This is a genomic window from Pseudomonas sp. WS 5410, from assembly GCF_012985645.1.
Taxonomy (GTDB): domain Bacteria; phylum Pseudomonadota; class Gammaproteobacteria; order Pseudomonadales; family Pseudomonadaceae; genus Aquipseudomonas; species Aquipseudomonas shahriarae.
This window is the reverse complement of sequence record NZ_JAAQWS010000015.1, coordinates 56,385-166,975: the sequence shown is the minus strand read 5'-3', so window position 1 is coordinate 166,975 and position 110,591 is coordinate 56,385. Positions and strand designations below refer to the sequence as shown.

112 protein-coding genes and 2 tRNA genes (1 of these 114 only partly in view) are annotated in these 110,591 nt (G+C 60.6%); 51 read left to right on the top strand and 63 right to left on the bottom strand.

What is annotated here, in order from left to right:
- Together HBO24_RS21245 and HBO24_RS21240 are read left to right on the top strand one after the other, a co-directional pair.
- Positions 1–1,258 carry the 3' portion of an MFS transporter gene (locus HBO24_RS21245; RefSeq protein WP_057958262.1) on the top strand. 26 nt of this gene lie to the left of the window's left edge, so 1,258 of the gene's 1,284 nt are visible here — the last part of the coding sequence; the start codon falls outside the window, past its left edge; the stop codon is at positions 1,256–1,258.
- 389 nt (positions 1,259–1,647) lie between these two features.
- Positions 1,648–2,544: a cation diffusion facilitator family transporter gene (locus HBO24_RS21240; RefSeq protein WP_057958263.1), complete on the top strand. Its 897-nt coding sequence runs from the start codon at positions 1,648–1,650 to the stop codon at positions 2,542–2,544.
- Between the two features lie 3 nt (positions 2,545–2,547).
- On the opposite strand, the gene HBO24_RS21235 is transcribed toward HBO24_RS21240, so the two are convergent.
- Positions 2,548–3,222, bottom strand: a complete 675-nt coding sequence (locus HBO24_RS21235; protein ID WP_120731594.1) for a heavy metal response regulator transcription factor — start codon at positions 3,220–3,222, stop codon at positions 2,548–2,550.
- 183 nt (positions 3,223–3,405) lie between these two features.
- Here HBO24_RS21235 and HBO24_RS21230 point away from each other — a divergent pair, with 183 nt between their 5' ends.
- The 3 genes from HBO24_RS21230 to HBO24_RS21220 are packed head-to-tail and all read left to right on the top strand — an operon-like array spanning position 3,406 to position 8,978.
- Positions 3,406–4,629 carry a TolC family protein gene (locus tag HBO24_RS21230; protein ID WP_057442054.1) on the top strand — a complete coding sequence of 408 codons (1,224 nt, stop codon included), beginning with the start codon at positions 3,406–3,408 and terminating at the stop codon, positions 4,627–4,629.
- A gap of 17 nt (positions 4,630–4,646) precedes the next feature.
- On the top strand, positions 4,647–5,810 hold the full coding sequence (locus HBO24_RS21225; RefSeq protein ID WP_170060241.1) for an efflux RND transporter periplasmic adaptor subunit: 1,164 nt from the start codon (positions 4,647–4,649) through the stop codon (positions 5,808–5,810).
- An 18-nt stretch (positions 5,811–5,828) separates the two neighbouring features.
- Complete coding sequence (locus tag HBO24_RS21220; protein WP_170060240.1) at positions 5,829–8,978, top strand: CusA/CzcA family heavy metal efflux RND transporter; 3,150 nt, start codon at positions 5,829–5,831, stop codon at positions 8,976–8,978.
- A gap of 95 nt (positions 8,979–9,073) precedes the next feature.
- Here HBO24_RS21220 and HBO24_RS21215 read toward each other — a convergent pair whose 3' ends face one another.
- From HBO24_RS21215 to HBO24_RS21200, 4 genes are all read right to left on the bottom strand, one after another.
- Positions 9,074–10,480 (bottom strand): heavy metal sensor histidine kinase, encoded by a 1,407-nt coding sequence (locus HBO24_RS21215; protein WP_170060239.1) that lies wholly within the window; start codon positions 10,478–10,480, stop codon positions 9,074–9,076.
- The gene (locus HBO24_RS21210; protein WP_057442047.1) at positions 10,477–11,151 is read right to left on the bottom strand and encodes a heavy metal response regulator transcription factor; all 675 of its coding nucleotides are present in this window, start codon (positions 11,149–11,151) and stop codon (positions 10,477–10,479) included. The genes HBO24_RS21215 and HBO24_RS21210 overlap by 4 nt, the downstream gene beginning before the upstream one ends.
- 291 nt (positions 11,152–11,442) lie before the next feature.
- Entirely contained in the window at positions 11,443–11,616 is a 174-nt protein-coding gene (locus tag HBO24_RS21205; RefSeq protein WP_162947689.1) for a hypothetical protein, read from the bottom strand.
- A 185-nt stretch (positions 11,617–11,801) separates the two neighbouring features.
- Complete coding sequence (locus HBO24_RS21200; protein WP_115127407.1) at positions 11,802–13,130, bottom strand: OprD family porin; 1,329 nt, start codon at positions 13,128–13,130, stop codon at positions 11,802–11,804.
- Positions 13,131–13,489: 359 nt separating this feature from the next.
- Between HBO24_RS21200 and HBO24_RS21195 the strand changes: the two genes are divergently transcribed.
- On the top strand, positions 13,490–14,806 hold the full coding sequence (locus HBO24_RS21195; protein WP_170060238.1) for a PAS domain-containing methyl-accepting chemotaxis protein: 1,317 nt from the start codon (positions 13,490–13,492) through the stop codon (positions 14,804–14,806).
- Positions 14,807–14,841: 35 nt separating this feature from the next.
- Here the strand turns inward: HBO24_RS21195 and HBO24_RS21190 are convergent, their stop codons facing one another.
- Together HBO24_RS21190 and HBO24_RS21185 are read right to left on the bottom strand one after the other, a co-directional pair.
- The gene (locus HBO24_RS21190) at positions 14,842–15,357 is read right to left on the bottom strand and encodes a GNAT family N-acetyltransferase (protein ID WP_057442037.1); all 516 of its coding nucleotides are present in this window, start codon (positions 15,355–15,357) and stop codon (positions 14,842–14,844) included.
- A gap of 72 nt (positions 15,358–15,429) precedes the next feature.
- Positions 15,430–16,314 (bottom strand): LysR family transcriptional regulator, encoded by an 885-nt coding sequence (locus tag HBO24_RS21185; protein ID WP_057442035.1) that lies wholly within the window; start codon positions 16,312–16,314, stop codon positions 15,430–15,432.
- 94 nt (positions 16,315–16,408) lie between these two features.
- On the opposite strand from HBO24_RS21185, the gene HBO24_RS21180 reads away from it, so the two are divergent.
- Positions 16,409–17,809 (top strand): MFS transporter, encoded by a 1,401-nt coding sequence (locus tag HBO24_RS21180; protein WP_170060237.1) that lies wholly within the window; start codon positions 16,409–16,411, stop codon positions 17,807–17,809.
- 22 nt (positions 17,810–17,831) lie between these two features.
- Here the strand turns inward: HBO24_RS21180 and HBO24_RS21175 are convergent, their stop codons facing one another.
- Positions 17,832–18,641: an AraC family transcriptional regulator gene (locus tag HBO24_RS21175; RefSeq protein WP_057442033.1), complete on the bottom strand. Its 810-nt coding sequence runs from the start codon at positions 18,639–18,641 to the stop codon at positions 17,832–17,834.
- Positions 18,642–18,794: 153 nt separating this feature from the next.
- Here HBO24_RS21175 and ddlA point away from each other — a divergent pair, with 153 nt between their 5' ends.
- Positions 18,795–19,889 (top strand): D-alanine--D-alanine ligase, encoded by a 1,095-nt coding sequence (gene ddlA, locus HBO24_RS21170; RefSeq protein WP_170060236.1) that lies wholly within the window; start codon positions 18,795–18,797, stop codon positions 19,887–19,889.
- A 116-nt stretch (positions 19,890–20,005) separates the two neighbouring features.
- Here ddlA and ggt read toward each other — a convergent pair whose 3' ends face one another.
- On the bottom strand, positions 20,006–21,850 hold the full coding sequence (gene ggt, locus HBO24_RS21165) for a gamma-glutamyltransferase (RefSeq protein WP_170060235.1): 1,845 nt from the start codon (positions 21,848–21,850) through the stop codon (positions 20,006–20,008).
- A gap of 309 nt (positions 21,851–22,159) precedes the next feature.
- Between ggt and HBO24_RS21160 the strand changes: the two genes are divergently transcribed.
- Positions 22,160–24,214 carry a TonB-dependent receptor gene (locus HBO24_RS21160; RefSeq protein WP_057442027.1) on the top strand — a complete coding sequence of 685 codons (2,055 nt, stop codon included), beginning with the start codon at positions 22,160–22,162 and terminating at the stop codon, positions 24,212–24,214.
- Positions 24,215–24,408: 194 nt separating this feature from the next.
- On the opposite strand, the gene HBO24_RS21155 is transcribed toward HBO24_RS21160, so the two are convergent.
- On the bottom strand, positions 24,409–24,675 hold the full coding sequence (locus HBO24_RS21155; protein WP_232545805.1) for a hypothetical protein: 267 nt from the start codon (positions 24,673–24,675) through the stop codon (positions 24,409–24,411).
- A 283-nt stretch (positions 24,676–24,958) separates the two neighbouring features.
- The gene (locus HBO24_RS21150) at positions 24,959–25,960 is read right to left on the bottom strand and encodes an SLAC1 anion channel family protein (protein WP_170060234.1); all 1,002 of its coding nucleotides are present in this window, start codon (positions 25,958–25,960) and stop codon (positions 24,959–24,961) included.
- Between the two features lie 115 nt (positions 25,961–26,075).
- Between HBO24_RS21150 and HBO24_RS21145 the strand changes: the two genes are divergently transcribed.
- From HBO24_RS21145 to HBO24_RS21120, 6 genes are all read left to right on the top strand, one after another.
- Entirely contained in the window at positions 26,076–27,032 is a 957-nt protein-coding gene (locus tag HBO24_RS21145; protein ID WP_057958274.1) for a DJ-1/PfpI family protein, read from the top strand.
- A 61-nt stretch (positions 27,033–27,093) separates the two neighbouring features.
- Positions 27,094–27,702, top strand: a complete 609-nt coding sequence (locus HBO24_RS21140) for an amino acid transporter (protein WP_170060233.1) — start codon at positions 27,094–27,096, stop codon at positions 27,700–27,702.
- 269 nt (positions 27,703–27,971) lie between these two features.
- A complete protein-coding gene (locus tag HBO24_RS21135; RefSeq protein ID WP_120731610.1) occupies positions 27,972–29,270 on the top strand; it encodes an MFS transporter in 1,299 nt (432 codons plus the stop codon).
- Positions 29,271–29,286: 16 nt separating this feature from the next.
- Positions 29,287–30,333, top strand: a complete 1,047-nt coding sequence (locus tag HBO24_RS21130) for an NAD(P)-dependent alcohol dehydrogenase (protein ID WP_170060232.1) — start codon at positions 29,287–29,289, stop codon at positions 30,331–30,333.
- Positions 30,334–30,358: 25 nt separating this feature from the next.
- Positions 30,359–31,243, top strand: a complete 885-nt coding sequence (locus HBO24_RS21125) for an AraC family transcriptional regulator (RefSeq protein WP_170060231.1) — start codon at positions 30,359–30,361, stop codon at positions 31,241–31,243.
- 323 nt (positions 31,244–31,566) lie between these two features.
- Positions 31,567–31,836: a hypothetical protein gene (locus HBO24_RS21120; protein ID WP_233092122.1), complete on the top strand. Its 270-nt coding sequence runs from the start codon at positions 31,567–31,569 to the stop codon at positions 31,834–31,836.
- Here the strand turns inward: HBO24_RS21120 and HBO24_RS21115 are convergent.
- On the bottom strand, positions 31,818–32,441 hold the full coding sequence (locus HBO24_RS21115; protein WP_170060230.1) for a hypothetical protein: 624 nt from the start codon (positions 32,439–32,441) through the stop codon (positions 31,818–31,820). The genes HBO24_RS21120 and HBO24_RS21115 overlap by 19 nt on opposite strands.
- Positions 32,442–32,581: 140 nt before the next feature.
- A tRNA-Met gene (locus HBO24_RS21110) sits at positions 32,582–32,658 on the bottom strand.
- Between the two features lie 387 nt (positions 32,659–33,045).
- On the opposite strand from HBO24_RS21110, the gene HBO24_RS21105 reads away from it, so the two are divergent.
- A complete protein-coding gene (locus tag HBO24_RS21105) occupies positions 33,046–34,263 on the top strand; it encodes an MFS transporter (RefSeq protein WP_057958276.1) in 1,218 nt (405 codons plus the stop codon).
- Positions 34,264–34,301: 38 nt separating this feature from the next.
- On the opposite strand, the gene HBO24_RS21100 is transcribed toward HBO24_RS21105, so the two are convergent.
- A complete protein-coding gene (locus HBO24_RS21100; protein ID WP_057437724.1) occupies positions 34,302–34,853 on the bottom strand; it encodes an RNA polymerase sigma factor in 552 nt (183 codons plus the stop codon).
- A gap of 262 nt (positions 34,854–35,115) precedes the next feature.
- Here HBO24_RS21100 and sctW point away from each other — a divergent pair, with 262 nt between their 5' ends.
- Genes sctW through sctU form a run of 11 tightly spaced genes read left to right on the top strand, consistent with a single transcriptional unit; the run spans position 35,116 to position 45,318 of the window.
- Positions 35,116–36,207 carry a type III secretion system gatekeeper subunit SctW gene (sctW, locus tag HBO24_RS21095; protein ID WP_170044874.1) on the top strand — a complete coding sequence of 364 codons (1,092 nt, stop codon included), beginning with the start codon at positions 35,116–35,118 and terminating at the stop codon, positions 36,205–36,207.
- On the top strand, positions 36,204–38,300 hold the full coding sequence (sctV, locus tag HBO24_RS21090) for a type III secretion system export apparatus subunit SctV (protein WP_170060229.1): 2,097 nt from the start codon (positions 36,204–36,206) through the stop codon (positions 38,298–38,300). Before sctW ends, sctV begins: the two co-directional genes overlap by 4 nt.
- A gap of 57 nt (positions 38,301–38,357) precedes the next feature.
- The gene (locus HBO24_RS21085) at positions 38,358–39,263 is read left to right on the top strand and encodes an FHA domain-containing protein (protein ID WP_164844827.1); all 906 of its coding nucleotides are present in this window, start codon (positions 38,358–38,360) and stop codon (positions 39,261–39,263) included.
- Positions 39,260–40,618: a FliI/YscN family ATPase gene (locus HBO24_RS21080; RefSeq protein ID WP_057958280.1), complete on the top strand. Its 1,359-nt coding sequence runs from the start codon at positions 39,260–39,262 to the stop codon at positions 40,616–40,618. Before HBO24_RS21085 ends, HBO24_RS21080 begins: the two co-directional genes overlap by 4 nt.
- Complete coding sequence (locus tag HBO24_RS21075) at positions 40,605–41,030, top strand: YscO family type III secretion system apparatus protein (RefSeq protein ID WP_057958281.1); 426 nt, start codon at positions 40,605–40,607, stop codon at positions 41,028–41,030. The genes HBO24_RS21080 and HBO24_RS21075 overlap by 14 nt, the downstream gene beginning before the upstream one ends.
- Positions 41,027–41,485 (top strand): type III secretion system HrpP C-terminal domain-containing protein, encoded by a 459-nt coding sequence (locus HBO24_RS21070; RefSeq protein WP_057958282.1) that lies wholly within the window; start codon positions 41,027–41,029, stop codon positions 41,483–41,485. The genes HBO24_RS21075 and HBO24_RS21070 overlap by 4 nt, the downstream gene beginning before the upstream one ends.
- Positions 41,482–42,504 carry a FliM/FliN family flagellar motor switch protein gene (locus HBO24_RS21065; RefSeq protein WP_115127422.1) on the top strand — a complete coding sequence of 341 codons (1,023 nt, stop codon included), beginning with the start codon at positions 41,482–41,484 and terminating at the stop codon, positions 42,502–42,504. The genes HBO24_RS21070 and HBO24_RS21065 overlap by 4 nt, the downstream gene beginning before the upstream one ends.
- The gene (gene sctR / locus HBO24_RS21060; RefSeq protein ID WP_057958284.1) at positions 42,501–43,154 is read left to right on the top strand and encodes a type III secretion system export apparatus subunit SctR; all 654 of its coding nucleotides are present in this window, start codon (positions 42,501–42,503) and stop codon (positions 43,152–43,154) included. Before HBO24_RS21065 ends, sctR begins: the two co-directional genes overlap by 4 nt.
- A gap of 7 nt (positions 43,155–43,161) precedes the next feature.
- Complete coding sequence (gene sctS / locus HBO24_RS21055; protein ID WP_057958285.1) at positions 43,162–43,425, top strand: type III secretion system export apparatus subunit SctS; 264 nt, start codon at positions 43,162–43,164, stop codon at positions 43,423–43,425.
- Between the two features lie 10 nt (positions 43,426–43,435).
- Positions 43,436–44,224, top strand: coding sequence for a type III secretion system export apparatus subunit SctT (sctT, locus tag HBO24_RS21050; protein WP_170044867.1), 789 nt, complete (start codon positions 43,436–43,438; stop codon positions 44,222–44,224).
- Positions 44,221–45,318 (top strand): type III secretion system export apparatus subunit SctU, encoded by a 1,098-nt coding sequence (gene sctU, locus HBO24_RS21045; RefSeq protein WP_170060228.1) that lies wholly within the window; start codon positions 44,221–44,223, stop codon positions 45,316–45,318. The genes sctT and sctU overlap by 4 nt, the downstream gene beginning before the upstream one ends.
- On the opposite strand, the gene HBO24_RS21040 is transcribed toward sctU, so the two are convergent.
- From HBO24_RS21040 to HBO24_RS20950, 19 genes are all read right to left on the bottom strand, one after another.
- Entirely contained in the window at positions 45,315–45,686 is a 372-nt protein-coding gene (locus HBO24_RS21040; RefSeq protein ID WP_057958288.1) for a hypothetical protein, read from the bottom strand. The two genes, sctU and HBO24_RS21040, sit on opposite strands and share 4 nt — an antisense overlap.
- Positions 45,683–45,886 carry an HrpT family type III secretion system protein gene (hrpT, locus tag HBO24_RS21035; RefSeq protein ID WP_170060227.1) on the bottom strand — a complete coding sequence of 68 codons (204 nt, stop codon included), beginning with the start codon at positions 45,884–45,886 and terminating at the stop codon, positions 45,683–45,685. The genes HBO24_RS21040 and hrpT overlap by 4 nt, the downstream gene beginning before the upstream one ends.
- The gene (sctC, locus tag HBO24_RS21030; protein WP_170060226.1) at positions 45,883–48,024 is read right to left on the bottom strand and encodes a type III secretion system outer membrane ring subunit SctC; all 2,142 of its coding nucleotides are present in this window, start codon (positions 48,022–48,024) and stop codon (positions 45,883–45,885) included. Before sctC ends, hrpT begins: the two co-directional genes overlap by 4 nt.
- 15 nt (positions 48,025–48,039) lie before the next feature.
- A complete protein-coding gene (locus tag HBO24_RS21025; protein WP_115127427.1) occupies positions 48,040–48,432 on the bottom strand; it encodes a type III secretion protein in 393 nt (130 codons plus the stop codon).
- A 1-nt stretch (position 48,433) separates the two neighbouring features.
- Positions 48,434–48,652, bottom strand: coding sequence for a hypothetical protein (locus HBO24_RS21020; protein WP_057958291.1), 219 nt, complete (start codon positions 48,650–48,652; stop codon positions 48,434–48,436).
- A 105-nt stretch (positions 48,653–48,757) separates the two neighbouring features.
- On the bottom strand, positions 48,758–49,348 hold the full coding sequence (sctL, locus tag HBO24_RS21015) for a type III secretion system stator protein SctL (protein WP_170060225.1): 591 nt from the start codon (positions 49,346–49,348) through the stop codon (positions 48,758–48,760).
- A complete protein-coding gene (locus HBO24_RS21010) occupies positions 49,332–49,913 on the bottom strand; it encodes a type III secretion protein (RefSeq protein ID WP_170060224.1) in 582 nt (193 codons plus the stop codon). The genes sctL and HBO24_RS21010 overlap by 17 nt, the downstream gene beginning before the upstream one ends.
- Positions 49,906–50,694, bottom strand: coding sequence for a type III secretion inner membrane ring lipoprotein SctJ (gene sctJ / locus HBO24_RS21005; protein ID WP_170060223.1), 789 nt, complete (start codon positions 50,692–50,694; stop codon positions 49,906–49,908). Before sctJ ends, HBO24_RS21010 begins: the two co-directional genes overlap by 8 nt.
- Before the next feature lie 6 nt (positions 50,695–50,700).
- Positions 50,701–51,075 carry a hypothetical protein gene (locus HBO24_RS21000; protein WP_057958294.1) on the bottom strand — a complete coding sequence of 125 codons (375 nt, stop codon included), beginning with the start codon at positions 51,073–51,075 and terminating at the stop codon, positions 50,701–50,703.
- A gap of 63 nt (positions 51,076–51,138) precedes the next feature.
- A complete protein-coding gene (locus tag HBO24_RS20995) occupies positions 51,139–51,318 on the bottom strand; it encodes a hypothetical protein (protein WP_057437734.1) in 180 nt (59 codons plus the stop codon).
- A gap of 177 nt (positions 51,319–51,495) precedes the next feature.
- Positions 51,496–52,419 carry a sigma 54-interacting transcriptional regulator gene (locus tag HBO24_RS20990; RefSeq protein WP_170044863.1) on the bottom strand — a complete coding sequence of 308 codons (924 nt, stop codon included), beginning with the start codon at positions 52,417–52,419 and terminating at the stop codon, positions 51,496–51,498.
- Between the two features lie 396 nt (positions 52,420–52,815).
- The gene (gene ychF, locus HBO24_RS20985; RefSeq protein WP_057437736.1) at positions 52,816–53,916 is read right to left on the bottom strand and encodes a redox-regulated ATPase YchF; all 1,101 of its coding nucleotides are present in this window, start codon (positions 53,914–53,916) and stop codon (positions 52,816–52,818) included.
- A 22-nt stretch (positions 53,917–53,938) separates the two neighbouring features.
- Positions 53,939–54,523: an aminoacyl-tRNA hydrolase gene (gene pth / locus HBO24_RS20980; protein WP_170060222.1), complete on the bottom strand. Its 585-nt coding sequence runs from the start codon at positions 54,521–54,523 to the stop codon at positions 53,939–53,941.
- A 168-nt stretch (positions 54,524–54,691) separates the two neighbouring features.
- Positions 54,692–55,291: a 50S ribosomal protein L25/general stress protein Ctc gene (locus HBO24_RS20975; protein WP_115127431.1), complete on the bottom strand. Its 600-nt coding sequence runs from the start codon at positions 55,289–55,291 to the stop codon at positions 54,692–54,694.
- A 138-nt stretch (positions 55,292–55,429) separates the two neighbouring features.
- Entirely contained in the window at positions 55,430–56,371 is a 942-nt protein-coding gene (locus HBO24_RS20970; protein ID WP_003171603.1) for a ribose-phosphate pyrophosphokinase, read from the bottom strand.
- Positions 56,372–56,416: 45 nt separating this feature from the next.
- A tRNA-Gln gene (locus HBO24_RS20965) sits at positions 56,417–56,491 on the bottom strand.
- A 36-nt stretch (positions 56,492–56,527) separates the two neighbouring features.
- The gene (gene ispE, locus HBO24_RS20960; RefSeq protein ID WP_115127432.1) at positions 56,528–57,376 is read right to left on the bottom strand and encodes a 4-(cytidine 5'-diphospho)-2-C-methyl-D-erythritol kinase; all 849 of its coding nucleotides are present in this window, start codon (positions 57,374–57,376) and stop codon (positions 56,528–56,530) included.
- A gap of 1 nt (position 57,377) precedes the next feature.
- On the bottom strand, positions 57,378–57,995 hold the full coding sequence (gene lolB / locus HBO24_RS20955) for a lipoprotein insertase outer membrane protein LolB (protein WP_057437742.1): 618 nt from the start codon (positions 57,993–57,995) through the stop codon (positions 57,378–57,380).
- 4 nt (positions 57,996–57,999) lie between these two features.
- Positions 58,000–59,724 carry a tetratricopeptide repeat protein gene (locus tag HBO24_RS20950; RefSeq protein WP_170060221.1) on the bottom strand — a complete coding sequence of 575 codons (1,725 nt, stop codon included), beginning with the start codon at positions 59,722–59,724 and terminating at the stop codon, positions 58,000–58,002.
- A 182-nt stretch (positions 59,725–59,906) separates the two neighbouring features.
- Between HBO24_RS20950 and hemA the strand changes: the two genes are divergently transcribed.
- From hemA to HBO24_RS20920, 6 genes are all read left to right on the top strand, one after another.
- Positions 59,907–61,196 (top strand): glutamyl-tRNA reductase, encoded by a 1,290-nt coding sequence (hemA, locus tag HBO24_RS20945; protein WP_170060220.1) that lies wholly within the window; start codon positions 59,907–59,909, stop codon positions 61,194–61,196.
- Positions 61,193–62,275 carry a peptide chain release factor 1 gene (gene prfA, locus HBO24_RS20940; RefSeq protein WP_057437746.1) on the top strand — a complete coding sequence of 361 codons (1,083 nt, stop codon included), beginning with the start codon at positions 61,193–61,195 and terminating at the stop codon, positions 62,273–62,275. Before hemA ends, prfA begins: the two co-directional genes overlap by 4 nt.
- Positions 62,276–63,106, top strand: a complete 831-nt coding sequence (gene prmC, locus HBO24_RS20935) for a peptide chain release factor N(5)-glutamine methyltransferase (RefSeq protein WP_115127434.1) — start codon at positions 62,276–62,278, stop codon at positions 63,104–63,106. It begins immediately after the preceding gene.
- Positions 63,100–63,855 (top strand): molybdopterin-synthase adenylyltransferase MoeB, encoded by a 756-nt coding sequence (locus HBO24_RS20930; RefSeq protein WP_120731660.1) that lies wholly within the window; start codon positions 63,100–63,102, stop codon positions 63,853–63,855. Before prmC ends, HBO24_RS20930 begins: the two co-directional genes overlap by 7 nt.
- Positions 63,848–64,642: a glutamate racemase gene (murI, locus tag HBO24_RS20925; RefSeq protein ID WP_170060219.1), complete on the top strand. Its 795-nt coding sequence runs from the start codon at positions 63,848–63,850 to the stop codon at positions 64,640–64,642. Before HBO24_RS20930 ends, murI begins: the two co-directional genes overlap by 8 nt.
- A 113-nt stretch (positions 64,643–64,755) precedes the next feature.
- Positions 64,756–65,274: an acyloxyacyl hydrolase gene (locus HBO24_RS20920; RefSeq protein WP_170060218.1), complete on the top strand. Its 519-nt coding sequence runs from the start codon at positions 64,756–64,758 to the stop codon at positions 65,272–65,274.
- A gap of 168 nt (positions 65,275–65,442) precedes the next feature.
- On the opposite strand, the gene HBO24_RS20915 is transcribed toward HBO24_RS20920, so the two are convergent.
- The 12 genes from HBO24_RS20915 to HBO24_RS20860 form a co-directional block, all read right to left on the bottom strand.
- Positions 65,443–65,748 (bottom strand): YkgJ family cysteine cluster protein, encoded by a 306-nt coding sequence (locus HBO24_RS20915; RefSeq protein WP_170060217.1) that lies wholly within the window; start codon positions 65,746–65,748, stop codon positions 65,443–65,445.
- A gap of 54 nt (positions 65,749–65,802) precedes the next feature.
- Entirely contained in the window at positions 65,803–66,282 is a 480-nt protein-coding gene (locus HBO24_RS20910; protein ID WP_057958305.1) for a DUF2878 domain-containing protein, read from the bottom strand.
- On the bottom strand, positions 66,275–67,546 hold the full coding sequence (locus HBO24_RS20905; protein ID WP_057437758.1) for a cyclopropane-fatty-acyl-phospholipid synthase family protein: 1,272 nt from the start codon (positions 67,544–67,546) through the stop codon (positions 66,275–66,277). The genes HBO24_RS20910 and HBO24_RS20905 overlap by 8 nt, the downstream gene beginning before the upstream one ends.
- Positions 67,533–68,336: a DUF1365 domain-containing protein gene (locus HBO24_RS20900; RefSeq protein ID WP_170060216.1), complete on the bottom strand. Its 804-nt coding sequence runs from the start codon at positions 68,334–68,336 to the stop codon at positions 67,533–67,535. The genes HBO24_RS20905 and HBO24_RS20900 overlap by 14 nt, the downstream gene beginning before the upstream one ends.
- Positions 68,333–69,580 (bottom strand): FAD-dependent oxidoreductase, encoded by a 1,248-nt coding sequence (locus HBO24_RS20895; protein ID WP_170060215.1) that lies wholly within the window; start codon positions 69,578–69,580, stop codon positions 68,333–68,335. The genes HBO24_RS20900 and HBO24_RS20895 overlap by 4 nt, the downstream gene beginning before the upstream one ends.
- Entirely contained in the window at positions 69,577–70,359 is a 783-nt protein-coding gene (locus HBO24_RS20890; RefSeq protein WP_170044858.1) for an SDR family NAD(P)-dependent oxidoreductase, read from the bottom strand. The genes HBO24_RS20895 and HBO24_RS20890 overlap by 4 nt, the downstream gene beginning before the upstream one ends.
- Positions 70,356–70,778 (bottom strand): nuclear transport factor 2 family protein, encoded by a 423-nt coding sequence (locus HBO24_RS20885; protein WP_057437765.1) that lies wholly within the window; start codon positions 70,776–70,778, stop codon positions 70,356–70,358. Before HBO24_RS20885 ends, HBO24_RS20890 begins: the two co-directional genes overlap by 4 nt.
- Positions 70,771–72,216 carry a deoxyribodipyrimidine photo-lyase gene (gene phrB / locus HBO24_RS20880; RefSeq protein ID WP_057958309.1) on the bottom strand — a complete coding sequence of 482 codons (1,446 nt, stop codon included), beginning with the start codon at positions 72,214–72,216 and terminating at the stop codon, positions 70,771–70,773. The genes HBO24_RS20885 and phrB overlap by 8 nt, the downstream gene beginning before the upstream one ends.
- On the bottom strand, positions 72,216–73,151 hold the full coding sequence (locus tag HBO24_RS20875) for a MerR family transcriptional regulator (RefSeq protein ID WP_057437769.1): 936 nt from the start codon (positions 73,149–73,151) through the stop codon (positions 72,216–72,218). Before HBO24_RS20875 ends, phrB begins: the two co-directional genes overlap by 1 nt.
- Before the next feature lie 3 nt (positions 73,152–73,154).
- Positions 73,155–74,114, bottom strand: coding sequence for a DUF523 and DUF1722 domain-containing protein (locus HBO24_RS20870; protein WP_057958357.1), 960 nt, complete (start codon positions 74,112–74,114; stop codon positions 73,155–73,157).
- Between the two features lie 122 nt (positions 74,115–74,236).
- Positions 74,237–74,452, bottom strand: coding sequence for a TIGR02450 family Trp-rich protein (locus tag HBO24_RS20865; RefSeq protein ID WP_057437771.1), 216 nt, complete (start codon positions 74,450–74,452; stop codon positions 74,237–74,239).
- Entirely contained in the window at positions 74,449–75,435 is a 987-nt protein-coding gene (locus HBO24_RS20860) for an NAD(P)/FAD-dependent oxidoreductase (protein WP_057437773.1), read from the bottom strand. Before HBO24_RS20860 ends, HBO24_RS20865 begins: the two co-directional genes overlap by 4 nt.
- Before the next feature lie 197 nt (positions 75,436–75,632).
- On the opposite strand from HBO24_RS20860, the gene HBO24_RS20855 reads away from it, so the two are divergent.
- Both HBO24_RS20855 and hemH read left to right on the top strand, forming a co-directional pair.
- Positions 75,633–76,532, top strand: a complete 900-nt coding sequence (locus HBO24_RS20855; RefSeq protein WP_057437775.1) for a TIGR01777 family oxidoreductase — start codon at positions 75,633–75,635, stop codon at positions 76,530–76,532.
- 14 nt (positions 76,533–76,546) lie between these two features.
- Entirely contained in the window at positions 76,547–77,569 is a 1,023-nt protein-coding gene (hemH, locus tag HBO24_RS20850; RefSeq protein WP_057958311.1) for a ferrochelatase, read from the top strand.
- A gap of 63 nt (positions 77,570–77,632) precedes the next feature.
- Here hemH and HBO24_RS20845 read toward each other — a convergent pair whose 3' ends face one another.
- From HBO24_RS20845 to algW, 3 genes are all read right to left on the bottom strand, one after another.
- The gene (locus HBO24_RS20845) at positions 77,633–78,352 is read right to left on the bottom strand and encodes a DUF4198 domain-containing protein (RefSeq protein ID WP_115127437.1); all 720 of its coding nucleotides are present in this window, start codon (positions 78,350–78,352) and stop codon (positions 77,633–77,635) included.
- Between the two features lie 12 nt (positions 78,353–78,364).
- Positions 78,365–80,473 (bottom strand): TonB-dependent siderophore receptor, encoded by a 2,109-nt coding sequence (locus HBO24_RS20840; protein ID WP_170060214.1) that lies wholly within the window; start codon positions 80,471–80,473, stop codon positions 78,365–78,367.
- Positions 80,474–80,548: 75 nt separating this feature from the next.
- On the bottom strand, positions 80,549–81,703 hold the full coding sequence (gene algW, locus HBO24_RS20835) for a Do family serine endopeptidase AlgW (RefSeq protein WP_057437778.1): 1,155 nt from the start codon (positions 81,701–81,703) through the stop codon (positions 80,549–80,551).
- Positions 81,704–81,805: 102 nt separating this feature from the next.
- Between algW and HBO24_RS20830 the strand changes: the two genes are divergently transcribed.
- From HBO24_RS20830 to cysN, 3 genes are all read left to right on the top strand, one after another.
- Positions 81,806–82,564, top strand: coding sequence for a Nif3-like dinuclear metal center hexameric protein (locus tag HBO24_RS20830; RefSeq protein WP_057958314.1), 759 nt, complete (start codon positions 81,806–81,808; stop codon positions 82,562–82,564).
- 159 nt (positions 82,565–82,723) lie between these two features.
- The gene (cysD, locus tag HBO24_RS20825; RefSeq protein WP_057437780.1) at positions 82,724–83,641 is read left to right on the top strand and encodes a sulfate adenylyltransferase subunit CysD; all 918 of its coding nucleotides are present in this window, start codon (positions 82,724–82,726) and stop codon (positions 83,639–83,641) included.
- A 9-nt stretch (positions 83,642–83,650) separates the two neighbouring features.
- A complete protein-coding gene (gene cysN / locus HBO24_RS20820; RefSeq protein ID WP_057958315.1) occupies positions 83,651–85,549 on the top strand; it encodes a sulfate adenylyltransferase subunit CysN in 1,899 nt (632 codons plus the stop codon).
- Positions 85,550–85,718: 169 nt separating this feature from the next.
- On the opposite strand, the gene HBO24_RS20815 is transcribed toward cysN, so the two are convergent.
- From HBO24_RS20815 to HBO24_RS20805, 3 genes are read right to left on the bottom strand one after another with little or no spacing between them, the layout of a single operon-like run.
- Entirely contained in the window at positions 85,719–86,618 is a 900-nt protein-coding gene (locus tag HBO24_RS20815) for an acyltransferase (protein ID WP_120731668.1), read from the bottom strand.
- Positions 86,619–88,718, bottom strand: coding sequence for a phosphate acetyltransferase (gene pta, locus HBO24_RS20810; protein ID WP_057958317.1), 2,100 nt, complete (start codon positions 88,716–88,718; stop codon positions 86,619–86,621).
- Positions 88,719–88,778: 60 nt separating this feature from the next.
- The gene (locus HBO24_RS20805) at positions 88,779–89,117 is read right to left on the bottom strand and encodes a DUF3565 domain-containing protein (RefSeq protein WP_081044174.1); all 339 of its coding nucleotides are present in this window, start codon (positions 89,115–89,117) and stop codon (positions 88,779–88,781) included.
- Here HBO24_RS20805 and HBO24_RS20800 point away from each other — a divergent pair.
- The 3 genes from HBO24_RS20800 (at position 89,086) to HBO24_RS20790 (ending at position 91,449) form a co-directional block, all read left to right on the top strand.
- Positions 89,086–89,571, top strand: a complete 486-nt coding sequence (locus HBO24_RS20800; protein ID WP_017476012.1) for a peptidylprolyl isomerase — start codon at positions 89,086–89,088, stop codon at positions 89,569–89,571. The genes HBO24_RS20805 and HBO24_RS20800 overlap by 32 nt on opposite strands.
- 136 nt (positions 89,572–89,707) lie before the next feature.
- Entirely contained in the window at positions 89,708–90,190 is a 483-nt protein-coding gene (locus HBO24_RS20795) for a glutathione peroxidase (RefSeq protein ID WP_057958318.1), read from the top strand.
- A gap of 155 nt (positions 90,191–90,345) precedes the next feature.
- The gene (locus HBO24_RS20790) at positions 90,346–91,449 is read left to right on the top strand and encodes an NADH:flavin oxidoreductase (RefSeq protein WP_057437784.1); all 1,104 of its coding nucleotides are present in this window, start codon (positions 90,346–90,348) and stop codon (positions 91,447–91,449) included.
- A gap of 62 nt (positions 91,450–91,511) precedes the next feature.
- On the opposite strand, the gene HBO24_RS20785 is transcribed toward HBO24_RS20790, so the two are convergent.
- From HBO24_RS20785 to cysZ, 4 genes are all read right to left on the bottom strand, one after another.
- Positions 91,512–91,928: a hypothetical protein gene (locus tag HBO24_RS20785; protein WP_170060213.1), complete on the bottom strand. Its 417-nt coding sequence runs from the start codon at positions 91,926–91,928 to the stop codon at positions 91,512–91,514.
- Positions 91,929–92,044: 116 nt separating this feature from the next.
- The gene (locus HBO24_RS20780; RefSeq protein ID WP_170060212.1) at positions 92,045–93,223 is read right to left on the bottom strand and encodes a glycosyltransferase family 1 protein; all 1,179 of its coding nucleotides are present in this window, start codon (positions 93,221–93,223) and stop codon (positions 92,045–92,047) included.
- Between the two features lie 78 nt (positions 93,224–93,301).
- Positions 93,302–94,294, bottom strand: coding sequence for a cytochrome-c peroxidase (locus HBO24_RS20775; RefSeq protein ID WP_152987915.1), 993 nt, complete (start codon positions 94,292–94,294; stop codon positions 93,302–93,304).
- Between the two features lie 83 nt (positions 94,295–94,377).
- Entirely contained in the window at positions 94,378–95,133 is a 756-nt protein-coding gene (cysZ, locus tag HBO24_RS20770; protein ID WP_029295586.1) for a sulfate transporter CysZ, read from the bottom strand.
- Between the two features lie 294 nt (positions 95,134–95,427).
- Here cysZ and trxB point away from each other — a divergent pair, with 294 nt between their 5' ends.
- On the top strand, positions 95,428–96,390 hold the full coding sequence (gene trxB, locus HBO24_RS20765) for a thioredoxin-disulfide reductase (protein ID WP_057958322.1): 963 nt from the start codon (positions 95,428–95,430) through the stop codon (positions 96,388–96,390).
- 87 nt (positions 96,391–96,477) lie between these two features.
- Here trxB and HBO24_RS20760 read toward each other — a convergent pair whose 3' ends face one another.
- The 5 genes from HBO24_RS20760 to HBO24_RS20740 all read right to left on the bottom strand — a co-directional run bounded on the left by HBO24_RS20760 (position 96,478) and on the right by HBO24_RS20740 (position 98,885).
- Positions 96,478–96,816: a HopJ type III effector protein gene (locus tag HBO24_RS20760; RefSeq protein ID WP_120731674.1), complete on the bottom strand. Its 339-nt coding sequence runs from the start codon at positions 96,814–96,816 to the stop codon at positions 96,478–96,480.
- On the bottom strand, positions 96,809–97,105 hold the full coding sequence (locus tag HBO24_RS20755) for a DUF1244 domain-containing protein (RefSeq protein ID WP_057437796.1): 297 nt from the start codon (positions 97,103–97,105) through the stop codon (positions 96,809–96,811). The genes HBO24_RS20760 and HBO24_RS20755 overlap by 8 nt, the downstream gene beginning before the upstream one ends.
- A 23-nt stretch (positions 97,106–97,128) precedes the next feature.
- The gene (gene folX, locus HBO24_RS20750) at positions 97,129–97,500 is read right to left on the bottom strand and encodes a dihydroneopterin triphosphate 2'-epimerase (protein ID WP_057437798.1); all 372 of its coding nucleotides are present in this window, start codon (positions 97,498–97,500) and stop codon (positions 97,129–97,131) included.
- Positions 97,501–97,555: 55 nt separating this feature from the next.
- Entirely contained in the window at positions 97,556–98,263 is a 708-nt protein-coding gene (gene folM, locus HBO24_RS20745; RefSeq protein ID WP_057437799.1) for a dihydromonapterin reductase, read from the bottom strand.
- 61 nt (positions 98,264–98,324) lie between these two features.
- The gene (locus tag HBO24_RS20740; RefSeq protein WP_169960573.1) at positions 98,325–98,885 is read right to left on the bottom strand and encodes an antibiotic biosynthesis monooxygenase; all 561 of its coding nucleotides are present in this window, start codon (positions 98,883–98,885) and stop codon (positions 98,325–98,327) included.
- A 213-nt stretch (positions 98,886–99,098) separates the two neighbouring features.
- Between HBO24_RS20740 and HBO24_RS20735 the strand changes: the two genes are divergently transcribed.
- Positions 99,099–100,058, top strand: a complete 960-nt coding sequence (locus HBO24_RS20735) for a MerR family transcriptional regulator (RefSeq protein ID WP_057437810.1) — start codon at positions 99,099–99,101, stop codon at positions 100,056–100,058.
- A 2-nt stretch (positions 100,059–100,060) separates the two neighbouring features.
- Here HBO24_RS20735 and HBO24_RS20730 read toward each other — a convergent pair whose 3' ends face one another.
- Positions 100,061–100,666, bottom strand: coding sequence for a hypothetical protein (locus HBO24_RS20730; protein WP_057437811.1), 606 nt, complete (start codon positions 100,664–100,666; stop codon positions 100,061–100,063).
- 58 nt (positions 100,667–100,724) lie between these two features.
- Positions 100,725–101,192 carry a PAS domain-containing protein gene (locus HBO24_RS20725; RefSeq protein ID WP_057437813.1) on the bottom strand — a complete coding sequence of 156 codons (468 nt, stop codon included), beginning with the start codon at positions 101,190–101,192 and terminating at the stop codon, positions 100,725–100,727.
- Positions 101,193–101,295: 103 nt separating this feature from the next.
- On the opposite strand from HBO24_RS20725, the gene HBO24_RS20720 reads away from it, so the two are divergent.
- Positions 101,296–101,751, top strand: coding sequence for a flavodoxin (locus tag HBO24_RS20720; RefSeq protein ID WP_057444540.1), 456 nt, complete (start codon positions 101,296–101,298; stop codon positions 101,749–101,751).
- Here the strand turns inward: HBO24_RS20720 and HBO24_RS20715 are convergent.
- Positions 101,732–102,628 carry a LysR family transcriptional regulator gene (locus tag HBO24_RS20715; protein ID WP_057437816.1) on the bottom strand — a complete coding sequence of 299 codons (897 nt, stop codon included), beginning with the start codon at positions 102,626–102,628 and terminating at the stop codon, positions 101,732–101,734. The two genes, HBO24_RS20720 and HBO24_RS20715, sit on opposite strands and share 20 nt — an antisense overlap.
- Before the next feature lie 92 nt (positions 102,629–102,720).
- On the opposite strand from HBO24_RS20715, the gene HBO24_RS20710 reads away from it, so the two are divergent.
- The 7 genes from HBO24_RS20710 to HBO24_RS20680 all read left to right on the top strand — a co-directional run bounded on the left by HBO24_RS20710 (position 102,721) and on the right by HBO24_RS20680 (position 110,451).
- A complete protein-coding gene (locus HBO24_RS20710) occupies positions 102,721–103,113 on the top strand; it encodes a CidA/LrgA family protein (RefSeq protein WP_120731676.1) in 393 nt (130 codons plus the stop codon).
- A complete protein-coding gene (locus HBO24_RS20705) occupies positions 103,103–103,789 on the top strand; it encodes an LrgB family protein (protein WP_057958328.1) in 687 nt (228 codons plus the stop codon). The genes HBO24_RS20710 and HBO24_RS20705 overlap by 11 nt, the downstream gene beginning before the upstream one ends.
- Positions 103,790–103,942: 153 nt before the next feature.
- Positions 103,943–104,725 carry a class II aldolase/adducin family protein gene (locus HBO24_RS20700; RefSeq protein WP_057958329.1) on the top strand — a complete coding sequence of 261 codons (783 nt, stop codon included), beginning with the start codon at positions 103,943–103,945 and terminating at the stop codon, positions 104,723–104,725.
- The gene (locus HBO24_RS20695) at positions 104,725–105,669 is read left to right on the top strand and encodes an alpha/beta hydrolase (protein WP_120731678.1); all 945 of its coding nucleotides are present in this window, start codon (positions 104,725–104,727) and stop codon (positions 105,667–105,669) included. The genes HBO24_RS20700 and HBO24_RS20695 overlap by 1 nt, the downstream gene beginning before the upstream one ends.
- Positions 105,670–105,867: 198 nt before the next feature.
- On the top strand, positions 105,868–106,779 hold the full coding sequence (locus HBO24_RS20690; protein WP_120731680.1) for an SDR family oxidoreductase: 912 nt from the start codon (positions 105,868–105,870) through the stop codon (positions 106,777–106,779).
- A gap of 483 nt (positions 106,780–107,262) precedes the next feature.
- On the top strand, positions 107,263–109,053 hold the full coding sequence (locus HBO24_RS20685) for a DUF1302 domain-containing protein (protein WP_170060211.1): 1,791 nt from the start codon (positions 107,263–107,265) through the stop codon (positions 109,051–109,053).
- Positions 109,054–109,083: 30 nt separating this feature from the next.
- The gene (locus HBO24_RS20680) at positions 109,084–110,451 is read left to right on the top strand and encodes a DUF1329 domain-containing protein (protein ID WP_115127445.1); all 1,368 of its coding nucleotides are present in this window, start codon (positions 109,084–109,086) and stop codon (positions 110,449–110,451) included.
- Positions 110,452–110,591: the final 140 nt, after the last annotated feature.

Below are 110,591 nucleotides of genomic sequence, written 5' to 3'. Positions count from 1 at the left end.
GCAGCGTTTTTCCCGCTCCGACTACAAAACCCTGGGGCTGGCTGCCCTGGGCGGTGCCCTGGAAATCTACGACTTCATCATTTTCGTATTTTTCGCCCTGACCCTGAGCCAACTGTTCTTCCCCCCGGAAATGCCCGAATGGCTGCGCCTGCTGCAGAGCTTCGGGATTTTTGTCACCGGCTATCTGGCGCGGCCACTGGGCGGGATCCTGATGGCGCACTTTGCCGATCACCTGGGGCGCAAGCGCGTGTTCAGCCTGAGTATCCTGATGATGGCCTTGCCGTGCCTGCTGATCGGGATCATGCCGACCTACGCGCAAATCGGCTATTTCGCCCCCCTGATTTTGCTGGCGCTGCGCGTCCTGCAGGGCGCGGCAGTGGGCGGTGAAGTGCCCAGCGCCTGGGTGTTTGTCGCCGAGCACGCGCCCGCCGGCCATCGCGGTTATGCCTTGGGGTTCCTGCAGGCCGGGCTGACCTTCGGTTACCTGCTGGGGGCCTTGACCGCGACATTGCTGGCGCAGATGTTCACCCCTGAACAGATCCTCGATTACGCCTGGCGCTTTCCGTTCCTGCTGGGCGGTGTGTTTGGCGTGATCGGCGTGTGGCTGCGGCGTTGGCTGAGTGAAACCCCGGTGTTCCTGGCCATGCAGGCACGCCGCCAGGCCGACGCCGAACTGCCGCTGCGCACGGTGTTGCGTGACCACCGCCAGGCATTGCTGCCGGCCATGTTGCTGACCTGTGTGCTCACCTCCGCGGTGGTGGTGCTGGTGGTGATCACGCCGACCATGATGCAGAAAACCTTCGGCATGAGCCCCAGCCACACCTTCGCCCTGAGTGCATTGGGCATCGTTTTCCTGAACATCGGTTGTGTGCTGGCCGGCCTGTTGGTGGACCGCATCGGCGCCTGGCGCGCGGTGCTGGTCTATAGCCTGCTGTTGCCGGTGGGCATTGCCGTGCTCTATGCCAGCCTGATTGCCGGCGGCGTGTGGCTGGGCGCGGCCTATGCCATCGCGGGGTTGAGTTGCGGGGTGGTGGGCGCGGTGCCCTCGGTGATGGTCAGCCTGTTTCCGGCACCGGTGCGCGTGTCGGGGATTTCCTTTACCTACAACATTGCCTACGCGCTGTGGGCGAGTACCACGCCGTTGATGCTGATCGCCTTGATGCCCACCAGCCCGTGGATCTGCGTTTTCTACTGTGTGGTGATGGGCGCGGTGGGCGTGGCCAGCGCATTGCGGTTTAGCCGGCGCCCGGTTTTTTAAAGCCGCCGCATTGCCCCTGTGGGAACGGGCTTGCCCGAATGCCGATCAGTTAAGCGAACGCAATGCTCAAGGCAGTGAAGATCAAATGTGGGAGCGGGCTTGTCGGATCGCCGCATCGCCGCGAAGGCGTCGGCCCAGCCAACATTGATGTTGACTGACCCACTGCTTTCGCGAGCAAGCCCGCTCCCACAGGGGATCTGCGCTTAACTGACTGGCATTAGGGCTTGCCCGCGATGGCGGTGGGTCAGGGTGTACTGCTATCGCAGGCAAGCCAGATCCCCCATGTGGTTAACACCCCGCTGGCAGCGTTATGACAATTGTGAAATCCATACCAAAGGTTTCCATTTATCGCTCTATGATCAGCGCACATCCCCCCACGAGGACATGCCATGAGTGCAGGACACAGCCACGCCACCGTACGCGCCGGTCATGAACGCAAGTTATGGATGGCCCTGGGCCTGACCGGCAGTTTTATGATTGCCGAAGTGATCGGCGCCTTTGTCACCGGCAGCCTGGCGCTGTTGTCCGACGCCGCCCATATGATGACCGACGCCCTGGCCCTGGCCATTTCCCTGGTGGCCATCCAGGTGGCCAAGCGCGCTGCGGACCGCAAGCGCACCTTTGGCTATGCGCGCTTCGAAATCCTCGCCGCCGCGTTCAACGCGTTGCTGCTGTTCGGGGTGGCGTTCTACATCCTCTATGAGGCTTACCTGCGCCTGCAGGCACCGGCCGAAATCCAGTCCACCGGCATGCTGGTGATTGCCGTGCTGGGCCTGATCGTCAACCTGATTTCCATGCGCCTGCTCAGCGCGGCCAGTGGCGAGAGCCTGAACGTCAAGGGCGCCTACCTGGAGGTCTGGAGCGATATGCTCGGTTCTATCGGGGTGATCATTGCCGCCGTGCTGATCATGCTCACTGGTTGGGGCTGGGTCGACTCGGTGGTGGCCGCCGCGATTGGTTTTTGGGTGGTGCCGCGAACCTGGACACTGCTCAAGGCCAGCATGAACGTGCTGCTGCAAGGTGTGCCGGACGGCATTGATATCGACGCGGTAGAGCAGGCCATTCACGCGGTGCCAGGGGTCAGGGAGGTGCATGACTTGCACATCTGGGCCCTGACCAGCGGCAAGAACGTGCTGAGCACCCATCTGGTGGTGGACCCGGCGCAGGGCAGCGAGCAACAGGTCCTCGCCCAGGTGACGGAATTGCTGCATGAGCAATTCGATATTTCCCACGTCACCATTCAGATCGAAGGCGCGGGCTTTCATCAGGAACCCCTCACGCACTGACCGCTATTCGCGGTCTTCCAGCACGTAGCCCACCCCGCGCAAGGTATGGATCAACTTGCGCTCGAACGGGTCGTCGATCTTTGCGCGCAGGCGGCGGATCGAGACCTCGACCACATTGGTGTCGCAATCGAAGTTCATGTCCCACACAAACGAGATGATTTGCGTGCGTGACAGCACCACGCCGCTCTGGCGCATCAGCAGGTGCAGCAAGGCAAACTCTTTGGTGGTCAGGTCGATCCGCTGGCTGCCGCGAAAGGCCCGGTGGCGACCCTGGTCCAATTCCAGGTCGGCCACCCGCAGCACGTCTGGCACTGCGCTCTCGATGCTGCGGCGCATCAGGCTGCGGACCCGGGCCAGCAGTTCGGGAAACTCGAAAGGCTTGACCAGATAGTCGTCGGCGCCCAGTTCCAGGCCTTTGATTTTGTCGGCCAGGCGCCCTTGGGCGGTGAGCATCATGATGCGTGTGTTGCTGCTCTGGCGGATGCGTTGCAACACCTCCCAGCCGTCCATCAGCGGTAGGTTCACATCCAGGATCACCAGGTCATAGGCGTATTGCCGCGCCAGGTGCACACCGTCGGCGCCGCTGGCCGCGCAGTCGACCACATAGCCACTTTCGCTCAGTCCCTGAAGCAAGTACTCCGCCGTTTTCAGTTCATCTTCGATAACCAGGATTCGCATGTAGAGCGTGCCTCGGGGCAGGAGAAAGGATCTGCATAGTTGCGCGCAGATTAAAGCAAAAGCCCGGAACAGAGCCTTTGCTAACGGATTTGTAATGTTCCGGCCACCCCTCTGATAAGGAGCGAAAGCTACATTGCCCCTGCTTGGATTTGTCCGCCAACTCATGGGTGTGGAACGCTTGTTATGCCAACGTTTTTAAGAACAATTGTGTGCTCTGTAGTGGGGGTCTTGGCGCTGTCCCAAGTGGCAAGCGCCCAGACCCTGACCCTTGAATCGGCCCTGCAAAGTGCGTTTGCCGGCAACCCGGACCTGGCCGCAGCCCAGTGGGAAATCGAGATTGCCCAGGGTGGGCGGCAACAGGCCGGGCTGATCCCCAACCCGGTGGCCTCCTGGGACGCCGAAGACACCCGCCGCAGCACGCGCACCACCACCGTCAAGCTGAGCCAGACCCTGGAGTTGGGTGGCAAGCGCGGGGCACGCATCGACGTGGCCTCGCGGGCACAAGATGCGGCCGCCCAGGAACTGGAACAGCGGCGTAACCTGCTGCGGGCCGAGGTCATCGAGGGCTTTTATGGCGCGCTGCGGGCCCAGGAACGCCTGGAGCTGGCCCAACGCTCGATGGCGCTGGCCGAGCGCGGCCTGGTGATTGCCAATGGCCGGGTCACGGCGGGCAAGGCGTCGCCGGTCGAAGCCACCCGCGCCCAGGTACAGCTCTCGGAAATCCGCCTGGAGCGCAGCCGCGCCGAGATTGGTGTGAGTGATGCCTATCGCCGCCTGGCCGCCATCACTGGCAGCGCCAACATCGGCTTTGAGCGTGTCGAGTCAGGGGCCCTGAACACCCCGGCGTTGCCTTCGGCCACCCAACTGCTGGCGCGCCTGGAGAGCACCGCCGAGCTGCGCCTGGCGGAGCTGCAAATCCAGCAACGGGAAGCCGGCCTGGGCCTGGAAAAGGCCCAGCGGATTCCCGACCTCGACGTGTCCATCGGCAGCCAGTACGACGCCAGCGTCCGTGAGCGGGTGAACCTGGTGGGCGTATCGATGCCGATCCCGCTGTTCAATCGCAACCAGGGCAATGTACTGGCCGCCAGCCGCCGTGCCGACCAGGCCCGGGATTTGCGCAACGCCACCGAGCTGCGCCTGCGCACCGAAACCCGCCAGGCCCTGGACCTGTGGGCGACGGCCAACAGTGAAGTGCGCGCGTTCAACCAAGTGATCCTGCCCGCCGCCCAAAGCGCGGTGGACAGCGCCACCCGTGGTTTTGAGATGGGCAAGTTCAACTTCCTCGAGGTACTCGACGCCCAGCGCACCTTGATCGCCGCCCGCACCCAGTACCTCGCCGCACTCGCCCAGGCCACCGATGCCTGGGTGCGCATCGAACGGATTTACGGCGACCTCGCCCGCATTTGATCTTTCAGGAGTTCCCCATGAACAAACTACAAGGCCTGGCTTTGGCCGTTGCAGTGGCCGTCGCCCTCGGGGCGATAGTGTTTTGGCCGGCCACCAGCGTGGCGCCTCAGGCACCGGTAGCGCACGTCGAAGCACCGGAGGAAGAAGAGGAAGAGGGTGTGCTGGTGCTCAATGAGCAGCAGATCCAGGCCGCCGGCATTCAACTGGCCAAGGCCCAACCCCGGCAAATCAGCAGCGTGCTGTCGTTGCCGGGCGAGGTGCGATTCGATGAAGACCGCACCTCGCATATCGTGCCCCGTGCAGCGGGTGTGGTGGAGTCGGTCAGGGTCAACCTTGGTCAGAAGGTCAAGCAGGGCGAGCTATTGGCGGTGATCGCCAGCCAGCAGATTTCCGATCAGCGCAGTGAGTTGGCCGCCAGCGAACGCCGGGTCGAGCTGGCCCGCACCACCTTCCAGCGCGAGCGCCAGTTATGGCAGGACAAAATCTCTGCCGAACAGGATTACCTGCTGGCCCGCCAGACCCTGCAAGAGGCCGAGATCGCCCTGAACAATGCGCGGCAAAAGATGAATGCCTTGAGCGGCAGCGCGGTTCTGGTCGGCGGCAATCGCTATGAGTTGCGTGCGCCGTTTGCCGGGGTGGTGGTGGAAAAACACCTGGGTGTCGGCGAAGTGGTGAGTGAGACCAGCGCTGCCTTCACCCTGTCGGACCTGTCCCAGGTGTGGGTCACGTTTGGGGTGTTTCCCAAGGACTTGAACAAGGTCCAGGTGGGCCGGCCGGTGAAGGTCAGTTCCACGGAAATGGGCACCGATGTGATGGGCACCGTGGCCTATGTCGGCAACCTGCTGGGCGAGCAGACCCGCACCGCAATGGTCCGGGTCAACGTACCCAACCCCGACGACTCGTGGCGCCCCGGGTTGTTCGTGGCGGTGCAGGTGGCCACGGATACCTACTCGGCGGCGGTCACCGTGCCGGTGGAGGCGATCCAGACCGTGGAAGACAAACCGTCGCTGTTTGTGCGCACCGCCGAAGGCTTCGCCACCCGCCACGTCGAGCTGGGGGTCAGTGAAAACGGCTTCGTCGAAGTGCGCCAGGGCCTGGAGGCCGGCGCCCAGGTGGCGGCCGTTGGCAGCTTCGTCCTCAAGTCCGAGCTGGGCAAGGCTTCGGCCGAGCACGCCCATTGATCCTGCGAGTGATTGCCCATGTTTGAACGTCTGATTCAATTTGCCATCGAGCAGCGCATCATCGTGCTGCTGGCCGTGTTGCTGATGGCCGGTGTCGGCATCGCCAGTTACCAGAAACTGCCGATCGACGCGGTGCCGGACATCACCAACGTCCAGGTGCAGATCAACTCGGCGGCGGCCGGTTTTTCGCCGCTGGAAACCGAGCAGCGCATCACCTTTCCCATCGAAACCGCCATGGCCGGCCTGCCGGGCTTGCAGCAGACCCGGTCACTGTCGCGCTCGGGGCTGTCCCAGGTCACGGTGATCTTCAAGGACGGCACTGATCTGTTCTTCGCCCGGCAACTGGTGAATGAGCGGCTGCAAGTGGCCCGCGAGCAATTGCCGGACGGCATTGAAACGGCGATGGGGCCGATTTCCACGGGGCTCGGGGAAATTTTCCTGTGGACCGTGGAGGCTGAAGACGGTGCGCGCAAGGAAGACGGCTCGGCCTACACCCCGACGGACCTGCGGGTGATCCAGGACTGGATCATCAAGCCACAGTTGCGCAACGTGCCCGGCGTGGCCGAGATCAATACCATCGGCGGCTTTGCCAAGGAATACCAGATCGCCCCGGACCCCAAGCGTCTGGCGGCCTACAACCTGACCTTGAGTGATCTGGTCACGGCGCTGGAGCGCAACAACGCCAACGTTGGCGCCGGGTATATCGAGCGCAGCGGCGAGCAGTTGCTGATTCGCGCGCCGGGGCAGGTGGCGTCCATCGACGACATCGCCAATATCGTGATCAATACCGTGGACGGCACGCCGATCCGCGTGCGCAATGTGGCCCAGGTCGATATCGGCCGTGAGCTGCGTACCGGTGCGGCCACCGAAAATGGTCGTGAAGTGGTGCTCGGCACGGTCTTTATGTTGATCGGCGAAAATAGCCGCACAGTGTCCCAGGCCGTGGCGAAAAAGCTCGAAGAGATCAACCGTTCACTGCCCGAAGGCGTGGTCGCGGTCACGGTTTACGACCGCACCAACCTGGTGGAAAAAGCCATCGCCACCGTGAAGAAAAACCTCTTCGAAGGTGCGCTGCTGGTGATCGTGGTTCTGTTCTTGTTCCTCGGCAATATCCGCGCGGCGTTGATCACCGCGATGGTGATTCCGCTGGCCATGCTGTTCACGTTTACCGGGATGTTCACCAACAAGGTCAGCGCCAACCTGATGAGCCTGGGCGCGCTGGACTTCGGGATTATCGTCGATGGTGCGGTGGTGATCGTCGAGAATGCGATCCGCCGCCTGGCCCATGCGCAGCAACGCCACGGCCGCCTGCTGACCCGCAGCGAACGCCTGCACGAAGTGTTCGCCGCCGCCAAGGAAGCGCGCCGTGCGCTGATCTTTGGGCAACTGATCATCATGGTGGTGTACCTGCCGATCTTCGCCTTGACGGGCGTGGCCGGGAAAATGTTCCACCCCATGGCGTTCACCGTGGTCATGGCCTTGCTGGGCGCGATGATTCTGTCGGTGACGTTTGTCCCCGCGGCGATTGCGCTGTTTGTCACCGGCAAGGTCAAGGAAGACGAAAACTGGGTGATGCGCAACGCACGCCGGGGTTATGCGCCGGTGCTGGATTGGGTGATGGCGCACCGTACCTGGGCGTTTGGCCTGGCACTGTTGACCATCGTGCTCTCCGGCGCCGTGGCCAGCCGCATGGGCAGCGAGTTTATCCCCAGCCTCAGCGAAGGTGACTTCGCCCAGCAAGCCTTGCGCGTGCCGGGCACCAGCCTCACGCAGTCGGTGCAGATGCAGCAGCAACTGGAAAAAACCTTGATGGAACAGGTGCCGGAAATCCAGCGGGTATTTGCCCGTACCGGCACCGCAGAAATTGCCTCCGACCCGATGCCGCCGAATATTTCCGACGCCTATCTGATGCTCAAACCCAAGGACCAGTGGCCGGATCCGAACAAATCCCGCGAAGCCCTGATCGCCGATATCCAGCGCGCCAGTGCGATTGTGCCGGGCAGCCAGTACGAGTTGTCGCAACCGATCCAGCTGCGGTTCAACGAGTTGATTTCCGGGGTGCGCAGCGATGTGGCGGTGAAGGTGTTTGGCGATGATATGGCGGTGCTGAACAAGACTGCCGGGGAGATTGCCGAAACCTTGCAGAAGCTCGATGGTGCCTCGGAAGTGAAAGTGGAACAGACCTCCGGCCTGCCGGTGCTGACCATCAACATCGACCGCGACAAGGCCGCGCGCTTTGGCCTGAATGTGGGCGATGTGCAAGACACCATCGCGGTGGCCGTGGGTGGGCGCCAGGCCGGCACGATGTACGAAGGCGACCGACGCTTTGACATGGTGGTGCGCTTGTCGGAAACCCTGCGTACCGATATCGAGGGCTTGTCGCGGCTGTTGATCCCGATCCCGGCGCTGGCCGGCAATACCACGGGGCAATTGGGCTTTATCGCCTTGTCGCAAGTGGCCAGCCTGGACCTGGTGCTGGGCCCGAACCAGATCAGCCGCGAAAACGGCAAGCGCCTGGTGATCGTCAGCGCCAACGTGCGGGGGCGGGATATCGGCTCCTTTGTTGCCGAGGCGGAAAACGCGTTGGCGACACAGGTGAAAATCCCCGCCGGCTACTGGACCACCTGGGGCGGCCAGTTCGAGCAACTCAAGGAAGCGTCAGAGCGCCTGCAGGTGGTGGTGCCGGTGGCATTACTGCTGGTGTTCGGCTTGTTGTTCATGATGTTCAACAACCTCAAGGATGGGTTGCTGGTGTTCACCGGGATTCCCTTCGCCCTGACCGGTGGGATCATGGCGCTGTGGTTGCGCGATATTCCGTTGTCGATTTCCGCCGGGGTGGGGTTTATCGCGCTGTCGGGGGTGGCAGTGCTCAATGGCCTGGTGATGATCGCGTTTATCCGCAACCTGCGCGAGGAAGGGCGTTCGCTGACGGTGGCGATCAACGAGGGGGCACTGACCCGTTTGCGCCCGGTGTTGATGACCGCGCTGGTCGCGTCCCTCGGGTTTATCCCCATGGCCCTGGCCACCGGCACCGGCGCCGAAGTGCAACGGCCACTGGCGACGGTGGTGATTGGCGGGATTATTTCTTCGACGCTGCTGACGTTGCTGGTACTGCCTGCGCTCTACCACTGGGCCCATCGTCGCGATGAGGAGCAGGAGTCCCAGTGACCTTGGGGGAGTGGGGCAAGCTCCCTCACCACAACAAACCCCCAGCTGGCCATGGCAAGCATGTTCAGCAGGGGGCCGGACCACTAAGAGGGTTGCTACGGGGCTTTTGGGGCGGCAGACAGGGCGGGGAATATCAGTCGGAACGAGGTCACGCCACCCAGCACGCTGGTGGCCTCGGCCTGGCCCTGGTGCAGGCTGATGATCGAACGCACAATCGCCAGGCCCAGCCCGGTGCCGCCCTCGCTGCGGGCGCGGCTGTTGTCGGCGCGGTAGAAACGTTCGAACAGGTGGGGCAGGTGTTGCGCTTCAATGCCTGCGCCAGGGTTGCTCACGGTGAGTGAAACGCGCTGGTCGTGGCTGTCGATCTGCAATGCAATGCCTGAGTCGTGCGGGCTGTGGCGGATCGCATTGGACAGCAGGTTGGAAATGGCCCGCTGGATCATCAGCCGATCCCCCAGGACCCAGGCGTCGCCGGCCAGGTTCAGGCGCAACCCTTTGTCTTCGGCGCTCAAGGCAAACAGGTCCATGACCCGCAGCGCTTCATCCCGCAGGTTCACCGTGGTAAACGACACCCGCGCCGCCGGATGGCTGACCTGGGCGAGAAACAGCATGTCGGCGACGATCCGCGCCAAGCGGTCCAGCTCTTCGGTGCTGGACTCCAGCGCCGATTTGTACTCGTCGGGCGCCCGGACGCGGGACAGTGTCACCTGGGCCTTGCCCATCAGGTTGGTCAGGGGCGCACGCAGTTCGTGGGCCAGGTCGTCGGAGAATTGCGACAACTGCTGCACACCGGCATCCAGCCGGTCGAGCATTACATTGATGCCCCGCGCCAGTTCGCTGAGTTCCCGGGGCAGATTCTCGACGGCCAGGCGATGGCTCAGGTCCTGGGTGGTGACTTTGCCGGCGACGCGGCTGAATTGCTGCAACGGTGCCAGCCCGCGCTGTACCAGCCACCAGGCGCCCATGCCGATCAGGATCAGCAACAGCGGCAGGGCGATAACCGTGGATTGCAGATAGGCACTGAGCAGCGCCTGGTCGTCGGAGCGGTCCAGGGACAGCAGCACCCGCACCTTCTCCCCGGTGTGCAGGGGCATCAGGCTCGACGCGCTGAGGATCTGGTTGCCGCGCCCATCGGTCCAGTTGAAAAAGCCCAGGGTCGGCCTGGCGGCAAAGTCGAGCAGCAAGGGTTCCTGGGGTTTGGCGCCGACGCTCAGCAGCACCGTACTGGCGGGCGACGGGCCGATGATGGTCAGGTAGAAATTGTCGTGGCCCATCACCAGGTCCAGCAGCGAATGGGGCCGGGCGCTGATGTCGCGGGTGTTGAGATCCTGCAGCAGGCTGTGCTGGATCTGCTCCATCTTGCTTTCCAGGCCCTTGCGCGCGAGGTTTTCCAGCTCGTGGGTGAGGGCCAGGTACGCCAGGGTCGCCAGCAACAGCACCAGGCCGGCGCCCATCAGGCTGACGGTGAGCCCCAGGCGCATGGATAAACTGCCAGGTCTCATTGGCGTGCTTCCAACACATAGCCCACGCCACGAATGGTATGGATCAACTTGACCTCGCTCTGGTCGTCGATCTTGGCCCGTAGCCGGCTGATCGACACCTCCACCACGTTGGTGTCGCAGTCGAAGTTCATGTCCCAGACCAGGGAAATGATCTGCGTGCGCGTCAGGACTTCGCCGCTCTGGCGCATCAAAACCTGCAACAGCGTGAACTCCTTGGTGGTCAGGTCGATGCGCCGCGTGCCCCGGTACGCTCGGTGACGACGTGGATCCAGCTCCAGGTCCAAGACGCGGAATACTTCCGGCAGCGCAATCGGCTCGCTGCGTCGCAGCAATGAACGCACCCTGGCCAGCAATTCGGGAAACTCGAAGGGTTTGACCAGGTAATCATCGGCGCCCATGTCCAGGCCCTTGATCTTGTCGGCCAGCCGGCCACGGGCGGTGAGCATCATCACCCGCAAGGTGTTGTTGCGGCGCAGTTGTTCCAGCACCTGCCAGCCGTCCTTGCCGGGCAGGTTGACGTCAAGGATCACCAGTTCGTAGCGGTGTTGCTCGGCCAGGTGCAGGCCGTCGATGCCGCTGGCGGCACAATCGACGACATAACCACTTTCACTCAAGCCTTGATGCAAGTAGTCGGCAGTTTTTGGCTCGTCCTCAACCACAAGGATACGCATGCAGATTGACCTCATACTGGTAAGCGGAAAGGCGACGGGAGCTACGCGAGATAAGGGCTGTAGTCCCAAAAGTAGGAAAATTCTGAGCCTTGAAGCTACTTCAGGGTCAAGGCGCATCCCGCGCAATCCTGCTGTTTGGGCACAGGTGCGACGATTGGTCGCTGTGGGCGGGGCTTTGACTCCACTGGGCAGGCAAAAAAAAGCGCCCGTGAGGGCGCTAAAAATTCATCTCCTTCCAAAGGAGCTCCACAAAAAAAGCTTCAAGAGATGAATGTGCTCGGAGTGCGCCGCTCAGGTCGAGGGCGCGGGTGTTTGCTGGGTTAGCACTTGGGTGCCATGGATCTGTTGCTGTTGCTGGCGAAATTCAGCCAGCAACTGACGGGAGCGCTCGCCGCCATCGTCGGCCAGCGCTGCGGTGGAGGCCGCAATGAGCAAACCGGTGAATAAACTATGCAGTACCTTCATCAACCTTCTCCGCAAAAGACCCGTGCCGTTAGTTGCCCAAAGCTACTCGGCCGGTCGATGCGGGCAGTATATGAAGTGCAACTTAACGAGAACGTGAGGCGCATATTACAGTTCTGACAGACTGCCAATTGTGAAGAAGTGCTAGTCAACGGCAAGTGAATGTAAGCACTTGCCGTTGGGGCCTATCAGAGGATGGCCAGCGGGTACTCCATGATCAGCCGGAACTCTTCCAGGTCTGATTCAAAGGCACTGGAGCGCACCGTGGCCTGGCGAATGCGCAGGGACAGGTCTTTCAAACTGCCGCCCTGAAATACATATTTTGCCTCGATGTCGCGCTCCCAGCGGCGCTGGTCAGTCAGCGGGTCGCCCGCGGCATCACGGCGCATATATACCGCGTTGGCGTTGCTGTAATCGGCGCCGGTGCCTTTGCCATAACGGGTCATGAACGACAGGCCGGGAATGCCGAAGGGCTGCATATCCAGGTCATAGCGCAGCGCCCACGAGCGCTCTTTTGGCGAGTTGAAATCGCTGTACTGGATCGAGTTGTCGAGGAAGATCGAGTCCGATTGGCGCAGGTAGTCGAAGTCATTGTTGCCGTTGTTGCGCTGGTGCGAGAGGGCCAGGCGATGGGCGCCGACCTTGACCCCGAGCTTGGCACTCCAGATGTTGTTGTTGAGTTCGCCCAGCAGTTTTTTACCCTCGTCCTGGGTGTTGTAGTAGTTGAAACCGCCAAACAGCGAGACTTCTTCCGTCAGCGGATAGCTGGCGGCGGTGCCGAAGTAGTACTGGTCCCAGGCGTCTTTCAAGCGGCTGCTGTAGAGGCTGAGGCTCAGGTGCGGGTTCAACTGATAGTCGCCACCGAAGTAACCGACCCAGGGCGAGTTGAGGTTGCCGGCATAAAACGTCGCGAAGCCGTCACGCATACTGCTGCTGTTCGGCTGGCTCATGGCGTGCAAGCGTCCGCCCTGCAGGGTCAAGCCTTCCAGGCTGGTGTTTTCCAGGGTCACGCCGCGAAAGCTTTCCGGCAGCAGGCGTGAGTCGCCGTAATGCACCACCGGGGTTTGCGGAAAGACATCGCCGACTTTGACCACCGTATCCAACAGGCGCATTTTTACGGCACCGCCGAGTTTGCTGTAGTCGTCTTCAGGGCGATTGTCGCTGTCCACCGGCAACATGTCGAAGGAACCCCGGCCGCCGCTGCGCCCGGTGCCGGAGTCGAGCTTCAAGCCATACATCGCAAAGGCATCCAGGCCAAACCCTACAGTGCCTTGGGTGAACCCGGACTCGAACTTGCCGATCAGGCCCTGGGCCCACGCCTCTGAGTAGCCGTTGCCGGTCGGGCTGGACTGGCCTTTGCGGTCATCGCGGTTGAAGTAAAAGTTGCGTGCCAGCACGTTCAACGTACTGCCTTCGATAAAACCCTCGGGTTTATCTTCTGCGGCCATGCCCGCCAGCGGTGCAGCGCTGGCCAGTGCCGCAATGATGGAAAGGGAAAGTGTGCGGTTAGTACGCATGTATCGCTCCTCGGTGTTGGCAGCTATGAGCTTTTTTGGTCGCCTGGGGCGTTCTTATTGGAGAGCTGTCCCTGATACGGGGAGCCCGGCTCATAGTTGCAAACAGCGGATAACGCCGAGGTGGCATGCGCATTACAATTTTGCCAGCTCCACACGGGATGACGGATTTGCAATCCGCACGCGAGCCTCCTGAAACGCGGCGTTGGTTTCCTTGGAGTCCCAGGTCCTTAGGCGGCCCCGTCACAACGGCCGTTGAGGGACTTAAAAAATAGTTGAGTCGAACACTCAAGCCCTCTTCAGAAAACGCCAGAAGCGCCGATGGTTAGATAATCCACTCATCTCTGCCCTCTGGTGTTCCTATGTTCAATACCCGCTTGAAGCAGGAGCTGTCCGCTCTTCGCGAAGAACTGTCCAGCCTGCAGCAGGTCCAGGAAAGCCTGGAGAGCGAGATGCTGGCACTGAGCCTGGACCCCGAGGGCCGGATCGAGTCGGTCAACCAGAACTTCCTCGACGAAATGCTCTACAAATCCAGCGACCTGCTGGGCCATTCCATTCACGGGTTTGTGCCCGAGCATGTGAAACGCGATGAATTCCAGCAGCGCTTCAACAACGCCCTGAGCCGTGGCGAACACTATGCCGGCACCGTGCGCCTGTTGCGCGGCAACGGCAAGGAGGCGTGGTTGCGTTCCATCGTGCAGCCGGTGCGGAGCTCGGATGGGCGCATCAAGCGGTTTTCGGTGTACTCCAGCGACCTGACCCGCACCATCGAAGCCTCCCGCGAGCACGAAAACCTGATCACCGCCCTGGTGCGCTCCACGGCGGTGATCGAGTTTGACCTCAATGGCAACGTGCTGGCTGCCAACGAGCGTTTCCTGCAGGGCATGGGTTACAGCCTGGCGCAGGTCCTGGGCAAGCCGCACCGTATGTTCTGTGAACCGCAGGATTACAACAGCGCCGAGTACCAGGCGTTCTGGAAGCGTTTGAACAGCGGTGAGTTTGTGGCCGGGCGCTTCAAGCGTGTCGACGCCCATGGTCGCGAGGTCTGGCTGGAAGCGTCCTATAACCCGGTACTGGATGCCAACAACCAGCTGTACAAAGTGGTCAAGTTCGCCACGCTGATCACCGACCAGATCAATCAGGAACGCGCGGTGGCCGAGGCCGCCAACATTGCCTACAGCACCTCGCTGCAAACCGACAGCAGCGCCCAGCGCGGTACCGCCGTGGTCACCCAGGCGGTGGAGGTGATGCGCGACCTGGCCAAACACATGGAACAGGCGGGTGAGGGGATCGAGGCCCTGAATGCTCAGTCCCAGGTGATTGGCAGTATCGTCAAGACCATCAGCGGTATTGCCGAGCAAACCAACCTGCTGGCGCTCAACGCCGCCATCGAAGCGGCCCGTGCCGGCGAGCAGGGGCGCGGGTTTGCGGTGGTGGCCGATGAAGTGCGGCAGTTGGCCTCGCGTACCAGCAAAGCCACTGAAGAAATCGTCGGCGTGGTGCGCCAGAACCAGGACATGGCCCGCGATGCCGTGGCGCTGATGACCGATGGCCGGCTGCAGGCCGAGCAGGGGCTGTCCCTGGCGGCCGAGGCCGGTACGGTGATCGTCGAGATCCAGGACGGCGCGCAGAAAGTAGTGAGTGCGGTTGGCCAGTTTGCCAATCAGTTATCCAGCTAGGCCGCAGGCCGGCTCAAAGGCAGGAGCTGTGTTTGTCAGGGGGCATGGACCTCGAACAGCAATAGGTCGAACCACTGCCCATCGAGCAGGAACGCCTTGCGTGAATGCCCATACTGGGTAAAACCGCTGCGCTGCAACACCCGCAACGAGCCCGGGTTCTCCGGGCGCACAGTGGCCTCGATGCGCTTGAGGGCGTGCTCGCCAAAGGCTTTTTGCAGGCCCAGTGCCACAGCTTGCCGGGCCAGGCCGCGCCCCGTGAACTCGGCCCCCATGCGATAGCCCAGGGACGCTGAGTGATAGTAGCGGCGGCGCACCTGGGTAAAGTTGATCCGCCCCACCAGCACGCCGTTTTCGCGGATCAGGTACTGATAGGCGCGGTCTTCACTGGCCTCCAGCAGCGCACTCTCGATGGCGCGTTGTACCCCTTCCACGTTGTAGTAAGCCTCGGGCCGGGCATTGATCCAACTTTCGAAAAAGGCCCGATTGGCCAGCTCGAACGCCAGCAGCTCGTTCACGTCATCCCACTGGGGGGGCGTCAATGTCAGGTTCATCCGTGGAAAACCTCGCGGTGGTGGTAGCGCATCCTTTCTTCTCACACTCGGGGCGCCGGGTTCAAGCTCTGCTTACCATTGCGCCTGTGCCAAGGCATCGGCAAAGGCGATCAGCTTCGGCGAATACTGGCGTGACGGTGGATACACCAGGGAAATTGCGCGGCTGCGCCCCGCGAAGTCCTGCAGCAATGGCACCAGGCGCCCGGCGGCGAGGTCGTCGCGCACGGCAAAATCCATTACCTGAGCAATCCCGAAGCCGCCCACCGCGCCGTCCACCAGGGCATCGCCAAGATCGAAAATCAACCGCCCCTCGACATTTACATCGCGCACCTTGCCGTCGAGCATAAACTGCCAGTCCACCATCCGCCCGCTGCGCAGGTTGCGCACCGTGAGGCAGTTGTGGTCGCGCAGTTCTTCGACGGTTTGCGGCGTGCCAAAGCGGGCCAGGTAGTTGGGGGAGGCGACGGTTACCCAGCGCAAGGGCGTCAAGGCCCGGGCAATCAGGCGCTGGTCCTGGATCTCGCCGGTGCGCAGCAACGCATCGAAACCCTCGTCGACAATATCCACCAGGCGGTCGGTCATCACTGCTTCGATGCGCAAATCGGGGTAGCGCAAGGTCAGCTCACCAATCACGGGCATCACCACCTTGCGCCCGAACAACGACGGGGTGCTGATTTTCAGCAAACCGGAAGGTGTGCCGCGGCGATCGAGCATGAGCTTTTCGGCTTCGGCCAGCTCGGCCAGCAACGGTGCGCTGCGTTCATACAGCATTTGGCCATCCGGGGTCAGGCTGACGCTGCGGGTGTTGCGTTGCAGCAGGCGTACTCCCAGCTCGGCTTCCAGGCGCGAGATAGCGCGGGACAAGCCAGATTGCGTGAGCCCCAGGTCAGCAGCAGCGCGGGTGAAACTGCGGGTTTCGGCGACGCGTACCAGCAGGCGAAGGGCGTTCAAGTCCATGATTAAAGTCATAACTGAAAGAGTAGTAGGGCTATTTATCATCTGTTGAGCATGAAAGACACTGGCCGCACTCTTTTTTGCACAGGATGTTGTGATGCCCGCCACTCCCTCAAGTCGCCCCTCGGGCTGGATGCTGATGTTGCTGGCTACTGCGCAACTGATCATCGCCCTGGACGCGACTATTGTGTTTGTTGCCTTGCCGCAGATCGGCAGCCACCTGGGCTTTTCTGCCCAACAATTGCAGTGGGTGGTCAGTGCCTACACCGTGGCCTTTGGCGGTTTTCTATTACTCGGTGGCCGGGCCACGGACTTGCTGGGCAAGCGCCGTTTGTACCGGGTGGGCCAGTCGTTGTATGCACTGTCGTCGTTGGCGGCAGTACTGGGCGGTAGCGCGTTGCTGCTGGTGCTGGCGCGTGCGGTGCAGGGGGTGGGCGGCGCGCTGTTGTTTCCGGCGACCCTGGCCTTGATCAACACCCACTACGCCGAAGGGCCGCAGCGCAACCGGGCATTTGCGGTTTGGAGCGCGGCATCCGCTGCCGGGCTGGCGTTGGGGGCGTTGCTGGGCGGCGTGCTGACTCAGTGGTGGGGCTGGGAGGCGGTGTTTCTGGTCAACGTGCCGTTGGCAGGTGGTTGTGCCCTGGCGGCGCGCTACTGGATCCCCGCCGACGGTGAGCGCAGCCGTGGTCGCAGTTTTGATCTGGGCGGTGCGTTGACCGTCACGGTCGGCGCTACGCTGCTAGTGTTCGCCCTGGTGCAGGGGCCGGAGTGGGGCTGGACGGCGCCCGCGACCCTGGGCTGCATGCTGCTGGCGCTGGTCTTGCTTGGGCTGTTCGCCTGGATTGAACACCGTGGCCGCGACCCATTGATGCCGCTGCGCCTGTTGGGCTACCGCGAGTTGCGCATGGCCATGGTGCTGACAGCGGTGTTTATGAGCAGCTTTGGCGTGCAGTACTACTTTCTCGCGCTGTACTACCAGCAGATCTACCGCTACAGCGTGTTGCAGGCCGGGCTGGCGTTCTTGCCGGCGACGCTGGTGTGTACTTTGGGGATCTGGCTGGCGGAGCGCGCGCTGGTAAAAATCGGCTTGCGCAACACCCTGGTCAGCGGCCAGTTGGCGGGGGCGCTGGGGATTGCCCTGGTGTGCCTGGCGCTACCCACCGGCGCGGGATTCTGGTGGTTGTTGCCTGGGATCTTTATCCTGAGCCTTGGTCAGGGCATGACCTGGACCGCGATGTGGGTGGCCGCAGGCCTGGGTGTCAAGCCGGGGGAACAGGGTGTGGCGGCGGGCATGGCCTCGACCACGCAACAGATCGGCGGAGCGCTGGGGTTGGCGGTGCTGGTGTCGCTGGCCAATGCCAGCGGGGCGACGGGGGCGGGTCAAGCCCAGGGCATCGAGTTGGCATTGTGGTGGAGCGCGGGGATTGCGCTGGCCGGGGCGGGGGTGGCGATGCGGCTGCGAGCTCCACGGCAGGATGCGATAGCCGAAGCCACATAGGCCGCCCACAGTTGATCGCTTTTTAGCGGCCGAGCATCTTCACCCACCGCGAAGGCGGTATGCCAAAGGTACTGCGAAACTGCCGGGTCATGTGGCTCTGGTCGGTGAACCCGGCGATCAGCGCCGCATCCACCAGTGACTGGCCCTGGCCCAGCAGGTTGCGCACCAGATCCAGGCGGCGCATGGTCAGGTAACGATAGGGGCTGGTGCCGAACAACAGGCGAAAGTCCCGCGACAAGGCCCAACGATCCCGCCCGCAGTGCGCGGCCATTTCATCCAGGGTGATGCTACGCCCCAGGGCGCTGTGGATAAATTCCCGGGCCCGCTCGGCGGCCTGGTAATCAAACGTCTTGCGGCTGACGCTGATGCCCGACGCGTTGTTCAGGGCATGGGCCAGGTCGAACAACGCGTCCTGCTCCTGCAGCGGGTCCAGCGGGCAGTCGAGCTGCTGCACAAAGGCCTGGCAGGCCCGGTGCAGCCATGGGTCGTTGGACAGCCCGTTGTGGATAAACGGCAACGGCTTGCCGCCGAGAACCTGCTGGATCTGCGCCGGCTCCACATAAATCATCCGGTACTTGAAGCCCTCGTCGCTGCCGGCCCAGCCATCGTGGACTTCGTCGGGGTGGATCACCATGGTCGTGCCCGGCAGGCTGTGGGTCTGGCCGCCGCGATAATGAAAGCTCTGCACACCGAACAGGGTATGGCCGATGGCGTAGGTATCGTGGCGATGAGGGTCGAAGCCGAACCCGGAGAAATATGCCTCGATCCGCTCCAGGCCGCTGGCATGAGGCGCCCGGTGCAGCCAGTCGATATTTGCAGTGGGTTTGCCCATGGGATGTTTTCGAAATATGTCGGATGGAGTTACGTTAACTGAGTCTGGGGCGGCTGTCTGCCAGGGTCTTGAACGATTGTGCGCGGCTTCAACGGTGGCAGGCTGCTGACCGCTCGTGGTAATAAACCCTACATTTCAAATGTGAGGCAGGTTATGAGCAAGTTGCGGGTAGGTATTATTTTTGGTGGGCGTTCGGCCGAGCATGAAGTGTCCTTGCAGTCGGCACGCAACATCGTCGACGCCCTCGACCGCACGCGCTTCGAGCCGGTACTGATCGGCATCGACAAGGCCGGCCACTGGCACCTCAACGACACCTCGAACTTCCTGCTCAACCAGGAAAACCCGGCGCTGATCGCCCTCAACCAGTCCAACCGCGAACTGGCGGTGGTGCCGGGCAAGGCCAGCCAGCAACTGGTGGAAACCTCGGGCCAGGGCTTGCTGGAACATGTCGATGTGATCTTCCCCATCGTCCACGGCACCCTCGGCGAAGACGGTTGCCTGCAAGGCTTGCTGCGCATGGCGGACCTGCCGTTTGTGGGTTCCGACGTGCTGGGGTCGGCGGTGTGCATGGACAAGGACATCAGCAAGCGCCTGTTGCGTGATGCTGGTATCGCCGTGGCGCCCTTTATCACCCTTAACCGTGGCAACGCGGCACGCACAACCTTCGATCAGGCTCGGCAAAAGCTGGGGTTGCCCCTGTTCGTCAAACCGGCCAACCAAGGCTCCTCGGTGGGCGTGAGCAAGGTGGCTGACGAAGCCGAGTACCTGGCGGCGATTGAACTGGCCCTGGGTTTCGATGAAAAAGTGTTGGTGGAGTCTGCCGTCAAAGGCCGCGAAATCGAATGCGCGGTGCTGGGCAACGAGCGTCCCATCGCCAGCGGTTGTGGTGAGATCGTGGTGCGTGACGGCTTCTATTCCTACGACAGCAAGTACATCGACGACCAGGCCGACCAAGTGCTGGTGCCGGCGGACATCAGCGTCGAAGCCAGCGAACGCATTCGTGCCCTGGCCGTCGAGGCCTTTGAAGTGCTGGGCTGCGCCGGGCTGGCGCGGGTCGATGTGTTTCTTTGCGAGGACGGTGAAGTACTGATCAATGAGGTCAACTCACTGCCAGGGTTCACGCGCATCAGCATGTATCCCAAGCTGTGGCAGGCGGCGGGGATGAGCTACAGCGAACTGGTCAGCCGCCTGATCGAACTGGCGCTGGAGCGGCATGGGATGCGCAAGGGGCTGAAGATCAGTCGCTAAGCGTCAACCGCCATCGCCGGCAAGCCGGCTTCTACAGGGTATGGCGTATTCTGCCGTTAACTTTGTAGGAGCCGGCTTGCTGGCGATGAGGCCCGTAAAGGCGATACAACCCTGGGTCAATCCCCCGACGCTTCCCCTTCACGACGCGGATCCGCGCCCCCACTCCAGGTCGCCTTACCCTGGGCATCGCGTACTCGCACGATGGCCTGGGTGCCGCTGGTCATCTCGATCTCGCTCAAGGTATGCCCTCGTTCCTTGAGCGCCGCCTTCAACGGCTCGCTGAACAGCCCTTGTTCCAGCTCGGTCGCGCCGTTGCGGCTGCCGAAGTTGGGCAGGCCGATGGCGGCTTGCGGGTCGAGGTTCCAGTCGAGCATGCCCACCAGGGATTTACTCACATATTCGATGATCTGCGATCCGCCGGGGGAGCCGACCGTGGCCAGCAGCTCGCCACTTTGGCGGTCGAAGACCAGGGTCGGCGCCATGGACGAACGGGGGCGTTTGCCCGGCTCGATGCGGTTGGCCACCGGCTGGCCGTTTTCCTCGGGGATAAAGGAAAAGTCAGTCATCTGATTGTTCAGCAGGAAGCCCTGGACCATGACGTGGGAACCGAACGCGGCTTCGATGGTGGTGGTCATCGACACTGCGCCACCCAGGTCATCCACGGCCACCACTTGCGAGGTGGAAATGCGCAGCGGCGAGCGATCCGGCGCGTAGGCCACTTGAACGCCCATCGGTTGGCCGGGCTTGGCCACGCCCATGCTGCGTTCGCCGATCAATCCTGCGCGGCTGGCCAGGTAGCCGGGGGCGACCAGGCCCGCGACCGGCACCGGCACGAAGTCCGTATCGGCGACGTATTGCCCACGGTCGGCGTAAGCCAGGCGATCAGCTTCGGCAATCAGATGCACTGCTTCGGGCACCGGTTCCAGGCCGGCGGCTGTCGCGCTCTTTACCGGCTTGAGCGGCGCCAGGGCCCAGCGTGGGTCGCGGGCTTCGAGGGCCTGCAAGGTGCCGAGGATCTGCGCAATGGCCACCCCGCCTGAAGAGGGCGGTGGCATGCCGCACACTTGCCAGCGCTTGTAGTCGGTACACAGCGGCGCGCGCTCCTTGGCGCGGTAGCCCTTGAGATCGTTCAGTGCAAGGCGCCCCGTGTTCTGATGACCCTGGACCTTGCGTGCAATCTCCTCGGCGATCGGGCCGTGGTACAGCGCGTCGGGTCCTTCCTTGGCGATGCGCTTGAACACATTGGCCAGCGCCGGGTTTTTCAACAGGGTACCGGTGGCTTTCGGGCTGCCGTCGGCGTTGAGGAAGTACGCCGCCATGTCCGGTGACTGGCTGATGTAGCGGTCGGCGGCGATCAGGCTGTGCAGGCGCGGGGAAATCGCAAAGCCTTGCTCGGACAGCTGGATCGCCGGCACAAACAACTGCGCCCAGGGCAGACGGCCGCTGTGTTCGTGGGCCATCTTCAGCGCGCGCAGCACACCGGGGGTGGCGACCGAACGACCACCGATCTGCGCCTGGGCAAACGCCATCGGTGTGCCGTCGGCCTTCAACAACATATCGGCCGTGGCGCCGGCCGGGGCCGTTTCACGGCCGTCATAGGCCCGTACCTGCTTGCCATCCCACAGCATGATAAAGGCGCCACCACCGATCCCCGAGGACTGCGGCTCCACCAGTGTCAGCACCGCTTGCATGGCGATGGCCGCGTCAATCGCCGAGCCACCCTGGCGCAGGATCTTGCGCCCGGCTTCGGCCGCCAGCGGGTTGGCCGCCGCCGCCATATGGCGTTCGGCGTGGCGTACCGTCATGTCCGTGCGATAACCCGAACCCAGCTCCGGGGCGGGCGGCAGGTCGGGGGTGCTGGTGCTGTTGCAGGCACCGAGGCTGAGGGCGGCGATGATCACCGAGAGGCTGGTAAGGCGCTGCAAGCGTAGGTTGAAAAGCACGCGCTGAACTCCGTTCATTTTGAGAATGATCTGTTGTCCCTGGGGTGATGCTTGGCGGGTAAATCGCACCTGGCAGATATCTGCGGGGAGGAGGGCGGACACTAACAGCGGGAGACAGGAGCGTCAAAATCCCCCCTCCGGCTTCGGCGTTCTCGGCCATCTTGGCCTATGACCAGGCGTGGCGCAGACAACAAATTTGTTTCAACCGCATGGTGTTGTTGCGAGATTTTTCAAAAACGTCTTTCTAAATGATAAGGATTTGCATTACGATTCTTGGCCTTTAATGCTCCACCATGGTGCATATTGGCCCAACAAGGACTGTTTGCAATGAAAACCCCTCCCTGCCTTTTCAGCTCTCTTTTCCTCACCGCCGGCGTGCTGATCGCCGCCCCCGTGTTGCAGGCAGAAGAGATTGGCGAGGTCGATAAACACGCCGTCACCGAACTCGATACCTCATTCGTCACCGCCACCGGCGGCGCCACGGACCTGCGCGACGCACCGGCCAGCGTCAGCGTGATTACCCGCGAAGAAATCGAGCGCCAGCCGGTGTACGACCTCAATACCCTGCTGCGGCGTGTACCCGGGGTCACCGGTGGCTTCGGCCCGGTGGGCGAGCAATCGAAAATCAAACTGCGTGGCCTGGACGACAAGTACACCTTGATCCTGGTGGACGGCAAACGCCTCGGCGGTTCCGGAGACTTGAGCTATCGCCGCGACCTGGCGCGCCAGGACCTGAACTGGATCACCCCGAACATGATTGAGCGCATCGAGATCGTGCGCGGCCCCATGTCGTCGCTGTACGGCTCGGATGCCATGGGCGGGGTGATCAACATCATCACGCGCAAGGTCTCGAGCACCTGGAGCGGTTCGGCCAACGTCAATACCACGATTCCCGAAGATTCCGACCGTGGCCAGACCACCCAGACCAGCCTCAACCTGTCCGGGCCGTTGACCGAGTCGGTGGGCCTGCGCCTGGGCGCCAACCTGACCCGGCGGGCCGCCGATGAGGTCACAGCGCGCCTGGATAAGGATGGCGAGTTCATGTACGGCGACGGCGCTGGCGGCGCCAAGGACCACAGCGTCAACGCCTTGCTCGACTGGAAAATCAATGACGAGCAAAGCCTGTCGTTCGAGGCCGTGCATGGCGTCGAGCGCTCCTGGTCGAGCAAAAAGACCTTTGGCGATTGGGGCGAAACCCTCGGCGCTGGCTTCGGTCCTGGGCGGTTGATTCGCGACAGCTACTCTGTGTCCCACAGTGGGGACTGGAGTTTCGGTACCTCGAAGGTCGACCTGTACCTGAACAAATTCAAGAACGACATCGACTGGGGCAAATCCAGCGCCGAAGAGAAAATCGCCGAAGGCAGCCTGAACATTCCGTTTGAGTTGTTGCTCAGCCAGCGCATGACCGTGGGCGGGCAGTGGAAGCGTGAAGAACTGACCAACAGCGACACCCTGGGCACGGTGCCTGTGGACTACCAGGGCGCTGCGGTTTCCGGTTCGTCGCTCAAGGGTGACTACTCGGCCGCGTTTATCGAAGATGAGTTGTACCTGCTCGACAACCTGGCCCTGACCCTGGGCAACCGTTTCGACCACAGTCAAGACTATGGCAACCACAACAGCCCGCGGGCGTACCTGGTCTACCATCCGCACCCGGACTGGACCGTGCGCGGCGGTGTGTCCAAGGGCTTCCGTGCGCCAAGCCTGAAAGAGGGCAGCGCCGGTGCCGCCACTGAATCCGGCGGTCGCGGTTGCGGCTCCTTGAAACCCCTGGGTTATGTGAGCGGCAGTTGCTGGATGGCCGGTAACCCGAACCTGTCGCCAGAGACCAGCGTCAACAAGGAAATAGGCGTGTCCTTCGACCGTGACGGTTGGGAGGCCAGCCTGACCTACTTCCACACCGACTTCGAAGACAAGATCGAATACGCGCCACTGGGCCAGTTCCAGGGTCGCTGGTGGACCATGCTGGAAAACGTCGAAGAAGCGCGCACCCGCGGCTGGGAAGGCTCGGTTCGCGTACCACTGACCGATTCCCTGGACTGGCGCACCAACGCCACCTACATGCTGGAGAGCAAAAACCTGTCCACCGGCGAAGACCTGATCAGCGCGCCCAAGTTGTCGGCTTTCAGTGCAATCAACTGGCAAGCCACCGACACACTCAACACCGAACTGTCGGCGCAGCATGTCGGCAAGCAGCGGGGTGTGGGTAACGACTTCGTCAAGTCCTACACCACCTATGACCTGACGGCGAACCTGGCCGTGACCAAGTGGTTGACGCTCAATGGCGGCGTGCAGAACTTGCTGGATGAAGATGCGCGGGATGGTTCGACGACGTTCTATGTGCCGGGCCGGGCGTTTTTTGCCGGGGCTACGACTTACTTTTGAGGTGTAGCCATGCCCCGCGAGCAACAGCTGCTCGCGGGCTTGCTGATGGCTCAGTCCATTTTAGGATTGATCAGGCGCCATTGATCTGAAGGTAGGCGCGTGCCTTGCCTTCGGTTTTGAATCCTAAGTGCGTTAACAGACGCGCGCTGCGCAGGTTCTCCGGTCGGTCATTGGCCATGATCCGGTACAGCTTCCTACCCTCGATGCTCATCGCTATCGCGCATCAGCACGTGCGAGGCCTCGCCGTTGGCGGCTTTGTGCTCCATCAACCGCAGCCGTTGAGTCACGGCATCAAGGTTGAAAAATCCATCATCTCGCAGCGGTTCCCACGGTTGGAGATAGGTACGATTTTCCAGCAAATAAGTGTGCATTGTTGCCGCATGAGGTGCATGGACCGTGCGCAGTACCAACCGATGGGTCGTCAGGGGATCAACAAGGGGAACTGTCTTGTTACCTTTCAACGTTCACCTCGGATCATTTGGTGATAAAGGTAGCGATAGAGCCGTTGCGGGCGAGCCCGCCTGATGGCGCAAATCTTTCACATAACTCTTGCCTGGCCATTGTTCGGTTTGCTCGCGATCAAGGCTGGCAACGGCCCGGTCTGGCGCTTGGGGAGTAGCATGGTTGATGGGAGCCATTGTCTTTGGCGGTGTACGCTAGGTGGGTTAGCACTCAGAGCCGGCATGACGATGCGCAAAGGCAAAAAAGCGAGCCGGTTAAGGCTCGCCAAAGGGAGGTAAAAGGTCAGTTGGCCAACAGTTTGCCGCTGAACAGGCTGGTCAGGGTTTTCACCAGCAGCACGCTCAGTGCCACAGTGAGGAACAGCAGGATCACAGCGGCGATGACCATCAACACGCTGCTGTCCTGGGCATGTGCATATTTCAACGCTGCGTTGCTCAGCGCTGCGATGGGGAAGCTGATTGCCCACCATGAAGGGGCAAAAGGCACATCCCGACGGAACACTTTGAAGCTCAGCACCACGAACAGGAACAGGCCGAAGTAGAACAACACGCTGGCAAACCGGTCGATCTCGCCGAATACGTTGGTGTAGGCCAGAAAACCTACTTCAAAGGGGGCAATCAGGATCATCAGCGAAGGCACCATGCCTTTGGCCGGAGCGGCCTCATGCACCAGCCGCGAAAAGATTCGGGTGAAGAGTACCAGCGCCAGCACCGCACCCACGGCGAGGGCAAACAGGTTGAACTCAGTCGCCCAGGCCATCGGCATATGCGCACCGGTTACCGCGATATCAAGGGTGGCAACGCCTGGAATCAGCCAGGCAGGTACGGCATTCAACGGGTCCTGATTGCCCGACAACAGACGGTAAACCACGAAGCCTGCGAGCAGCACCGTCAGTGCGCTGCCCAGTATCCAGAGAGCCTGTCCGAGCCATTCGTTGTGGGCCCCCGCGACTGCCGAAAGCAACAGCAGTGCAATGGTGACGGTGCCAAAAAAGTTGCTGGCAATCGGGTGGTTGAACTCGGCCTTGACCGCTGCTGGATGTTTCACCCATTTGGTCAGGTAACCCAGGGTCAACAGCACGAATACCAGGCCGGCCAGCGCGCCAATGGCCTCACCCAAGCTGCCGCCGACGCCGTAATACTGACCACTCAAGCGCCAAGCCAGGGCCAGGCCGGCCAAACCCATCACTGAGCCGAATAAATTGATAGGCAGGTTTTTGATCGAAGTTTTGCTGACGGTTACCGCTCGAGCGGTATCGACGGTGGGGGTGTATGCAGTGTTCATGCTAGTCTCTTGATTGACTGAATTTGCTGTTGTGGATATTTTCAGCCAAATAAACATTGGCTGAAATAGTCATAAAGCGATGTATTCAGCCAATTATTCGACAAGGACAGACATCATGCGTATCACCCTTCTGGCATTCCCTCGTGTGCAACTGCTGGACGTCGCCGGGCCCGCCGATATCTTTGCTGAAGCCGCCAAGCAACTGGGGAACCCGCGTGCCTATCGGGTCGAAGTCATCGGTACCAGCAAGGGCCTGATCAAAACCTCAAGTGGTTTGAAGCTTGGCATTGATGAAACCTTCGAAACATATAAGGGCAAGGTCGACACCTTGCTCGTGGCCGGCAGCCCACATATCAACGAAATCGCGCATGACCCTGCGTTGCAAGATTGGCTACGCCGGCAAGCCAAATCCGTCCGTCGTATCGGCTCAGTCTGTAGCGGTGCTTTTTTGCTGGCCGCCGCAGGTCTGCTCGACGGGCGCCGTGTCACCACCCATTGGAATTCCAGCGCAAGGCTTGCCAAGGAGTATCCGCACACCCACGTCGATCCGGATAGCATCTTTATCAAGGACGGCAACATCTACACGTCGGCGGGTGTTACGGCGGGCATGGACCTGGCGTTGGCGCTGGTCGAAGAAGATTACGGCAGAGAATTGGCGCTCAGCGTGGCCCGTGAAATGGTGATGTTCTTCAAGCGGCCTGGCGGGCAATCGCAGTTCAGCGCGCAACTGGCAGCGCAAACCGCCGAACGCAGCGTGATCCGGGACGTGCAGGAATATGTGGTGGAGCACCTGAAGGCCGACTTGAGCGTCCCTGCCTTGGCCGCCCGCGCCGGTATGAGTGAGCGAAACTTCGCCCGTACCTTCAAGGCTGAAGCCGGCTCGACCCCGGCCGAATTTGTCGAATTGGCCCGCATTGATGCGGCCAGACGGCTGATTGAAGATGCCGATGTTTCACTTAAACGCTTGGCCGATACAGTCGGTTATGCCAATGCGGACGGGTTCAGAAGGGCATTTATGCGGCGTCTCGGCGTTGGGCCAAGTGATTATCGAAAGCGGTTTTCATTGATGTGAGGCGTGAGTGGCCCAATCGCTGAGCCTGTTAGTAATTTTCAGAACGATCGGAGATCAGGTTATGACGGACAAGGCTCTGGCGCCGGATCAAGAGCTGTGGCGCTCATGGACGCCCGCTGAGTTGGCTGTTCGCCTGAAGACCGTCTCGCTCCCCTGGTGCGTTGTGGGCGGGTGGGCGCTTGACCTATGGCACGGCGAAAAGACGAGGGAGCATGACGATATAGAGTTCACCCTGTTGCGAGACGATTTTTCGGAGTTCCGGCACGCGCTTGGCGATCTTGATATGTACACCGCGAAGGCCGGAGTGCTCACTTTTCTCCCCGTGGGTCAAAGCCCAGGATTAGACATTCAGCAGGTGTGGTGTTTCGACCCTGTTGCTCAAGCCTGGCGGGTGGACATGATGATTGAATCAGGAAGCCCTGAAGTATGGGTATACAAACGGGATGGGTCTATCCGGTTTCCCCGTACCGAAATGTTGTATCTGAGCAGTGAGGGCATTCCATATTTAAGGCCAGCGGCGATCCTCTTGTTCAAAGCCCTGCACGTGCGGCCAAAGGATGAGGAGGATTTTCACAAGACCTTGCCGACGCTGCCCGATGAGGAGGTGGCGTGGCTGAGGCGGCATTTGCTGAAGCTTCATCCGGGGCATCACTGGATAACCCCGTCATGACCGCTATTGATCAACCACTGCTTGAATCTCACCGCCCGTCGATACAGGTTTTTGATCATTTCCTCAGTTGAATGCCTCAGCGCGCAGCCTCCATGTGTCAGCTTCGCCTGCTTTCTGCATAGGGCATGCAGATGTAGGTGTGAAAAAAGTACCAGATTGCTGCAAGCCTTACGCTAGTAGACCTGTGGGGGACGAGAGAAGCTGGATCTGAGTTGCCCAGTTTAGGTTTGGCTGGGGGGCTCCATACAATTACAAGAAAGGAAAGCATTATGGTTAATCGTCAACCCCCCCAGGGGCTGCTATTCGGTTTACCCATATCTCTGATTTGGGGGTTTGTGGCCATTGCCGTGTTCATGACCGGGGATGGAATTGAACTAGCGTTTCTCTCCCGATATGTAGTTGATCTGGGTTTCTCCCCTACTCAGGCAACTCTCTTATTTACGGTCTATGGTCTTCTGGCAGCCATTTCAAGTTGGGGTTCCGGTGTGCTGGCGGAAACCTTCGGTCCTCGGCGGATCATGCTGATTGGCGTCGCGGCCTGGATTGTCTTTCATGTGTTGTTCCTGATCTTCGGCCTGGAGCAGCAGAACTACACATTAATGGTGGTTTTCTACGGTATCCGTGGGTTGGCCTACCCATTGTTCATTTATGCCTTCATGGTTTGGATCGCACAGGTGACGCCAGGCGCACGTATGGCCTCGGCCATGGGCTGGTTTTGGTCGATGTATTGCATCGGTATTGGCCTTTTAGGCAACTGGATTCCAAGCCTGAGCATTTCACGTATCGGGTTTATCAACACGTTGTGGGTCGGTGTATTTTGGGTTGCCGTTGCCGGGCTGATGATCATGTATTTAGTCAAGGAGCGTGGGGCCGGCAAACCCGACGATGCAGTGACATTGGTTGAGCGTCTGAAAACCTTGAGTTCGGGCGTCACCATCATTGCTGAGCGACGGGGCATGTTCCTGATTGTATTGGTGCGAATTATCTGCAACCTGAGCCTGTTCGGTCTGCCGGTGATCCTGCCGCTGTACCTAACCTCGGTCGAGGTCGGTTTCAGCATGGAGCAATGGTTGCATTTGTGGGGTGTGATGTTTGTGGTGAGCATCTTCACCAACGTGATTTGGGGGCAAATTGGTGATCGCCTGGGGTGGCTGATACAAATGCGCTGGTTCGGCTGCATAGGCTGTGCGCTGTCGTCACTGGCGTTCTATTACCTGCCGCAGTTCTACGGTGCCCATTTTGAAATCGCTTTGATTGCCGCCATCGGCTTTGGCATCAGCGTGACCGCTTTCGTGCCCATGGGCGCGGTATTCCTGGCCCTGGCGCCGGAGCAGAAAGGCGCGGCGATTTCTGCACATAACCTGGCGGCTGGCCTGTCGAATTTCATGGGGCCGGGGATTGCCACCCTGTTTATCGCCACTCTGGGCATCAAGGGCGTGGTGTGGATCTACGCAGGGCTCTACGTGGCCGGTGCGGTTTTGACCTTCTTCATTCCTGTCCATCAACCTCGACTCAGTCAGCAGGTTTCGCGCTATACCAGCGCTGCCGAGCCGACCCAACCCCTTTAGTCATCGGGAGATACCCATGCTAGCTCTGGTTTTGGAAAAACAGCACACCCTGGCCATTCGTGACATAGATCTGCCTCTACGCCTCGGCCCGGATGATGTGCGCATCCGCGTGCATACCGTGGGTATATGCGGCAGTGATGTGCATTACTTCACGCATGGCAAGATTGGGCCTTTCGTGGTCGACCAACCCATGGTGCTTGGTCATGAAGCGGCCGGAACGGTCGTCGAAGTGGGCCGTAATGTGAACCATTTGGTCGTGGGGGATAGGGTCTGCATGGAGCCCGGCATTCCCGATCCCACTTCAAAAGCCTCGCGCCTGGGTCTGTACAACATCGACCCGGCGGTGCAATTCTGGGCGACGCCGCCGGTGCACGGCTGCCTGACTCCGGAGGTGATTCATCCGGCATCGTTCGCCTACAAGCTGGCGGACCATGTCAGCTTTGCTGAAGGTGCGCTGGTGGAGCCCTTTGCCATAGGTATGCAGGCAGCAGTCAAGGCGCGAATCAAGCCGGGTGATGTGGCGGTGGTCATTGGTGCAGGTACCATTGGCTTGATGACAGCGCTGGCAGCCCTGGCCGCAGGGGCGAGCCAAGTGTTGGTGTCGGATCTGGTGGAGCAGAAACTGGCCATTGCCCAGGGTTACGACGGCATTGTCGCGGTCAACGTACAGCAGGAGTCGCTGGTGGCCAAGGTCGCACAACTGACTGACCAATGGGGTGCTGACGTGGTGTTTGAAGCCAGCGGCAGTCCCAGGGCCTACCCGGATGCGATGTCCTGCCTATGCCCTGGCGGTGCGCTGGTATTGGTCGGCATGCCGGTGGAGCCGGTGGCATTCGATGTTGTGGCCGCTCAAGCCAAGGAAATCCGGATTGAGACCGTATTCCGTTACGCTAATGTGTATCAACGTGCGGTTAATCTGATTGCCAGCGGCAAGGTCAATTTAAAGCCGCTGATCAGCGCTACGTTTCCGTTCGCCAGGGGCGTCGAGGCCTTCGAGCGTGCGGCCAGTGCTTTGCCGGGCGACGTCAAGCTGCAGATCAGGTTCGACTCGCCGCTGAGTTGAACCACCTCAATGGATTACTACGGTGATGACCCATAAGAAAAGCGAAAAACCTTCCGAACTCGAAGTGATTTTCACCGAGCCGCAGCACAGTTTTCGCTGGCATGAGCATGATTACCCTTTCGAGCTTGCCCGTTGGAATCATCACCCACAGTTCGAGATTCACCTGATTCGTCAGGGAAGTGGCCGTTTTTTTGCTGGAGACTACATTGGCCATTTTGACGCCGGCCACCTTGCCTTGATCGGTCCGGACTTGCCTCATGACTGGAGTATCGACCTGGCACCGGGCGAGCGTATTGTCGGGCGTGATGTCGTCTTGCAGTTTGAAGGCGACAGCCTGCTCAAGATGCGCGAAACATTGCCTGAGGTGGGTGACCTGCAGCGATTGTTCACCCAATCCAGGCAAGGCATTGAGTTCTGTGGTGCGACCCGGCGCAAAGGGGTCGATTTGTTGGAAGCAATAGGGCGCAACCATGGGCTGAAACGTCTCTGGCTGTTTTTTTCGCTGCTGCAAACCCTCAATGACGCCCCTCCACAGGAGAGCCGTTTACTGGCCAGCCTGCAATACGCGCCGATGCTTGATAGCCAGGCCACTGAGCGCATGAGACACGTTCTGGACTACATCCAGCGATATCTGGATGAAGAGTTGCGTGTGTCAGTGATTGCCCAGCAACTGAACATGAGCGAGCCGTCATTTTCCCGCTTCTTCAAGCGAACAACGGGCCACACGTTTGTCGACCTGACTCGCAAACTGCGGATTCAGCGTGCCTGTCGCCTGTTGCTGCAAACACGCTTATCGATAGCCGAGATCTGCTTTAGCGTCGGTTACGGCAACTTGTCCAATTTCAACCGACACTTTCGCCATGAAATGCTGGCAACACCCTCGGAATACCGTAAGCGTCTCGAGCGCTGAAATGACGTCATCTGGGTTGAGGAGGATTGCCTACCGACCCAAGTTATTTACTGGTCTGACTGCCATTAGGTATTGGGTGCCGCGATCTTCAATCCGTGGATACCACCCGATTTGGTCAGCGCCAGCGACCTAACAAAACTTAACGTTTTTTCAGGTCGAAACCTGTCCTTGGGCAGCGTAATGCTCAGAACGATCGGAGATCAGATGATGACGGATAGGGCCTTGGCGCCGGATCAAGAGCTATGGCGTTCATGGACGCCCGCTGAGTTGGCTGTTCGCCTGAAGACCGTCTTGCTCCCATGGTGCGTTGTGGGCGGGTGGACATGATGATTGAATCAGGAAGCCCTGAAGTATGGGTATACAAACGGGATGGGTCTATCCGGTTTCCCCGTACCGAAATGTTGTATCTGAGCAGTGAAGGCATTCCATATTTAAGGCCAGCGGCGATCCTCTTGTTCAAAGCCCTGCACGTGCGGCCAAAGGATGAGGAGGATTTTCACAAGGCCTTGCCGACGCTGCCCGATGAGGAGGTGGCGTGGCTGAGGCGGCATTTGCTTAAGCTTCATCCGGGGCATCACTGGATAACCCATTGATCAACAATTGCCCGCTGCATTGGGTTCTCCCTTTTGAGGGCGCATCGCCACACTTCTGCGGTCCCGACGCGTCGCGCAGTATCAAGCTCCTGAGCGACCCTGGCAGGAGCCTCGGCCATTCGCATCTCCAGCTTACGCTTTACTGAGCGAACTTGAGCGCAGGGGCAGGGCTGCGAGTGCTCGGCATAGATTGCCATGGCCTTTTCGTAGCTGTCGGTGTTGAGGAAATCATTCTCGTATGCGCCCTGAACTTTTGCCCTGCCACCTTCGATCCCGGAGAGTGCAATTGCGACAGCGAGTGAATTGTTGTGGCCGCACTCCTCGACGGGAAAACCACGTAGCAGGATATCCGCGACGCCCTTCAACACTGGAGGTGGCAGCTTCTCAAGGTTGTAAGCAGCAGCGGGCGGTGCGTCGCCTTGATAGTCTTTTTCGTCAATTGCGATCTGCGCCAGTTGGACGAGAAAACGGGTGCAGTTGGCGTGAGATAGAAAGAATGAGTCCGCGATCTGGGACGAGTGCCAGCAAAGAATAAGCAGTTCGCGAAGCGTCTCTTCTGATGGGATGCCTTCATCGATGATGGTCTGCGCCCGAGCTTCCGCCATGTGCTATTGAAGCATGCGTGTGGGCCTACACAGAGGGGAAGGATGGAGTAGAGGTAGACAGCCAGAAACAAGAAAGCCCGCACGAGGCGGGCTTCTTGAGGTGATTCATAGACTGCTGTAGACATCTATGGATCGGTACTTGGTGGCTACACAGGGACTTGAACCCCGGACCCCAGCATTATGAATGCTATGCTCTAACCAACTGAGCTATGTAGCCAAGTGGCGCGCATTATTCGCGTAGAACGGGAATGCGTCAAGCGCTTTTTTTGAAAATTTATCTACGCTATCAACTGTTTAAGGAAAAACACCGGGTGAGGCGACCAGTGGCTGGGGATTTGTGCGCTTCACCAGGCCGCGAAGATCTGAGTGTGGGGCTTGCCTGCGATGGCATCTGATACACCGAGTTGCCTGCATCGCGGGCAAGCCCGGCTCCCACACAGGCCCGCACACATTTGATTTGTGGCGCGTTCGGCGCCTGGCAGGTGTTCGCTGCAACGATTCACCTACTCGTTAGCCTGCTAACGGGATAGCCTTCCTGCCCCATTAAGTGGCACATTGTCACACCTGCACCTGTGCATCCATCTGCTGTACGGAAACGTTTCTCATGGCCCTTACCAATTCCCAGCCTTCAGTGGCTACGGCGCCGGCCGCGGCGCAATCCAGCCCGTTGGTCATGCGTATCATCGGCGCCGTGGCGCTGGCGCACTTGATCAATGACTTGATTCAGGCGGTGTTGCCGTCGATCTACCCGATGCTCAAGCAAAGCTATGGCCTGACCTTTACTCAGGTCGGCCTGATTACCCTGACGTTCCAGCTCACGGCCTCGCTGCTGCAGCCGTGGGTGGGGTATTACACCGACCGTCATCCCAAGCCGTTCCTGTTGCCCTGCGGGATGATCTGTACGCTGGTGGGGATTTTGATGATGTCCCAGGTCGGCAGTTTCCCGCTGATTCTGCTGGCGGCGGCGTTGATCGGTATTGGCTCCTCGACCTTCCACCCGGAGGCGTCCCGCGTGGCGCGCCTGGCCTCGGGTGGGCGTTATGGCCTGGCGCAGTCGACCTTCCAGGTGGGCGGTAACGTGGGTTCGGCGTTTGGCCCGTTGCTGGCGGCGGCGATCATCATTCCGTTCGGCCAGGGCAATGTCGCCTGGTTCGGCTTGTTCGCGGTGTTTGCCCTGGGCGTGCTGTATGCGATCAGCCGCTGGTACCGCAACCATTTGAACCTGTTCAAGCTCAAGCAAGGCCAGGCCGCCACCCATGGCCTGTCGAAAAACCGTGTGCTCGGCGCGCTGGTGGTGCTGGGGCTGTTGGTGTTCTCCAAGTACTTCTACATGGCCAGCTTCACCAGTTACTTCACCTTTTACCTGATCGAGAAGTTCGACCTGTCGGTGGCCAGTTCCCAGTTGCATCTGTTCCTGTTCCTCGGCGCAGTGGCGGCGGGTACGTTCTTTGGCGGGCCGATTGGCGACAAGATCGGCCGTAAGGCGGTGATCTGGTTCTCGATCCTCGGTGTGGCGCCGTTCACCTTGCTGTTGCCCCATGTCGACCTGTTCTGGACCAGCGTGCTCAGTGTGGTGATCGGTTTTATCCTGGCCTCGGCGTTCTCGGCGATTGTGGTGTACGCGCAGGAATTGGTACCGGGCAATGTAGGGATGATCGCCGGGGTGTTCTTTGGCCTGATGTTTGGGTTTGGCGGGATTGGCGCGGCGTTGCTGGGGTATCTGGCAGATATTCATGGCATCGAGTACGTGTACACGTTGTGCTCGTTCCTGCCATTGCTCGGGGTGCTGGCGATTCTGTTGCCTCGCACGAAAAAAGCGTAAAGCCGTAAGGTTTGCCCTATCCCTGGGCGACACCTTTCCTACTGGTAGGGGTGAGACTTTGTCGCGCGTTTGAGCTGTTCCCGCGCCCGGGACAGTCGGGAGCGGACGGTACCAATCGGGATCGCCAGGGCGTCGGCGGTGTCCTGGTAGCTGCCGTCGGTTTCCAATGAGGCATACAAGGTATTGCGCATTTCCAGGGGCAGGTGCTGGATGGCACTCAGAGTATTTTCCAGGCGGCGGCTGATCTCAAATTGGCGCGCCAGATCCTGTTCTTCGTTCTGCCCATGGGAGAGCGCTTCGTCGAACTCGCAATGCACCGGCTTGGCATAGAGGCGGCGGAAGTGATTGCGGATCAAGTTCAGCGCGATCCCGCACATCCAGGTGCTCAGTGACGCCTGCGCGCTGAAGTGATGGCGGTTGCGCCAGGCCTCCAGATACGTCAGTTGCAGGATGTCGTCCGCATCCTCTGGGTTCAGTACGCGTTTATGAATGAACCGGCGCAGGCGCTTGTGGTGGTCGTCGGACAGATCTTGGATGGATTGGCTAGGGTCACGGGGTAAATTAACTAAAACACTGATAGGGATATCCATGATTTTTCCTCAGGGTAGAAGCAGTCGAAATGGTTTCGACGAGAACCCTGTTAGCACCGCTTGTGCCAAACGCGGAAAGTCTCTATCCGGTTGATAAATATAAGGAAATATCTTGTTTTAGGTGTTTTTCATGCAAGGCCTTGCACAAAGCATCATGAGTTTGTGCAGGTATTTTCATTGCCCTGGGAAATGACGGCGAAGATGGAACTGTATCGGGTGCTGTAGCCACACAAGGATACGAATCTCTTGTCCTGGCACACCCATGAAAGTCGATCCCAACCTTGATGTGCAAAATCACCCGCAGTTGAATCAGCCGGCATCTACACGGTTCGAGAGCGGGCCGTCGTCGCAGATAAACGCCCCCATCGCTGACGATTTCAGTGAGATGTTCAGCCAGGAGGTCGCACGCAACGCCACGTCCTTGAGCGAGCGTCAACTGGGCTTGCGTACGCCTCCGGCCGAGCAGTTGGTCCAGCTCTATGAGCAACTGGGTCATCCGGCCCAGGCGAAAATGGCGACCATTGCCCGTAATGTCAGGGGGCAATTGCTGCTCCGCGCCGGCGTCGGCAAAATCATGCAGATCACCGGCAACGACCCGGCGCGGGCCTACGTGGTGCTCAAGCACGTGGCGCTCCAGGCGGATGCTGAGGGGCGTACTGCGGAGGCTAGCCTGGCACGCAGTTCCCTGACTGATCTGGAGAACCACTACCAGCCGCAGATCCAGGCGGGCCTGAATACGGCGATGGCGCTGCAGGCCGGCAGCGATGACCCACAGATGCGCCAGGCGGTGCGCAGCCTGTATTACACCAGCGTGGTCACGACCCAATCGCTGGCGACCCTGATGCAGTCGCTGCTGGGGCTGTATGGTGAAGGTGACTTCGAGACGGGGCTGAAGCTGATCCGCCGGGCCCTGGCCGATGATATTGCCGCGCAGACCTCGTCGGTCGATCGGGGCCAGTTGCGCACTTTGCTGTTGGGCCTGAACGACTGCAGCCGGCTGAGCGGCGTGCTCGCGCGCTGCAAGGAGCTGATCGGGCGCTCCCTGCTGTTGTACCCCGAACTGCATCTGGATCCGCTGGGTCTGTTGCAGCGCTTGCTGGGGTATGCGGCCAACGGTCTTACGCCCCACGAAATCAAGCACCTGGCCAGGGACCTGGGGGGGAGTGAGCTGTCTCACCAGTTGAGTTCCCTCGGCGCCTTTTTTCCCGAGCTCAAAGCCTTGCCCCTGGCCTGGTGGTGCGATGCAAGACGGCGCGAAGAGGCCGTGAACAGCTACAAGCAGGTGCTGCTTGAATACGCCATGCAGGAGCGAGGCGCGCGACATACCCACACGTGGCCAGGGCTCAAGGCATGAGTGCGTTGCGGGCAATCAACGGGGGGCTGTTGAAGGTTGCACAGCGCGCCGAGGTGCTGGGCGCGGTGGTTGTCATGGCCATTGTGTTTATCTTTATCGTGCCGTTGCCCACCTGGCTGGTGGATATCCTGATTGCGGTCAATATCTGTATTTCGTGCCTGCTGATCGTGTTGGCGTTGTACCTGCCGGGGCCGCTGGCCTTTTCCTCGTTTCCGTCGATCCTGCTGCTGACCACGATGTTTCGCCTGGCGTTGTCGATTGCCACCACGCGTCTGATCCTGCTGGAGCAGGACGCCGGTGACATTGTCGAGGCGTTCGGCAACTTTGTGGTGGGCGGCAACCTGGCGGTGGGGTTGGTGATCTTTATGATCCTGACCCTGGTGAACTTCCTGGTGATCACCAAGGGCTCGGAACGGGTTGCGGAAGTGGCCGCGCGTTTCAGCCTCGATGCCATGCCCGGCAAGCAAATGTCCATTGACAGTGACCTGCGTGCCGGCCTGATTGATGGCAACCAGGCCCGGGACAAGCGTGAGCAACTGTCCCGTGAAAGCCAGTTGTTCGGGGCCATGGACGGGGCGATGAAGTTCGTCAAGGGGGACGCTATCGCCGGGCTGATCATTGTGGTGATCAACTTGCTGGGCGGTTTTGCCACCGGCATGTTCCAGCATGGCATGAGCGCCGGCGACTCCATGGCGTTGTACTCGGTACTGACCATTGGTGACGGCTTGATCGCGCAGATCCCGGCCCTGCTGATCTCGCTGACGGCCGGCATGATCATCACCCGTGTGGCGCCGTCCGGTCGCAACAAAGGCAGCAACAACATGGGCGCCGAGATTGCCCGGCAAATGACCAGTGAGCCCAAGAGCTGGATGATCGCCTCGGTGGGCATGCTCGCGTTCGCGACGCTGCCGGGGATGCCCACGGTGGTGTTTATCCTTATTTCGCTGATGACCGGCAGCCTGGGTTATTACCTTACGCGCCAGCGTCAGCGTGAGCAGCAGGCGCAGGAACCGGTCGCCGATAGCCTCCCGCCGGAGCAGAACGGGGTGGAGGACTTGCGTGGTTTCGATCCGTCGCGGCCTTACCTGTTGCAGTTTCCGCCGGCCCTGCAGGATAGCCCGCTGGTCACTGAAGTGATCCACGGGGTGCGCCAGAGCCGCAATAGCCTGGTGACCCAGATTGGCTTGACGCTGCCGCCGTTTGAAGTCGAGTTTGCGCCTACGCTGGCCGACGATGAGTTTCGCTTCTGCGTGCATGAAGTGCCCATATTGAAGGCCACCCTAGGTCACTGGGTCGGCGTGGAGCTGGCGGCACTGTCGGCCGAGCCTGAAAGCGGCAGCAGGGGCCTGGTGGAGCGTGATGAACAGGACTGGGTCTGGTTCCCCCCCGATGACCCGGTGTTGGCGGACGAACACCTGGCGCGCTCGACGGCGTACAGCTTGCTCCAGGAGCGGATGACCCGGGCGATGTTGCTCAGTGGCCCGCAGTTTCTCGGGATTCAGGAGAGCAAGGCGATTCTCAGTTGGCTGGAGTTCAACCAGCCGGAGCTGGTGCAGGAGCTGCAGCGGATCATGCCGTTGTCGCGGTTTTCATCGGTGTTGCAGCGCCTGGCCGGTGAGGGCGTACCCCTACGGGCGGTGCGGCTGATTGTCGAGGCGCTGATCGAACACGGTCAGCATGAGCGTGAGCCGGATGCCCTGGCTGACTATGCACGCATAGCCCTCAAGTCGCAGATTCTCCACCAATACAGCGAAGTCGACGGTCTGCATGCCTGGCTGCTGTCGCCCCACACCGAAAACGTATTGCGCGATGCCCTGCGCCAGACCCAGACGGGGGTGTTCTTTTCCCTGGATCACGAAAGCAGTGCGGCGCTGGTCAGCCTGCTCAAGCAAGCCTTTGCCGTGCGCCCCAAGAGCAAGAGCGTGCTGCTGGTGGCTCAGGATTTGCGCAGCCCCTTGCGCACCCTGCTGTTGGAAGAGTTCAACCATGTGCCGGTTCTGTCGTTCGCCGAGCTGAGTGCTTCATCCAAGGTCAAGGTGCTGGGGCGTTTTGATCTGGCCCGGGACGATCTGATGCGCGAGGAGGTGGCATGAGGGCGCTAGTGAGTCTTGCGCGGGCCAATGTCGTTCCAGCGGTGATGAGGCTCGATGATGTTTGAATTGCGCGTGCTTGATGGTCTGCACCAGGGGGCTGCGCTGCCACTGTTTGGCGGGCAATGGCTGATTGGGGCCCACCCGGATGCTGATCTTTCGCTGTATGACGAAGGTATTGCCGAGCGGCATGTGCTGTTGCGTTGTATCGAGCAGCGCTGGTCGGTGCAGGCCGAAGAAGGGCTGGTGCGGGCCGGCGACGGTCGGCTTCTGGCGCAGATTGCCGACCTGGCACTGGGTAGTCCTTTTACGATTGGCAATGTTCGCCTGTGTGTCACCCTGGCCGACCAGCCTTGGCCGCAAGCAGCGACGCCTGCTGCCGATGCGCCCGCGCCCAGGCCGGCCGGCCAGGCGGTGCCGGCGTTAACGTTGTCCTCGATTTCCGGGCCGCAACAGAAGCGCATGCTCAGCCTGGTGCTGGTGATTGCCGTCATCATTACGGCGGTGGGCTTGGCCACCACGGGCGACCACGAGGCACAGGCATCGCTGATGCCGGTGAAAAGTCAAAAAAGCGAGCTGGACTCACCCTACGAAGTCCGCCAGCAACTGTTGAAAATGCTCAACGAGCGTGAGCTGGGTCATCGGATCCGCCTGCAGGTGATCAATGGCCAGGTGGCTCTGGACGGTGACGTTTCCCTGGACGAGGTGGGAGTGGTGTCGCGCATGCTCAGTCGTTTTGGCGAGCAGTTCGAGACCTCCGTGCCGGTGATCAGTCGGGTCAAAGAGCGCAGCGCCGTGTTCCCTTTCAAGATCCTGCAGATCGTTGGCGGGCCCAATGGGCATGTGGTCCTGGATGAAGGCAGTCGGCTGTTTGTCGGGGATGAAGTGGATGGCTTACGGCTGGTCCTGATTGATAACAGCAAGGTGGTGTTCGACGGCGTGCAGCGCTATGAGGTGCGCTGGTGAGTGGCGAGCTGCAGGCACGCCTGGAGGCCTGGCAGCAGGACCGATCGCAGGCCCTGGCCAATTTTGCGCCGGTCTCGGTACGTGGGCGTATTCAGCGGGTCAACGGCATGTTGCTGCAATGCCGCTTGCCCGACGCGCGTATTGGCGATTTGTGCCAGGTGGAAAAGTCCACGGGCGACTACATGCTGGCCGAGATTATCGGTTTCGATCAGCAGGATGCGGTGCTCAGTGCCCTGGGCAACCTGGAAGGCGTGCGCGTGGGGGCCAGTGTCGAGCAGTTGGGGGTTGCGCATCGGGTGCGGGTCGGCGATGACCTGTTGGGCCAGGTGTTGGACGGCTTTGGCCGCCCGATTACGGGGGAGGGGGCCAGTGCCTTTGTCGAAGCGCACGCCCACGATACCAGCCTGGTGTTGTGCGAGGCGCCGTTGCCCACCGAGCGGCCGCGGATCCACCGCGCATTGTCCACCGGGGTGCGTTCGATCGACGGCCTGCTGACCCTGGGTGAAGGCCAGCGCGTTGGCCTGTTCGCGGGGGCCGGCTGTGGCAAGACCACGTTGCTCGCGGAGATCGCCCGAAACGTCGACTGTGATGTGATTGTGTTCGGCCTGATTGGCGAGCGGGGCCGCGAGTTGCGCGAGTTTCTCGATCATGAACTGGATGAGCAACTGCGGGCCAAGGCGGTGCTGGTGTGTGCGACGTCCGACCGTTCAAGCATGGAGCGCGCCCGGGCTGCCTTCACCGCCACGGCACTGGCCGAAGGCTACCGACGCAAGGGCAAACGGGTCCTGTTGCTGATCGACTCCCTGACCCGTTTTGCCCGGGCCCAGCGCGAGATCGGCCTGGCTGCCGGCGAACCGCTGGGGCGTGGCGGCCTGCCGCCGTCGGTGTACAGCTTGCTGCCGCGTCTGGTAGAGCGCGCAGGGCTGACCCGCGAGGGGGTGATCACGGCGATCTATACGGTGCTGATCGAGCAGGACTCCATGAGCGATCCGGTGGCCGATGAAGTGCGCTCGCTGCTCGATGGCCATATCGTCTTGTCGCGCAAGCTGGCCGAGCGCGGCCACTACCCGGCGGTGGATGTGCTGGCCAGCCTGTCACGGATTTTGAGCAACGTCGCCGAGCCCGCGCATATCCAGGCCGGGACGGCACTGCGTCGCTTGTTGTCGGCGTACCAACAGATCGAGCTGATGCTCAAGCTGGGGGAATACCAGCCCGGCAACGATGCCCTGACGGACCTGGCCGTGGACAGCCGCCAGGCGGTGGATGGCTTCCTGCGCCAGGACTTGCGCGAGCCGGCACCGATGCCGATGACCCTCGATCAATTGATGAGCCTGACCACCCATGTCCCTTTCTGAACTCGACACCTTGCGGCGTCTGCGCAGGCATCGCGCCGACCGCGCCGAGCGCGCGTTGCGTGAGGCCAAGCGGCACCAGCAGGCCTTGTTGGCGCAAATCCAGCAGGCCCAGCAAGCCCTTGAGCAGACCCGCCTGGAGGAAATCCAGAAAACCGCAGAGCTGTTGGAGAAGCACCAGGGGCAGGTGCTCTCGCTGTCCCAGCTCAAGTCCTGGGGGACCCAGGAGCGCACTTTGTCCGCCGGAACCCGGCGCGAAGAAGGGCAGTTGCATGAGCTGCATGGCCGGCGTGAGGAGCAGGTGGTGCAGGTCGCCAGTGCGCAGCAACAGGTGAGCCAATGCCTTAAAGAGGTCGAGAAACTTCAGGAGTTGTCCGTTTTGTTGGCTCAGGAAGCAATACAGGAAGAAATATGACGCAAGTTCCAGCAAGCAAACCCGAACGCCCGCGTCTGCGTGAGCCTCGGGACGACAGGGAGCCGGTGATGGTGGGCGGCTTGGCCAGGGAGCTGGGGCAGTTGTTTACTCATCTGCTTGGCGACACCGACGAGAGCGCCGGTTACGGCCCATCGGCCACGGGTGCTGCGGCGTCCGCCGATATCTTGATGATTGAAGCCATGACCGGCCAGTTGCTCCCCCAGATCCGTGGGGGAGTGCAGTGGCCCCTGCAGGCGTTGCTGTATCTGCCGCGCCTGGGCCGGATCAATGCCAGTGTGCGTCGTGAACAGGGGGCCTGGAGCATAGAGTTGGCGGCAGAACAGGAGCTGACCGCCCGTTGGCTGGGGGGCGTGCGCCAGTGCTGCGAGGAGCGTTTGGCCGAAGGGTTGGGCCAGCCGGTCAATGTGCATCTGGTGCATGTGGGGACGGCATGATCTTGCCGACCTTGGTCATTCCATCGGTCAAAAGCGGCACGGTGGCGGCGAGGCTTCGTTTGGGGCGCGGCTTGCGCATGGGGTTTACGGTCCAGGACCAGCAGGGAGAGTTGCTGCTGGAACCCGGGCGCGCGCCCAGAAGCGCTGCCCCCCTGTATTTCGACAGTGCTTGCGGCCTGCTGGCCTTCAGCGAGCCGGGGCCGATGTTCAGCCTGCTGGGGGAGTGCCCGGTGACGCTGGCAGAGGCTGGCAATGATCCGGATTCCTGGTTCTGGGAGCTGTTCCAGCACCACTTGAGCCCTCAGGTGCGAGCGCTGTTCGGTTACCTGCGCCTTCGCACGCCTCCTGGAAAACTGAATTTCGGTTGCCGGCTTACGGTGACGCTGGGGCCCTCCAGGGTGGTGGGGTATCTGTTGCTGACCCCTGAAAGTCTGTTGGCGCTGTGCGAGGCGGGGCACTGGCAGCCGACGGCCCAGCCATTACCGGCCTCGTTTCAACTGGCGATTGCCGTGACGCTGGGGCGCTTGCAGCTACCCCTGACCCAGGTTCGCAGCCTGCGTGTCGGTGATGTGGTGATGCTGGAACAGGCCTTTTTCGATGTGCACGGCAATGGTCGGTTGCGGATGGGAAGGCATCGCGTGCATGGGCGCCTTGATGATGAATCGGGGTCTGTGTGCCTGACACTTATATCTATCGAGGAGACGTCTGTGGACGAGGATCTTTCAGCACAACATTACTCAGGGTATGACGAGCATGATCTTGATGAACCCGTGGTAGATGTTTTTGGCCATGAGCCTTTCGATGAGTTGAGCATGGCCTTGAATGTGCGCTGTGGGACCCTGAACCTGACCCTCGGGGAGCTGCGCAATCTGGCCCCCGGCGCGGTGTTGAGCATCGCGGGCTACGCCCCGGGCATGGCAGGGCTTTACTACGGCGATCGACCGATTGGTCAGGGCCAGTTGGTGGAGGTGGATGGACGCCTCGGCTTGCAGTTGTCCCGTGTGATTTTCGCGCGATGACTTTTCAGGGGATCGACCCCATTGTCCTGGCGTTGTTTCTCGCGGCATTGTCGTTGATGCCTATGTTGTTGATTGTCTGCACGGCCTTTCTGAAAATCGTCATTGTGCTGATGATCACCCGCAACGCGATTGGCGTGCAGCAGGTGCCGCCCAGCATGGCGTTGAACGGCATAGCGCTGGCGGCAACCCTGTTTGTCATGGCGCCCGTGGGATATGAAATGGCACAGAATGCCAAGCAATTCCCCGTGGACATGAGCAGCGTGCAGCGCCTGCAAGAAACGGGGCTAGAGGCGATAAAGCCGCTGCGCACCTTTATGAGCCGCAACACCGACCCGGACGTCCTGACCCATTTGGTGGAAAACACCGCGCGCATGTGGCCGCCGGAGATGGCGCAAAACGCCCATCGCGATGACCTGTTGCTGCTGATCCCGGCTTTTGTGCTTTCGCAGTTGCAGGCAGGGTTCGAGATCGGCTTCCTGATCTATGTGCCCTTTATCGTCATCGATCTGATTGTTTCCAACCTGTTACTGGCGCTGGGCATGCAGATGGTCTCACCCATGACCATTTCCTTACCCCTCAAGTTGTTGTTGTTCGTGCTGGTGTCCGGGTGGTCGCGCCTGCTCGACAGCTTGTTCTTTTCTTATCTCTGAGTGGCCTATGGAACCGATCCTACTCTTCAAGCAGGGCATGTTGCTGGTGGTGGTGCTATCGGCACCTCCGTTGATCGTGGCAGTGATCGTCGGCGTGATGACATCTCTGGTACAGGCCCTGATGCAGATACAGGACCAGACGCTGCCCTTTGGCATCAAGCTGGTGGCGGTTGGCATTACCCTGATCCTGACGGGGCGCTGGATTGGCGTGGAATTGATCCAACTGATCAACCTGATGTTCGACATGATCGCCCGTTCGGCCTTGAACTGAGGTACGACCGGTGCTGCCTTATCTCGACTTCTTGGCCAGCCTGGTGATCGCCATGGCACGCATCTACCCTTGCGCGTTCCTGGTGCCGGCCTTCTGTTTTCAACATATACGCGGTATGCCCCGGCATACCATTGTGATGGTCATGGCGTTTATGCCGGCGCCGATGATCCATGCTGCGCTGGCGGGCAACGAATACTCGGTGCTGATGCTCGGTGGGCTATTGCTCAAGGAAGTGGGCCTGGGGGTTTTGCTGGGTGTCTTGTTGTCCATGCCATTCTGGATGTTCGAGTCGGTAGGCGCGCTGCTGGATAACCAGCGTGGGGCCCTGGCGGGCGGGCAACTGAACCCCTCGCTCGGCCCGGACGCCACGCCCGTGGGGCATTTATTCAAGCAGGTGGTGATTTTCCTGTTGATTGCCACCCTTGGGCTGGGCGTATTGACCCAGGTTATCTGGGATAGCTACCTGATCTGGCCCGCCACGGATTGGCTGCCGGTGGTGGCCGTCAACGGTTTCAGCGTGTTCGTTGGGCTGCTTGGCGAAACCTTCACACACATGATGCTTTACGCTGCGCCTTTTATCGCGGTGCTGCTGTTACTGGAGTTCGGTTTCGCCTTACTCGGGTTGTACAGCCCGCAGTTGCAGGTCAGTACCCTGGCAATGCCGGCAAAGAGCCTGGCGGGACTGGCCTTTTTACTGCTGTATTTTCCATTGCTGCAAGATCTGATTGTAGGGCGCATGGGGCTGCTGGGCGACCTTAAGCATGCCCTTGGCCTGATGTTCCGGGGCGTGAACCAATGAGCGATTCCGGCGAGAAAAAACACGCGGCAACGCCCAAGAAGCTCAAGGACCAACGCAAGAAAGGCCAGGTTGCACAAAGCCAGGACGTGCCCAAGTTGCTGGTGCTCACCGCGATCAGCGAGATCGCGTTGCTCACCGCCGAAACCAGCATGCAGCGCTTCCAGCAGTTGATGGTGTTGCCGTTTTCGCGCTTGGACCAACCGTTTGTTCGCGCCCTGGAAGAAGTGTTGCTCGATGGCCTGGTCGTTTTTTTCTCGTTTGGTCTGTTGATGTGCGCGGTGGCGATCGCGACGAAACTGATCAGCAGTTGGATGCAGTTCGGCTTCCTGTTTGCCCCGGAAAGCCTGAAGCCGGATTTCAATCGCCTCAATCCGCTGAACCAGCTCAAGCAGATGTTTTCCGCCCAGTCGGTGATCAACCTGTTGATGGGGCTGGGCAAGGCATTGCTGCTCTCGCTGATTCTGTATGTGGTTATCACCCCCTCTTTGCAGGTGTTGATCAACCTGGCCACCAGCGATCTGCAAAGCTATATCGTGGCGCTGATCGCGTTGTTTCGTCACTTGCTGCATGCCTGCCTGGGGCTGCTGCTGGTGCTCGCGCTGATCGACCTGGCCATGCAGAAGCACTTCTTTGCCAAGCGCATGCGCATGACCCAGGTGGAGGTGGTCAAGGAGTACAAGGACATGGAGGGCGACCCCCACGTCAAGGGGCAGCGGCGTTCCCTGGCTTACCAGCTCGCCCAGGAAGAACCCAAGATCAAGCTACCCAAGCTGGAAGAGTCCGACATGCTGGTGGTCAACCCCACGCACTATGCCGTGGCGTTGTACTACCGCCCCGGCAAAACCCCGCTGCCGATGCTGGTGGACAAAGGCACGGATGCCCTGGCCCGTAAGTTGATTGAACGGGCCAAGTCCGCCGACGTGCCGGTGATCCAGTGTGTGTGGTTGGCGCGCATGCTGTATGAGCGCAAGCTGGGCGCGCCGATTCCCCGGGAGACCCTGCAGGCAGTGGCGCTGATCTATCGCACCTTGCGTGAACTGGGTGATGAAGCCAAGCGCCAGACCCTGGAGTTGCCGGAGCTTGCGCGCCGCTAGGGCGCGCGGTGTACATCCAGCGCTTCGAGCCGGGCCAGGGAAAGCATGCGGCTGAGGGTGTCAGCGGGCGAGTGGCCGCAGGAGGGCAGTGCATGCCAGATCACCAGGCTGCCCTTGGCATCGAGGAACACAAAGCACCCATCGAACGCCGTTGCGTGTTCAAAGCGCCGCTCCAGCACCCGTTCCAACTGGCCGACCTGCAACGCCTCAGGCGCAATCTGCAAGGCCAGGCCGGGTTGCGAGCCGGGATTCAAACGGCACAGGCCAATGCCCGGGTGCAGCGAGTGGTAAGCGACACGGCCGCTCACCAGGTTCTGCAGAAACTCCTGGTCATGCGAACCAGCGTCGGGTAATGGCATGACCGTCATCGCTCCAGGGAGATTGTCTGGTAATCCGAGCGCTCCCCCGAGGGGCCGTGTTCGACACGCATTTGCGGCGGCCACCACACCACCAGTTTGTCGGCGCTCGATTGGGGGCGGGAGCAGGAGTCGCCTCGACATGTCGGTGTACACCCCTCCATCAGCAGCGTCAGGCCGAGGAGGGTGATGCAGGCGATTCGCTGTTTCATGGCGCAGTTTTCCGTGTTGGGGTGAGCAGGGAGGGGCGGGTCACACCGATATGTTCATCCTTCACCACCGGGCGCATGGCGATGAATACCTCGGCCTCTTCACCCGGCTTGAGCCAGGCCCGCGGCCAGACACCGACGGCCAGGGTCTGGGAGTTGCTGCATTCCTTCTCATCGATGCGCACGTTGCGCTTGAACTGGTTACGCAGCACGACCACCGCCACGTTGAACTGCGGGCCGGTGTACCACTGGCTGCGTTCGGTATTGAGCGCCAGCAGATCACGGGTGCTGCACAAGGTGTTCAGGCCTAGCGGCATAGGCTCAGCCTTGAACGTGTGGGGCACTTGACCGGTGACCAGGTGTGCAAGGGCGCTGGTGATATCGCTGCGCTTGATCACGGGCTGATGCTCGGCATAGCGCCTGGCCAAGGGCTTGAGGGCGGCCTGCAGTTCCGCCTGGTCGTCCTGGGGCAAATAGCGCGACGGGTCCGCCTGGTCGCCGATCACCCGCGGGGTCAGGATAAACAGGCGTTCACGGCGGTTGTTCTTGCGCTCGGTGGAGGAGAACAGCGTCTTGCCCAGCAAGGGGATATCGCCCAGCACCGGCACTTTATTGCGTCTGTCGGCGCTTTCAGTGACATGGAAGCCGCCGACCACCAGCGAGCGTTTTTCCGCCATCACCGCCTGGGTGCTGACCTTGCCGCGGCGTACATCGGGGCCGATGCGTTCGGGGTTGGTTTCGTCGAAGTTGCCGTCTTCAATATCCACCGCCAGATGGACCTGATGGCTGCCGCGCGAGGTGATGACCCGTGGCACCACCTGGAAACTGGTGCCCACGGTGATGGGCAAGATGGTCGCGTTTTCGACGCCAGCGGTCAGGTACTGGGTGCGATTGAAGTCAATCACCGCCGGCTGGTTTTCCAGGGTCAGCACCGAAGGGTTGGACACCATGGTCGCCAGGCCCTTGGCCTCCAGGGCGCGGATATCGGCGTAGAAGCGGTCGCGGTTTTCAATCGACATCTGTGCGGAGGTACCCGGCGCCATGTTCATCCCGCCACGAAAGCGGCTGTTCTGGAAACCCCAGTTGACCCCGAACTCACGCAGCTGCGTGCGCTCGATATCGAGAATGATCGCGTCGATCTCCACCAGCTTGCGTGCCACATCGAGCTGGGCGATCAGCTCGCGGTACATTGCCTGGCGCTCTGGCAGGTCATAGATCAATACGGCGTTGTTACGCACATCCGCTTCAACGCGGATCCGGCCTCTTGCAACCGGGGCTCTGGTGGTGAGCGGCATGCCTGGATTCATCTGCCCGAGGGGAGCTGGCGCGCCGAGCATCTGGTCCAGCATCGGGTTGCTTAGGCGGGGCAGGATCGGGGTGACAGGCGAGGGCTGCGATGACGAGGCGGGACGTGAGGTCCTCGACGAAAGCACTGAGGTGTCCCGAGGTTCCAATAAGCCTCGCAACATGCTGGCAACCCCGGGGATGGCCAACTTTTCGCCACGATAATCAATCGGGCGGTCTGCTGCGTTGGCGAACTTCAGCGGGAACGTCAGCACACTCTGTTTTTCATCGGGAGATTTACGCTGGCTGCTGAAATGCTTGATCTGGTCGATATAACGCCTGGGGCCCGACACTAGCACCACACCATCGTCAGGTAATTCTCCCCAGCCGAAACGGCTATCGAGCAGGCCAATGTCGGTCAAGGCCTGCTTCAAGTCCGCCACGGTTTCGGAGGAGACTTCCAGGCGCGCGGACTCCTGTTGGTCCAGGGTGCTGATGTACAGCGTGTTGTTGTACATGTACCACTGGAAACGATGTTCTACTCCCAGCCTGTCGAGCAGTGACTGGGGGGTATCAGCGCGGATCTTGCCATTGACGTTGCCCTCCAGCAGGCCGTCGATCTGCAATTGCGTGCCAAAGGTCTGGGCGAAATCCTCCAGGACTTCTTGCACCGGCTTATGTTCGGCTTCATAGGCATACGCGGTGTTTTTCCATTCACTGGGGATAGCCGCGAGCGTACTTTGCAGGGGCATAAGCAACCAGGGTAACGCTAGCAGGCAGCGCCAATCGGCTATTTTTCGCGGACCTGCAGGCGAGACGGCGCGCAAGCGATTGCGCTTGTCGATCTTGTTATACATGGGGGAACTCTCTGATTAGTACGGCAGCGAGCGTAGTGACAGGGGCTTGTGTTTCAGGTTTGGCTTTGCGAGACGCTTGATCATTGCGCGCCAGGTGTCGCGCTGGTTGAGCAGCGTTTCGAGTGTGTTGCACAACAGTTCTGGACTGCACCCACTGATCAATTGTTGACGCAGCCAGAGCGCACCACTTTCCGGTGATTGGGCCAGCGCTCCTTGGAAGTGGTTCAGGCTGGCGCGTCCCAATCGCATCCAGTTTTGCAGGGTGGATTTGTCGGGCCGTTCCTGAGTCAGTTGCACACTTAACAGCAGCACTGGGCCAGAGCGCCGTAAGACAATCTCATCGTTGCCCTCCATCAGGCTGATGTGTTCAGTCTGGTCGTTCATCCAGCGGGCAATCAGCGCATCCACCTTACTGCACGCCGTCAGCGACTATTTTGAGAATGGTATGGCTGGCGCGAACGGCCTCGTTGTAGGCGATCAACGAGTAACGCTCCTGTTTCATCAACTCAGCGAACAAATACTCATCGAAATCTGTGTTGGCAAAATCTTCGTTTATATCGGCTGCCTTGTTTATGCTGCTCTGCAGTTGTCTGAGCAGGTTCTTTTTCACGTCGTGGTGGAAATCCATATATTTTTCTCCTGATGTGTCTGAGCTATGTGGTTCCCCTCAAATTTCAGTTCCATTTGTTTCGGTGTTTATTGATACATCTGTTCGGCAACGCTCCCTGACCCGTCAGGCACCTGGTGTTTGCACGTCACGGACCAGTACTGTTTCGCACAGGCTGGCCCAGTTGATACAGAAGTCCCCTTCCTCCGTTTCCAAGACCAGGGATTGAGGACGGACCCGGTCATCAGGACGTAGTGTCCAAAACGTGGCGTGCTGCCTGGAAAGACAGCGTTCTACCTCGGCACACTCAAGTGGGTGACAGAGGAGTGTTGCCTTGCCTGATGGAACTTGAGTCGCCAGTAATTGCTTGACCAAGGCGCTAAGGCGCTGTCCCACAGGTGCTTCTTCAAGCAGGCAGAGGATGGTCTGGTTGGCAATAGAGGTGGCATATTGCTCCAGGTTGTCGCACATAACGTGCTGTTGTTTTTCCCATTCCTTGAGTTGCGCATTGGCCCGCCGCCAGAACTCCAGTGTGAGCTTTTCAAGGGCTTTTTCCCGGTGTTCGGTTGCCTGGCGCAGCAGTTCCTTGGCTTGGACCTTGGCACGGCTCAACAATTGACTGGCCCTGCGGCAATCCGCCAGCATTTCCTGGGAAATCAGGGTTTGCGGTAATCCTGGAGCACCGGTGCACAACTCGATTTTACGTATGTTCAACATCATCCGTTCTCTGCTCAGTTTGATAAGTGAAGGATTGCTCGCTTGGCATGGTGGTTGCTCGCCAGACTATGGCCTGCCACAGCGTGTCCAGGCGGTTTCGAGCATCATTGAGTGCGGGTGTGTGCTCTTCAGGGGGGTGGGTCCGACGGCGCTCAAACCGCAATCGAAGGCGTTGCCAGATGGCTGGGGTTACCCAGGCACGTAGCAATTGCAGTGGGTCTTCTTTACCGGACAACAGCGTGTCTGGGCGTAGTGCCTTGGACAGGCGCTGACACCACTCGTATTGGTCTTGGCTCAACTGGCTATTGGTGGCGGGGCGACAAACGTTGTCCAGCAGCGCCAGCATGCTCTCGAGTTGCTCCTGGGGGGCCAGCGCCAAGCGAAGGATTGTGGAGTGGGGCGTGGGCGGCAGGCAGGGCTCGATACCCAGCCGGGTATTCACGAAAACGTGCCGTGGGTGGCACAGGGCGCTCTGTGCATGATATTCGTCGAAGTTGCCCCAGTCGCTGTGTGAAAACTTCCACGGGAAAGCCCACCATCGGGCCCACTCCAACTGCTCACTCATGGGCCGGGGTGGCCATGGTGAGTGTCTCACGCCGCAGGCGTTGACCACGCCTATGCCAGAACAGGGCGCCAGCCGGTACAAGTACTATGACGGCGGCTATCAACGCGAGGGTGCTGCGCCAAAAAACAAGGTCATCGCCCGGTATCAGAAACGGGCCGAAATAGCTCAGGCGTTGCTGCTCCTGGTAAGCCGTTGCGGGTACGAATACCACGGTCAGTTTTTGTGAGTTATCGACGGCCGTGGCCATGCCGGGAATGCTACTGGCGACCATCCGCCGGACGCGTCCGTGGATACTGTCAGGCTCCAGTCGCGGATCGTGTTTGATAAAGACCGAAGCGGATGCAGGTTGCACGGGTTCTCCAGGTGCAACGCGTTCTGGCAACACTACGTGGACCCGGGCGACAATCACCCCATCGATATTTGACAAGGTCGCCTCCAACTCCTGGGACAAGGCGTAGATGTAGCGGGCACGTTCCTCCAGTGGGGTGGAGATGACGCCTTCCTTGCGAAAGGTATCGCCCATTGTGGCGCGGGCCATCTTGGGCAAACCGACGGCATCAAGTGTACGCACTGCACGACTGATATCGGCGCTGTTCACTCGTACAACCACACCATCTTTGGCGGGGATTTTCTGGGCGCGTATGTGTTTGTCTGCCAGTTCCGCAATCACCTCATTGGCTTCCTGCTCGGAAAGCTGGCGATGGAGTTCGACACTGTCATTACACCCCGTGAGCACTAATGTCAGAGATAAAACCAACCCGGTGACCAGGAGACGAATCATGTTTACCTACTGCAGGTTGCTGATTTTTTCGATGAGCTGGGCACCCTTTGAGAGGCCCTTGACCAGCATCTGTGTTCCCAGCACCGTAGTGGACAGTTGGGTGGAGTAGCCGAGCGAGAAGTTTTCTCTCGTGCCGTTCCCCATCGCTTTCAGGGCTCTGCCCATATAGTTTGACGATTTGAGCAACTGGTTGGACATGTCCGTGAGGGCGTTCGGCGTAACCGTTGGGGCTACGGCTATTGCAGCTTGGCCTGAGTGCTCCAGGCTTGAGATGAAAAAGTTCACATCCTCGCTTTGGAACACAGGAGATGTAGCCATTGTGGAGGTTTTCAGGCGCTTTTCATCAGTTGATGAAAACGCCTGTAGCGCTTCTGTACGCATATAAAATCCCGAAGCCAGACAGTGAGGCTGCGTCCCCTGCCAGGAGGCAGGGGACGCAGTGGGTTATCGAATTGCTTCAATATTTTTTTTCTTTTCACTCAGCTTGAAGGATTCGTTACCTTCCTTCAGGGATTCACGCTGGATGGCTCTACGTTCTGCTTTCAGGTCTTCGTTATCTCCGCCGCCAAAACCCAGATTTGAAGAGCCGCCACTATTACTATTACCAACGCCACTGACACCCATATTTGTTTACTCCATGATCATTAACGTAAAAGGTGTTTGCTGACAGTGTTTCAAATGCCCCTTGACGTTGGGCAGTCAAAGCCTGTAGCCATTATCTATGTGGTTGCAAATAGCATGTCGTTCCAAAGCCTGTGGGAGGAGCTGTATCGAAATATGTCCTTGTTGAGCAGTCTTCATTCACTCCAGCGATATTCCCAGTTGCTTCATTCGATGGTAGAGCGTGCGTTTGGCGATATTCAGTTCGGTCGCCACACTGTCCACGTTATAAACATGGCGGCGTAGGGATTCTTCAATCAGAAGTTTCTCTATTTGCTGCAAGCGTTCTTTTAAGTTCAAATTATTGTCTTCGGCGCTCATTAAAGGCACTGAAGTTGGAGGCAGTCCCAGCACGAAACGCTTGGCGGTTGAGCGCAACTCTCGGACGTTACCGCGCCATGGGTGACACAGCAATTGTTGAATGAGGGTGCTGGGCGGTTGTGGAACCGGGCACTTAAAGTACTCTGCCTCTTGCCGGATCATGTTAAAAAATAACGGAATAATCCGCTCGGGGCGTTCACGTAAGGGGGGGAGGGTGATGTTGACGACATTCAGGCGAAAGTACAGGTCTCGTCTGAACGCACCTTGTTCCACCATGTCGTGCAGCGAATGTTGGGCTGAGGCTATGATGCGTATGTCCAGCGGGATAAACCGCGTAGAGCCCAGCCGCTCGACACCCCGAGCCTCCAGCACACGCAGCAACTTCGCTTGCAAAGTGAGTGGCATGCTATCGATTTCATCCAGGTATAAAGTGCCCAGATGGGCGGCTTCAATAAATCCTGCACGTGATTGTATGGCCCCGGTATAGGCGCCACTGTTGACTCCGAACAGTTGGCTTTCTGCAAGGCTTTCCGGTATCGCTGCGCAATTGATGGCAACAAAGTTACCTTTTCGATGAGATAAACGGTGCACACGTTGCGCCAGTGTATCTTTACCAGTGCCTGTTTCGCCCAACAGCAATATATCGATGTTCTGCGTGGCGGTATTGTGGATTGTGCTTTCGATATCCGGGCACTCGGTTAGCGATGTGTCAGTCTCGAACTCGTACTGATAGGAGGTCGACATATTGCTGTTGCTCCAATAATGTGTCGCTTCACTATTGTGGGACTAAAGTTTTTTATATGTTGGTAAGTAGATAGTAAAATTTCTGGATTGTCATCGTGGTTAAAAATGGTAAATGGCGGCTTTGTTGTGCGAAAGGCTTGGCGGCCTGGGGTTTTATATAAGTCAAGTGTCTGGTTGTGTGGATATGCTTATTCTCGGCAGGAATAGTCTACAAGTAGCTGTGAGTTTTCTGTTGAGAAGAATTTTTGTCTGCGGAGTGGAATATTTGTATTTGAATCTTTTGATTTATAAGGTAAGTGATTGTTTCGTTGTGATGGGTAACAGAAATCATCGCCCACAAAAAAGCCGATGCAGAGCATCGGCTTTTTGTTCTACCGCTTGGATCGTACAGCCAGCTTACACGTTGAAGCGGAAGTGCATCACATCGCCATCCTTGACGACATATTCCTTGCCTTCCAGGCGCCATTTACCGGCTTCCTTGGCCCCGGCTTCACCCTTGAACTGGATAAAGTCGTTGTAGGCGATCACTTCCGCGCGGATAAAGCCTTTTTCGAAGTCGGTGTGGATCACACCGGCAGCCTGTGGCGCGGTGGCGCCGACCTTGACGGTCCAGGCACGTACTTCTTCGACGCCGGCGGTGAAGTAGGTCTGCAGGTGCAGCATTTCGTAGCCCGCACGGATCACGCGGTTCAGGCCAGGCTCTTCCAGGCCCAGGGCCTCGAGGAACATGTCTTTCTCTTCGCCGTCTTCAAGTTCGGCGATTTCCGCTTCGATCTTGTTGCAGACCGGTACAACCATTGCGCCTTCTTCTTCGGCAATGGCCAGGACCACGTCGAGCAGCGGGTTGTTCTCGAAACCGTCTTCAGCCACGTTGGCGATGTACATCACAGGCTTGGTGGTCAGCAGGTGGAAGCCCTTGATCACGGCCTTTTCGTCGACGCTCATGTTCTTCATCAGGCTGCGTGCCGGCTTGCCCAGGGTGAAGTGTGCGATCAACTGCTCCAGCAGGGCCTTCTGGACCACTGCGTCCTTGTCGCCGCCCTTGGCGTTGCGCGTGACCTTTTGCAGTTGCTTCTCGCAGCTGTCGAGGTCGGCGAAGATCAGTTCCAGGTCGATGATCTCGATGTCGCGTTTCGGGTCGACGCTGTTGGAGACGTGAATCACGTTCTCGTCTTCAAAGCAGCGGACCACGTGGGCGATGGCATCGGTCTCACGGATGTTGGCGAGGAACTTGTTGCCCAGGCCTTCACCTTTCGACGCGCCAGCCACCAGGCCGGCGATGTCGACGAACTCCATGGTGGTCGGCAGGATGCGCTTGGGATTGACGATGGCCGCCAGGGCCTCCAGGCGCGGATCGGGCATTGGCACGATACCGGTGTTGGGTTCGATGGTGCAGAAGGGGAAGTTCTCCGCCGCAATACCGGACTTGGTCAGGGCGTTGAACAGGGTGGACTTGCCGACGTTAGGTAAGCCGACGATGCCGCAATTGAATCCCATGGTGTTTCCCCTCGCAAAAAAGTCAGGCCTTCTGGCTGTGCAGGTTTTTCATCGCACGGTTCCATTCACCGGCGAAGATATCCGGCAGCACGCCGAGGGCAAAGTCGATGCTGGCATCGAGTTTTTCCTGTTCGGCGCGTGGCGCACGACCCAGGACGAAATTTGAAACCATACTGGCAACGCCTGGGTGGCCAATGCCGAGCCGCAGACGGTAAAACGTATTCTGATTGCCCAACTGCGCAATGATGTCGCGCAGGCCATTATGACCGCCGTGGCCGCCGCCTTGCTTGAGCTTGGCAACGCCGGGTGGCAGGTCCAGTTCGTCATGGGCCACCAGGATTTCTTCGGGTTTGATCCGGAAGAAGCCCGCAAGCGCCGCGACAGCCTGGCCGCTGCGGTTCATGTAGGTGGTGGGAATCAGCAGACGAACATCCTGACCCTGATGCGAGAAGCGTCCGGTCAGGCCAAAATATTTGCGATCGACCACCAGATTGATGCCTTGGGCGTGGGCGATGCGCTCAACAAAAAGGGCCCCCGCGTTGTGCCGGGTCTGTTCGTATTCGGCGCCTGGATTTCCCAGGCCAACGATCAGTTTAATGGCAGTCACGACAGGGGCCCTTCCTTTGGAGTTGTGGATAACATCGCCGCAACCTCATTGCGGCGAAAGTGGACGACAGGAGCTCACTTATCCAGAGATAAACTTCGCGTTATCGCCCGCTTTCTCGCTACGTTTCGGTCCGCGATGTTTCCTCAAGCTCCGGCATTACAGAGTGAATTACTCTGCAGCGCCTTCTTCAGCTTCTGGAGCAACACGTGGAGCGTGGACGTTGGCAACAGCCTTGTCATCACCGTGAGCCAGAGCAACGAACTCAACGCCTTTAGGGGCCTTGAGGTCGGACAGGTGAACGATGTCACCGATTTCCAGAGCCGACAGGTCGACTTCGATGAACTCAGGCAGGTCTTTAGGCAGGCAGGTCACTTCGATCTCGGCGATAAGGTGCGAGACTTCGCCGCCTTTCTTGACCGGAGCTTCTTCACCAACAAAGTGCACAGGTACGATAGCGGTCAGTTTCTGACCTGCTACGACGCGTACGAAGTCAGCGTGCAGCACGTGACCTTTAGCTGGGTGACGTTGCAGGGCCTTGATGATGACGTTCTGCTTTTTGCCGCCAACGTTCAGCTCGATGATGTGGCTGTAGGCCGCATCGTTTTCGAGCAGTTTGGCAATTTCTTTAGCCAGCATGCTGATGGACTCAGGGGCTTTTTCGCCACCGTAGACTACAGCTGGAACCAGGCTTGCGAGACGACGCAGGCGGCGGCTCGCACCTTTCCCCAGGTCGGAACGCAGTTCAGCATTCAAAGTAAAATCGTTCATGTTGTATCTCCAAAATAACCACATTCGCCCCAGCGTTTGCGACCAGCGCTAAAGGCGATATGGGCAAAAAAGCCCCGCCCCAGCATTGTGCTGGGGCGGGGCGCTTTTCGTCAGGTTGATGCCGCCAGGGTTTGACCCTTAGCGGAACATCGCGCTGATCGATTCTTCATTGCTGATACGGCGAACCGCCTCAGCAACAACCGGTGCGATATCCAGTTGACGGATACGTGCACAGGCTTGAGCAGCAGCGGACAACGGGATGGTGTTAGTCACCACCAGTTCGTCCAGCACAGAGTTCTCGATGTTCTCGATCGCTCGGCCCGACAGCACAGGGTGTGTGCAGTAGGCGAAGACTTTAGCCGCACCGTGCTCTTTCAAGGCTTTTGCCGCGTGGCACAAGGTGCCGGCGGTATCAACCATGTCATCGACCAGAATACAGGTACGCCCTTCGACATCACCGATGATATGCATCACTTCAGAGTGATTGGCTTTCTCGCGGCGTTTGTCGATGATCCCGAGGTCCACGCCCAGGGATTTGGCAACAGCCCGTGCACGCACGACGCCACCAATGTCCGGGGACACGATCATCAGGTTTTCAAAGCGCTGGTCTTCGATGTCATCCACCAGAACGGGGGAGCCGTAGATGTTATCTACCGGAATATCGAAGAACCCCTGGATTTGGTCAGCGTGCAGGTCAACCGTGAGAACACGGTCGATACCTACCACGGTCAGCATGTCAGCGACGACTTTCGCGCTGATAGCCACACGTGCGGAACGCGGACGGCGATCCTGACGGGCATAACCAAAGTAAGGGATTACAGCTGTGATTCGAGTCGCTGAGGAGCGGCGGAAGGCATCAGCCATCACGACGAGTTCCATCAGGTTATCGTTGGTCGGAGCGCAAGTCGGCTGAATAATGAAAACATCTTTACCGCGGACATTTTCATTGATCTCGGCTGTAATTTCGCCGTCGGAAAACTTACCGACAGAGATGTCACCGAGAGGGATATGCAGCTGACGTACGACACGTCGAGCCAGATCGGGGTTAGCGTTCCCCGTAAAGACCATCATCTTGGACACGCGCAGTACCTAGAGGCTGAGGGTAACCTGGATGAGTATAGAAAATGGCAGGGGCGGCTGGATTCGAACCAACGCATGGCAGGATCAAAACCTGCTGCCTTACCGCTTGGCGACGCCCCTGTATCTGTTGCAACGAGTACCCAGTACTCGGTTCCTTTAGAGCAGACTTTGCAGCTTGCGATGCAACATCGAAACGTTGCTTCCCTTTGCTACAAACCCTGTAAGGGTCTCTGTAAGAAGGGCCGAGACTTTATCAGCTTCAGCTTTGCTTGGGAAGCCCCCAAACACACAACTTCCAGTTCCGGTGAGTTTTGCTTCGGTAAATTTACCTAACAAATTCAATGCGTTACGTACATCTGGATAACGCCTTGCTACCACCGGTAAGCAGTCATTTCGACTGTTTCCCTTGGGAACGGGGCGCACTTTAATGGGAGAAGAGTTACGTGTCAACAACGGATCTGAAAAAATTTCTGCTGTACTTACAGATACTTGCGGAACAAGCACGACATACCACGGCTCTTCGGGGTCTACAGGGGTGAGTTTTTCCCCTACACCCTCAGCAAATGCGGCGTGTCCACGCACAAAAACCGGGACGTCGGCGCCCAAGGTCAGGCCCAGTGCGGCCAGGCGATCTTCATCCCAGCCAAGCTGCCACAAGTGATTGAGGCCGAGCAGGGTGGTCGCGGCATTCGAGCTGCCACCACCGATACCGCCACCCATAGGCAGGATTTTGTCGATCCAGATATCAATGCCCAGCGGGCAACCGGATTGTTCCTGAAGTTTTTTTGCGGCCTTCACGATCAGATTGCTGTCATGGGGCACGTCGGCAAATTCGGTGTGCAGCTGAATCACGCCATCGTCGCGCACGGCGAAGGTCATCTCATCGCCATAATCGAGAAATTGAAACAGCGTCTGCAGCTCGTGGTAACCGTCTTCACGACGTCCGAGGATGTGCAGCATCAGATTGAGCTTGGCCGGGGAGGGCAGGGTCAGGCGTTCGCTCATGTCACTGCCCCAGCTTGCGTGGTTGCCAGTCCTTGATCACCAGCGTGACGTCAAGGTTGGAGCCGTGCAGCTTGATGCGTTCGGGCAGCCAGTAGCCGCTTTGTTCCACATAGCTGAGGTATTCGACCCGCCAGCCATCCTGCTCCAGGGTGGCCAGGCGGCTGTCGCCATTGAGGCTCAGACGGCTCTTGCTCTCGGGCGCGGGCAGGCCGCGAACCCACCAGACCAAATGGGAGACCGGCAGCTTCCAGCCGACCTGCTCTTCAAGCAAGGCTTCCGGCGATGGCGCTTCGTAGCGGCCCTGGTTGGCCACTTCCAGGCTCACTTGCCCCGGTCGACCGGTCAGGCGCGCAGCACCGCGACCCAGGGGGCCAGAAAGGCGGATGTCGTAATAGTCCTGGCGTTGCAGCCAGAACAAGGTGCCGCTGCCCGAATCCTTCGGTGCGCGAACCCCGATCTTGCCTTCGATCTGCCAGCCATCAATGCTGCTGAGCTGATCCTTATGCTGTCGCCACTGTGCCGGGTTGCCCTGGCCTTCGACGGACTCACGGGCACCGAAGCCCGCACAACCGGCGAGCAGGGCGATAAAACTGAAAACGATGGCGTGGCGCAAAAACATAGAATTAAAGAGTCTCGGATCCGGTCAGGCGCTTGATGGTGCTGCGCAGGATAGGGCTGTCGGGTTGTTCCTTGAGGAACTTGCCCCAGATTTGTCGGGCTTCGCGTTGTTTGCCCTGGGCCCAGAGCACTTCGCCCAGGTGCGCGGCGACTTCCTGGTCGGGGAATCGCTCCAGGGCCTGGCGCAGCAGGCGTTCGGCTTCATCGATGTTGCCCAGGCGGTAATTCACCCAGCCCAGGCTGTCGAGCACTGCCGGGTCTTCCGGGTTGAGCTGGTGCGCCTGTTCGATCAGAGCCTTGGCCTCGGCATAGCGCGTCGTACGGTCTGACAAGGTGTAACCCAGGGCGTTCAGTGCCATGGCATTGTCCGGGTCGCGCTTGATGATCAGGCGCAGGTCTTTTTCCATCTGCGCCAGGTCGTTGCGTTTTTCGGCCAGCATGGCGCGGGTGTACAGCAGGTTCAGGTCGTCGGGGTATTGCAGCAGGGCCTGGGCGAGGATTTTCCACGCGCGCTCCCCCTGATTGTTGGCCGACAAGGTTTCGGCCTGGATCAGATACAGCTGGATGGCGTAGTCCGGCTCGGCATCGCGGGCGGCGGCCAGGCGTTTTTCGGCTTCGTCGGTGCGGCCGTTATTCATCAGGATATCGGCCTGGCGCAGTTGTGCCGGCAGATAGTCATTGCCGGGGCCGACCTGGGCGTACTCGATCAGCGCGCCTTGCGGGTCATCCCGTTCTTCGGCGATGCGCCCCAGGTTCAGGTGGGCCGAATCGACATGGCTTTCCCGCGCGATCAGGTCTTCCAGGTAGCCCTTGGCCTCTTCCCAGGCCTTGGCTTCCAGGCAGACCAGCGCCAGGGAATAACGCAATTCGTCATCGTCCGGGTATTGCTGGACCAGGCTGGCGAACTCCACCTTGGCGTCTTCCATGCGGTCCTGTTCTACCAGCATGCGCGCATAAGTCAGGCGCAGACGCTTGTCGTCCGGATACTTCTTGATGCTTTTTTGCAGCAGCGGCAAGGCTTCCTTACCGCGGTTGAGGCTTTGCAGCAGGCGCGCGCGCAGCAGCAGCGGGGCGATCTCACCTTCTTCCGGCGGGTTTTGCTCCAGCAGCTTGAGGGCCGCTTGCGGTTCGTCATCCTGTTGCAGCAGCAGCGCCTTGCCAAATACCAGTTGGCCATTGCTCGGGTGCTTTTGCAGCAGGCGGTCGAAACTCTTCATCAGGCCATCGCGGGTGTCCTGGTCGGTGTCGGCAGCAGACAGGGCGAGGAAGTCGAAATGGGTATCGCCCTTGCCCTGCAAGACTTTCTCCATATAAACCATGGAGTCGTCGTAGCGTCCGGCACGTGCCAGCTGGATTGCCGCAGCGCGTTGGGCTTCGAGGTCGTCCGGGGCGTTTTTCGCCCAGATCAGTGCGGTGTCCAGGGCGGCCTGGTCGGCGCCCAGGTATTCGGCGATGCGAAACGCGCGCTCGGAAATTCCCGGGTCCTGGGTGTTGATGGCCTGGGTCACGTAGTTATCCAGGGCAATGTCGAAACGATTGCGCTGGCCGGCCAGCTCCGCGCTCAGCAGGCTGAACACCGTTTCTTCGCTGAACGAGGAATAAACCTTGGGCTTTTCAGGGGCGGGGGTGTTGTCTTCCACCGGCGCAGGACTCTGCGGCGATACGGGGGCCATGGACTGGCAGCCGCCTAGGAAGGCAAGGGCAAGGAGCAACGCGGAAGATCTATTCATATAGGAAGAGGACGACTAACCTGCGGTCGGATCATCATGACACAAGCCCTCGGCCAAACATAACCGAGTCTCAATTGGCGCCTTTATAGGCATAGGGCATTAGGACAATAGACGACGGTGGTTGTTCTGAATCAGTCGAAGTAGGACAATTGTCGGCTTCTCGACATCATCAGCGATATTGAATGGCCTTCCTTGCTCTGGGTATCAACCACAAGACTGCTTCTGTAGACGTCCGCGAGCGCGTGGCGTTTACCCCGGAGCAGTTGGTTGAGGCTTTGCAGCAGCTGTGCCGGCTCACCGACAGCCGCGAAGCTGCGATCCTTTCCACCTGCAACCGCAGCGAGCTCTATATAGAGCAGGAACATCTTTCGTCGGATGGGGTGCTGCGCTGGCTGGCTGATTACCACCATTTGAACCTGGATGACCTGCGCGCCAGCGCTTATGTGCATGAAGATGATGCGGCAGTTCGTCACATGATGCGTGTGGCGTCCGGGCTCGATTCGCTGGTGTTGGGCGAACCGCAGATCCTCGGCCAGATGAAATCGGCCTACGCCGTAGCCCGCGAAGCCGGGACCGTGGGGCCGTTGTTGGGGCGTTTGTTCCAGGCCACTTTCAACTCGGCTAAACAGGTGCGCACTGATACGGCCATCGGTGAAAACCCGGTCTCTGTGGCGTTTGCCGCCGTCAGCCTGGCCAAGCAGATTTTCAGCGACCTGCAACGCAGCCAGGCCCTGCTGATCGGCGCGGGCGAGACCATCACCCTGGTCGCCCGGCACCTGCATGACCTGGGCGTGAAGCGCATAGTGGTGGCCAACCGGACCCTGGAGCGCGCCAGCATCCTGGCCGAAGAGTTCGGCGCCCACGCCGTGTTGCTCGCCGATATTCCGGCCGAACTGGTGCGCAGCGATATCGTCATCAGCTCCACCGCCAGCCAGTTGCCGATCCTTGGCAAGGGCGCGGTGGAAAGCGCCCTGAAACTGCGCAAGCACAAACCGATTTTCATGGTGGATATCGCCGTTCCCCGGGATATCGAGCCGGAAGTCGGCGAGTTGGACGACGTTTACCTCTATAGCGTCGACGATCTGCACGAAGTGGTCGCCGAAAACCTCAAGAGCCGCCAGGGCGCTGCCCAGGCTGCCGAGGAAATGGTCGCGATCGGCGCCGAGGATTTTATGGTGCGCCTGCGCGAGCTGGCCGCCGTGGATGTGCTCAAGGCCTATCGCCAACAGGGCGAGCGCTTGCGTGACGAAGAATTGATCAAGGCCCAGCGCCTGCTGGCCAATGGCGGCAACGCTGAAGACATTTTGATGCAATTGGCCCGTGGCCTTACCAACAAGCTGTTGCATGCTCCCAGCGTACAGCTTAAAAAACTGACAGCCGAAGGCCGCCTCGATGCGCTGGCCATGGCCCAGGAACTCTTTGCCCTCGGAGAGGGCGCGTCAGACAGCTCTTCGGATAAAAAACCGCAATGAAAGCGTCACTGCTCAATAAACTGGACGTGCTCCAGGACCGTTTCGAAGAACTGACCGCCTTGCTCGGCGATGGCGAGGTTATTTCCGATCAGACCAAGTTCCGTGCCTATTCCAAGGAATACGCCGAAGTTGAGCCGATTGTCACTACCTATTCGCAACTGCTCAAAGTGCAGGCCGACCTCGAAGGTGCCCAGGCACTGCTCAAGGACAGCGACCCGGACATGCGTGAAATGGCCGTGGAAGAAGTCCGCGAAGCCAAAGATAAGCTCATCGAGTTGGAGGGCGACCTGCAACGCATGCTGCTGCCCAAAGACCCCAACGACGGGCGTAACGTATTCCTGGAAATCCGCGCCGGTACTGGCGGTGACGAGGCGGCGATCTTCTCCGGCGACCTGTTCCGCATGTATTCGCGCTATGCCGAGCGGCGCGGCTGGCGCGTGGAAATCCTCTCGGAGAACGAAGGGGAGCACGGCGGCTACAAGGAAATCATTGCCCGGGTCGAAGGCGAGAACGTCTACGGCAAGCTGAAATTCGAGTCCGGCGTGCACCGCGTACAGCGTGTGCCCGCCACCGAATCCCAGGGCCGTATCCATACCTCGGCCTGCACCGTGGCGGTATTGCCCGAGCCGGACGAGCAGGAAGCCATTGAAATCAACCCGGCAGACTTGCGGGTCGACACTTACCGCTCGTCGGGCGCCGGTGGCCAGCACGTCAACAAGACCGACTCGGCGATCCGCATCACCCACTTGCCTTCCGGCATTGTGGTGGAGTGCCAGGAAGAACGCTCCCAGCACAAGAACCGTGCGCGGGCCATGTCCTGGTTGTCGGCCAAGCTCAACGACCAGCAGACCAGCGCCGCCGCCAACGCCATTGCCAGTGAGCGCAAGTTGCTGGTGGGCTCGGGTGACCGCTCCGAACGCATTCGCACCTATAACTACGCCCAGGGCCGGGTTACCGACCATCGGGTCAACCTGACCCTGTATTCCCTGGACGAGATCCTTGCCGGTGGCGTGGACGCAGTGATCGAGCCGTTGCTCGCCGAATACCAGGCGGACCAACTGGCCGCGATAGGTGAATAAATGACCATTATTGCCAGCTTGCTGCGCGCCGCCGACCTGCCGGACTCGCCTACCGCGCGCCTGGATGTGGAGTTGTTGCTGGCCGCTGCCTTGGGCAAGTCCCGCAGCTACCTGCACACCTGGCCGGAAAAAATCGTCAGCAGCGAAGACGCGCTGCGCTTTGCCGACTACCTGCAACGTCGCCGCAGCGGCGAGCCGGTGGCCTATATCCTCGGCCAGCAAGGTTTCTGGAAGCTTGACCTGGAAGTCGCGCCGCACACCCTGATCCCGCGCCCGGACACCGAACTGCTGGTGGAAGCGGCCCTGGAGTTGTTGCCCGCGACCCCGGCCAATGTCCTCGACCTGGGCACTGGCAGCGGCGCCATCGCCTTGGCCCTGGCCAGCGAGCGCCCGGCCTGGCGCGTGACGGCGGTGGATCGCGTGCTGGAAGCTGTGGCCCTGGCCGAGCGCAATCGCCAGCGCCTGCACCTGGATAACGTCACGGTGCTCAATAGTCATTGGTTCAGCGCCCTCAAAGATCACACCTATCACCTGATCATCAGCAACCCGCCCTATATTGCCGACAGCGATCCGCACCTGGCGGCGGGCGATGTGCGTTTCGAGCCGGCCAGCGCATTGGTGGCCGGCCACGACGGCCTGGACGACCTGCGCCTGATCATCGCCCAGGCGCCGCAGCACCTGGAGGCCGGTGGCTGGTTGTTGCTCGAGCATGGTTACGACCAGGCTCCGGCCGTGCGCGACCTGCTGCTGGCGCAAGGTTTCGAAGAGGTCCACAGCCGTATCGACCTCGGCGGCCATGAGCGCATCAGCCTGGGGCGCCGGCCGTGCTGACCGATCAGGAGCTGTTGCGCTACAGCCGGCAGATCCTGTTGCAACAGGTCGATATCGACGGCCAGTTACGCCTGAAAAACAGCCGCGTGCTGATTGTCGGCCTTGGCGGCCTGGGCGCTCCGGTGGCCTTGTACCTGGCAGCGGCTGGCGTCGGTGAGCTGCATCTGGCGGACTTTGACACCGTCGACCTGACCAACCTGCAACGCCAGATCATCCACGACACCGACAGCATCGGCCTGAGCAAGGTCGATTCCGCCATCGGCCGCTTGAGCGCGATCAACCCCGAGATCCGACTGATTGCCCACCGCACGGCGCTGGACGCTGATTCGTTGGCCGCCGCTGTGTCCAATGTGGACCTGGTGCTCGACTGCTGTGACAACTTCGCCACCCGCGAAGCGGTGAACGCGGCGTGCGTGGCAGCTGGCAAGCCCCTGGTCAGCGGCGCGGCGATTCGCCTCGAAGGCCAGCTTTCGGTGTTCGACCCGCGGCGTCCGGAAAGCCCGTGCTACCACTGCTTATATGGGCACGGCAGCGATACCGAGCTGACCTGCAGCGAAGCCGGCGTCGTCGGCCCGCTGGTGGGGTTGGTCGGCAGCCTGCAAGCCCTGGAAGCCCTGAAGCTGCTGGCCGGCTTTGGCACACCGCTGGTTGGGCGCCTGCTGTTGATCGACGCCCTGGGCACACGTTTTCGCGAACTGCGGGTCAAGCGCGATCCCGGTTGCAGCGTCTGCGGCAGCCAGCATGGTTAAGGATGCACCGATTGGTGTGTTCGACTCCGGCGTTGGCGGCCTGTCGGTGCTGGACGAAATTCATCGTTTATTGCCCCATGAGTCGCTGCTGTACGTGGCGGATTGCGGGCATATCCCCTACGGCGAGAAAACTCCGGCGTTCATTCGCGAACGTTCGCGGGTGGTCGCGGAGTTTTTCCGCGAGCAGGGCGCCAAGGCTTTTGTGATCGCCTGCAACACGGCAACCGTAGCCGCGGTTGCGGACTTGCGTATTGATTATCCGGATTGGCCCCTGGTGGGCATGGAGCCGGCAGTCAAACCAGCCGCCGCCGCGACCCGCAGCGGGGTGATCGGGGTGCTCGCCACCACGGGCACCCTGCAAAGCGCCAAGTTCGCCGCGTTACTGGACCGCTTTGCCAGCGATGTGCGGGTGGTCACCCAACCCTGTCCGGGGCTGGTGGAGTTGATCGAGGCCGGCGACCTGGGCAGCCCGGCGCTGCGCCAGTTGTTGCAGGGGTACGTCATGCCGCTGGTCGAGGCCGGGTGCGACACCATCATCCTCGGTTGCACTCATTATCCTTTCCTCAAGCCATTGCTGGCGACGATGCTGCCACCGACGGTCATCCTGATCGACACCGGGGCGGCCGTGGCGCGTCAGTTGCAGCGTCTGCTGGGCGAGCGCCAACTGCTGGCCGAGGGCAATCCTCGGGCTGCGCAGTTCTGGACCAGCGGTGATCCGCAGCATCTAAGAAATATCCTACCCACACTGTGGAAGTTCAGCGGCGTTGTGCGAAGCTTCGGTCTGTGAAAAATTCGTGAAATAGCGGGTTTTTTAGCTGAACTTCTGCGTAGTCCGTGATTTCTATAGCTCTTGATTAGCGGTACACAACCATACAACTTCGTTTGGAAAGGATGTTTCTTATGAAGCGCTTGTTCTGTTTGGCTGCGATTGCAGCCGCTGTGTTGGGACACTCGGTTTCGGCCCAGGCCGCCGGCCTGGAGTTTGCGGTAGGGCATACCAGCGATTCGACCATGACTTATCGTCTGGGCCTGCAATCGGACTGGGACAAGAGCTGGTGGCAGAGCGATGTGGGGCGCCTGACCGGCTACTGGAGCGGCGCTTATACCTTCTGGGACGGTGATGAACGTGCGAGTGTCAGCAGCCTGTCGTTTTCGCCGGTGTTTGTGTACGAATTCGCCGGCGAGTCGGTGAAACCCTATATCGAAGCGGGGATCGGCGTGGCGCTGTTCTCACGCACCCGGGTCGAGGACAACAACATCGGCGGGGCCTTCCAGTTCGAAGACCGCCTGGGCTTCGGCTTGCGTTTTGCCGGCGGGCATCAGGTGGGGATCCGTGCCACGCACTATTCCAACGCAGGCATCAGTAGTCACAACGATGGTATCGAGAGCTATTCGTTGAACTACACCCTGCCGCTCTGATATTCCCCGGCACAGCAGAACCCATGTGGAAGCCGGGCTTGTGTGGGAGTCGGGCTTGCCCGCGATGCAGATGGCTCGGTGCTTCAGACAAACCGAAGTGATGCTATCGCAGGCAAGCCAGCTCCCACATAAGCCCGCTCCCCCATTTGAGCTCGGCAGTTTTCACGGTCAGCGGTAGACCGTCGCAATCCCCTGGCGCTCTTCAAGGCACTCCGGCGCGCCCATCTCGAACTCCCGGCAAATCAGCGGTCGCTTCTCATAGATAGTGCACATCATCGTGTCGCGATCCAGCGCCGCGCACCAGCCGTCGTCCAGGCGCAGCATGACTTCGCCGCCCCAATCGTCCGTGTCGATATAGCGATCAGGCACGCCAGTGTCGGTGATCAACATGACTTCCAGTTGGCAGCAGCAAGCTGCACACGTGGAGCACTTCACGGCGGGTTCGGCGATTTGAATGTGGGGAATGGTGGTCATAGGCGCGCAGTGTAAGGCAAGCCGGTCGGGCGCGTGTGAAAGCTCTGACGGACGTCAGCGCGCGAGCCGGTGCAGGCCAGGAAATACCACAGCCCACAGCAGTGCGATGGCCGCCAGGGTCGGGGCCGTGGCAAACCCGAAGCTCACGCCTGCCAACTGGCTACCGGCGTAGTACGACAGCGGCCCGCCCACTGCTCCCAGCAGGCTTGCCCGCCACCAGGGCCGGGCGCTCCAGGCCAGGCAGTGGCGCAAGGTAGTCGCCAGCAGCGCCCACAGCAAGATCAACCACAGAGGAATCAACGGGCCTGGATCACTGAATTCAAATACACCGGCCGTGCGCAACAGTGTGTCGAGCAGGGTACCCAGCACGGTCACGCTCAAGATCAACCGCCCTTCAACGGCCCACGAAGTTATCCACAGCAGGTGGATCGCCAGCACGCCCAGCCCGAGCAATAACCACAGGCTGTCGCCACCCATCACACAGGCAAACCAGCCGCACTGGAACAGCGCGGCATTGGCCAGGTTTTTAAGCATTGAAGCGCCCGAGCAGTGGTTGTGTCACCGCGCCAGGTTTGGCCAGCAGCAATTGCGCGGTGCCGATGGTGCGTTCCATAAAACCACCTTCGCAGTAGCACAGGTAGAACTCCCACAGCCGCAGAAAGTATTCGTCGTAGCCCAGTTCCGTGAGGCGGCCATGGGCACGGCGAAAATTCTCATGCCACAAGCGCAGGGTTCGCGCGTAATGCAGGCCGAAGTCTTCCATGTGCAGCAGGTTCATATCGGTGTCGCGACTGACGATCTGCAACATCTTCTGTACACAGGGCAGGGCGCCACCGGGGAAAATGTAGCGCTGGATAAAGTCGACGCTGCTCTTGGCCTGTTCATAGCGTTGTTCGCGGATGGTGATGGCCTGCAACAGCATCAGCCCGTCGCTCTTGAGCAAGTGTGCGCATTGCTTGAAGTAGGTGGGCAGGAAACGATGGCCCACGGCCTCGATCATTTCAATGGACACCAGTTTGTCGTACTGCCCGCTCAAGTCGCGGTAGTCCTGCAACAGCAATGTCACCTGATTCTGCAAACCCAGGGCCTGGATGCGCTGTTCGGTGTAGGCAAACTGCTCTTTGGACAAGGTGGTCGTGGTGACCCGGCAGCCATACTGCTGCGCCGCGTACAGGGCCATGCTGCCCCAGCCGGTGCCGATTTCCAGCAGGTGGTCCGAAGGCTTGAGCGCGAGTTTCTGGCAGATGCGTTCGAGCTTGTTGAGCTGCGCCTGTTCCAGGGTGTCGTCGGCGGTGAGGAACTGCGCCGCCGAATACATCATGGTCGGGTCGAGAAACTCCTGGAACAGGTCGTTGCCCAGGTCGTAGTGAGCGGCGATGTTCTTTTGCGAGCCCTTGCGGGTATTGCGGTTGAGCCAGTGCAGGCCCTGGGTGAATGGGCGGGCCAACTTGGCCAGGCCGCCTTCCAGGGCATCCAGTACCTCGAGGTTGCTGACCATCACGCGCACCACCGCGGTCAGGTCCGGGCTGCTCCAGTAACCATGAATAAACGCCTCGCCGGCGCCGATGGAACCGTTGGCGGCTACCAGGCCCCACACCGCCGGGTCGAGGATCTGGATTTCCCCCAGCAAGTGCGCCTCCCGTGCGCCGAACACCTGGCGCTCACCGTCCTCGACCACCACCAGTTGGCCGTGACGCAGGTTGCCGAGTTGACGCAGCACGGCCTTGCGCAACAACGCGCCGGTCAGGCCATTGACGTTCAGGCGATTGGATTTGACCGATAAGCTAGGGGATTTCATGGCGGCGATCCTTGGGATACCCAGTTGCACAGGCGCCATCGGCGGCCTGATGGGGGAAAATCGGTGTGCGTTTAAGCAGCAAGCGCAGGGCTTGCCAGTAAATTGCCAGGCCGGTCTTGGCGGTCATCCACGGGAAGCGCCACAAGTAGCGATGCAGGCTGGCGCGGTCCAGGGCTTCGCGTTGCAGGCTCAAGGTGGCGTCGAACACCTTGGTCTCGCCCTGCCAGTCGGCCATATGCACCCCCAGGCGCTGGCCGGGTGGGCTGAAGCTCATGCGGTATTCCAGGTCTCGGGGCAAAAACGGCGACACATGAAACGCCTTGGTCACCGCGAAATGCTGGTGCTCGCCGCCCGCCAGGGCGCGGGCCGGCAGCACGTAGTGATAGCGTTCGCGCCACGGGGTGTTGGTCACTTCACAGACAATCGCCGCCAGTTGCCCATCAGCCTCGAAGCAGTAAAAGAAACTCACCGGGTTGAACGCCAGGCCCCAACTGCGGACCTGGGTCAGCAGGCAGACAGTGCCCTGTGGGGTATGCCCCAAGGCCGTGCTGACCACGTGGCGCACGGCATCAGTCAAACAGGTGCCGTCGCGGGTCAATTCAGGCAGGTAGTCCTGCTGGCGCAATGAAAATGGCGCGAAGCGGCCACGGCCGGCGAACGGCGATAGCCCCAGCACCTGCTCCTGTTCGCTGAGGTCCAGGTACAGCAGGCCGATGCGATAGCGAAACGCATGCCCCTTGGCGGTAAATCGCCGATGGGCGATCCAGCCACTGTAGAGGGCGCTGTTCACAGGGTTTCCCCGAAGGCCTGGGCCACGCGCAGGGCACTGACCACGCCGTCTTCATGAAAACCGTTGGCCCAGTAGGCCCCACAATAATAGGTGTGCTGGGCGCCATGCAGTTCTTCCCAGCGCGCTTGCGCCGCCACCGCCGCCAGGCTGTATTGGGGATGGGCATAGGTGTAGCGGGCAAGGATTTTCAGCGGGTTGATAATTGCTGTCTGATTGAGGCTCACGCAAAAGGTGGTGGGGCTGTCGATGCCTTGCAAGATGTTCATGGCGTAGGTGACGGCCGCTGGCTTGTGCGTACTGGCGTCCAGTCGATAGTTCCAGCTGGCCCAGGCCAGTGGGCGATCGGGCAGCAAGCGGGTGTCGGTGTGCAGGGCCACGTCGTTGTCGGCGTAGGTTATTGCCCCAAGAATCTGCTGCTCAGCCTGGCTCGGGTCGTTCAGCAGGGCCAGGGCTTGGTCGCTGTGGCAGGCGAAGACGACCTTGTCAAAAATTTCACGGCCATCGGCACTGTGGATGACCACACCTTCCGGTGTGCGCTCGACTTTTTGCACCGGGCAGTTGAGGCGGATCTGTTGGCGAAACGAATCGGTCAGGGGCTCGATATAACGGCTGGAGCCGCCCTCGATCACACACCACTGCGGCCGATTGTTCACCGACAGCAGGCCGTGGTTCTTGAAGAAGCGCACGAAGAACTGCAGCGGAAACCCTAGCATGTCCGCCAGGGGCATCGACCAGATCGCCGCGCCCATGGGCACGATGTAGTGCCGGATAAAGCGCGGGCCGTAGTTGCCCGCCTGCAGGTATTCGCCCAGGGTCGTCTGTGCGCTGATGCGTTGCTCCTGCAAATCCAGCGGCGCCTGGCGATTGAAGCGCAGGATATCGCGCAACATCCCCCAGAAGCCGGGGGACAGGATATTGCTGCGCTGGGCGAACAGGCTGTTGAGGTTATTGCCGTTGTACTCGAGGTTTTCCTCTGGGGCACAGACCGAGAAGCTCATTTCGGTCGGTTTGAACGGCACGCCGATCTGCCTCAGCAAACGGATGAAGTTGGGGTAGGTCCAGTCGTTGAACACGATAAAGCCGGTGTCCACCGCGTAATGTCTGCCATCGACGGTCACGTCTACCGTATGGGTATGGCCACCAATCCGGTCGGCGGCTTCGAACAGGGTGATGTCGTGGCGGCGACTGAGCAGGTAGGCGCTGGTCAGCCCGGAAATCCCACTGCCGATAATGGCGATCTTCACAGGTCGTCCTTTTGTGGCGGTGGGCTGCGCAGCATGCGCTTGCCGATGATCAGTTGCGCGCGGTTCGGCAGTTTCGACAAAGGCCAGAGGGTGGCAATAAACAGTGCCGGGAAGGCGATCTCCAGTGGGCGTTTTTCCAGTTTGCCGAAAATATGCCGCGCTGCCTTGTCGGCCGGCCAGCTCAAGGGCATCGGGAAATCATTGCGTTCGGTCAACGGCGTATCGACGAAGCCGGGGCTGACCACCGTGACATCAATGCCTTCGGGAGACAGGTCGATGCGCAGCGATTCGAACAAATAGCGCAGGCCTGCCTTGGACGCGCCGTAGGCTTCTGCGCGGGGCATCGGCAGGTAGGTGACGGCACTGGCGACGCCCACCAGGTGCGGGGTTGACCCGGCGCGCAGCAGCGGCAATGCGGCTTCGATGCAGTAACTGCTGGCCAGCAGGTTGGTGCGCACCACGTGTTCGATAATCGACGCATCGAACTGCTTGGCATCCACATATTCGCAGGTGCCGGCATTCAGGATCACGGTGTCCAGGGCGCCCCAGGTTTGCATGATGTGCTCGCCGATTTCCCGTACCACCTGGCTGTTGGTCAAGTCGCCGGGGACCACCAGCACTTGCCCGGGGTAACGTTGCGCAAGTTGCTCCAGCGGCGCTTCGGTGCGCGCACTCAGCGCGACCTGCGCCCCACTGCCGAGCAACTCTTCGGCCAGGGCCGCACCGATACCACTGCTTGCCCCGGTCAGCCAATAACGGCGTGGCGATGTCAGGCTCATGCCATTCTCCCTTTCAACCAACGGATCAACCGGCCGAGTACCGGCAGGTGTTCGTAAAGCAGCGCTCCGGCATCAAAGTAGTCGCGGTGCCGGTAAACCTTGTCGTGCCATAACAGGTGAGAGCAGCCTTGCACCTGAATCTGTTGGCCGCCCGCCAACCGCGGGTGGCAAAAGCTCATGGTCCAGCGCAGGTAACCTTCGCCTTCGGCCACGTGGTCGAAACCGTGGAAGTCAAAATGCAATGGGTCGACGTTGCTGTAAAGCTCGGCAAAGTACGCCTTCAGCGCGCTGATACCGTGGACCTGGTGCAGTGGATCGGTAAACGCTATGTCCTGGCTGTACAGGCTGTCGAGCCGGTGCAGGTTGTGTTTGTCCAGGGTGGCGAAGGACTCGGCGAACTGGCGCAGGAAGTCACTCATACACACCCCCTGCCGCCTGGCGTGAGGGCAGGGCACGAAAGGCCGCCAGCGCCCGCTCGCGGGAAGACTTCAGATCGACGATGGGCCGTGGGTAGTCGGCCACGCCAAACAGCCCGCCGACAGCGTCGGGGTTGTGCACTTCCTTTTTGTTCAATCCCGCCAGTTGTGGCAGCCACTGCTTGATAAAACGCCCTTCGCCATCGAATTTCTCGGACTGGCTCAACGGGCTGAAAATCCGGAAGTATGGTGCCGAGTCGGTGCCGGTGGACGAACTCCATTGCCAGCCGCCGTTATTGGCCGCCAGGTCGCCGTCGATCAAGTGGCGCATAAAAAAGCGCTCGCCTTCGCGCCAGTCGATCAGCAGGTTCTTGGTCAGAAACATCGCTACCACCATGCGCAGGCGGTTATGCATCCAGCCGGTTTCCAAGAGCTGACGCATCGCGGCATCAATGATCGGCAGGCCGGTGCGTGCCTCTTGCCAGGCGGCCAGATCAGCGGGAGCGTGGCGCCAGGCCACAGCTTCGGTTTCCGGGCGAAAGGCACGATGGCGCGACACCCGTGGGTAACCCACCAGGATATGTTTGTAGAACTCGCGCCACAGCAACTCGTTGATCCAGGTGATTGCGCCGATGTCGCCGCTTTCGAATTCACCCTGGTTACTTTGCAGCGCCGCATGCAGGCACTGGCGTGGCGAAATCACGCCGGCGGCGAGGTACGCAGACAGTTGGCTGGTGCCGGGCTTGGCCGGGAAGTCGCGTTCATCCTTGTAATAGCTGATTTGTGCGTCGGCAAACTGGGCAAGGCGTCGCTGCGCCTCATCTTCACCGGCCGGCCAAAGGGCGCGTAGGGTGTCGCTGGGCGGGGCAAATCCCTTGACCTGCTCGGGAACTGCATCACTGGCGAACGGCAGCGCGGCCTGCGCCTTGGGCGTCGCCACCCGGCGCGGCAGGGCACTGTGCAGGCGGTTGTAACAGACCTTGCGAAACTGGCTGAACACCTGGAAGTAAGTGCCGGTCTTGGTCAATACGCTGCCAGGCTGGAACAGCAGTTGGTCCAGATAGCTGTGAAACCCTACCCCGTGTGCTTCCAGAGCCTGGGCCACGGCGGCATCGCGCCGGCTTTCGTGGATCCCGTATTCTTCGTTGGTGTGCACGCTCTCGACTGACAGTGCCTGGCACACCTGCACCAGTACCTGTGGCACCTGGTCCCAAGTGTCGGCATGGCGGATCAGCAGGGGAATATTCAGCTCTCCCAGGGCCAGGCTCAGGGCCTTGAGGTTGCGCAGCCAGAAGTCCACCTTGCACGGCGCATCGTCATGGGCCAGCCACTGATCGGCGGTAATCAGGTACACCGCCGCTGTCGGGCCGCGCTGGCAGGCGGCAGCGAGGGCGGTGTTGTCATGCAGGCGCAGGTCGCTGCGCAGCCAGATCAGATGCATTAGAGAAGCCCACGCTGGATCAGGAGCTGATGGGCCGACAAGGGGTCTTCGGCCAGCACCAATTGAGGGGTGTCCTGGGTTAATACGGATAACTCGGCTTGGTGGATGCACACCGTTGGTCCGGCGATCAGGATCGGGCAGTGGGTGCCGCTCAGCAGTTTCGGCAAGGTCGCTAAATGGAGGGCCTTGCTCGAGTACAGCAGCACGGCGCGCGGTTGCAGGTGCTCGACGGCCAGGGCCAGTTCGCCGGTAGGCAACGGCCAGTCGAAAACTTCCACCGGGCAATCGGCGCTGCTGGCCAGCCAGGCGCTCAGCCACAGGTGCGGTTCGAGCGGCAGGTCGGAATGGTTGATCAGCAACAATGGCGGGCCGTTGAGCTGGCGGTTGTTGTGATACATCCGTGCGCCGAACTTGCTGCGCAGCCAGGAATGGAAAAACACCCGCTCCGTCTGCGCGCCGAACTGGCCTTGCCAGCGCTGCTCCAGCTCCTTGAGCAGTGGCAACAGCAGTTGCTCGCACAGGGTACGCGGCGGGTAAAGGGCCATGGCCTGGTTGAACACGTCGTCGACCCGGCGCTCGGCCAGTTGACCGATGGCCTGGATCAAGGTCTGGCGCAGGTTCTGCCATTCGTTTTCGACGCTGTCGTCCACCGGCTGGGCGTTGTCGATCAACTGCTTGACCTGGCTTACCGGTACGCCTCGGTTGAGCCACGTCAGGATAGTCTGGATACGCTGCACATGGTCGGCGTTGAACAGCCGATGGCCCTTGGGCGTACGCTGCGGCACGATCAGGCCGTAACGCCGTTCCCAGGCGCGCAGGGTCACCGCGTTGACCCCGGTCTGGCGGGCCACTTCGCGAATCGGCAGCCAGCCTTGTTCCAGGGCCAGGGCCACATCTTCGACGGGTTGGGCAGGGGGTTGCGGGGAAACATTCATGGGTTAGATCGCATTACGCAGGCTGAGATTTTCCGGATGCGGTTGCAGGTAGGCCTGCTGCGCGATGTAGCGGTCCGGGTGTTGGCGAAAGTGATGCTTGAGCAAGGTCAGCGGCACGACCAGCGGCACGATGCCTTGCCGGTATTGGCTGATCAGTGCCTGCATTTCCTGTTTGTCTGCGGCGCTCAGGGCCTGCTTGAGGTAACCGCTGATGTGCTGCAACACATTGGAATGGGTGCCACGGGTGGCGCACTTTTTCAGGGCCGTCATCAGCTCGCTGAAATACTCGGCGGCCAGCACTGGCAGGTCACAGTCCTTGCTCATGCTGCCCAGCAGGTTGCCCAGGCTTTTGTAGTGGGCCGGACTATGGGCCATCAGCAGGTATTTATAGCGCGAGTGGAAGGCCAGCAGCTGGTGACGTGTCAGACCCTGCGCCAGCAATTGTTGCCATGTGGCATAGACAAAGACCCGGGTCAGGAAATTTTCCCGCAGCACCGGGTCGTGCAGGCGGCCATCTTCCTCCACCGGCAGGTTGGGATGGCGTGCGCAGAATGCTTGGGCATAGATGCCGCGCCCACCGCCCTCGGCCGGGGTGCCGTTGTCGCGGTAGACCTTGACCCGTTCCAGGCCGCAGGACGGTGATTTCTGCATGAAGATATAGCCGCACAGGTCCGTATGTTCGGCGGCCATGCGCTGGCCGTACTCATCCAGTGCGCCGGTAACATTCAGTTCGCGGTGGACCGTGCCCACGGCTTGCGGCTGGAGTGGGTCGCCCACCAGGCGAATCGGCTCACGGGGGATGCCCAGGCCAATAGCGACTTCGGGGCACAGTGGCACGAAGTCGAAATAGTCACTGAGTGTCTGGCTGCACAGGGGGGATTGTTTGTGCCCGCCGTTGAAGCGCACGTTTTCGCCGAGCAGGCAGGCGCTGATGGCGATTTTTGGTTTGCCGGTGACGGACACGTTGCAGGACATGGCAAAGCCTCGACAAGATTCCTGTACAGTTTATGTTTTCTGTACAACTAATCTCATCATAGGTTTTGCACTGTACAAGTCAAATAGTTTGTACAAGTTTTTTGATGAGGTTATTGCCAGCCCATTTTCCAGCGCTCGGCATCTTGCAGGCTCTGCCAGGTCAGGCGTTCTCCGCGCCGGGTCAAGACGGCTTGCAGTTCAATCTCCAGTACGTTGTCTTCTTCATCGCGAAATAACTCGGTGACCAGGAAATGTTTTTCCTTGTTTCGCGGGTGGGTTGCTGTCCATTTGGAGAGCAGCAGTTTTGTTGGATTGATGCGGTTCATTGCAGGTGTCCGAGCAAGCGCCGCGCGGCTTCCTGGCCGCTGAGCCACGCGCCTTCGACCCTGCCTGACAGGCACCAGTCGCCACACACGTACAGGCCCAGGTCGGCATCCGCCAGTACTCCCCATTCATGGCTGCCCGCCGGGCGGGCGTACAGCCAGCGGTGGGCGAGGCTGAAGGAGGGCGCCGGCATGCTGCAATGCAGCAATTCGGCAAAGGCGCCGTGCAGCAATTCGATGATGGCTTCCTTGGGCAGGTCCAGGTGCTGTTTGCTCCAGGCACTGGTGGCGTGCAGGATCCAGGTATCTGGCGTGGCGTCCCGCCCTGGTTTGCTGCGGTTGCGGGCCAGCCAGTCGAGGGGGCTGTCTTGTACGAAGCAGCCTTCCATCGGCGTATCCAGCGGCGTGTCGAAGGCCAGGGCAATGGCCCAGGTCGGGTCCATTTTCACCCCGGCTGCCGTGCTCGCCAGTTTCGGCGCCGCGGCCAGCAGGGCCGTGGCCTGGTGCGCCGGGGTGGCAATGATTACGTGGCTGAAGGGGCCATGGTTGCCACCGTCGGCGTCCAGCAGGTTCCAGTGTTGCTGGCCCTGGAACACTTCGGTGATACGGCAGCCGAACTCCACCGGCAGGTCGTCCAGCAGTGCGCGGGTGATGGCGCTCATGCGCGGGGTGCCGACCCAGCGGGTCTGCTCATCGGGAGAAGGGCTCAGTTGGCCGGATTGGCAGTTGTAGAGTTGCGGTTCCCATTCGGCAACCCAGCCATTGGCTTGCCAGCGTTGCACTTCATCGACGAAGCGTCGGTCGCGGGCGGTGAAGTACTGCGCGCCAAGGTCCAGTGTGCCGGCCTCGCTGCGCTTGCTGGACATGCGCCCGCCACTGCCGCGGCTTTTATCGAAGAGTTGGACGGCGTGCCCGGCATCTTTTAACGCTCGGGCGGCAGAAAGTCCGGCGATGCCGGTACCGATGATCGCGATGGGAACAGTCATGGGAGGCCTCGTTTTACCTTTGGGTACAGACTACGCCGACACCAATAGCTGTACAATATTGTTTTTTGGTATAAGTTTCGGCATGCCTTAACGTGTGGCGTGGCCTATGGTTAAACGTAGGTCGCGCCCGATTAAAAAGATCCCTGCTTATAAAATAGACCAGCGATGCCCGGCCAACGTTACAGGAGGAAGATCTCATGCATATTTTGCTGACCGGCGGTACCGGTCTGATCGGCCGCCAGCTTTGCCAGTACTGGAGCGCCCAGGGGCATCAGTTGACGGTATGGAGCCGCAATCCCGCGCAGGTCGCCACCCTGTGCGGTGCGCAGGTGAAGGGCGTTGCCCGTTTGCAGGATGTAACGCAGCCGGTGGATGCTGTTATCAACCTGGCCGGCGCGCCGATCGCCGACCGGCTCTGGACCCATAAACGCAAGGCATTGCTGTGGAGCAGTCGGATCAGCCTGACGGAAACCTTGCTGGCCTGGCTTGAAGGCCTGGCGGTGAAACCTGCGGTGTTGATTTCCGGGTCGGCGGTGGGCTGGTATGGCGATGGCGGTGAGCGCGAGCTGACCGAAGCCAGCGGCCCGGTGCTGGACGATTTTCCCAGCCAGTTGTGCATTGCCTGGGAAGAAACCGCCCAGCGCGCCGAGGCCTTCGGCTTGCGGGTGGTGCTGGTGCGTACTGGCCTGGTGCTAGCGGCCGAGGGCGGCTTTTTGTCGCGGTTGTTACTGCCCTTTAAACTGGCGCTGGGCGGGCCTATCGGTAACGGTCGGCAGTGGATGCCGTGGGTGCATATCAAGGATCAAATCGCCCTGATTGATTTTCTTCTACACAAACCTGACGCCAGCGGTCCTTATAATGCCTGCGCGCCCCAGCCGGTGCGTAACCGCGAGTTTGCCAAGACCCTGGGCCAGGTGCTGCACCGCCCGGCGTTTATGCCGATGCCGGCGTTTGCCTTGCGGGTGGGTTTGGGCGAGTTGTCCGGCCTGTTGCTGGGCGGGCAGAAGGCGCTACCCGAGCGGTTGTTGGCCGCCGGTTTCACTTTTCAGTTCACTGAGTTGCACGCGGCCCTGGACGACTTGTCCAGCCGCCTCTAGAGATAGGATGTTGCATGACGGATCACGCGTTGTTACTGGTCAACCTGGGCTCGCCGGCGTCCACTTCGGTGGCCGATGTGCGCAGCTACCTCAATCAGTTCTTGATGGACCCGTATGTGATCGACCTGCCATGGCCGGTGCGGCGCTTGCTGGTGTCGCTGATCCTGATCAAGCGTCCCGAGCAGTCGGCCCACGCCTACGCCTCGATCTGGTGGGACGAAGGCTCGCCGCTGGTGGTCCTCAGTCGCCGCCTGCAGCAGCAGATGACCAGCCAATGGACCCATGGCCCGGTGGAACTGGCGATGCGTTATGGCGAACCGTCGATTGAAAGCGTGCTGACCCGCCTGGCCGGCCAGGGCATCCATAAGGTCACGCTGGCGCCGTTGTATCCACAGTTTGCCGACAGCACCGTGACCACGGTGATCGAAGAAGCGCGGCGGGTGGTGCGCGAGAAGAAACTCGACCTGCAGTTCTCGATCCTGCAACCGTTCTACGACCAGCCGGAATACCTCGATGCCCTGGTGGCCAGTGCCAGGCCGCATTTGCAGCAGGATTACGATCACCTGCTGTTCAGCTTCCATGGCCTGCCGGAACGCCATCTGAATAAACTCAACCCCGGGCATTCCCTGGACGGTGCGGGCGACTGCTGCGCCAATGCGTCGCCTGAGGTGCGTACCACCTGTTATCGCGGGCAATGCTTCAGCGTCGCCCGCGACTTTGCCGCGCGCATGGGCCTGCCTGAGGGTAAATGGTCGGTGGCGTTCCAGTCGCGCCTGGGCCGGGCGAAGTGGATCGAACCCTACACCGAGGCCCGCCTGGAGGCCCTGGCTCAGCAGGGGGTGAAGAAGTTGCTGGTGATGTGCCCGGCGTTTGTCGCCGATTGCATCGAGACCCTGGAGGAGATCGGTGATCGCGGCCTGGAACAGTTCCGCGAAGCCGGGGGCGAGGAGTTAGTGCTGGTGCCGTGCCTCAATGATGATCCGCAGTGGGCGGCGGCACTTAACACCTTGTGCGAAAGAGCGCCCGTCAGCCTCTAATGTGGCGGCTTGTACGGGAGCTGGCTCCCATACAAGCCAGTTCCCACATGGCTTCAGCGGGCTTTACTCGTGATGGGGCTGGCCAAGGAAGGTCAGTGAGCTGAACAGCGCGCGGATGTGGACCTCGCCGTTATCTTTGACCGGCACTTGTGCCTGCGCCGCAATCACATTCAGCGCTTCATTGCGCACCAGTACCTGGGCCCGGCCATCCTTGTCGGTCTCGGTACTCAAGGTGTTCGGCGCGCTGCGGTAGTCGCCAATCAACTTGATTCCGGCGGCGGGCTTGCCGTCGATCAGCACCCGTACAGGCAGCGATTGGCCTGGGCCGACGGTCAGCGGGTCGACTTCGGGCACGATCACCATCTTCAACTGATCCAGCTTGGGCAGTTTTGCCCCGGCCTGATAGATCGCCAGGCTGTACTTCAGGGCCTGGGTCGTTTCGACGGCGCCCGGCACCTGGCTGTGGCCCTTGTTCACCCATTTCTTGTCTGGGGTTTGCGTCCACAGGCCGTTATCAAACGCCACGGCCAGCACCGCAGGAGATTTGAGCGGTTGCAGGCGCGCCTGGTCGTCCAGGCGTTGTACGGTCACCGGGATCATCCGGCCACTGGCGTCATAGGCCCAGGCGCCGCTGACTTTCCTGGCCTTGAAGGCTTCGTCTTCGGCACCGTGGCCATAGACCACCTCGATATGCCCCCGGCGTTGCTCGGTCCACAGACCGTGGGCCGATACCTGGGTGGCGAATAGCAGGCCGAGCACGGCCAATGATTTGAGCGCTTGCATGTTGAGGTCCTTTTACAGATTGAGGGTCAGGCTGACGGTGAAGTTGCGCGGCTCTCCGGGTGTTACCCAGTAGTTGCTGTAGGAGCGCTCGTAGTACTTTTCATCGAACAGGTTGTTGAGGTTCAGGCCCACGGTGAGGTTGTCGCTGGCCTTGTAATGGGCCAGCAGGTCGACCGTGTGGTAGGCCGGCAACTCGAAGCTTTTACCGGCCTCGCCCGAGCGGTCGCCGACGTAGGTAAAGGCCGCGCCCAGATCCGAACCCCGCAGGGCGCCATCCTGGAACTCATACACGCCCAACAGGCTGCCACTGCGCTTGGCCACGCCAGGGACGCGGCTGCCGGTGGGGATGTCTTTGTCACCCTTGGTCACTTGCGCATTGATGTAGGCCAGGGCACCAATCACCCGCACAGCGTCAGTCAATTGCCCGCTCAGTTGCAGGTCAACCCCCTGGCTGCGGGCCTTGCCAATGGCGCGCTTGAGGTCGGTGGCCGGGTCGGTGGCCAGGGTGTTTTCTTTATTGATATGGAAGGCGGCGACGGTGGCGCTCAGGCGGTCGTCGAACAGCTCTGTCTTGATACCGACTTCATAACCAACGCCTTCTTCGGGCTCGAGGAAGTTACCGGCTGCGTCCAGGTCACTTTGCGGCTTGAACGAGGTACTGGCGTTGGCAAACAGCCCCACCTGCGGGGTCAGTTGATACAGCAGGCCGGCCCGCTGGGTCATGACATCGTGGGTTTTCTGGCTCTTGGCGCCGTTGCGGGTGAAGTCCTCTGAGCTTTGCTCGACGTGCTCCAGGCGCACGCCCACCAGGCCGCGCAGGCGGTCGGTAAATACGATCTGGTCTTGCAGGTTCAGCGCCTGGCTTTTCACCTGGGTGAAAAAATCAGTGCCCGTGGGCTTGCCATTGGGCTTGGGCTGGCCATAGACCGGTTGGTAGATATCAATCGGGTAGCTGCCGGTGATGGCGGTCACCCGTTCTTTCTTGCGGTAGTCCTCGTACTCGGTGCCGATCAGCAATTCATGCTGCCAACTGCCGATATCGAACAGACCGCGCAGCTCCAACTGGGTGATGCTGTCGTGCCAACCCGTGGAGCGTTCGCGGTAACGGCGGTTGACGGTATGCCCATCGGCATTCAGCGGGCGGCTTTCCGAGGCGTGGCCCCAGAGGCTGCCTTGTTTGTAATGGCTGGCCAGGCGCAGCTTCCAGGCATCGTTCAAGTGATGCTCGAGGGTGGCTTGCAGGCGGTTGTTGTGGTTGTCGATATCGCCGTCGTTGGGCTCGCCGAGGAAGGTCGAGCGGGACATGCCGCTCCAGCGGTCATTCGGCGCGACGATGCCCCGGTCGAACGTTGAGCTGTGGCGCACGAACTCACTTTCCACCAGCAAGCTGGTGTCCGGGTCCAGTTGCCAACTGAACGAAGGGGCGACAAACACCCGCTTGCTCTGCACGTGGTCACGAAAGCTGTGGTTGTCTTCCACTGCCAGATTGACCCGCGACAGCACATTGCCTTCGCTGTCCAGCGGGGTGTTGATATCGACGGCGGTGCGGTAGCGGTCCCAACTGCCGGCGCTGGTCTGCAGGGTGGTAAAGGCTTCGGCTTGGGGCTTTTTGGTGACGATATTCACGGTGCCGCCGGGATCGCCACGGCCATAGAGGCTGGCGGCGGGGCCCTTGAGCACTTCGATACGTTCGATATTGGCCGTGTCCGGCGTGCTCGGGTAGCCACGGTTGGCGCTGAAACCATCCTGGTAGAACGCCGAGGTGGTGAAGCCGCGAATACTGTATTCGTAAAGGGTCAGGCCACCGAAGTTGTTCTGCTTGGACACCCCGCCGGCAAACTCCAGGGCGCGCTCGACGTTGTTGCTGCCCAGGTCCTTGAGCACTGTGGTGGGGATCACGCTGATTGACTGTGGGATATCCCGCAGGGCGGTGTCGGTCTTGGTCCCGCTGGCCGAGCGGGTCGCACGGTAACCCGTGACCGGGCCGGTAGCGGATTCATACGCCTCGCCGGTGATGCTGGTGGTGCCCAGTTCAAGGGTGTTGGTGTCTTCTGCAAGCACCGGGTCCACCAGCAATCCCAGGGCGAGACCGGCCAGGGGCGCAAACTTTCGAGACGTCATGGTCTAACATTCCAATATCAATATTGAAATAATATAACATGACTATTGAGAGTGTATCTCTTTAAGGATCGTCCTTTATTCCTGCTCTTTCACCGGGGCGGGCGGCGGGCGCAGGCCCACTTCGGCCAGCAGCTTGATCTCTTTGCCGTTGCGCATCACCTGGATCGCGACCTTTTCCGTCGGTTTGATCCGCGCCACCTGGTTCATCGAACGGCGACCATCGCCTGCCGGTTCACCGTCGATGCTGAGGATCACATCGCCCACCTGCATCCCGGCTTTCTCCGCCGGGCCGCCGCGCAGGATGCCGGCAATCACGATGCCTGGGCGCCCGGTCAGGCCAAACGACTCCGACAGCTCCTTGGTCAGCGGTTGCACTTCAATCCCCAGCCAGCCACGGATCACCTGGCCGTGCTCGATGATCGACTTCATGACTTCCATCGCCAGCTTCACCGGGATCGCAAAACCGATGCCCTGGGAGCCGCCGGACTTGGAAAAAATCGCCGTGTTGATGCCGGTCAGGTTGCCATTGGCGTCCACCAGCGCGCCGCCGGAATTGCCCGGGTTGATTGCCGCGTCGGTCTGGATAAAGTCTTCGTAGCTGTTAAGGCCCAACTGATTACGCCCGGTGGCGCTGATGATGCCCATGGTCACGGTCTGGCCGACGCCGAACGGGTTGCCGATCGCCAAGGCCACATCACCGACCCGCAGGCTTTCGGAGCGGCCGATGGTGATGGAGGGCAGGTTCTTCAGGTCGATCTTCAGGACCGCAAGGTCGGTTTCCGGGTCGCTGCCCACTACCCGCGCCAGGGTTTCGCGGCCATCGCGCAGGGCCACGACAATCTGGTCGGCCCCGGTGCTTACATGGTTGTTGGTCAGGATGTAGCCTTCGGGGCTCATGATCACCCCGGAGCCGAGGCTCGACTCCATGCGGCGCTGCTTGGGCGAATTGTCACCGAAGAACCGCCGGAACTGTGGGTCTTCAAACAGCGGGTGCGCCGGTTTATTGATGACTTTGGTGGTGTATAGGTTGACCACTGCGGGCGCAGCGACCACCACCGCATCGGCGTAGGTCACCGGGCCTTGTTGCACCGCGCTGGTTTGCGGTGCCTGTTGCAGGTTGACGTCCAGGCTTGGCAGGCCGACCCATTGCGGATAACGCTGAATAATCAGCATCGCGATCAGCACGCCGGCCAACAATGGCCATCCAAAAAAACGCAGCGCCTTGAGCATCAAGTAAGTCCTGACAGGTTGCAGGGGGCGCGGGAGCGCCCATAATGTCGCGCATTATACGAGGCCGCGAGCGCCTCTGAACGGGATATTTAGGAGTCTTTTATGGCCGTCGCCCTGAGCACCCTGGTTGAAGAAGCGGATCGCTACTTGAACAGCGCGAAAATTGCCGATTACTGCCCCAATGGCCTGCAGGTCGAAGGCCGGCCGCAGGTGTTGCGCATTGTCAGTGGCGTGACTGCCAGCCAAGCGCTGCTCGACGCGGCGGTGGAGGCCAAGGCCGACCTGGTGCTGGTGCATCACGGTTATTTCTGGAAAGGCGAGAGCCCGTGCATCACCGGCATGAAACAGCGCCGCCTCAAGACCCTGCTCAAGCACGACATCAGCCTCCTGGCCTACCACCTGCCGCTGGACCTGCACCCGGACGTGGGCAACAACGTGCAGTTGGCCCGCCAGTTGGACATCACCGTCGAAGGCCCGCTGGACCCGGACAACCTCAAGGTCGTCGGCCTGGTCGGCTCCTTGGCCGAGCCCCTGTCGGCACGGGATTTCGCCCGCCGTGTGCAGGAAGCCATGGGCCGCGAGCCGCTGCTGATCGAAGGCAGTGCGATGATCCGCCGCGTGGGCTGGTGCACCGGCGGCGGCCAGGGCTACATCGACCAGGCCGTGCTGGCCGGGGTGGATTTGTACCTCAGCGGCGAGGCTTCGGAACAGACCTTCCACAGTGCCCGGGAAAACGACATCAGCTTTATCGCCGCCGGCCATCACGCCACCGAGCGTTATGGCGTGCAGGCCCTGGGCGATTACCTGGCCCGGCGCTTTGCCCTCGAGCACCTGTTTATCGACTGCCCCAACCCGATCTAAGCCTCCCCACAGGCCCGTCATTGCAGGCAAACCGAGCGGTATATCCATATACCGTTTCGATCTAGCCAGCTCCCTGATTAGAAGTAGGTGCTGTGCTAGCATGCCTCGCTCGAACACGGCCCGCAGGCCGTCCATAAGATCGTTTTTCCGTGAGTAGCCATGGTCGACAAACTGACGCATCTGAAACAGCTGGAGGCGGAGAGCATCCACATCATCCGTGAGGTTGCCGCCGAGTTCGACAACCCCGTGATGCTCTACTCCATCGGCAAAGACTCCGCCGTGATGCTGCATCTGGCGCGCAAGGCATTCTTCCCGGGCAAGCTGCCGTTTCCGGTGATGCATGTGGACACCCAGTGGAAATTCCAGGAAATGTACAAGTTTCGCGACCGCATGGTCGAGGAACTGGGCCTGGAGCTGATCACTCACGTCAACCCGGACGGTGTGGCGCAGGGCATCAACCCGTTCACCCACGGCAGCGCCAAGCACACCGACATCATGAAGACCGAAGGCCTGAAACAAGCCTTGGACCAGCATGGTTTCGACGCAGCCTTCGGCGGCGCCCGTCGCGATGAAGAGAAATCCCGCGCCAAAGAGCGCGTGTACTCGTTCCGCGACAGCAAGCACCGCTGGGACCCGAAAAACCAGCGCCCGGAGCTGTGGAACGTCTACAACGGCAACGTCAACAAGGGCGAGTCGATCCGCGTGTTCCCGCTGTCCAACTGGACCGAGCTGGATATCTGGCAGTACATCTATCTGGAAGGCATCCCCATCGTGCCGCTGTACTTCGCCGCCGAACGTGAAGTGATCGAGAAGAACGGCACGCTGATCATGATCGACGACGAGCGCATCCTCGAGCACCTGTCCGACGAGGACAAAGCCCGCATCGTCAAAAAGAAAGTCCGTTTCCGTACCCTTGGCTGCTACCCGTTGACGGGCGCGGTGGAGTCCGAAGCCGAGACGCTGACGGACATCATCCAGGAAATGCTCCTGACGCGAACTTCCGAGCGCCAGGGCCGTGTCATCGACCACGATGGTGCAGGCTCGATGGAAGATAAAAAACGTCAAGGTTATTTCTAAGGGGCTGTCATGTCGCATCAATCTGATTTGATCAGCGAGGACATCCTCGCCTACCTGGGCCAGCACGAACGCAAGGAAATGCTGCGCTTTCTGACCTGTGGCAACGTCGACGACGGCAAGAGCACCCTGATCGGGCGCCTGCTGCACGACTCCAAGATGATCTACGAAGACCATCTGGAAGCCATCACCCGCGATTCGAAGAAAGTCGGCACCACCGGTGACGATATCGACCTGGCTTTGCTGGTCGACGGCCTGCAGGCCGAGCGTGAGCAGGGCATCACCATTGATGTGGCCTACCGCTATTTCTCCACCGCCAAGCGCAAATTCATCATTGCCGACACCCCCGGCCATGAGCAGTACACCCGCAACATGGCCACCGGTGCGTCCACCTGTGACCTGGCGATCATCCTGGTGGATGCGCGCTACGGCGTGCAGACCCAGACCCGTCGCCACAGCTTTATCGCCTCGCTGTTGGGCATCAAGCACATCGTCATCGCGATCAACAAGATGGACCTCAACGGTTTCGACGAGAGCATCTTCGAGTCGATCAAGGCCGACTACCTGAAGTTTGCCGAGGGCATTGCGTTCAAGCCGAGCACCATGGCCTTTGTGCCGATGTCGGCGCTCAAGGGCGACAACGTGGTGAACAAGAGCGAGCGTTCGCCGTGGTACACCGGCCAGTCGCTGATGGAGATCCTCGAAACCGTCGAGATCGCCAACGACCGCAACTACACCGACCTGCGTTTCCCGGTGCAGTACGTCAACCGCCCGAACCTGAACTTCCGTGGTTTCGCCGGTACCCTGGCCAGCGGCATCGTGCACAAGGGCGACGAAGTGGTGGTGCTGCCGTCGGGCAAGAGCAGCCGCATCAAATCCATCGTCACCTTCGAAGGTGAACTGGAGCACGCAGGCCCAGGCCAGGCCGTGACCCTGACCATGGAAGACGAGATCGACATCTCCCGTGGCGACCTGCTGGTGCATGCCGATAACGTGCCGCAAGTGACCGACGCCTTCGACGCCATGCTGGTGTGGATGGCCGAGGAGCCGATGCTGCCGGGCAAGAAATACGACATCAAGCGCGCCACCAGCTACGTGCCGGGTTCCATCACCAGCATCGTGCATCGTGTGGATGTGAACACCTTGGAAGAAGGCCCGGCCAGTGCCTTGCAACTGAACGAGATCGGTCGGGTCAAGGTCAGCCTCGACGCGGCCATTGCCCTGGACGGTTACGCCAGCAACCGCACCACCGGCGCCTTTATCGTGATTGATCGCCTGACCAACGGCACTGTGGCCGCGGGCATGATTATCGCACCACCGGTCAGCCATGGCAGCGCGGCGCAGCACGGCAAGTTGGCCCACGTGGCCACCGAAGAGCGCGCCCAGCGTTTCGGCCAGCAGCCGGCCACCGTGTTGTTCAGCGGCCTGTCGGGCGCAGGCAAGAGCACCTTGGCCTATGCAGTTGAGCGTAAATTGTTCGACATGGGCCGTGCGGTGTTCGTACTCGATGGCCAGAACCTGCGCCATGACCTCAATAAAGGTCTGCCACAGGACCGTGCCGGGCGTACCGAGAACTGGCGGCGTGCTGCTCACGTGGCGCGTCAGTTCAACGAAGCCGGCCTGCTGACCCTGGCGGCCTTCGTGGCGCCGGATGCCGAGGGCCGTGAACAGGCCAAGGCGTTGATCGGCAGTGATCGTTTGCTGACCGTGTACGTGCAGGCCTCGCCGTTGGTGTGTGCCGAGCGTGACCCGCAAGGCCTGTATGCTGCGGGTGGGGATAACATCCCTGGTGAGTCGTTCCCGTACGACGTGCCGTTGAATGCCGACCTGGTGCTCGACACCCAGGCCCTGTCGCTGGACGACAGCGTCAAGCAAGTGCTGGAGCTGTTGCGCCAGCGCGGCGCGATCTAAACCTCGCCGCCACAAAAAAGCCCGCCACCGATCACTCGGTGGCGGGCTTTTCACATTCTTCAGGTTGACCCAATCAGTGTGGGAGCCGGCTTGCTTGCGATGGCAGTGGTTCAGGCAATGCACTTACATCTGACAGGCCGCTATCGCAGGCAAGCCACATACAGGTTGATCAGCGATTACCTGGGTACTCGATGTGAAGCCGGCTCAACAGGGCATCCTTGTCTTCCCACAACTGGTTGATCCAGCCCTGGAACGCCAACCGATACTCCCCATCCTGCTCATAATTCTTGCCAATGAACTCGGCCGGGATCTGCACCTCTTCAAACTGCACCACCACGTCTTTTACATTGCCGCACAACAAGTCCCAGAACCCCGGGCGCCCGCCTGGGTAGTGGATAGTCACATTGACCAGTGACTTCAGTTGCTCGCCCATGGCATCCAGTACAAACGCAATGCCGCCGGCCTTGGGCTTGAGCAGGTAGCGGAACGGCGATTGTTGCTGGGCATGTTTGCCAGGGGTAAACCGCGTGCCTTCGGCAAAGTTGAAAATACCCACCGGGTTGTCGCGAAATTTCGCACAGGTCTTGCGGGTGGTTTCCAGATCCTTGCCTTTCTTCTCCGGGTGTTTCTCCAGGTAGGCCTTGGTGTAACGCTTCATGAAGGGGAAGCCCAGCGCCCACCACGCGAGGCCAATCACCGGTACCCAGATCAGCTCCTGCTTGAGGAAAAACTTCAGTGGGCGGATCCGTCGATTGAGCACGTACTGCAACACCATGATATCGACCCAGCTCTGGTGGTTGCTGGTCACCAGGTACGAGTGCTGGTAGTCCAGGCCTTCCAGGCCCTTGAGGTGCCAGCGGGTGCGGCGCACCAGGTTCATCCAGGCCTTGTTATTGCTGATCCACGCTTCATGGGTGTGGTTCATCAACCACTCGCTGAAGCGTTTGGCGAACGGCAGCGCCTTGAACAGCGCGACGATAAACAGGAATGAACACAGCAGGATGGTGTTCAACGCCAGCAGCAGCGAGGCAATGACCCCACGCAGGGGGGCAGGCAGAAAGTCCAGCATTTAGGCATCCATAGGTCGGTTGGCGGCTTGAATCGCGGTCAGGGCGATGGTGTAGACGATATCGTCCACCTGGGCCCCACGGGGCAGGTCGTTCACAGGTTTGCGCAGGCCTTGCAGCATCGGGCCGAGGCTGACGCAATCGGCACTGCGCTGCACGGCTTTGTGGGTGGTGTTGCCGGTGTTGAGGTCGGGGAACACAAAGACCGTGGCCTTGCCCGCCACCAGGCTGTTGGGTGCCAGTTGCCGGGCGACGTTTTCGTTGGCGGCGGCATCGTACTGCAAGGGGCCGTCGATCAGCAGCGAGCTTTGTTGTTCGTGGGCCAGCAGGGTGGCCTCGCGGACTTTCTCCACTTCTTCGCCACTGGCCGAGTCACCACTGGAGTAGCTGATCATCGCCACGCGCGGGGTGATGCCGAAAGCGGCGGCCGAATCGGCGCTTTGCAGGGCAATTTCCGCGAGTTCCGCGGCGCTGGGGTGCGGGTTCATCACACAGTCGCCGTAGACCAGCACTTGTTCAGGGAACAGCATGAAAAACACCGACGACACCAGGGTGCAGCCCGGCGCGGTCTTGATCAGTTGCAGGGCCGGGCGGATGGTATTGGCGGTGGAGTGGATGACCCCGGAGACCAGGCCGTCCACTTCATCCAGCGCCAGCATCATGGTGGCGATTACCACGGTGTCTTCCAGTTGCTGCTCGGCCATCGGCGCGTTGAGGCTTTTGCTCTTGCGCAAGGCCACCATCGGCTCGACATAGCGCTCGCGAATCAGGTCCGGGTCAAGAATCTCCAGGCCTTCGGGCAACTCGATGCCGTGGGCGCGGGCCACGGCTTCGACGTCAGCCGGCTTGGCCAGCAGCACACAACGGGCAATGCCCCGGGCCTGGCAGATGGCGGCGGCTTGCACGGTCAGCGGCTCGCTGCCCTCGGGCAGCACAATGCGCTTGTTGGCGGCCTGGGCACGCTGGATCAACTGGTAGCGGAACACCGCCGGCGACAGGCGCATCTCCCGTGGCGTACCGCAACGCTGGTGCAGCCAGCGCGCGTCCAGGTGGCTGGCGACGAAATCGGTGATGATCTCCGCACGTTCGCGGTCATCAATCGGGATTTCCTTGTTCAGGCTGTTGAGTTGGTTGGCGGTGTCGTAGGAGCCGGTGCTCACCGACAGCACCGGCAGCCCGGCCTGGAACGCACCACGGCACAGATCCATGATCCGTGGGTCGGGCAGGGTGTCGCTGGTCAGCAGCAGGCCGGCCAGGGGCACGCCATTGATCGCGGCCAGGCTGACGGCGAGGATGATGTCGTCGCGATCCCCCGGCGTCACCACCAGCACGCCGGGCTTGAGCAGCTCCACGGTGTTGCGCATGGTGCGTGCGCAGATGATGATTTTGCTCATGCGCCGGGTTTCATAGTCGCCCGCATTGAGCACTTGTGCGCCCATCAGGTCGGCCACGTCGCGAGTGCGCGGGGCATTGAGCTCGGGCTGGAACGGGATACAGCCCAGCAAGCGGAAATCGCCACTGCGCAGTAACGGCGAATGCTCCTTGAGGCGCGCGGCGAAGACTTCCATGCTTTCGTCGGTCTGTACCTTGTTCAGAATCACGCCCAGCACTTTCGGGTCTTTCGGGCCGCCGAACAGTTGCGCCTGCAATTCCACGCGGCCGGACAGTTCGGTCAGCACTTCGTTTTCCGGGGCCGAGACGAGGATGACTTCGGCATCCAGGCTTTTCGCCAGGTGCAGGTTGACCCGTGCGGCATAGCTGGCGCTGCGGGTCGGCACCATGCCCTCGACAATCAGCACGTCCTTGCCCACGGCGGCCTGCTGGTACAGGGTGATGATTTCTTCGAGCAACTCATCGAGCTGGCCATCGCCGAGCATCCGCTCGACATGGGCCAACCCCAGGGGTTGCGGCGGTTTCAGACCGTGGGTACGCGCCACCAGCTCGGTGGAACGCTCAGGCCCGGTATCGCCGGGGTGCGGCTGGGCAATCGGTTTGAAAAAGCCGACTTTCAGCCCGGCCCGCTCAAGGGTACGCACCAGCCCAAGGCTGATGGAGGTCAGACCCACACCAAAATCGGTGGGCGCGATAAAAAAAGTCTGCATGCGAATTCTCTGAAGGTGCATGGCTTCGGTGGTGCGCTATGGCTGCGCGCCGACCGGGAATCAGTTGCCAAGGGTATCGTTATCCGGGCGCTGCGCACACCAGCCACAGGCAAAGGGCTGGCCTATTTTTGCCAGGCGTTGCGCCGGATCAATCACCCAGCCCCTGGATTGCCAGGGCGGCTGGTGGCGCAGGTGCTGCGTATGGCCGCAGGACAGCGCGGCGACCCAGTGGCCGTCTGCGTCCTGGTGAAATCCGACGACCGTCGAGTCACTGGATCGACTCCGTCTGTCCGGGTTGTGTTCGCTTTCGGGCAAATCCTTGTTTAGACTTGTCCGTTCTTCATTCTTATGCAAAAGGTCTCGCCCCATGCCGATCGCCGCCAACAAGGCTGTCTCCATTGACTATACCCTGACCAACGACGCTGGTGAGGTCATCGACAGCTCCGCCGGCGGCGCGCCGCTGGTCTACCTGCAAGGCGCAGGTAACATCATCCCGGGCCTGGAAAAGGCCCTGGAAGGCAAAGAGGTTGGTGATGAACTGACCGTTGCCGTAGAACCTGAAGATGCCTACGGCGAGTACTCGGCCGAACTGGTCAGCACCCTGAGCCGCAGCATGTTCGAAGGCGTCGACGAACTGGAAGTGGGCATGCAGTTCCACGCCTCCGCTCCGGACGGCCAAATGCAGATCGTGACCATCCGCGACCTGGACGGCGACGATGTCACCGTCGACGGCAACCACCCGCTGGCAGGCCAGCGCCTGAACTTCCAGGTCAAGATCGTTGCCATCCGCGACGCTTCCCAGGAAGAAGTTGCCCACGGCCACGTACACGGCGAAGGTGGTCACCACCATTGATTGACGGGCCACGTCCAGTCAGTTGAAAAGAAAGGCGCCTTCGGGCGCCTTTTTTGATTGGCGGCTATTCTTGCCGGCTGGGCGGCTGTAATCTCGAATGGCCGTTACACAGAATATGGTAAATCTGGAGTTCGTCATGAGTGCTTTCCACGACCTTAAACTCACAGCCCTGGATGGTCAGGAGCTGCCTCTGACGCCCTATAAGGGGCAAGTCGTGCTGGTGGTCAATGTCGCCTCCAAGTGTGGACTGACCCCGCAGTATGCGGCGCTGGAAAAACTTTATCAGCAGTACAAGGGCCAGGGTTTCACCGTGCTGGGCCTGCCGTGCAATCAATTTGCAGGCCAGGAGCCCGGGACTGAAGACGAGATCCAGGCGTTTTGCAGCCTCAACTATGGCGTGAGCTTTCCCCTGGGCAGCAAGCTGGAGGTCAACGGTCCCGATCGTCATCAGTTGTACCGCTTGCTGGCAGGTGAGGGCGCGGAGTTTCCAGGGGATATCACCTGGAACTTCGAGAAATTCCTGCTGGGCAAGGATGGGCGGGTGCTGGCGCGTTTTTCCCCACGTACCGCGCCTGATGATCCGAGTGTTATCCAGGCCATCGAAAAGGCCCTGGCCTGATTTGGCGCTGTGGTGAGGGGGGCACGCCCCTTTGCCACAAGTCGATGTATCCTCCCGCTTTTGCACCTTAATCACCGCAATCAATAGTGCTATCCAGTGCGGTCTGCACTCCATATTATCCGCATCATAAAACCCCTTTCATGCGGAGTGCTGCCATGCCTGTCCAAGCCTTGTTCAAACCTTTCCAGCTCGGTGCACTGCAATTGCCGACCCGCGTGGTCATGGCGCCGATGACCCGTTCGTTTTCCCCCGGTGGCGTACCCAATTCCAAAGTCATCGAGTACTACCGCCGTCGCGCGGCGGCCGGCGTTGGCCTGATCATCACAGAGGGCACGGTGGTGGGCCACCAGGCTTCCAACGGCTATCCGAATGTCCCGCATTTCTACGGTGAAGCGGCATTGGCCGGCTGGAAGAAAGTGGTCGACGCGGTGCATGCCGAGGGCGGCAAGATCGTCCCGCAACTGTGGCACGTTGGCAGCGTGCGGCGCATAGGCACAGAACCCGATGCCAGCGTGCCGGCCTATGGCCCGATGGAAAAACTCAAGGACGGCAACGTGGTGGTCCACGGCATGACGGTCCAGGATATCCAGGCGGTGATTGCTGCCTTCGCCCAGGCCGCCAAGGATGCCCAGAGCATCGGTATGGACGGCGTGGAGATCCACGGTGCCCACGGTTACCTGGTCGACCAGTTCTTCTGGGAAGGCAGCAACCAGCGTACCGATGAATACGGTGGCAGCCTGGCCAATCGCTCCCGGTTCGCCATCGAGTTGATTCAGGCCGTGCGGGCGGCGGTAGGTCCTGAGTTCCCGATCATTTTCCGTTTCTCCCAATGGAAGCAGCAGGATTACACCGCGCGCCTGGTGCAAACGCCCGAGGCACTGGGTGAGTTTCTCAAGCCGTTGTCGGACGCGGGTGTGGATATTTTCCACTGCTCCACACGGCGTTTCTGGGAACCGGAGTTTGAAGGCTCCGAGCTGAACCTGGCGGGCTGGACCCGCAAGCTCACTGGCAAGCCGACCATCACTGTGGGCAGCGTGGGCCTGGATGGCGAGTTCCTGCAGTTCATGGTCAATACTGACAAAGTGGCGCAGCCGGCGAGCCTGGAAAAACTGCTGGAGCGCCTGAATAACGATGAGTTCGACCTGGTGGCCGTTGGTCGTGCGCTGCTGGTCGACCCGGATTGGGCGCTGAAAGTCCGTGAAGGCCGTGAGGGCGATATCTTGCCGTTCAGTCGTGAAGCGCTGATGACCTTGGTGTGACGCTCAGGATGAGCCGACTGGCCCGGCTCATCCCCATGCTTTAGCTGCGGCTGAAGGGCGGGCTACCCACCCTTGGCGGTGTTCGGGGCGTACATCAAGGGGCGCGATGCAACCTCGGGCGGTAGCTGATTATCCACCCTTGGGGCGGAAGTAAGCTGCTCAAAGGGGCGGGACTCTGCCTTAGGCTGACCCGAGCTGACTTGGCTGGGTGAGTGTGAGGGCTCTTGCGACGATATCCCGAACTGCCGCCGAAGTTGATTGCGCTGCGCTTTTTCCTGCACGGCTGTTTGATCAGGGAGGTCTGCCTCATGTGTGAGTCGATTGAATCGGTCACTGTTCAGCAGTTTCTGCTCGTCGGCGGTGAAGGGTTCGATGTCTCTGCCGTGCTTTTGCCATAAATGATCATACTGCGCGGGATCCTTCTGGCCGTTGTTCGGGGGGATGGCGGAGGTCGGTAAAGGGTTGGTGTTGATTAACATGGTTAAGACTCCATCGCATGATTGTCTGCGCAGACCTGCACGAGCCTGAATCTGCAGCCCTATCTGTATGGCGCTAGAGGGCTGATGGTTCCATGTCTAAAGTAACTGGATATACCTCACACCAGGCGCGAGCTGCCTGTATCGACAGGTTCCTCACCGCACACGCTGCGCAGTTGGTGCTCGAACTGCTCGATAATCGCCGGCCAGCCCTGGCGACTGGCATGTTGGCGGGCATTCAGGCGCATCCGGCGCAGACTCTCGGGTTCTTCCAGTAACCAACTGGCGGCATCGCAAAATGCCTCCTCGTCACCCGGCATCGCCACGGCACCACTGTAGCCATGGCGGATATGCTGAGTGGCGGCCGCCTGGTCGTAGGCCACTACGCCCAATCCGGAGGCCATGGCTTCCAGTACCACGTTGCCAAAGGTCTCGGTGAGGCTGGGGAACAGAAACAAGTCCCCTGACGCATAGTGCCGGGCCAGTTCCTCGCCGCGTTGCGTGCCGCAGAAAATCGCCTCGGGGAGGCTCTTTGCCAGTGTCTCCCGCTGTGGCCCGTCACCGACCACGATCAGCTTCAAACGACGCTGTGGATAAGTGGCCTGCAACCCCTCGAAGCAGCGTTTGAGCAAGCCGAGGTTTTTCTCTGGCGCCAGGCGTCCGACATGCAAGATCGCAATATCGTCATTGCCCAGGCCCCACTGCCCACGCAAGGTGTTGTCACGCCTGGCCGGGTGGAACAGTTGGCTGTCGACCCCGCGCGACAACAGGTCCAGGCGCTCGAAGTGGCGGCGTTCCAGTTCCAGGCGTTGGCTGACGCTGGGCACCAGGGTCAGGCTGGAACGGTTGTGGAACCAGCGCAGGTAGTGGGTCAGGATGCGGCTGAGCATGCTTAGGCCGTACTGGCTGGAATACTGCTGGAAGTTGGTATGGAAACCGCTGACCACGCTGATCCCCAGGCGCCGTGCCGCGCGCAAGGCCGACAAGCCCAGCGGGCCTTCGGTGGCAATGTACAGCACGTCCGGACGCTGGCGTTTCCAGCGCCGCAGCAGTTTGTGCATCGAGGACTGGCCCCATTGCAGGCCGGGATACCCTGGCAGAGGCCAGCCGCGACACAACAGTAGGCCGTCGTCGCTGAGGCGGCTCAAGTCGCCACCCTGGCGCGGGCGCACCAACTCCACCTGATGCCCACGGGCGCGCAGGCCGTCACACAGGCGGCCAAGGGTATTGGCCACGCCGTTGATTTCCGGTGGAAAGGTTTCGGTGATCAGGGTGATATTCAGGAAAGCTGTCGTCATGCAGCCAGTGTCGGCGCGGGCCATGTCGTCATTGTGTCATCGCAATGACGGATTTATGACGACAGGCCCGGTAGTGGCTTAGTTGAACGGCGCAGGACGCGGGGTCTTGGCCGAGGACGGTGGCAGCATCGGCAGCTTGAAGTCCGGCTGGTCGCCGGTCAGGGTGTCGAGGAATGCGACAATCTGGCTGACCTCATCGGTGCTCAACTTGCGCCCCAGTTGCAGGCGGGCCATCACGTCCACGGCTTCGCTGAGGTTCCAGTAGGCACCGTCGTGGAAGTAGGGGTAGGTCAGGGCGACGTTACGCAAGGTCGGTACCTTGAACATCATCCGGTCCTGATCCTTGCCGGTCAGGCCCGCCACGCCCTGGGCCGGGTTCTGGGTGGCATAGGGTTCGACCATGCCCATTTTCTGGAAGGTGCTGCCACCGACCGCTTCGCCGTTATGGCACGCCACACAGCCGATGCTCTTGAACAGCTGGTAGCCCTGCGCCGCAGTGGCGCTGATGGCTTTTTTATCGCCCAGCAACCAACGGTCGAATGGGGCGTTGGGGGTGACCAGGGTTTCTTCGAAGGCCGCAATGGCATTGGTCACATCGTCGAACTTGATGCCGTCATCGCCATACACCTTCTTGAACGCCGCCTGGTATTGCGGGATCGAGCGCAGTACGTCCACCGCCAGGTCGTGGGTAAAGCCCATCTCGCCGGGGTTGGCGATCGGGCCGCCGGCCTGCTCCTGCAGAGTCGCCGCGCGCCCGTCCCAGAACTGCGCGACGCTCATGCTCGAGTTAAGCACCGTCGGTGAGTTGATCGGGCCCTGGTGCCAGTTATGGCCGATGGAGGTGGGCAGGTTGTCGCTGCCGCCCATGCTCAGGTTGTGGCACGAGTTGCAGGAAATAAAACCGGACTTGGACAAGCGCGGGTCGAAGAACAATTGCTTGCCCAACTCGACCTTGTTGGCATCGGTGATCTTCGCCGGTTGCACCGGCAGGATGGGTTCATTGGCGGCGGCGGCCCCCCAGGCCTCGCCGCCCAACATCAATCCGAACATCAGCATTAACGGTCTGTACACGGTGTGCTCCCCACAGGCTTATAGTTTTAATAACCATGTGCTCTGTGTGGGTAAATCGCCATGATCCAGGTCAATCGAACAGGTTAGGGCTTTTGCGCCAGCATCGTTTCGGCGCCGCGCTCACGCACCCAGAACAACGTGGCCCCGGCCACCGCCGCCGGCATCATCAGCAGGTTGACCACCGGCACCAGCAACACCAGGTAAACAATCCCGCCGAAGCTCATGCTCTGCCAGCGCTTCTGCCGCAGCCAGGCGAGCATTTCGTTCCAGCCCAGCTTGTGGTTGTCCGCCGGGTAGTCGATGTATTGGATCGCCATCATCCACACCCCGAACAGCAGCCACAGCGGTGCGGCAATCAGGTTGACCACGGGGATGAAGGACAGGATAAACAGGCCGATGGCCCGGGGCAGGAAGTAGCCCAGCTTGCGCATTTCCCGGGCCAGGGTGCGCGGGACCATGGCGAACAGCTCGGCCCAGCTGAAGGCGGGGAAATCATCGGTACCGCGCACCACCACTTCGACTTTTTCCGCGAGGAAGCCATTGAAGGGCGCGGCGATGATATTGGCGAGCATGGTGAAGCTGAAAAACACCATAAAGGCCACCAGCAGCACAAACAGCGGCCACAGGATGTAGCTGAGGAAGCTCAGCCAGCTGGGCAGCGTCGGCATCAAGGTGTCGACCCACAGGCTGAACTGATGGCCAGCAAAATAAATCAACCCGACGAACAGTATCAGGTTGATCGCCAGGGGCAGCAGGACGAACAGGCGCAGGCCTGGGCTCAAGACCAGTTTCAGGCCTTCACGCAGGTATTGTGGGCCTGACAGAACGGGGGCGGGCATGGAAAACTCCGGGCAAAAGGGTAAACGCGCCGACCTTACCGGCTTTGCCGGTAGGGTGAAAGCACGGTCAGCAAGCCGACATTAACGGTAACAAACATGTTGATTAATAGGTGCCACGGCATAGAGACCGCCTATGAGCTGGATTGTTAATCCGTATTTCCTTAATCTTGCCCCCCTCTATACGCTGCACCCATTATTTTTAGGGCCTGCGAGTTAAAAAGCCTTCCCCAAGTGCTTCGCGGTCCTTTTTTATTCCAGCCGCTCTGTAGTCCGGGCGGTCGATAGGAGTGAGTCATGTCTGATACCCGTCATTCGCGAGTGATTATTCTCGGTTCCGGCCCTGCCGGTTACAGCGCTGCGGTCTACGCGGCCCGGGCCAACCTCAAGCCGTTGCTGATCACCGGCATGCAGGCGGGTGGTCAGTTGACCACCACCACTGAAGTCGACAACTGGCCGGGCGACGTCCACGGCCTGACCGGCCCGGTGTTGATGGAGCGCATGAAAGAGCACGCCGAGCGTTTCGAGACCGAAATCGTCTTCGACCATATCAATGCCGTGGACTTCTCGAAAAAGCCCTACAGCCTGACCGGCGACAGTGGCGTCTACACCTGTGACGCGCTGATCATCGCCACCGGCGCCAGCGCCCGTTACCTGGGCCTGCCATCGGAAGAAGCGTTCATGGGCAAGGGCGTTTCCGCCTGCGCGACCTGCGACGGGTTCTTCTACCGCAACAAGCCGGTGGCTGTGGTCGGTGGTGGTAACACCGCTGTCGAAGAAGCACTGTACCTGGCCAACATCGCCAGCACCGTGACCCTGGTTCACCGCCGCGAAACCTTCCGTGCCGAGAAGATCCTGATCGACAAGCTGCACGCGCGGGTTGCCGAAGGCAAGATCATCCTCAAGCTCAACGCCACCCTGGATGAAGTCCTGGGCGACAACATGGGTGTGACCGGTGCGCGCCTGAAAAACAACGACGGCAGCTTCGACGAGCTGAAAGTCGACGGCGTGTTCATCGCCATCGGCCACACTCCGAACACCTCGCTGTTCGAAGGCAAGCTGACCGCCAAAGATGGTTATCTGGTGGTGCAGGGCGGCCGTGAAGGCAATGCTACCGCGACCAACATCGAAGGCATCTTTGCCGCTGGCGACGTGGCTGACCACGTCTACCGCCAGGCCATCACCTCGGCCGGCGCCGGCTGCATGGCGGCCCTGGATGCCGAGCGTTACCTCGACGGCTTGAAAGACGCTGCTTTCTAAACCGTTGCAATGAAAAAACCGGCTGCGAGGCCGGTTTTTTTATGGGCGCGATTCAAGCAACGCCAGAGTACAGACGTGTTAACCCGATCAGCGCCGGCTCAAGGGCTGGGCGCCGAACTTCACACCCGCCAACCCATGCTCGATCAACGCGCGGATATTGCCGTGATCTGTGCCCTCAGGCGTCGCCAGCACCGAACGATAGTGCTCACCAAACGCCAGCAGGGCCTCTTGGTCGCTCAAGCCTTCCAGCAGCGCCAGGCCCAGGGTCTTGCACGAGCCCTCGTTTTGCCCGGCGGCGTTTTCTACACCACCGTTGGTGAAGGCCTGGGGCTGGTAGTCGTAGCCAGCAGCGATAAACGCCAGGGTGTCGGCAAAGACGTGTACGCCGCTGTTGAGGCTGGCGCGCAGGGTGTTCAGGTCAGTCATGGGGTTTTCCTTTGGCAAACGCCGCTTGTTGTTCGGCGCTGGCTTCTTGCTGGTATTGGGCTTTCCACTCGGCGTACGGCATGCCGTAGACCACTTCGCGGGCGTCATCGAGGCTGACCTCGATCTGGCGTTCGTCGGCTTCGGCCTTGTACCACTTGGACAGGCAGTTGCGGCAGAACCCGGCGAGGTTCATCAGGTCGATGTTCTGTACGTCCTTGCGGCTGTCCAGGTGTGCCACCAGCCGGCGGAAGGCGGCGGCTTCGAGTTCCAGGCGTTGTTGATCAGTCATGGGGTTCACGCAGATTCAGGGGGTTAACGGCTGGCCGCCAGGGTGATCGACACCGACTCGGCAAAACGCAGCGCATGGGGCTTGTCGACTTCGACTTCGGCATACAGCACCGACTCATTGCTCATCACCAGGTCCAGCAGTTCCTGGGTCAGGCGTTCGAGCAGGGCAAAGCGGTTGCCTTCGACGTGGGCGATGATGGCCTTGGTGATGGTGCGGTAGTTCAAGGCGTGGTCAATGTCGTTATCGCGCACCGCGTCTTGTGCGGCATACAGGATGGTCAGGTTGATCAACACATCCTGCTTGTTGAGGATCTCCTCCTCGTTGATGCCAATAAAGGTGCGCAGACACAGGTCCTTGACCCGGATGCGCGCCATACCTGGTTGAAGTTGTGGCATTGCTACTTGCTCCGTCCAATCAGTTGCAGGAACCCCAGGCGGCTGGTGTTCGGGTTTACTTGACATGCCGCCCGCCATTGACGGTCAGGGTGGTGCCAGTCACATAAGGGTTGTCCAGCAGGTAACGCACGCTCTGGTAAATCACCTCAGGCCCGGGTTCGATACCCAATGCAGACTTGGCCAGGACCTTGGCGCGATAGGCCGCGTCGTCGCCGTCGTTGAACATCACCATGGCCGGCGAGATGCCATTGACCTTGATCCGGGGCGCGTATTGGGCGGCGAAGGACAGGGTCAGGCTGTCGAGCCCGGCCTTGGTGGCGCAGTAGGCGATATGCTGGCGGCTGCCCTTGCGGGTCACGTCGTCGCTGATGTGCACAATGTCGGCCAGCGTCGAGCAGCGCAACAAGTCAGCACAATGCAGGTTGATCAGGTACGGCGCAAGCATGTGCACGCTGAACATATCAATAAAGGCGTGGGCTTCGTCGCCAGGTGTTTCTGCGGCCCAGGTCGAGGCATTGTGGATAATCGCCCGCAGGCTATCGGTATGGCTCTTGAGTTCGCTGATAAATGCCAGGATGCCGGCCTCAGAGGAGAAGTCGGCAAACACGCCAATCGCCCCACGTTCGCGCAGGGCCTGCACGCCGGGACGCTCACTGCGATAGCTGAAGATCACCGGCTGGTTGTCGTCCAGCAGGCGCAGGGCGCAGTGCAAGCCGACACGTTGGCCGGCGCCGGTGATCAGGATCGGAGCGGGAGAAGTCATGGGAAGCTCGAGTCGCGGGCAAGCTAAAACTATACCAGCGACCGGCCTGTTGCGGATCGGCTCAAACGGTTGCTTCGGCAGGTTTTACCCGTGGCGGCGCAGGATTGAGCCAGCCTGCCAGCAAATGGGTCGACAGCGGAATGAACAGATAGACCATCAACGGCGTCAGGGCCAGGGTGCTGACCAGCACGCGGCTGAACAGGCCCAGTTCGGCCAGCAAGGGCTCAAGGCCAAAGTTGAACAGCAGCGACACCGGGAAAAACGCCAGCCAGATCGCCACGGCCTGTTTCCAGCGCGGCGGGCGTTGGCCTACGGCACCAAACCAGCCCTCCATGCCGCTGACCCGATGCTCCATAGGGTCGGCAAACAACTCGCTGCCACGGCCCAGCCAGGCGCTGCGCGAGGCCGAGAATTCCCAGGCGTGCAGGGTCTGCTCGTCGGCGAAGCGGAAGATGATCTGGAATTCGCCACCGTCGGCAGGCGGGGCAAGCACGCCGGAGCCCAGGTAACCGGGAAAGTCAGTGGCCAGTTGCTCGCCTTCACGCAGCCAGCTCATCATGTCTTGATAGCGACCTTGGGCAGCGCGGCGCGCGACCATCAAGGTGACGGGGAGGGTAGACATTGTGTATCTCCGAATGTGTGGGAGCGCTGTACCGGGTAGGTGGCGTCCCTGGCGAAACCGCGGGGTAGAGCGGCGACGCAGAAAAAACAGGCAAGGATTATTCCTGATTTGACGAAATACGCCAGCGACATTGGACGGCTGGGCAATTCCCTTGAAAAAGACAGGTATAAAAGCGTTAAATGGGATCCAACTTTGTATAGTTTTGGTCAGCCGATGCCTGTAATCACAGCACCATCCCAAGGTATTGCACCAAGCGCCCACTGTGCGGCAGATGAGTTGTTCCCGATTCGCGAAGTTGCGAGATTGACGGGTATCAACCCGGTCACGCTCCGAGCGTGGGAGCGGCGTTATGGTTTGATCCAACCGGTACGCACCGAAAGCGGGCATCGCCTGTACACGCAGAAGGATATTGAGACCGTCCATCGCATTCTGGATTGGATCGAGCGTGGCGTGGCGGTCAGCAAAGTTGGCAAGATCCTCGCGCGCGACGATTCGCAGGCCTCTTTCGTGCGCCAGTTGCAGGAAGGCGACGCAGAACACGAGTCGACTCAGTGGCAGCAGCAATTGCAACTTGCCATCGGCGCTTTTGATGAGCTGCAACTGGAACGCCTGTACGGACAGATTTTTGCGGCATACCCCGTTGCGGTGGTGTTCCAGGACATCCTGATGCCCCTTTGGCAACAGTTGTTGCGTCACCAGGGGCGTTTCGGCCAGGCCAGCGAATGGCTATTTTTCGACAGTTTCCTGCGGGCGCGGATTTCCCAGCGCCTGCAGATGGCCCGTGCCGGCCGTACGCCACAGGTATTGCTGGCGGCCATTGCCGGTGAGTGCCGAGAACTGGAGTTGCTGGTGGCGGGGCTGATGCTCAGTGGTGATGAACTGGCCGTTCACGTGTTGAGCTTGGGCCATCCCCTGGATGAGTTGACGCTGATCTGCGAGAAGACCCGGCCGCAGGCGCTGGTGCTGTTCTCCAACCACTCACCGACCCACGATTTGCCCAATCGGCTGGAGCGCTTGGCCCTGACCCTGGAGTGCCCGCTGCTATTGGCCGGTGATGCCTCGGACATGGCCGACAAGCAACTGGCCGGTACTGCCATCGGTTGCCTGGGCAATGAAGGGCGGTTGATGCAGCGACGCTTGCAGCAGTTTCTCAGTGGAACCCTGGATACCTGAGATCAGGCATGCACTTCGGGGTGGGCCAGGCGATGCTGTTGCAGGATGAACTGACGCAGGCGCTCGGTTTCATCCGCATCACCCTGGCTCAAGCGGTAGGCAAACAGGCCGCGAGCCGTTTCGCGCTCTAACGTGCCACGCACGGCAATCCGTTCGTAGCCGGAGGGGCTGAACCACATCGAGAACGTGCGCGGTGGTTTGCTGCGGCCGCGACACTGCACCAGCAGGCCCTTGAACGACACTTCATGCACCCACAACGCTCCCGGCTGGCCCCTGACGTTTTCCAGGGCGACCGGCTCTTCAAGCACTAGGCGCCAGGGCCGAATCATCGGCCCATCCTCGAAAATACTCGGCACCCCAAGACGCAAGTGCAGGGCATGGAACTCGTCTTCCACCAGTTGCAGTGGAAAGGTCATTTGCTGGTTATCGAACTGCGCCTGGATCGTCACCTGCTCATGGGCCGCCAGGCGCGTAAGCAGGTCGCGGATCTGCGCGCCACCGTTGACCGTCAGGCTCGACGACACATCCCGCACATTCAGCTGCGGGTTGTGGTGCATGTTCTGGATGAAATCCAGCTCGTCCTGGGTCAAAAGCGCGTCGCGTTGCATTGATGTGGCTCAAGGAAATGCGTGATTAAACTGATTATCACCCTAAAGACCATATTTTCTAAAGTTTGTTAGATCCGCTCGTCGCCCGGAGCGTTGCCAACTCGGCCGTAAGTGCTGCTACCTGGGCTTCCAGCTGGGTCACACGCTGCTGGGCCTTGACCTGAACCGTGACATCTTTTTGCACGCCGACGAAGTAAGTCTGCTGATCGGCCTGGTTATAAACCGTCGATAATGACAGTTCATTCCAGAAATGCGTGCCGTCCTTGCGGTAGTTGCGCAGGATTTCCCGGCATGCGCCGCCACTGTCCAGGGCTTCGCGAATGGCCATCAGGGCCGGCTGGTCGCGGTCACCCGATTGCAGGAAGCGGCAATCCTGATAAAGGACGTCGTCCAGGTTGTAGCCGGTCATGCGTTCGAAGGCGGGGTTCACGTAAATCAGCGGTTTGTCCTTGCCTTCCCGTTCCGCCACGACAATCCCGTCGTTGGAGGCATTGACCACCATTTGCATGAGCTTGGCGTTGATCATTGAGCGATCCATAGCGTGTTTGTGGATTTCTTAGTGTAGGGCAACCCACCCGGCTGCCAACTGTTAATATCCCAGGTTTTCACTCAACTACAGGATCAGATTGATGAAAGTCGCCATCCTTTCCGGCTCGGTCTATGGCACGGCAGAAGAAGTTGCCCGCCACGCCATGGGTATCCTCAATGCAGCCGGTTTCGAGGCCTGGCATAACCCGCGGGCGACCCTGGCCGATGTGCAGGCCTTTGCCCCGGACGCCTTTCTGGCCGTCACCTCCACCACCGGCATGGGCGAACTGCCGGACAACCTGATGCCGCTGTATTCGATGATCCGCGACCAGCTGCCCGCCGCCTGGCGCGGTTTGCCTGGCGCGGTGATCGGCCTGGGCGACGCCAGCTACGGCGACACCTTCTGTGGCGGCGGCGAGCAGATGCGTGAGCTGTTCGGCGAATTGGGGGTGCGCGAAGTCCTGCCAATGCTGCGCCTGGATGCCAGCGAAAGCGTCACCCCGGAAGCTGACGCGGAGCCATGGCTGGCAGAGTTGGTCAGCGCACTGCGCGGCTGATCGGGTATTCGCGCAGCAGCGCCAGCCAGGCCAGGGCGGCTTTCGACAGATAGGCGCCCTTGCGCCAGATAAAGGCGATATCCCAACGTAGGAATTGCGGTGCCCTGAGTGTCAGGCGCACCACGCCGGGACGTTCCAGCCCACGTGCGACCACGCTGGGCAGAAGCACCACGCCCTGGCCGGCGGCCACCAGTGCCACCAGAAAGTCCGCCTGGCCACTGCGCCCACTTTCCCGGGGTGTGAAGCCCAGTTGCTGGCAGGCCTGGAGTAGCCGGTCATTGAGCACAAAGCTGCGCTGGTACATCAAAAATGGCGTGTCGGCCAACTCCTCCAGGCCAATCTCTGTGTGCTGCGCCAGTGGGTGGTCCACGGGCAGCAGCGCATCCAGCGGTTCATCACAGAAAGCTTGCCAGGCGAAAGCCGGATCGGTGGGCAGCAGGCTGCCGCCGACGTCCAGCTCACCCGCGAGGATTGCCTGCTCAATATTGCGGCTGCCGCCTTCGAGCAATTGGATGCTGACATTGGGGTAGCGCCGGCGATATTCGGCAAACAGCCCGGCAAACAGGGTGTCGCCCCCCAACTGCGGCAGGCCCATGCGCAACTCGCCACGGGTGAGTTGATTCAAGTCGTCCAGCTCGCTCAGCAGCTCGGTTTGCAGGCGCAACATGGCTTCGGCCCGTTGCAGCACCACCTGCCCGGCGGCGGTCAGGCGCACCTGGGAGCCAATGCGGTCGAGCAGCGGCGTGCCCAGGCTTTGCTCCAGTTGCGCCACTTGCTTGCTCACGGCGGACTGGCTGATATGCAAGGTTTTCCCGGCCTGGGTAAACCCGCCACGGTGGACCACTTCGATAAAGCTGCGCAGTTGTTTGAATTCCATTGCGGTAATTCCTGTTTGGAATGGCTTGCAGTCTAACAATTCGCTTCGGGTATGCCACGCGGCTCTTTAAAATGAAGGCCTGCGAGGAACCTATGTCTACTAAACGCTTAACCTTCAAACATCTGGGCCGGCTGCTGGTTGAGTTGCTGGTATTGCTGGCGATTTACTTGCTGGGCTGCCAAGTGGCCGTGTGGCTGGCCTGGCCGATCCCTGGCGGGGTGATTGGCCTGGGCTTGCTGTTGCTGGTGTTCGCCAGCGGCCTGATCAAGCCGGCGGCCCTGCAATTGGGCGCTGGCCTGCTGATGGCAGAGATGCTGCTGTTCTTTATCCCGGCGCTGATGAGCCTGCTCGATTACGGCGGCCTGATGCGCCATGACGGCTGGCGGATCATGCTGGTGATCGCCCTCAGTACCCTGATGGTGATGCTGGTCACGGCGTTTACCGTCGAACTGGTCTGCCGCTGGAAGTTGCGCCATGAAGCTTGAACTGATGCCGCTGTTCTGGCTGGCCCTGACCCTGGTGGCCTATGGTTTCAGCCGCTGGATCTATCGGCGTACCGGGCGCTACCTGCTGTCGCCACTGATTCTGGTGCCCGCGCTGCTGCTGGCGGTGGCCGTGCCACTGAACACCGCCTATGCCGAGTACTCCACCGACACCCATTGGCTGATGCTGGTACTGGGGCCGGTCACGGTGGCGTTCGCCATTCCGATCTGGCAGCAGCGCCAGTTATTGATGCGGCACTGGTCGGCGTTGCTGCTGGGGATGCTGGCGGGTAGCGCGGCATCCATTGGCACCTCATTTGGCCTGGCCAAGGCCCTGGCCCTGGACAGTTCGGTCACGATGTCGTTGGTGCCACGCTCGATCACCACGCCCTTTGCCATGCCCCTGGCCCATGACTTGGGCGGTGTACCGGAGCTGACGGCGGTATTTGTGATGTTCACCGGTGTGTTCGGCGCCATGCTCGGCGGGGTACTGCTCAAGTGGTTGCCGCTGCGCAGTGCCCTGGCGCGGGGCGCGTTGTTTGGCGTGGGCGCCCACGGTGCGGGCGTCAGCCGTGCCCATGAAGTGGGGGGCGAGGAGGGCTCGGTGGCCGGACTGGTGATGGTTTTGACCGGTTTGCTCAACCTGTTTGCCGCGCCTTTATTGGCGTCGCTTCTCTGACACCTTGTTGTACGAATATGAACTATCCTCGTAGTTGACTCGCTCGGTCATCAAGCTGGCTGCCAACGCAACTACGGCTGCCCCGAGGTCTGACTAGACTGGCCCATCACCCTAAAAAAATAATAAGAACACCACCGCGTCGAGGTCATTGCCGTGAGCCTAGCCCCCGTTCAATCGACACAGAGTGTAAAAGACCAGGTCAGCGCCGCCGAATGGCAGGCCCGTATCGACCTGGCCGCCTGCTATCGCCTGGTGGCCCTGCATGGCTGGGATGATCTGATTTTCACCCATATCTCGGCCAAGGTGCCGGGCACCGAAGACTTCCTGATCAACCCGTTCGGGCTGATGTTCCACGAAATCACCGCCTCCAGCCTGGTCAAGGTCGACCAGGCCGGCAACAAGTTGATGGACAGCCCCTACGAGATCAACCCGGCCGGCTACACCATCCACAGCGCGGTACACGAAGTACGCCACGACGTGGTCTGCGTGCTGCACACCCACACGGCGGCCGGCGTGGCCGTGTCGGCGCAGAAGCAGGGCGTGCTGCCCATCAGCCAGCAATCGCTGTTCGTGCTGTCGAGCCTGGCCTATCACGCCTATGAAGGCGTAGCGCTGAACCACGAGGAAAAGGCCCGCCTGCAGGCCGACCTGGGGCCGAACAATTTCCTGATGCTGCACAACCATGGCCTGTTGACCTGCGGTGCGACCATCGCCGATACGTTCTTGATGATGTTCACCTTCCAGCGCGCCTGCGATATCCAGGTGCTGGCGCAAAACGGCGGTGCGGAATTGATTGCCATCGAGCCGCAGATTCTGGCGGGGGCCAAGGCGATGATTGCGGGGGTGACCAAGAGCGCCCAAGGCATGGGCGGTGCGCTGGCCTGGCCGGCATTGTTGCGCAAGCTGGACCAACAAGACCCAGGATACCGACTCTGATGCCATTGGCCGAGATCCCCCTGAGCGCCTGGCGCAAGCGCGGGCAGAGTTTTGTCTTTCGCGGGCAGCCCCTGCGTTATTGGGTGGCCGGGCAGGGCGAGCCCTTGCTGCTGATCCACGGTTTCCCCAGCGCCAGTTGGGACTGGCATTACCTCTGGCAGCCCCTGGCCCAGCGTTATCAGGTGATCGCCTGCGACATGCTCGGCTTCGGCGACTCGGCCAAGCCCCTGGACCACACTTATTGCCTGCTGGAACAGGCCGACCTGCAACAGGCGCTGCTGGCCCATCTGCGGATTCAACAGCCGGTGCATGTCATGGCCCATGACTACGGCGACAGCGTGGCCCAGGAACTGCTCGCCCGGCACTACGAAGGTCGCTTTCAACTGGCCAGTTGTGTATTTCTCAATGGCGGGCTGTTCCCCGAGACCCACCGCGCGGCGCTGGTACAAAAACTCTTGCTCAGCCCCCTGGGGTGGATGATCGGTCGCGCATTCGGGCGCAACGCCCTGGCCGACAGCTTCAAGCAGATCTTCGGCCCCGACACCCGTCCCAGCGAAAGTGCCCTGGATGATTTCTGGAGCTTGATCGAAAACAACGACGGCCCGCGGATCCTGCACAAACTCATCGCCTACATTCCCCAGCGCCGTCGCCAGCGTGAGCGCTGGGTGGCGGCCATGCAGCGCGGCGAAGTGCCGTTGCGGGTGATCGATGGCGAAGTCGATCCGGTCTCCGGCGCGCACATGGTCGCGCGTTACCGCGAGTTGATACCGGACGCCGACACGGTGTTGCTGGCCAATATCGGCCACTACCCGCAGATCGAGGCGCCGGTGCAGGTGCTCAAGCATTACCTGGCATTTCGCGACGGCATCGGCAACAGCAAAGACCCGCTATGGGAACTGGCTTGTGTAGGAGCTGGCTTGCCTGCGATGGGTACACCTCGGTAAATCAGTTGTACCGAGGTGATGCAATCGCAGGCAAGCCAGCTCCCACATAAGCCAACTGCCACACAAGCTATCTCCTGCATCAGTTCAATCATCCCCGTGCCTTATTGCGCACCATTCACCCCCGCCCGTATTTATTGTGACCACAAGCCCGGTGCCTGACACTCAAGCCATCGTCCACTGTCTTCGCTGGAGTTCCCTATGAGTGAGTCTGTGCAGTTCCAAGATAAAGTCGTGATCGTCACCGGGGCCGGGGGTGGTTTGGGCCGGGCCCATGCGCTGCTGTTCGCCAGGCACGGGGCCAAGGTACTGGTCAACGACCTTGGCGGCTCGACTCAGGGCGAAGGCGCCAACGCCTCGGCGGCCGACCGCGTAGTGGCCGAGATTCGTGAGGCCGGTGGCATTGCCGAGGCCAATCACGATTCGGTGACCGACGGCGAAAAGATCGTGCAACACGCCCTCGACGTGTTTGGCCGCATCGACGTGGTGGTGAACAACGCCGGGATCCTGCGGGACAAGACCTTCCATAAGATGGAGGACAGCGACTGGGACCTGGTGTACCGCGTGCACGTCGAAGGCGCCTACAAAGTGACCCGCGCCGCCTGGCCGCATATGCGCGAGCAAGGCTACGGCCGGGTGATTTTCACCGCGTCCACTTCAGGCATCTACGGCAACTTCGGCCAGTCCAACTACGGCATGGCCAAGCTGGGCCTGTATGGCCTGACCCGCACCCTGGCGTTGGAAGGGCGCAAGCACAACATCCTGGTCAACGCCATCGCGCCCACTGGCGGCACGCGCATGACTGAAGGGTTGATTCCGCCGCAGGTGTTCGAGCGACTCAAGCCCGAGTTGGTCAGCCCGCTGGTGGTGTACCTGGGCAGCGAGACCTGCCAGGAAACCTCGGGGCTGTTTGAAGTGGGCGGCGGCTGGATCGGCAAGACCCGCTGGGAACGCAGCCTGGGCGTGGGCTTTGATCCTGAGGCTGGCTTCTCGCCAGAGGATGTGGCGGCGCACTGGCAGCAGATCTGCGACTTTGAAGGGGCGGCCCATCCCAAGGACAATATCGAAGCCTTGAAAGAGATGATGGACAACCTGCAGAAGTACAGCCTGTGATCGTTACCTGAAAAACATTTAATCCTGCGGGGCGCTGAGAGCGCCCCGCTTTGTTTCAGGCATAAAAAAGGCCGCTGCAAAAGCAGCGGCCGAAGTAAGACGTTGGATCAAGGAGCTACAAATCAACGTCAGTGAACACCGTTAACAGACTGAAAATAAGCTTCAATCCATCCAAAACTGGCTTTCGTGAAGCAGGCGGTTTGCCTTGAAAGCCCGGCAAGAATAGTCCGTTGTAACAGAATGAAAAACACTGATTCAGGACAAGGACTGTTACCAAAACAACAACAGTGGCGCCCCTGCCGGGCGGGGGTATCCATTCTCTTGATGGCGCTCCATCCACTGCGTCCATAGCCCCGCCGATACCCACGCTAGAGCCTGCGCTAATCCTTTCGAGCGACACAACGAATACCTCCTTGGTGCGCTTATCGCTCCTGCTGGCGGGCAGTAGGGTGGGGCCTTCTGTCACACCACCGGGGAAGACGCATGACAAAAACAACAATGCGCGCCATCTTCAGGCCACAGGCGCTGGCCGCTGCGGTTGCTTTGGGCTGCTGCGTTCAGGCGCAGGCTGTTTCATTCAATATCGGCGAGATCGAGGGTCAATTCGATTCGTCGCTGTCGGTCGGGGCCAGTTGGGGCATGCGCGATGCCGACCGCAAGCTGGTGGGGACGGTCAACGGCGGCAGTGGCCAGGCCTCCACCGGGGATGACGGGCGCTTGAACTTCAAGAAGGGCGAAACCTTCTCGAAAATCTTCAAGGGCCTGCACGACCTGGAACTCAAGTACGGCGATACCGGTGTGTTTGTGCGGGGCAAATACTGGTACGACTTCGAACTCAAGGACGAAGACCGCGAGTTCAAGCCGATCAGCGACCACAACCGCAAGGAAGGCTCCAAGTCCAGCGGTGCGCAGATCCTCGATGCCTTCGTCTATCACAACTATTCCCTGGGCGACCTGCCGGGCACCGTGCGCGCCGGTAAACAGGTGGTCAGTTGGGGCGAAAGTACCTTCATCGGCAACTCCATCAACAGCATCAACCCCATTGACGTCTCGGCCTTCCGCCGGCCGGGCGCCGAGATCAAGGAGGGCCTGATTCCAGTCAACATGCTGTTCGCCTCCCAGGGCCTGACCAACCAACTGACTGTGGAAGGTTTCTACCAGTTGGAATGGGACCAGACCGTGCTGGATAACTGCGGCACCTACTTTGGTGGCGACGTGGCGGCCGATGGCTGCACCGACAACTACACCGTTGGCAGCCCGGCGATCCGCCCGCTGCAACCGGTCGCTGCCGCGTTCGGCCAGGGCTTTGGCGTAACCAATGAAGGGGTGATCGTACGCCGCGCCGCCGACCGTGACGCCCGGGACTCCGGGCAGTTCGGCATGGCCTTGCGCTGGTTGGGCGATGACACCGAGTACGGCCTGTACTTCATGAACTACCACAGCCGCACGCCGACGGTGGGCACCCTCACGGCCAACACCAACCTGGCGACCATCGGCAATATCATCAATACCGCCAACGGCATTGCCCCCGGCAGTGGCGCCGGCCTGGCGCAGAGCGTGATGCTCGGGCGCGGCCAGTACTACCTGGATTACCCCGAAGATATCCGCCTGTACGGCGCCAGCTTTTCCACGACCCTGCCCACCGGCACGGCCTGGACCGGGGAAATCAGCTACCGCCCCAACGCCCCCGTGCAACTCAACACCACTGACCTGACCCTGGCCCTGGTCAACCCGATTGCCGGTAACACCGTGTCACCTATCAGGAGCTCATTTGGCGCCGACAACATCGGCTACCGGCGCAAGGAAATTACCCAGTTCCAGACCACCATGACCCAGTTTTTCGACCAGGTGCTGGGCGCCGAGCGCCTGACCGTGGTGGGCGAGGCGGCCATCGTGCGGGTCGGCGGGCTGGAGAACAAAACCAAGCTGCGCTACGGCCGCGATTCGGTCTATGGCCAATACGGCTTTAGCGGTGACACCGACGGCTTCGTCACCGCGACCTCCTGGGGTTATCGCGCCCGGGCGATCCTCGACTACAACAACGTGATCGCCGGGATCAACCTCAAGCCCAACCTGTCCTGGTCCCATGACGTCAAGGGCTATGGCCCCAACGGCCTGTTCAACGAAGGGGCCAAGGCGCTCAGCGTCGGGGTCGATGCGGACTACCGCAACACCTACACCGCGAGCCTGAGCTACACCGACTTTTTTGGCGGTGACTACAACACCCTGACCGATCGTGACTTCCTCGCCCTCAGCTTCGGCGTGAACTTCTGATTCGGCTAAAAAAGAACAAGGACAACAACCATGCGTAAGACGATTTTGCAGTGCGGTGTGCTGGCCCTCAGCCTGTTGGCCGCCAACGTGATGGCCGCGGTGTCACCGCAAGAAGCCGCCAAGCTGGGGACCACCTTGACCCCGGTGGGTGCGGAGAAGGCCGGTAACGCCGATGGCTCGATCCCGGCCTGGACCGGCGGCATCCCGAAAAACGCCGGTGCGGTGGACAGCAAGGGCTTTTTGGCCGACCCGTTTGCCAATGAAAAACCGTTGTTCGTGATCACTGCGGCCACGGTCGACAAGTACAAGGACAAACTCTCGGACGGCCAGGTGGCGATGTTCAAGCGTTATCCCGAGACCTACAAAATCCCGGTCTACACCACTCACCGCACGGTCAACCTGCCCGACGATATCTACGAGTCGATCAAGCGCAGCGCGCTCAACGTCAAGTCGATCAACGACGGCAACGGCCTGGAAAACTTCACCGGCAACCGCTACTACGCCTTCCCGATTCCGAAGAATGGCGTCGAGGTGTTGTGGAACCACATCACCCGTTACCACGGCGGCAACCTGCGGCGCATCATCACCCAGGCCACACCGCAGACCAACGGCAGCTACACGCCGATCCGCTTCGAAGAAGAAGTGGCGGTGCCGCAACTGATCCCGGACATGGACCCGGCCAAGGGCGCCAACGTGCTGACCTTCTTCAAGCAGTCGGTCACCGCGCCCGCCCGCCTGGCGGGTAACGTGCTGCTGGTGCACGAAACCCTCGACCAGGTGAAGGAACCGCGCCTGGCGTGGATCTACAACGCCGGTCAACGCCGCGTGCGCCGTGCACCGCAAGTGGCCTACGACGGGCCGGGTACCGCGTCCGACGGCCTGCGCACCTCGGATAACTTCGACATGTTCTCCGGCGCGCCAGACCGCTACGACTGGAAGCTGGTGGGCAAGAAGGAAATGTACATTCCCTACAACGCCTACAAGCTCGACTCGCCATCCCTTAAATATGACGACATCATCAAGGCCGGCCATATCAACCAGGACCTGACCCGCTATGAACTGCACCGGGTCTGGGAAGTGGTCGGCACGGTCAAGCCCAACGAACGGCACATCTATGCCAAGCGCCACATGTACATCGACGAAGACAGCTGGCAAGTGGCGCTGGTGGATCACTACGACGGCCGTGGCCAACTGTGGCGCGTTGCCGAAGGCCATGCGCAGTTCTACTACAACCACCAGACCCCGGCCTACACGGTCGAGACCCTGTACGACATCATCGCCGGGCGCTACATCGCCCTGGGCATGAAGAACGAGGAGAAGAGCAGCTTTGTGTTCGGCTTCAACGCCAAGGCAGCGGACTACACCCCGGCGGCCTTGCGCGCCTCGGGCGTACGCTGACCTGAGGTTGTAAACCCAATCCTGTGCCGGGCTCAAATGAAGCCCGGCTTTTTTATGCTCGGCAATCAGCCCGCTGAATACTTCTTCAACAACGCCCATTGACAGGACTACGGTAGTCCGCACGCCGCATAACAATAAAA

What these genes read in the sequence shown, in the direction of transcription:
- algW (WP_057437778.1), bottom strand. Translation starts at nt 81,703, where the DNA reads ATGCTCAAGGCGCTGCGTTTTTTTGGATGGCCATTGTTGGCCGGCGTG.
- HBO24_RS20740 (WP_169960573.1), bottom strand. Translation starts at nt 98,885, where the DNA reads ATGTCTACCCTCCCCGTCACCTTGATGGTCGCGCGCCGCGCTGCCCAA.
- HBO24_RS21230 (WP_057442054.1), top strand. Translation starts at nt 3,406, where the DNA reads ATGCCAACGTTTTTAAGAACAATTGTGTGCTCTGTAGTGGGGGTCTTG.
- ddlA (WP_170060236.1), top strand. Translation starts at nt 18,795, where the DNA reads ATGAGCAAGTTGCGGGTAGGTATTATTTTTGGTGGGCGTTCGGCCGAG.
- HBO24_RS21105 (WP_057958276.1), top strand. Translation starts at nt 33,046, where the DNA reads ATGGCCCTTACCAATTCCCAGCCTTCAGTGGCTACGGCGCCGGCCGCG.
- hrpT (WP_170060227.1), bottom strand. Translation starts at nt 45,886, where the DNA reads ATGAAACAGCGAATCGCCTGCATCACCCTCCTCGGCCTGACGCTGCTG.
- folX (WP_057437798.1), bottom strand. Translation starts at nt 97,500, where the DNA reads ATGCCACAACTTCAACCAGGTATGGCGCGCATCCGGGTCAAGGACCTG.
- HBO24_RS21140 (WP_170060233.1), top strand. Translation starts at nt 27,094, where the DNA reads ATGACGGACAAGGCTCTGGCGCCGGATCAAGAGCTGTGGCGCTCATGG.
- HBO24_RS20785 (WP_170060213.1), bottom strand. Translation starts at nt 91,928, where the DNA reads ATGTTAATCAACACCAACCCTTTACCGACCTCCGCCATCCCCCCGAAC.
- HBO24_RS21175 (WP_057442033.1), bottom strand. Translation starts at nt 18,641, where the DNA reads ATGGGCAAACCCACTGCAAATATCGACTGGCTGCACCGGGCGCCTCAT.
- HBO24_RS21065 (WP_115127422.1), top strand. Translation starts at nt 41,482, where the DNA reads ATGATCTTGCCGACCTTGGTCATTCCATCGGTCAAAAGCGGCACGGTG.
- sctS (WP_057958285.1), top strand. Translation starts at nt 43,162, where the DNA reads ATGGAACCGATCCTACTCTTCAAGCAGGGCATGTTGCTGGTGGTGGTG.
- HBO24_RS20755 (WP_057437796.1), bottom strand. Translation starts at nt 97,105, where the DNA reads ATGACTGATCAACAACGCCTGGAACTCGAAGCCGCCGCCTTCCGCCGG.
- HBO24_RS20715 (WP_057437816.1), bottom strand. Translation starts at nt 102,628, where the DNA reads ATGGAATTCAAACAACTGCGCAGCTTTATCGAAGTGGTCCACCGTGGC.
- HBO24_RS20815 (WP_120731668.1), bottom strand. Translation starts at nt 86,618, where the DNA reads ATGCTGGACTTTCTGCCTGCCCCCCTGCGTGGGGTCATTGCCTCGCTG.
- prmC (WP_115127434.1), top strand. Translation starts at nt 62,276, where the DNA reads ATGACCATTATTGCCAGCTTGCTGCGCGCCGCCGACCTGCCGGACTCG.
- HBO24_RS21235 (WP_120731594.1), bottom strand. Translation starts at nt 3,222, where the DNA reads ATGCGAATCCTGGTTATCGAAGATGAACTGAAAACGGCGGAGTACTTG.
- HBO24_RS20855 (WP_057437775.1), top strand. Translation starts at nt 75,633, where the DNA reads ATGCATATTTTGCTGACCGGCGGTACCGGTCTGATCGGCCGCCAGCTT.
- hemH (WP_057958311.1), top strand. Translation starts at nt 76,547, where the DNA reads ATGACGGATCACGCGTTGTTACTGGTCAACCTGGGCTCGCCGGCGTCC.
- HBO24_RS20725 (WP_057437813.1), bottom strand. Translation starts at nt 101,192, where the DNA reads ATGATCAACGCCAAGCTCATGCAAATGGTGGTCAATGCCTCCAACGAC.
- HBO24_RS21150 (WP_170060234.1), bottom strand. Translation starts at nt 25,960, where the DNA reads ATGAACACTGCATACACCCCCACCGTCGATACCGCTCGAGCGGTAACC.
- HBO24_RS20840 (WP_170060214.1), bottom strand. Translation starts at nt 80,473, where the DNA reads ATGACGTCTCGAAAGTTTGCGCCCCTGGCCGGTCTCGCCCTGGGATTG.
- cysN (WP_057958315.1), top strand. Translation starts at nt 83,651, where the DNA reads ATGTCGCATCAATCTGATTTGATCAGCGAGGACATCCTCGCCTACCTG.
- HBO24_RS20805 (WP_081044174.1), bottom strand. Translation starts at nt 89,117, where the DNA reads ATGGAGACAGCCTTGTTGGCGGCGATCGGCATGGGGCGAGACCTTTTG.
- hemA (WP_170060220.1), top strand. Translation starts at nt 59,907, where the DNA reads ATGGCCTTCCTTGCTCTGGGTATCAACCACAAGACTGCTTCTGTAGAC.
- HBO24_RS21180 (WP_170060237.1), top strand. Translation starts at nt 16,409, where the DNA reads ATGCCCGCCACTCCCTCAAGTCGCCCCTCGGGCTGGATGCTGATGTTG.
- HBO24_RS20795 (WP_057958318.1), top strand. Translation starts at nt 89,708, where the DNA reads ATGAGTGCTTTCCACGACCTTAAACTCACAGCCCTGGATGGTCAGGAG.
- sctC (WP_170060226.1), bottom strand. Translation starts at nt 48,024, where the DNA reads ATGTATAACAAGATCGACAAGCGCAATCGCTTGCGCGCCGTCTCGCCT.
- HBO24_RS20915 (WP_170060217.1), bottom strand. Translation starts at nt 65,748, where the DNA reads ATGACCACCATTCCCCACATTCAAATCGCCGAACCCGCCGTGAAGTGC.
- HBO24_RS20710 (WP_120731676.1), top strand. Translation starts at nt 102,721, where the DNA reads ATGTCTACTAAACGCTTAACCTTCAAACATCTGGGCCGGCTGCTGGTT.
- HBO24_RS20690 (WP_120731680.1), top strand. Translation starts at nt 105,868, where the DNA reads ATGAGTGAGTCTGTGCAGTTCCAAGATAAAGTCGTGATCGTCACCGGG.
- HBO24_RS21220 (WP_170060240.1), top strand. Translation starts at nt 5,829, where the DNA reads ATGTTTGAACGTCTGATTCAATTTGCCATCGAGCAGCGCATCATCGTG.
- HBO24_RS21200 (WP_115127407.1), bottom strand. Translation starts at nt 13,130, where the DNA reads ATGCGTACTAACCGCACACTTTCCCTTTCCATCATTGCGGCACTGGCC.
- sctU (WP_170060228.1), top strand. Translation starts at nt 44,221, where the DNA reads ATGAGCGATTCCGGCGAGAAAAAACACGCGGCAACGCCCAAGAAGCTC.
- HBO24_RS20950 (WP_170060221.1), bottom strand. Translation starts at nt 59,724, where the DNA reads ATGAATAGATCTTCCGCGTTGCTCCTTGCCCTTGCCTTCCTAGGCGGC.
- HBO24_RS20905 (WP_057437758.1), bottom strand. Translation starts at nt 67,546, where the DNA reads ATGAAATCCCCTAGCTTATCGGTCAAATCCAATCGCCTGAACGTCAAT.
- HBO24_RS21000 (WP_057958294.1), bottom strand. Translation starts at nt 51,075, where the DNA reads ATGCGTACAGAAGCGCTACAGGCGTTTTCATCAACTGATGAAAAGCGC.
- HBO24_RS21100 (WP_057437724.1), bottom strand. Translation starts at nt 34,853, where the DNA reads ATGGATATCCCTATCAGTGTTTTAGTTAATTTACCCCGTGACCCTAGC.
- sctJ (WP_170060223.1), bottom strand. Translation starts at nt 50,694, where the DNA reads ATGATTCGTCTCCTGGTCACCGGGTTGGTTTTATCTCTGACATTAGTG.
- HBO24_RS21240 (WP_057958263.1), top strand. Translation starts at nt 1,648, where the DNA reads ATGAGTGCAGGACACAGCCACGCCACCGTACGCGCCGGTCATGAACGC.
- ychF (WP_057437736.1), bottom strand. Translation starts at nt 53,916, where the DNA reads ATGGGATTCAATTGCGGCATCGTCGGCTTACCTAACGTCGGCAAGTCC.
- HBO24_RS20975 (WP_115127431.1), bottom strand. Translation starts at nt 55,291, where the DNA reads ATGAACGATTTTACTTTGAATGCTGAACTGCGTTCCGACCTGGGGAAA.
- HBO24_RS20705 (WP_057958328.1), top strand. Translation starts at nt 103,103, where the DNA reads ATGAAGCTTGAACTGATGCCGCTGTTCTGGCTGGCCCTGACCCTGGTG.
- HBO24_RS20830 (WP_057958314.1), top strand. Translation starts at nt 81,806, where the DNA reads ATGGCCGTCGCCCTGAGCACCCTGGTTGAAGAAGCGGATCGCTACTTG.
- HBO24_RS21020 (WP_057958291.1), bottom strand. Translation starts at nt 48,652, where the DNA reads ATGGATTTCCACCACGACGTGAAAAAGAACCTGCTCAGACAACTGCAG.
- HBO24_RS21225 (WP_170060241.1), top strand. Translation starts at nt 4,647, where the DNA reads ATGAACAAACTACAAGGCCTGGCTTTGGCCGTTGCAGTGGCCGTCGCC.
- pta (WP_057958317.1), bottom strand. Translation starts at nt 88,718, where the DNA reads ATGCAGACTTTTTTTATCGCGCCCACCGATTTTGGTGTGGGTCTGACC.
- HBO24_RS21115 (WP_170060230.1), bottom strand. Translation starts at nt 32,441, where the DNA reads ATGGCGGAAGCTCGGGCGCAGACCATCATCGATGAAGGCATCCCATCA.
- HBO24_RS20875 (WP_057437769.1), bottom strand. Translation starts at nt 73,151, where the DNA reads ATGAATGTTTCCCCGCAACCCCCTGCCCAACCCGTCGAAGATGTGGCC.
- HBO24_RS20885 (WP_057437765.1), bottom strand. Translation starts at nt 70,778, where the DNA reads ATGAGTGACTTCCTGCGCCAGTTCGCCGAGTCCTTCGCCACCCTGGAC.
- HBO24_RS20730 (WP_057437811.1), bottom strand. Translation starts at nt 100,666, where the DNA reads ATGCAACGCGACGCGCTTTTGACCCAGGACGAGCTGGATTTCATCCAG.
- HBO24_RS21215 (WP_170060239.1), bottom strand. Translation starts at nt 10,480, where the DNA reads ATGAGACCTGGCAGTTTATCCATGCGCCTGGGGCTCACCGTCAGCCTG.
- HBO24_RS21120 (WP_233092122.1), top strand. Translation starts at nt 31,567, where the DNA reads ATGATGATTGAATCAGGAAGCCCTGAAGTATGGGTATACAAACGGGAT.
- murI (WP_170060219.1), top strand. Translation starts at nt 63,848, where the DNA reads ATGGTTAAGGATGCACCGATTGGTGTGTTCGACTCCGGCGTTGGCGGC.
- HBO24_RS20990 (WP_170044863.1), bottom strand. Translation starts at nt 52,419, where the DNA reads ATGTCGACCTCCTATCAGTACGAGTTCGAGACTGACACATCGCTAACC.
- folM (WP_057437799.1), bottom strand. Translation starts at nt 98,263, where the DNA reads ATGACTTCTCCCGCTCCGATCCTGATCACCGGCGCCGGCCAACGTGTC.
- HBO24_RS21125 (WP_170060231.1), top strand. Translation starts at nt 30,359, where the DNA reads ATGACCCATAAGAAAAGCGAAAAACCTTCCGAACTCGAAGTGATTTTC.
- HBO24_RS20890 (WP_170044858.1), bottom strand. Translation starts at nt 70,359, where the DNA reads ATGAGCCTGACATCGCCACGCCGTTATTGGCTGACCGGGGCAAGCAGT.
- HBO24_RS21160 (WP_057442027.1), top strand. Translation starts at nt 22,160, where the DNA reads ATGAAAACCCCTCCCTGCCTTTTCAGCTCTCTTTTCCTCACCGCCGGC.
- HBO24_RS21130 (WP_170060232.1), top strand. Translation starts at nt 29,287, where the DNA reads ATGCTAGCTCTGGTTTTGGAAAAACAGCACACCCTGGCCATTCGTGAC.
- ispE (WP_115127432.1), bottom strand. Translation starts at nt 57,376, where the DNA reads ATGAGCGAACGCCTGACCCTGCCCTCCCCGGCCAAGCTCAATCTGATG.
- HBO24_RS20685 (WP_170060211.1), top strand. Translation starts at nt 107,263, where the DNA reads ATGACAAAAACAACAATGCGCGCCATCTTCAGGCCACAGGCGCTGGCC.
- HBO24_RS20865 (WP_057437771.1), bottom strand. Translation starts at nt 74,452, where the DNA reads ATGAACCGCATCAATCCAACAAAACTGCTGCTCTCCAAATGGACAGCA.
- HBO24_RS20910 (WP_057958305.1), bottom strand. Translation starts at nt 66,282, where the DNA reads ATGCTTAAAAACCTGGCCAATGCCGCGCTGTTCCAGTGCGGCTGGTTT.
- HBO24_RS20995 (WP_057437734.1), bottom strand. Translation starts at nt 51,318, where the DNA reads ATGGGTGTCAGTGGCGTTGGTAATAGTAATAGTGGCGGCTCTTCAAAT.
- lolB (WP_057437742.1), bottom strand. Translation starts at nt 57,995, where the DNA reads ATGTTTTTGCGCCACGCCATCGTTTTCAGTTTTATCGCCCTGCTCGCC.
- HBO24_RS20720 (WP_057444540.1), top strand. Translation starts at nt 101,296, where the DNA reads ATGAAAGTCGCCATCCTTTCCGGCTCGGTCTATGGCACGGCAGAAGAA.
- HBO24_RS21075 (WP_057958281.1), top strand. Translation starts at nt 40,605, where the DNA reads ATGTCCCTTTCTGAACTCGACACCTTGCGGCGTCTGCGCAGGCATCGC.
- HBO24_RS21210 (WP_057442047.1), bottom strand. Translation starts at nt 11,151, where the DNA reads ATGCGTATCCTTGTGGTTGAGGACGAGCCAAAAACTGCCGACTACTTG.
- HBO24_RS21190 (WP_057442037.1), bottom strand. Translation starts at nt 15,357, where the DNA reads ATGAACCTGACATTGACGCCCCCCCAGTGGGATGACGTGAACGAGCTG.
- sctW (WP_170044874.1), top strand. Translation starts at nt 35,116, where the DNA reads ATGAAAGTCGATCCCAACCTTGATGTGCAAAATCACCCGCAGTTGAAT.
- trxB (WP_057958322.1), top strand. Translation starts at nt 95,428, where the DNA reads ATGTCTGATACCCGTCATTCGCGAGTGATTATTCTCGGTTCCGGCCCT.
- prfA (WP_057437746.1), top strand. Translation starts at nt 61,193, where the DNA reads ATGAAAGCGTCACTGCTCAATAAACTGGACGTGCTCCAGGACCGTTTC.
- HBO24_RS21085 (WP_164844827.1), top strand. Translation starts at nt 38,358, where the DNA reads ATGTTTGAATTGCGCGTGCTTGATGGTCTGCACCAGGGGGCTGCGCTG.
- HBO24_RS20790 (WP_057437784.1), top strand. Translation starts at nt 90,346, where the DNA reads ATGCCTGTCCAAGCCTTGTTCAAACCTTTCCAGCTCGGTGCACTGCAA.
- HBO24_RS20695 (WP_120731678.1), top strand. Translation starts at nt 104,725, where the DNA reads ATGCCATTGGCCGAGATCCCCCTGAGCGCCTGGCGCAAGCGCGGGCAG.
- HBO24_RS20680 (WP_115127445.1), top strand. Translation starts at nt 109,084, where the DNA reads ATGCGTAAGACGATTTTGCAGTGCGGTGTGCTGGCCCTCAGCCTGTTG.
- HBO24_RS21145 (WP_057958274.1), top strand. Translation starts at nt 26,076, where the DNA reads ATGCGTATCACCCTTCTGGCATTCCCTCGTGTGCAACTGCTGGACGTC.
- HBO24_RS21070 (WP_057958282.1), top strand. Translation starts at nt 41,027, where the DNA reads ATGACGCAAGTTCCAGCAAGCAAACCCGAACGCCCGCGTCTGCGTGAG.
- HBO24_RS21010 (WP_170060224.1), bottom strand. Translation starts at nt 49,913, where the DNA reads ATGAGTGAGCAGTTGGAGTGGGCCCGATGGTGGGCTTTCCCGTGGAAG.
- HBO24_RS20920 (WP_170060218.1), top strand. Translation starts at nt 64,756, where the DNA reads ATGAAGCGCTTGTTCTGTTTGGCTGCGATTGCAGCCGCTGTGTTGGGA.
- cysZ (WP_029295586.1), bottom strand. Translation starts at nt 95,133, where the DNA reads ATGCCCGCCCCCGTTCTGTCAGGCCCACAATACCTGCGTGAAGGCCTG.
- HBO24_RS21135 (WP_120731610.1), top strand. Translation starts at nt 27,972, where the DNA reads ATGGTTAATCGTCAACCCCCCCAGGGGCTGCTATTCGGTTTACCCATA.
- sctR (WP_057958284.1), top strand. Translation starts at nt 42,501, where the DNA reads ATGACTTTTCAGGGGATCGACCCCATTGTCCTGGCGTTGTTTCTCGCG.
- phrB (WP_057958309.1), bottom strand. Translation starts at nt 72,216, where the DNA reads ATGCATCTGATCTGGCTGCGCAGCGACCTGCGCCTGCATGACAACACC.
- sctV (WP_170060229.1), top strand. Translation starts at nt 36,204, where the DNA reads ATGAGTGCGTTGCGGGCAATCAACGGGGGGCTGTTGAAGGTTGCACAG.
- HBO24_RS20735 (WP_057437810.1), top strand. Translation starts at nt 99,099, where the DNA reads ATGCCTGTAATCACAGCACCATCCCAAGGTATTGCACCAAGCGCCCAC.
- sctL (WP_170060225.1), bottom strand. Translation starts at nt 49,348, where the DNA reads ATGTTGAACATACGTAAAATCGAGTTGTGCACCGGTGCTCCAGGATTA.
- HBO24_RS20860 (WP_057437773.1), bottom strand. Translation starts at nt 75,435, where the DNA reads ATGACTGTTCCCATCGCGATCATCGGTACCGGCATCGCCGGACTTTCT.
- HBO24_RS21040 (WP_057958288.1), bottom strand. Translation starts at nt 45,686, where the DNA reads ATGACGGTCATGCCATTACCCGACGCTGGTTCGCATGACCAGGAGTTT.
- HBO24_RS21195 (WP_170060238.1), top strand. Translation starts at nt 13,490, where the DNA reads ATGTTCAATACCCGCTTGAAGCAGGAGCTGTCCGCTCTTCGCGAAGAA.
- HBO24_RS21185 (WP_057442035.1), bottom strand. Translation starts at nt 16,314, where the DNA reads ATGGACTTGAACGCCCTTCGCCTGCTGGTACGCGTCGCCGAAACCCGC.
- ggt (WP_170060235.1), bottom strand. Translation starts at nt 21,850, where the DNA reads ATGAACGGAGTTCAGCGCGTGCTTTTCAACCTACGCTTGCAGCGCCTT.
- HBO24_RS20845 (WP_115127437.1), bottom strand. Translation starts at nt 78,352, where the DNA reads ATGCAAGCGCTCAAATCATTGGCCGTGCTCGGCCTGCTATTCGCCACC.
- HBO24_RS21205 (WP_162947689.1), bottom strand. Translation starts at nt 11,616, where the DNA reads ATGAAGGTACTGCATAGTTTATTCACCGGTTTGCTCATTGCGGCCTCC.
- HBO24_RS20800 (WP_017476012.1), top strand. Translation starts at nt 89,086, where the DNA reads ATGCCGATCGCCGCCAACAAGGCTGTCTCCATTGACTATACCCTGACC.
- cysD (WP_057437780.1), top strand. Translation starts at nt 82,724, where the DNA reads ATGGTCGACAAACTGACGCATCTGAAACAGCTGGAGGCGGAGAGCATC.
- HBO24_RS20780 (WP_170060212.1), bottom strand. Translation starts at nt 93,223, where the DNA reads ATGACGACAGCTTTCCTGAATATCACCCTGATCACCGAAACCTTTCCA.
- HBO24_RS20760 (WP_120731674.1), bottom strand. Translation starts at nt 96,816, where the DNA reads ATGACTGACCTGAACACCCTGCGCGCCAGCCTCAACAGCGGCGTACAC.